Source organism: [Pseudopropionibacterium] massiliense (genome assembly GCF_900607225.1).
In the GTDB taxonomy this organism is placed as follows: Bacteria; Actinomycetota; Actinomycetes; order Propionibacteriales; family Propionibacteriaceae; genus Arachnia; species Arachnia massiliensis.
Genome location: NZ_LR027842.1, coordinates 2,858,464 through 2,971,179, shown reverse-complemented (window position 1 = coordinate 2,971,179; position 112,716 = coordinate 2,858,464). Strand labels below are relative to the sequence as shown.

Sequence of the window (112,716 nt, the reverse complement as noted above, 5' to 3'; positions counted from 1 at the left end):
GGAGCCGACCAGCGCAACGGCGTCGCGGTAGCGTCCCTCCTCCTTGTCGAGGAAGGCGGCGTCACGGCCGAGGGAGGCGGCCCCGGACATGAAGTTCTCCGGCGCTGCGTTCTCCTCCAGGCGCCGCACCAGGTAGGTGATCGCGGAGTCGAACTCGCTGCGCGGCACCACGGGAACGTAGAGCCGCAGCGCGCCCAGCTCGTCGAGGATCACCCGCTGCAACGGCACCGCCATGCCCGCCAGCATCTCGATGCCGAAACCCGAGGTGATGCCGCGGGCCTTCGCCAGTTCGACGGCGGTGGCGAGGCTGTAGATGTTGTGGCTGGCCGAGCCGACATGGAGGGTCTTGATGGACTCGGGGGTCAGGAGCCGGTCGAGGGCGCTGAGGTAGCTGGCGTCGGTCTCGACCTTCGACGGCAGGATCGGGTTCGGCCAGCCGCGCAACTCCGCCTGGGTGCGTTCCATCGCCAGGTTGGCGCCCTTGACCAGACGCACCCGCAGCGGAATGCCGCCCGCCTCGCAGCGGCGCCGCGCCAGCTTCTGGATGCGATCGATCATCAGCGGCGACTCGCGCAGGTAGGCCTGGACCGCCAACCCCATCCGCAGCTTCGGCAGCTTCATGGCGAACCGCTCGAACACGTCGAGGGTGAGGTGGAGGTCGCGGTACTCCTCCATGTCGAGGTTGACGAGCTTGCCGGATCTGTTCGCGGCCTCCATCAGCGGGCCGAGACGAACCACGGCCTCCTCCACCGTCGCGTCGTGGGCCCACGGCGAGTGGGGACCCATCACCGAGGACACCTTGATGGAGACGTAGTCGACGTCGGGTCGGTTCAGAAGCTCGATGGTGCGGTTGAGACGCGAGGACGCGTGCTCGTCGCCCAGCACGGCCTCACCCAGGAGGTTGATGTTCAGGCTCGCGCCGCTCCGCCGCAACCTGGCCAGCGCCGGCCCGAGGTCGCGGCCGATGTCGACCACGAGGTCACCCAGCAGCAGGGAGAAGGCGCGCCGCACCGCGGGCAGCATTGCCCGGGGCGCGGGGGCGACGCCAAGACCGAGGCCGGCACGTAGATAAGGAGGAAGGAAGGGTACGGACTGCCGGGCCAGGCGGCCCAGGTTCTTGGCCGCCACCGCCGGGTCCTCGGGACGCAGGACACCGTCGACGAACTCGAGGGTGAAACGGAGCCCGTCCGGGTGGTCGAGGGCGCTGGCCAGCAGCTTTGCTGCGCGAGGTTCCGGGTGGGCGAGGGAGCGCTGCGCCCAGCGTCGCGCGGTGCGCACAGCTTTGTCCGTCAATGCTTGGTTGGTCACGTTGCTCACAGGGACATCTTGCCTCAAGTTCCGGCCGCACGGGCCGGGGAGGCGGGATTTAGGACATAGCGTCCCGATTGTGGCCCCTCCCGTGGGCGGGGCCGGCCGTCGCGCATGACCATTGAATTTCCTGGAAGTATCTTTGTCCGGAGAATCTTCGTGGCAGGGTGGGAGCGTTCGCATCCCAGCGGGTTGCCAGAGAACCAGGAGGAGACCATGTCAGATTCCGTCCGTCGCCGTTTCCGTCTGCTGCTCGCGTCGGTGCTTGTCGGAGGGTTGCTGGCAGGTTGCGCGTCCTCCACGGACCAGAACGCGACCTCTGGTCCCGAATCGCCGAACGCCCAGGACTCGGCGGCCATCGCCCTGCCCACGACCCGCCCCTCGGCCGGGGCGGGTGCGTCGCCGTCCGGGACACGCTCGCCGGTGTCGATCCCGGGTGCCTATCCGGGGGCGGGCGGGCCGCGACCCGCGAACGCCACCCCGATCACCACCGTCCACTCGGGGTATGCGGTGATCATCACCCCGTCGAAGAACATCGGCTGTGAGTTCTCGGACACGACCGCGGGCTGCGGGATCGTCAACTACACGAACAGCAAGCCCTACGGTTCCGACGAACTCGGCCCCAAGTGGTGGGTGAGGATGAAGAGTCCTACCGCCGCGAACCAGGCGGAACCCGAGATCGTCTCGAGAAGCGAACCTCCCCTGTTCCAGAAACCGGAAACCCCCGGCCAGCAGGTGGAGTACGGAACCGTCGTCTACCAGGGGGACTACGTGTGCGCCTCCGAGAACGCGGGCCTGACCTGCTGGAACACCACCACCGGTCACGGCGCGTTCATGAACCGCGACGCGACGACGACGTTCTAGAGGTTCCGCGGCCACCGCGCAGGATCGTCCCGTCAGCCCCGGCCGCGGGAGCCGAACCGGTCCCGTAGGGTGTGACCGCTGAACGAGGAGGATCAAGATGAGCGACCGCGAGTTCGTTGCGCTGGGAACATCCAGCCTGGTGCCCACGAAGACGCGGAACCACAACGGCTACCTGCTGCGGTGGGGAGCCAGCGGCATCCTGTTCGACTGCGGCGAGGGCACCCAGCGGCAGATGACCCGGGCCGGGGTCTCGGCGCGCACCATCGACGTCATCTGCCTCACCCACCTCCACGGCGACCACTGCCTCGGGTTGCCCGGGGTGTTGCAGCGCATCTCCCTGGAGCAGGTGCCCCACCCGGTCACCGTGGTCTACCCGGCCCAGGGGCAGGAGTACGTCGAGAGACTCCACCGCGCCAGCATCTACCACGACCAGGCCGACATCCGGTTCCTGCCCGTCGAGGCGGGCCCGGAACCCGGCGAGGTGCTGCGGACCGGGGACCTCATCCTGTCGGCGGCCTCCCTCGACCACCGCGTCCCCACCATCGGGTACCGGGTGGAGGACCTGCCCGGGGTCAGCTTCGACCCGGAGGCCCTGACCGCCCGCGGCATCTCCGGACCCGCCGTCGGACGGCTGAACCGCGAGGGCCGGGTGGAGATCGACGGCGTGGTCACCCGGCTGGAGGAGGTGTCGCATCCGCGACGGAGGAGGTCGTTCGCGTTCGTCATGGACACCCGGCCCTGCCCGGCCGCGGAGAAACTTGCCGAGAACGTCGACCTGCTGGTCATGGAGGCCACCTACACCAGCGACCTGCAGGAATTGGCGGTCGAACACGGACACTGCACAGCCCCGGACACGGCCCGCATCGCCGCTGCTGCCGGGGCCCGCCGCCTGGCCATGACCCACTTCTCCACCCGGTACACCACCACCGAAGCCCACCTGCGGGAGGCGAGCGGCATCCACGACGACGTCATCGCCCTGGAGGACCTCGACCGGGTACCGGTGGACCGTGCCACCCGCTGAACACGGTTCCGGTCGCCGGCGGGAACCCTCGGAACCGGAAAGGACGAGGAGCATGGATCACGACCTCCTGGAGTCGCTGCGACGAGCACACGCCGAGGCGAGGATGACCGGCTGGGATTTCTCGGCCCTGGAGGGCAGACTCGTCGCGGATGATCCCTGGTGATCTACCTCGGCCACGTGCCGTGGAACGCACTCGGGTTCAGCGTGGACGCACACGCGCAACAACTGTCGGAGCTGGCCGCGGGGACCGGGATCACGGTCACGCAGCGGCGTTTCCGGATTCACGCCACGAAACCGTGACACGGCCCGGGAGCCGATGCCGTCCGGTGCGTGGATCCGGAGGGGAGGTTTGCCGGGCAGTGGCAGGATCGACTCATGGATGCTCAAGCAGTTCTGATTGATTCGGTCAACCGGCCCGTCGAGGCGGCCCGGACGGTGCTCAAGGAGATCTCCGCGGAAACCCTCCACGCGATGCCCGGCGGCCGGGCGAACTCGATCGCCTGGCTGGTGTGGCACTCCGCCCGGCAGATGGACATCCAGGTGGCGTGGCTGGCCAACGCAGGGCAGTTCTCGGAACAGCTGTGGATCACCGGCGGCTGGGGTGAGCGCCTCGGAATCGACCGCGGCCCGAAGTCGATCGGTTTCGGCGACACCGCCGAGGACGTCGCCGCGCTGCGCGTCGAGGACCCTGCCCTGCTGCTCGACTACCTCCAGGCCTGCACCGAGGCGTTCAAGACCTACGTCTCGGGGTTGTCCGCCGACGACCTGGACGAGGTGATCGACACCAAGTGGAACCCGCCGGTCACCCGCGGGGTGCGGCTGGTCAGCATCATCGACGACGCGGTCACCCACCTGGGGCAGGCGGCCTACGCCCGCGGCCAGATCGAGGAATGGAGCATCGGCTTCTGACGTGGTCTCCCCCAAGGTCCTCGGCGCAGGCCGTCACGGCGTGCCACCCCGGGGTGTCGGATCGGCCTGTCGCCCATGGGGTCGTCCGCGGGTCCGCCAGGTTCTTTGAGAAAGCACTACGGGTGTTTGGCGCTGCGAGGTGGGAACCGTGCCGGGATTTGTGATCCGCCCGGCCCGCGAGGACGAGCTGATGGGGCTGGGTGTCATCGAGCAGGAAGCGGATGCGCTGTTCGCCGGGATCGGGATGAACGACATGGCCGCGGCGGATCCGGAATCCCTCCTGCCCGCCCAGCGTGCCGGACGGTTACTGGTCGCGGTGACCCATGCGGACGAGCCGGTGGGTTTCGTCCGGCTCGAAATCGTCGACTCGACCCCTCACGTCGAGCAGGTCAGCGTGCTTCCCGGGTACGCCGGGCGTGGCCTCGGATCCCGCCTGCTCGATGCCGCCGAGGAACGGGCCAGGAAGCGGGGGTATCGGCGCATGACCCTGACCACCTACCGGGACGTTCCGTGGAACGGCCCCTGGTATCGGCGAATGGGCTGGGAGGTCGTCGAGGAGGACCGGCTGACGCCGGAACTGAGGGCTCTCCGGAAACGCGAGGGGGCCGCAGGCCTGGATGCCCGCCCCCGGCAAGCGATGGAGAAACACCTGAGCTGAATGGGTCGCCGGGCCCGCAAACCGCGAACAGGGCCGGCAAGCCAGGGATAAGCACAGCGAACGGTGAAACAGAGGAGTGGGGAGCGGTAGACCTTCCCGGAGGGTTCGTTGACCGAAATCAACACGGCGCCCAGAGGGATAGCAGGGAACTGCCCAAAAGGATAGTAGTTCTTCTCCCAGAGGTATGGCTGGCGGCATGGGCTATCCAGCGAGACTGGCTGATCGGGAGCCGGATCCCCTTCATGCCGTACGTCGCCGCGGTCACGATGGACGACCTCAAACACCACTTGGCCGATCCTGCGCTCGCCGCTGTCCTTCTCCGCGCAACCCCGGAAATACTGTCCAAGGGGCAGGGACGGTGGCTCGGGTCGCGAGGGTCGTTGGTCGGGGGACTCTTCGAGAACCTGGCGATGCTCACCGTGCGGGGCACCGCCCAGGTGTCGGGAGCCGACGTGTTTCACCTGCGCACCAAACGCGGTGAGCAGGAGGTGGACCTGATCGTTGAGGGACAGGACGGGCGGATCGTGGCCTTCGAGATCAAGCTGGATCGGGCGGCCTCGGACAGGGACGTGAAACATCTCCTGTGGCTGAGGGAGAAACTGGGGGACCAGGTGGCCGACCTGGTGCTGCTCAACACCGGCGAATACGCCTACAGGCGCCCCGACGGGGTGGCCGTGGTTCCCTTGGCCCTTCTGGGTGCCTGAGGTTGCCCACACACGCCGTCGGTTTGCTGGCCCTATTCGCGGTTTGCTGGCCTTGTTCACGTTTGCCTGTGCTGTGAGGCCAGCAAACGTGAACAAGGCCAGCAAATAGACGGCAAGGCCAGCAAACAGGGGGGAAGGCCAGCGAAACGTGAGGCAGACGCGTGAAAAGGGTGGGCGCGCTCAGGGCCTCGGATGTGAGGGACGGGGAGCCCGTGAGGCTTGTTCGCGGTCCTCCCAGGTGTGCGCTGACCAAGGGGTTCGCTGGGCGTCGTGCTGCCTGTGAACAAGCCTCCGCGATCGTCGCTAATCGGGCTGGTCGGGGAGTGCCTCGATGACGATTCCACCGAAACGCGCCTCGTCGGCGTAGCAGCTGATGCCGTCGATGAAGCAGCGGTGACCGGGATGGGTCTCGGTCTGGTTTGAGTCCGCGTAGTAGGCGATGAAGCCACTCCCGATGGACGTGTTGAAGAACTCCAGGGCCCGCCCCGACTCGTCGGAGGCCTTCGCCGCGCAGGTGTCGCACACCCTGCGCGGGTAGCGCGGCAGGGTTTTCGTGGTGGCGCCGCAGATGGGGCACGGGATCTCGATCAGGGGCACTGCGTTCTCCTTACCTGTCCTCTCAATCATCCTGCGGTTCGGGGCCGTGCCGTCCACCGGACGTAAACTGCCCGGGTGCGGGAACTCGACTGGGGCGGGGTGCCCAACATTCGCGACCTCGGCGGGCTGACCGGTCGCTGGGGCGTCACACGACACGGGAGGATTGCCCGGGGACCTCGCCGCGAGCTGATCCCGGAGCAGGGCTGGCGGGCCGCCCGCGACTGGGGACTGCGGAGCGTGGTGGACCTGCGCTGTCCCGAGGAGCAGGGCAGGCGCGACGGCGATCCCCGGGTGGGGGAGGACGCCCTGCGGGACGTGACGATCCTCTCCGCACCCACCGAGGACCACGACAACGCGGAGTTCCGGGAAACCTGCTTCCCGATCCTCGATTCCCCCGAATACTGGGCCCACAACCTGCGAATCCTCCCCGGCCTGGTGGCCGCCGCCCTGACGACGCTGGCGGCAGCCGAACCCGGGATCCTCGTGCACTGCAGCGCAGGACGCGACCGCACCGGCATGGTGACCGCCATCCTCCTCGCCAACGCGGGAGTCGCGCCTGGTGCCGTCGCCGATGACCACGCGCAGTCCGTGCGGGCCATGGCGGGGGTCACCAGTCACGCCCCGACCCACGACCGACAGGCCGCGTGGAGCGATGAGCAGGTGACGGCGTGGCTTCGCAGGACACAGCCCCTGGTCGAGCGGTTCGCGTCGGGAATCCCGGCCCATCTGGAGATGATCGGGCTTCCCGAGATCACCCGGAACCGGCTCCGGGCGCTCCTCCTGGATGCGTGAACCCTGTCGACTGCTGCCCCTACATCCGCGGATGACGGTTGCGCAGCACTCAACCCGGTTTTTGCCGCTTGTGGGGCGATTCCGGGCGTTGAGTGCTGCGCAACCGGGTTAAGCGCTGGTGAACGGTCCCCGGGGCGGCTGTGTCGTAACATGTCTGAAACATCTGAGACAATCGGGACAGCTCGAAGAGGAGGACCCCATGGTGGAGATCGACACCCTTGCCCTGAATCCCAACCCGCTGGTTCGTGCGCTCGGCAAACAGCCGCACGAGTTCACCCGGGCCGACATCACCCGGTTCGTCGCCGAGCAGGGCATTCCCATGCTCAACCTGCGATACCTCGGCGGTGACGGGCGGTTGAAGGTGTTGAACTTCGCGATCCAGTCTGCCGACCACCTGGACAGGATCCTGACGATGGGGGAACGGGTCGACGGATCGTCGCTGTTCGAGTTCGTCGACGCCACCAGCTCCGACCTCTACGTGGTGCCGCAGCTGCGCACCGCGTTCCTGAACCCCTTCTCGGAGCTGCCCACCCTCGACATCATGTGCGGGTTCTACGACGTGGAGGGCAACCCCCTGGCCAGCTCCCCGCAGCAGATCCTCCGCAAGGCCCAGCAGGCCCTCGAGGACGAGACCGGCTGCCGGTTGGAGGCCCTCGGTGAGCTGGAGTACTACCTGTTCTCGCCCGCCGAGGACCTGTTCCCCGTCGAACCCCAGCGCGGCTATCACGAGGCCGGGCCGTTCTCGAAGTGAGAGGCGGTGCGCGTCGAATCCCTGGCCCACCTGACGCGGATGGGCTGCTCCGTGAAGTACGCCCACGCCGAGGTCGGGAACTTCATCGCCGACGGCCTCCAGATGGTGCAGCAGGAGATCGAGTTCCTGCCCACCGACGTCACCCGCGCCGCCGACGAGATGGCCCTGGCGAAGTGGGTGGTCCGGCGGGTGGCGCACTCCCACGGCATCGAGGTGTCGTTCTCGCCGAAGATCGTCGTCGGGCAGGCCGGTTCGGGCATGCACTTCCACACCCGGTTGATGAAGGACGGCGTCAACCAGTTCTCGGAGGGCTCCGGGCTCACCGACGTGGCGCGCCGCGTCGTCGGCGGCTACCTGTCGCACGCCGCTTCCCTCACGGCCTTCGGTAACCCGGTTCCCACGTCCTTCCTGCGGCTCGTCCCGCACCAGGAGGCCCCCACCGCCATCTGCTGGGGTGACCGCAACCGCTCCGTGCTGGTGCGGGTGCCGCTCGGCTGGCAGAACCTCGACGACCGCATGTTCCGCGACGCCAACCCGCAGGAAGGCCCCGTCGGGGAACTTCCCAACGACTCCCAGACCGTCGAATTGAGGTCCCCTGACGGCGCGGCCAACATCCACCTGCTGCTGGCGGGCCTCACCGTCGCCGCCAGGATCGGGCTGAGCGACCCGTCGATGCTGGACTACGCGATGGCCCGCTACGTCAGTGGCGACGCGTCCAGGCACGAGGGCCTCGACCAGCTCCCCTCCTCCTGCGCCGAGGCGGCCCGGCGGCTGCTGGACCAGCGCGCCGACTACGAGGCGCTGGGTGTCTTCCCGCCCGGCCTGATCGACGCCTGGGCCGGGCAGCTGTTCGCGCTCGAGGACGAGAACCTGCGCGAGGAGATCGCGGCCGACCGGGTCCTGGTGGAGGACCTGGTGGCGCGGTACTTCCACATCGGGTGACGACATCCCACGGGGGAACCGTCTCGCGGGCCGGGACGGATGTGAATCCGCCCCGGCCCGCGACACGCGCGGCCTCCAGTAGGGTGAGCCCATGACCCGGGACGGCCACCACACCCGCAACGCCGAACGCACCCGCGCGGCGGTGCTCAAGGCCGCCGCCGAGGTGCTCGCGGAGCGGGGGACGGGCGCTTCGCTGGCCCGGATCGCCGAGGTGGCCGGGGTGTCCAAGAGCGGTCTGCTCCATCACTTCGCGAACCGGGAACAGCTCATCGTCGCCCTCATGGAGGACGTGGTGGCCACCCTCCGGGAGGCCGTGATGCGGCATCTCGACGCCTCGGACGAGCGTCCCGGGAGGCTGCTGCGCGCCTATGTCAGGGCACTCTGTTCGGGATCGGAGGAGGTGCTGCGGTACTTCTCCCCGACCCCGGTGTGGGCGGGGGTGTTCGAGTTCCCGGAGGCCATCGAGGTCTCGGAGCGGGACGCCGCGTGGTGGGCCGAGAACCTGGCGGCCGACGGCCTGTCCCCGCAGCGGGTCCTGGTGGTGCGTCGCGCCGCCGAGGGGCTCGCGATGGCAGTCTGCTACGGCGAGGAGACGCAGGCCAGCCTGGCCGAGGGCAGGGAGCTGCTGCTGTCCCTGACCGAGGGCGATGCGCTACCGGACTGAGCTTTCCACGTCGGTCCGGGGTGCTTCATCGGGGATGGCCTCCTCATCTGACGGGGTGGTGCGGGGGATGGTGAACCAGGCGAGAACGGCGGTCGCCGCCAGCAGGACCGCGGCGCCCGCCGAGGTCCACTGCATCGCCGTGGTGAAGGTGTGCCGCGCCCCGGCCAGGGCGGGATCGGCCGGGCCCAGTTGCGAGATGGCCGAGGCCAGCGACTCGCGGAGCTCCGGGCCGGTGTCGGGCGGCAGGGCGGCGCGGTACAGGGCGGTGTGGACGGACCCGAGGAGCGCGATCCCCAGGGCCGTGCCGAGTTCGTAGGCGGTCTCGGCTATCGACGACGCCGCCCCGGCGCGTTCGGCGGGCACCGCCCCGACGATGGCGTCGGTGTTGAGGGTCATCGACAATCCGATGCCGAAACCCACCAGCGCGAAGGCGATGATGATCCCGACCAGCCCCGTCGCGGACTCGGCGAACACCAGGATCACCAGGCCGACGCTGCCCAGCCCGAGCCCGGCGCTGATCGCGCCGCCGGTGCCGAGCCTGCGCACGGCGATCCCCGTGAAGGCGACCACCACGATCGCGGCCACCGTCCCCGAGAGTTCCAGCAACCCGGCCTGGAGGGGGCTGAGCCCGCGCACGAGCTGGAGGTACTGGGAGAAGAAGAACAGCAACCCGACGAAGGCGAAGATGGTCACCGTGTCGGCGGTCACGGCCGCGGTGAAGGCGCGGTTCCGGAACAGGGAGATGTCGATCAGCGGGGTGGTGAGGGAGCGTTGCCGGCGCAGGAACCACCAGCCCGTCACCAGCCCGAGGGCGAGCGCGACCACCGCGGTGGGGGTGGGGCCGGCGGAGAAGACCTCCTTGACGGCCTGCACCAGCGAGACGATGGCCACCATCGACAACACCGCCGACAACAGGTCGATCCGTCCCTTCCCGGGGTTGCGCGACTCCGGCAGCAACCACAACCCGCCGGCGACCACCAGGATCATGACGGGGACGTTGATGAGGAAGACGCTGCCCCACGGGAAGTGCTCCAGGAGCGCCCCGCCGATGATCGGTCCGATGGCGGCCCCGGCCATCGTGCCCGCCGACCAGATGGCGATGGCCCGTGTGCGCTGCTGTTTGTCCGGGAACAGCGAACGGATGATGGCCAGCGTCGACGGCATGATCGTCGCGCCGCTGATCCCCAGCAGGGCCCGGGCCGCGATCAGCAGCTCGGGGGAGGTGGCGAACGCCGCCAGCAGCGATGACAACCCGAAACCGACCGAGCCGATCATCAGGAGGCGTTTGCGGCCGATGCGGTCGGCCAGGTTGCCCATCACCACGAGCAGGCCCGAGAGCGTGAACGAGTAGATGTCGCCGATCCACAGGATCTGCGACGCGCTCGGCGCCAGGTCGGCGGTCAGGGCGGGAATGGCCAGGGTCAGCACGGTGCCGTCGATCGCCAGCAGCATGACGGCCAGGGTGAGGACGCCGAGGGCTGCCCAGGAACGGCCGGTCGCGGCGGGGGCGGTGCGGGAGGAAGTCATGTCCACACACCTTACCGACCAAATGGTCGGTAACAAAGCGGTGGCGGGTCGTCCGAGGGCTCGGGGTGTGGATCACGGTGTCCCGGCGGCCGGTCGGCCGCCGGGGCACCGCCGTGTGGAAGTCGGGTGGACCCGGCTCGAGAGGGAGCGGATCCATCCGGGGTCTCGATGGGTCGACCCACAGGTGCCCGGTTGGAGGGAGGGAAGGCCTCGGGTGGCGTGGGTGCAGCAATTCCGAAGCCGTCCCGAAGGTTTCCTTCTTGTTTTCCTCGTGGCGAGAACCTGATGCCCGATAGTCTATCCCTGAGAGGTGGAGGAATCATTTTCGGCCTCCTCTTGCGGTTGAAAATCAACATAGAGGACGCTGTGCTGAACTTTCGTTTGTTAACGAAAGTTCAGCACAGCGTGAATGTGGGTTCGCGAACTCGTCCGTGTGGTGGTTCCACACCTTCGTAAATGCACATTTTTCAACGCACAACACGATTTAGTAAAATAATCAACTACTGTCCGTCGGATCCTCCGACGGACCTGGTCCCGGGGCGGTGGCCCCGTGATCCAGTGGGCTAGGCCGCCACCGGGTGGCAGGAGAGGAGGTGCGGTGAACCCCGAAGAGGATCTGGTGATCGTGGAGTGGGTGAGTCGGGTCGTCCTGGCCGGGGTCATGATCTTTGCGGGGTGGTTCATGATCGTACTGGCGCGCTATATCCGCGGTAGAAATTTCAAGCGGGGGGAGAAGATCGGTATTCGGACGGTCAGCACCATGGCAAGCCGAGAGGCGTGGCACGTGGCGCATGTCCAGGCTGCCAAGTACGTCCAGATTGCGGGTCTGGTCTCCTACCTTTCCTCCGTGTGGGTGATGGTCCCTTACTTTTCTTATCAGATTGCGACGACGGGCTTCTACACGATTGTCATGGCCGTTGTCGGTACCGTCTTGTACGGTGCGTACCTCGGGGACCAGGCGGCAACGGAGTACCTTCGCGACCAGACGGATGAAACGACGGAATGAGGAACTCCGGGTGATCTCAGGGGCGGCATCGTCCTCCCCGGGGCGGAGCAGGACGTGCCGTCGCGTCCCGCGAAGGTTTCGCAGTCGATGCCGGTGTGTGCCGGCGGGTCGGGCCGTTCTGCTCGGAGGTCCACCCGTGGTTCTCGCGGTATGTGCGAACGCCCCGCAGGGCAGCACCTGCGGGGCGGTGAGGCGGGGCTGATCTCCGCGGCGCCCAGTGCAATGAGGCTTGTTCACGGCCTCTCCGAAGCTGGTTGGGCCGGACCGCGACGGGGAGCAGGTGAAAGAACGTATCGCTCGTGGACGTGCCCGCCACGCGGACTACGAAGCTGGTTGAGCCGGACCGCGACGAAGGGGCAGTCCGTGTCGAAACCACCAAGGTCCGCCGCAACTCCGGGACGCGACCACCAGAGGGTTGCGCTGGCCATCCCCCCGCCTGTGAACAAGCCTCCAGGGTTGGCCGGGTTGGTCTCCTTTTGTTTCTTGCTTTTCTTCGTGAGGGTTTGCTGGCCTTATCGGTGTTTTGCTGGCTCTGATCCTGTTTTGCTGGCTCTGATCCTGTTTTGCTGGGCTTGTTCATGTTTGCCTGCGCTGTGAGGCCAGCAAACATGAACAAGCCCAGCAAAACATTGGTAAGGCCAGCGAACCGCTGGTGTGACGGATGAACTGAGGCTTGCTCACGGCGTCTCCGAAGCTGGTTGAGCCGGACCGCGACGAGGGAGCAGTCCGAGTCGAAACCACCAGAACCCGCCGCAACTCCTCCTTGGATGCGACCGCCAGGGATATCGACACGGCCTACTCGCAGAGCGGGCAGGCCGGCTCAAGCGACTTTCACACCTCAGCTGCATCCCCTGACCAGAGGATTGGGTTGACCGGTGCCCTGCCTGTGAATAAGCCTCAATGAAGTCCGGTCTGGAAGACCGGAACAATTCGTACGTGCGAAACGTAAATCGAATCCGGACATGGAGTCTCAATGAAGTCCGGTCTGGAAGACCGGAACAATGGCTCGCCTCGGAAGGCGGTCCTGACAAGGAACTTTACCAGCCCCTGCGAGCGCTCCGCCTCGCGGGGCTCCACAACACACCACTCTTGAGTTGTCAGGGAGTAAAACACCTAGTCAAACCCCCTGCGAGCGCTCCCTAGGGGAGACGACACGACCGGAGGTCTCGCAGCGGCTCACACCACCACGGACCCCTCGTCGGGCAACCTACCCGGCACCCCCAAGCATAACGGCGCCCGTCGGGGCGGAACCATCCCGGTAGCCTTCCCCCGCGCGGATGCCGCACAGGGGTCGGGGAGGGTCTTCCTTCGATCTGTCGTGGCGCCCGTCGGCTGCGCGGTGGCTCGGGTCAGAAAGTGGTGACCCCGTCGCGATTCATGAAGGCGCCGTGGCCGGTTTCGGTGTTCCAGCAGGTCAGCCCGTTCTCCTCGGAAGCGCACACATACTTCTCGTAGTAAACGGCGGCGCCATAGGGGACCACCTGTGGTTCGCGGTCGGGGTCTGAGAACAAGTGGTGCCGCACTGCCTCCACTTTTTCGACAGATCCATCGATGGGAACCCACCATCGCGGTATTCCATTGTCGCTGCCGTACGGCTGATCTGCTTTGTAGCTCTGGATTCCGCAACCGGCGTAATCCGGAGTGATCTCGCAGCCGATGTTTCCCGAGGGAGTTTTGATGACGGCCATGATGGGAACGGATGCGACTCCTTCCAGTGGATAGACCGCTGTGATGAGGGTGGCGTGTGCGGGTCGGGGACCGCCTGCGCCCGGGTAGATTCCCGAGCTGCTCGGTTTCGTCGTCCCGGCCGTGGGGATCGCGGGTTTCCGTGCCTGGGTGTCGTGTGTTTCGGGGGTGCGCGTGGCGGGACCGTCGATTCCTTCCGTGCTGGTGATCGTTCTGCGGTCCGCGGGAGCGTTCGTCGTCGCGGGTGGGGGAGCGCTTGCATGGATCGTGCAACCGGTCAATGGGAGAAGTGTCGATATCAGTGTCGCGCCCAGTGCGGCAGCCTGTCGGTGAACGGATGAGAGCGGGGACACCGTGTTCTCCTGTGATTGTGATGACCCACCTGGTGGTGTGGGCGCAGAATACTCCTGATTCAATTCGCGATTGCCGGTTCGAGCAGGTCGACTGATCGAACCGGGAACGCCGATCGGTTCTTCTCGACCTGTCGCCGAGGATCCGGGCGTCGGTTTTCCCACCGAGGTAGAAGGGCGTCACTCGGTTCGTCCACAACTCCTTGAGGCTTATTCACGGGGGCACCGGCCAGCGCAATCCTCCGGTGGTCGTGTCCTGGGAATTGCGGCGGGCTCTGGTGGTTTCGACACAGCCGTTCGCTGGTGCTCACGAGCTGGCTCAACCAGCATCCTGCGCATAAGCCTCCCCGGATGGCAGGGAGAAACTCCAGCACGACGACCCGGCCCGGGCGTTGGCTGCCGAAGCGCGAGGACCCCGGGGGCGGTTCACACGATACGCAGCTCCGGGTATTCCGGCTTCCACATGCGCTCGTAGATGTCCTGGATCGGGTTGGTCAGCGGGCGCCTGGCCAGGCCCTGGGATTCGGCGGTCTCCGCGACCGCCTTCGCCACCGTCGCCGCGACCATCCGGAGGTCGCGCATGGTCGGTAGCAGCGACGCCCCCGGCTGGTGCTCGTTGACGAGCCCGGCCAGCGCCTGGGCGGCCGCGTAGATCATCTCCTCGCTGACCAGCCTGGCCCGCACCACCGACACCCCCAGCCCGAGGCCCGGGAAGATGAGGGCGTTGTTGGCCTGGGCGATCGTGTGGTGCACGGAACCGCGCCGCACCGGCTCGAACGGGCTGCCCGTCGCGATCAGGGCCTTGCCGTCGGTCCAGTCGAGCAGGTCCGAGGGGCGGGCCTCGCAGCGGTCGGTGGGGTTGGACAGCGGCATGATCACCGGACGTTCGCAGTACGAGTGCATCTCCCGCACCACCTCCTCCGAGAACGCCCCGCCGCGTGCGGATGTGCCGATGAGGATGGTGGGGTGGGCGTTCCGGACGGTCTCCAGGAGGTTCACCCGATGCGGATCGGCGACCTCCCAGCCGTCGATCTCGGAACGGGGTCGCGCGTAGGGGCTCTGGAACTCCCGCGTCCCGGGGCTGTCCTCGATGATCAACCCGTTGTGGTTGAAGGCGTAGAACTGACCCGGATCACGGCCCGCCGCGCTGAGCGCACCCTGGATCATGTCGGCGATACCGATGCCCGCGGTCCCGGCGCCGTAGATCACGAAACGGTGCCTGCGCAGCGGGATCCCGGTGCGCCGCACTGCCGCGATCACGGCGGCCAGGACGACGGCGGCGGTGCCCTGGATGTCGTCGTTGAAGGTGCAGATCTGTGTGGCGTAGCGCTGCAGGATTCGGTGGGCGTTGGCGACACCGAAGTCCTCCCAGTGGATCATCGCGTTGGGGAAGAGCTTGGTGACCACCTGCACGAAACGGTCGATGAACTCGTCGTACTGTTCGCCACGGACCCGGGCGTGACGCTCCCCCAGGTAGCGGTCGCTGTGCAGCAGCCCCAGGTTGTCGGTGCCGACGTCCAGGACCACCGGGATGGCGCGCTGCGGATGAATGCCCGCGGCGGCCGTGTACAGCCCCAGTTTCCCGATGGCGATCTGGATGCCGCCGATTCCCTGGTCGCCGATGCCGAGGATGCCCTCGGAGTCGGTGACCACCACCAGATCGACGTTCTCGGGGGTCAGCTCGAAGTTGAGCAGCGACTCCTCGATGCGTTCGGGATGGTCGATGGACAGGAACACGCCCCGGGTGCCGACGTACTCGTGGCTGAACCGTTCGATGGCCTCCCCGATGGTGGGGGTGTAGACGATGGGGAGCATCTCCTCCAGGTGTTCGCTGACCAGCCGGTAGTACAGCACCTCGTTGCGGTCCCGCAGCTGCGACAGGTAGATGAACTTCGACAGCGGGGAGGGGCAGCGGCTGAACTGACCGTAGGTTCGTTGCAGCTGCTCCTCGATGCTGGAGACCCGGTTCGTCAGCAACCCCGCCAGGTTGAGCTGCTCCCTCTCGGAGTCGGTGAACGCGGTGCCGCGGTTCGACACCGGGTTGGTGAGCACCAGTCGGCCGCGGGAACTGATCTCCAGGATGGTTCTCCGTGAACCGGTGTCCAGTTTGAATCCCGACTGCTGCATGTCGACGCGCCTCTCGCCTTGTGGTTGTTTCAATTGTTCAGGAACCCGGGGAAGCGCTGAACGAGGCCGGTATCGGCCAGGCCGTCCGATCCCGGGAGTCGCGGCCACGACATGATCAATCAGTGTTTCCCGGGGATCAATCTACCGGGGTGGGGCCATCCGTGAACGCGGTGGGTGGATGGGGCTGAATTGCGGACACCGACCCAACGGCTACTTCTGGGCGGGTGTGGCGAACTGGCTCATCTCCCGGGGCCTGGCGCCCGAGGTCGGCATGGACCCCGAGAGCAGCATGTTCTCCGCCCAGGGAACCCCGGCGGAACTCGACGCCTTCCTTGCGGCCATCGCCCCGTATCTGCTGGAGGACGACGCAATGGCAGCCCTCATCGAGGAAGCCGACGCCGCCGGACACGATTTCGACGACTGACCGCGCGCCCGGCGCGCAGGAAACACCGTGGCGGCCGGCCCATTCCACGGAACCAGCCGCCACGGTATTTCGTTGAATGTGCAAGAATCTGGTCGGGGTGATGCCCGACCGTGATGATTTTCTCCCGAACCGGCACCGCGTGACAGGTCGCGCTGGTTAACTGGGCCGTGACCATCCCTGTGGGGGAACAGGAGGATGAAATGCAGATCCCCAGTCCCGTCGATCGTGCCGCACTGGCGGAACGCGCCGTTCGGACACGCAGCATTCGACGTCTCTGGGCGATGCCCGGGACCCGCCTCGGGGTGGTGTCCCACCCGTCGAGGCTGTCCCATCGGCTGTTTCTGGCGTGGCGATACTGGTGGCAGGCGCACCTGTTCGACTGCATCGTCGACGCCCAGACGCGCGCTCCCGAAGCGGAACGGGCCGGGGTGGCGCGGAAAATGGCGCGGGCCAGCCTGATCCGTAATGGTTTCAAACGCACGAACAGCTACTACGACGACATGGCCTGGTGGGGGCTCGCCCTCCAACGCGGCAACGACGTCCTCGGGACCTCGGTCAGCGTCGAGCCCATCATCCGGGCCTGCCGCGGCGCGATCCGGGCCGAGGGCGTGGTTCCCTGGCGAGTCGGCGACGATTTCCTCAACGCCCCCGCCAACGGGCCGGTGGCCATCATGCTGGCGCGCGCCGGGTACCGCGACGAGGCGGCGCGGATCACCGACTGGATCGCCAAGAACCTGATGCTCGGCAGCGGCCTGGTGGCCGACGGGGTGGTGGCCTCGCCGGAGGGGGCGCGCCTCGACGCCACCGTCTACACCTACTGCCAGGGGGTCGTGCTGGGTGCTGAACTGGAGGTGATGGGGGCGGAGTCCCCGCGCCGGATCGCGGACCTGGTCTCCGCCACGTGGCGTCACCTCAGCGACTCCGACGGGGTGCTCACCGGTCAGGGTGGGGGCGACGGTGGTCTGTTCGCCGGGATCCTGGCCCGCTACCTGACGCTCGTGGCCAACCGGCTCCAGGGCAACGACGACACCCGCCAGCTCGCCGCCCACATGGTGCGATCCTCCGCGGAAGCGGCGTGGCGCAACGCTGCCATGGACGCGGATGGGCTGCCGAGCTTCGGACCCGAGTGGAGCCAGCCCGCGCAAGCCCCCGAGCGGAAGCGCTGGACCACGGAACGCGACCTGTCGGTGCAACTCTCGGGCTGGATGCTCATGGAGGCGGCAGCGGCCCTGGGTTCATGAACCTTCGTGGCGTTCCATGAAGTCGAGGATCGCGGCCCCGGCCCTCTCCGGTTCCTCCAGGGGCAGCGAGTGCCTGGCCCCCTCCCAGAGGCTCGCCTCCACCATCGGCACCAGTTCCTCGGCGCGGCGCACCGCACCCGGGGGATCGGACAGCACGGCGCTGTTTCCCGCCATTGCCACGTGCACCGGGACGGCCAGTGAACCGAGCTGGGCGTCGGTGAACTGCTGCGGGAGGTCGCGGGCGGAGGAGTAACCCGTGGTTCCCGCGTCGATCATGCGGGCCAGGGGGTCGTCGCGATCGGTGGTCTCGCTGCCGCCGATCCGCGCCAGGGCGGCGTCGCGCCACGACTGCGGCAGCAGTGGGATCGAGGCCGGAATCGCCAGCAGGTAGACCTCCCATCTGAGGCCGGAGAAGGTCTGCACCGGGTCGAACAGGCTCAGCGAGACCGTCTGCCCGGGATGGTGCAGGGCGAAATTGGTGGCGAGCCAGCCGCCGAAGGAATGCCCGACGACGTGCACGTGCGGGGCTTCGAGTGTGGTGAGGGTCTCGCTGATCCAGCCGGCGTTCGCCTCGGTGGTCTCCAGCGGCACCGACTGGTTGCTGAGACCCGCGTCGCCCAGCGCGTCGACGGCGTAGACGGGACGTTCGCGGGTCAGGACCGGCAGGAGAACGTTCACGATCAGCGATGCGACCAGGGCCAGGACCAGCAGCCGGCGGCGCTTCCGGCGAGGTGGGCGTCGCGTGGGGTCGGGGAGAGCTTCTTCGATCATAGCAATACATTTGCACTGTTTCTTTTGCGATGCAAGTGCACCGCCACAACCTCTATGCTCATCCCATGCCGAAACTGGTGGATCACGACGTGCGGCGCAGGGAGATCGCACAGGCCGTGTGGGCCGTCATCGCCGAGCGGGGGATCGAGGGCGTGACCCTGCGCTCCGTCGCCGCCGAGGCGGGGATCTCGGTGGGGCGCATCCAGCACTACCACGCCTCGCGGGAGGAACTCGTCCGCGACAGCTGCCGAGAGCTGCTGAAGGCGGCGACGCAGCGGTTCGAGGCGGTCGACGACGCCGCTCCCGGGGAGCGGCTGCGCCGGCTCGTCCTGGGGCGGATCCCGGTCGCCCGGGAGTTCGCGATCGGCACCTCGATCTGGCTGGCCTACGAGGCCAAGAGCATCGACGACCCCGTCATCGCCGACCTGGTGCAGCAGGGGCACGCGGGGGGTGTGCGGGAGGCGGCCGCGCTGCTCGACGAGTGCGGTGTCGCCGACGCCCCCGCCGTCGCCCTGCGTCTCATGGCGACGGCCGAGGGGCTGGCCGTCCGGGTTCTGGTCGGCGGTCTGGAACCCCGGGCGGCCACCGCGCTGCTGGAGGATCTGATCACCGAGGTGCTGCCCGGCTGAATCGGCGGGAACCGAACCGGGCGGGACGCCTCCCGTGCCGTGGGGTGTCCCGAACCGGTCGCAGGCAAATTCATCCAAGCCGCACGCGCGACCCCGCCGTGTGCTTCGATCAAGGTTCGGAACACGGCGGCGACGCCATCGTGGGCATCAGTTGATGCTACGTTTGATGCCGGAGAGGACGACTCATGAGAACCACCGTTACCCTGGATGACGATCTGGTGGCGCGCGCCCAGGAACTGACCGGCGTCAAGGAACGCTCCGTCCTGCTCCGCGAAGGTCTGGAGACGCTCATCCGCGTGGAGAGTGCCCGCCGCCTGGCCGCGCTCGGCGGCACCGAACCCGAGGCGCGGGTTTCGTCGCGAAACCGGGACATCGGGGACCTCGCGAAGTGATCCTCGTCGACACCTCCGTCTGGATCGACCATTTTCGTCGAAGCGACCTGCGCCTGGTGCGTCTGCTGCGCAGCGACGAGGCGGGGTGCCACGCCATGGTGATCGGGGAGTTGTCGTTGAGTTCCATGCCCGCCCGTTCGGTGCGGACATCGTACCTGTCCAACCTCTTCCGGTTCCCCAGCCTCCACGACGACGAGCTGCTGCACCTCGTCGAGTCCAGGCGGCTGTGGGGGCGCGGCCTCAGCCTGGTGGACGTGAACCTCATCGGGTCGGTCCTCGTGGTGCCGGGGGCGTGCCTGTGGACCCGTGACAAAAGTCTTCAGAAGATCTCGGAAGAACTTGAGATCGCCTTTGAGTGAAGGCCGATCGGAGTTGGTTGAGCCGAACCTCACGGACCTCAGCGAACCGGTCGCGCGGAAACCCTGGTGAGGGTGTCCGGGGGCGGTTGCTTCTTCGTCGCGGTCCGGCTCAACCAGATTCGGGGAGAGGGTCTCAGCCCTTCAGGCCGGAGGTCGCGAGCCCCTCGATCACCTTGCGCTGCATGGCGAAGAACAGCACGAAGATCGGTGCCATGGCCATGACCGAGGCAGCCATCATCAGGTTCCAGTCGGTCACGTGCTGGCCCGCGAAGGTCGCGATGCCGGCGCTGAGCGGCATGTTCGACTCACGGGTCGTCACGATCAGCGGCCACAGCAGGTCGTTCCAGCTCCACAGCACCGTCGTGATGGCGACGGCGAACAGGCTGGGCTTGACCAGTGGGAACATCACCTTCCAGAACACCTGCCACGGGTTGCAGCCGTCCAGCCGGGCGGCCTCCTCCAGCTCCTTCGGCAGGGACATGAAAGCCTGCCGCATCAGGAACGTCCCGAAGGCCGAGAACAGACCCGGCAGCACGATGCCCCACGGGGTCTCCAGGAGATTGAGGCCCTTGATGATCTGGTACTGGGTGATCAGGAACGCCTGGCTGGGGATCATGAGGATCGCCAGCAGCAACCCGAACAGCACGTTGCGGCCCTTGAACTGCATCCGGGCGAAGGCGTATCCCGCCATCGAGCACAGGATCAGCTGGGCTCCCGTCCGCAGCGCCGTGATCAGCAACGACGTCCAGAACTGCGAGAGGAACGGGATCCTGGTGAACACCTCCGTGTAATTTCCCCACTGCGGCGAGCCCGGGAGGAACTGCGGGGGCACCGCCTGGATCTCGGTGTTCGTCGACAGCGACATCAGCACCTGCCACACGAACGGGAAGACCATCGTCAGGCCGCCGAGGGCCAGGACGACGTGGGCGGGCAGGAGACGGCTCTGCTTGTGCATGCCCCGGTGCGGTCGATCAGACATAGTGCACCCACTTCTTCTGTCCCCAGAACTGGAGCGCCGTCACCACACCGACGAGCGCGAGGATCAGGATGGAGACCGCGGCCCCGACCCCCCGGTTGTTGTTGACGAACGCCTCCTGGTAGAACAGCGAGACCAGCGACCGCGACGAATTGGCGGCGGGGTTCCCCGCACCCAGCATCGCGTAGAGGGCATCGAAGAGCTGGAACCCGCCGATGGCCTGCATGATCGTCAGGAAGAAGATCGACGGTGTCAGCAGTGGAACCGTGATGCTCGTGAACTGGTGCCAGGAACTGGCCCCGTCGATCTGCGCGGCCTCGTAGAGCTCCTTCGGGATCGCCTTCAGGCCCGCCGAGAGGATGATGACGTTGAACCCGATCGAACCCCAGATCCCGAAGATCGCGACGGCCAGCATGACCACCCCGGGCGTGGACAGCCAGTAGGGCGGGTCCGATATCCCGATGGCCTTCAGCATCTGGTTCAACAGCCCGAAGTTGCCGTTGTAGAACAGCCGCCACACCTGCACGATCGCCACCGGCATCGCCAGGTAGGGCATGAAGAACAGCACCCGGTAGACGGCGCGTCCCTTCAGACCCGGCAATTCCAGCAGCGACGCGATGATCACGGAAAGCGGTACTGCCAGCAGCACCACGGCCGTGTAGAAGAGGGTGTTGATCATCGCGGAGGGAAGATCCGGGCGGGAGAAAAGGGTCGAATAGTTTTCCAGCCCGACGAACTTCTGATCGCCGCCGAAGGCATTCGTCCTGGTCAGCGACGCATACAGATTCCCGATGATCGGAAAGTAGTAGAAGATGAGGACGCCGAGCATCAGGGGGCCGATGAACAGCAGGGGCCAGGCCCCTGCCGACATCGGGTTGACGCGACGTCGCCGGGAGTACGATGCCTTCGCTCCGCCACTCCTGTCGACGGTCATTTCCGTTTACTCCTTCACTCCTGCCCGAGCGCCGTGTTCATCTCGGCGGCCAGTTTCTTGCAGCCCTCCTCGGCGCTCACCTTGCCGGTGAACACCTCGCTGAGGCTGGTTTCCTTGTCGGCCCAGGCGGAGGTGTTCTTCGAGACCGGGTAGGGAACCGCGTAGGTCTCGGCCGCCTTGGTGAACACGTCGAGGTTCCAGCCCGGAGCCTGCTCCAGCCACTTGGCCTGGGTGCCGTTGAAGGCCGGGATCGCCGTGCCGTTGGCCGCCTCGGTCTCGGCCGCGGCCTGGCTGCTGAACGCCCGGACCGCCGCCTTCGCGGCGGCGAGGTTCTTCGACTTCGCCGAGGCGACGTAGGCGAGACCGTGGATGATGGTGGCCTGCGTCTCCTTCTTGGGCAGCGGCACCACGACGACCTCGTCGCCCTTGAACTGTTCGCGCAGCTCCTTCACGTGCCAGGAACCGGCCCACATGATGCCGGCCTGCCCGTTGAGGAACTGCTGCTTCGCGGGGGTGTCGGCGAGAACCTGCATCTCGGGCATCGAGCCGTCCTTGACCAGATCCACCCAGTACTGCACGCCCTCGATGCTCTTCGGGTCGTCGAACCCGGACTTGTGGTCCTTGATGACGTATCCACCCGCCTGGTGGATGGTGTTGTAGTAGCTGGCCTGTCCGTCGTCGAGACCCACGACCACACCGAATCCGGCCTGGGCGTCTGCGATGGCCTTGGCGGCGGCGTGGTGCTCCTCCCACGTCCACTCCCCGGTGGGCACCTGCACCCCGGCCTTGGTGAAGATCTCCTTGTTGATGAAGCAGGCGATGGTGTCGTAGTCCTTCGGCACGCCGTACTTCTTGCCCTCGACCGTGTAGAGGTCCACCAGCGCCTTCGGGTACTTGTCCCAGGCGACGTCCTTGAGGTCGTCGATCTCGGCGAGCATCCCGTTCGAGGCGTAGAGCTGGATGTTGGGTCCGTTCATCCAGAACACGTCGGGCAGCTGGTCACCCTCGGCCTGGGTGCGCAGCTTGGTCCAGTAGTCCTTGTAGGCCGCCACCGACGGGGTGATCGTGATGTTCGGGTACTCCTGGTTGAAGGCCTTGATGTTGGCCTCGACGGTGGGTGTCTGGTTCTTGTCCCAGTAGAACAGGGTCAGCTCGGCCTTGGTGTCCTTGCTCAGCTCCTCGCCGGACGCCTGCTGACCGCCCTGCCCGGAACAGGCCGACAGGGCGGATGCCGCTCCGAGCACCGAGGCGGCTGCCAGGAAGGTGCGACGCTTCATCGGGTTCTCTCCTTCTGATCGATGGTCACTTGACCTGATTGTTGGTGAAGTAGGTGATGATCTCCGGGTCCAGCCTCGGGATGTCCCGGGGGGAAGAGCCGTTGCGGAGGGAATCGGTGGCGGCGATCGCCGCGGCGACGGCGTACCAGGCGCCGAGCGGGGAGGTGTCCGTCGGGGTGCCGTCGGTGATGAAGGAGACGAACTCGCTGATCGTCAGGACATCGGCGTCGTCGTGTCCCTTGTCGTCGCCCTTGATCGGGAACCGGGCGTCGCCCTCCGAGTCGTAGAGGTGACGTCGGTTCCACAGCTTGATGTGACCGCCCTCGTAGTCGCCGAAGTTCTCGATACGGCCCTCCGTGCCGATCACGGTGTAGTTGCGCCAGTAGTCGGGGGTGTAGTGGCACTGCTGGTAGGAGGCGAACAACCCCGACTCCATCCGCATCAGCATCATCGAGATGTCCTCGACGTCCACCACCGGGTTGAGGCCCTTCTGCGACAGCGGCGGCCAGTTGTCCATGTCGAACCAGTCGCCCAGCAGCTGCCCGGAACGGTTCTGGCGGTCGGTGATGCGGTCGTAGAGGGTCAGGCCGCCCATGGCGGTGACCTGTGTGGTGTGGGAATCGGCCAGCCAGTGCATCACGTCCAGGTCGTGGGCTGCCTTCTGCAGCAGCAGGCCCGTGGCGTGCTCGCGGGTGGCGTGCCAGTCCTTGAAGTAGTAGTCGCCACCGTTGCCGACGAAGTGACGGCACCAGATCGCCTTCACCTCGCCGATGGCGCCGCGACGGATCAGGTCCCGCATCGAGCGCACCACGTGCATGTGGCGCATGTTGTGTCCCACGTAGAGCTTCGTGCCGGTCTCGTGGGCGGTTCGCAGGATCTCGACGGCGTCGTCCATGCGGGTCGCCAGGGGCTTCTCGACGTAGACGGGAATCCCGGCCCGGAGCAGCTCGCAGGTCACCGCGGCGTGCGTGTCGTCGGGGGACGTGACGAGGGCCGCGTCGATGCCCTCGGCGATCAGTTCGGTGACGTTGCGGGTCAACTTGATGTCGCTGCGGCCGAGGCGCTGCGGGAGACGCGCCTCGGCATCCGGGTGCGGATCGGCGGCGGCGGTGATGCGGCAGTTGAGTCTCGGGAGCTCGAAGTGTTTGGCGATGTCGGCCCGGGCTCCCACCCCGACCACGCCGATACGCAGCGTGGCGCGCTCCGAGGCCGCCGGTTGTGCCGTGGACATTGGCGAATGGATTCCTCTCGCTGTGATTCTCGTGATGTGGCCGATTTCCTTGGGAATCGGGATCAGCCGTGTGGACTCGCCGAAGAGAGCGGTCCGGGCATCCTGGAGGGCCAGGGACAGGGCCCCGACGATGGCGGCACCCTGCCCGAGCCGGGAAACCTGGAGATTCAGTTCGGCCGCACTCGACTCGCGATTGACGCGCAGGTGGTCGATGATCTCGGCGAGAATGCCCGGGGACTCGCGGTTCGGCAGGGTCAGGACGATGCACGCGGGATCGAGGACCGCGGAGACGGTGCCGATGCTCTCCGCGGCGCGCACCAGGTTTCCCGGCGCCGGACCGGACTCGTCGACGATGCGCAACCCCACCTCGCCCGCGTTCTGCCGGTTTCCGCGGTGCAGCTTGCCGCCCATGACCAGGCCGGTGACGATGGCCCGTGACAGGGCGATCAGGAGGAGATCGTCGGTGGGTTCGAGGGAACCGTCCCCGCAGCGCAGGGCGAACTCCCCGAAGGCGGAGGCGTTCACGTCGTTCTCGATCCGCACCGGCAGGTTCAGGCGTTGTGAGAGTTCGCGGCCCAGGGCGAAACCCTCCCACTGGGGGACGGCGTCGCTGCGCATCAGACGGCCGTCGAGATCCACGGTGCCGGTGGTGGACACCACGATCGCCAGCGGCGGGCCCGCGGTGCCCTCGGTGATGTGCGTGCTGATCAGGTCCAGCAGGGTTGTGAACCTGACGGAGGAGTCCACGCTGACCCCGGACCTGTGGTCGGTCTCGATGATCTCCCCGTCGAGGCGGGCGACCGCCAGCAGCGCGCTGCGATGGAGGAGATCGACGCCGATGACCACCCCGGCGTCCTTGCGGGGGGCCCAGGTCTCGGCGGGTCGACCGACGTTGCCCTCCGCTCCCTGGGGGGCCACCAGACCCAGCTCCGTGAGGGAATCGAGCAGGGTGGTGATGGTGGGTCGGGACAGGCGGGGCCGTTTCATCAGTGAAATGACGGGGGGGGTCGGGGGGGGGGCGAGGGGCTCGTAGACACCGGCCAGGCGGCTCGGCCTACTGTTGTGAATGCGTGTGGGCATCAGCGACCTCGTTTTCTCAAGATACTTACGTAAGTACCCGGCTGAACAAATCGAGAGTAGAGGGATCACGGCCAAATAGTCAAGAAAGCAATTACAGGCCGAGGCCTCCTCCGGTTCACTGCGGCCGGTGGCGCTCGTTCCGCGTGCGCATTTTCCCGCGGAACGAACGGCTCCGCCTCGTTTTGTGGGGAAATCCAGCGCATGTTCCCGGGGCTTCCTGATCCCTGCGCGACGAGTGTGTGGGGAGTGTCCCATGGGTTTCCGTCCGGGGAAACGGGATCGGTGGCTTTTCCGCAGGTTTTCGTGACGGGCGCGGGCGACGGCGTAGCATGACCGCATGTCAAAGCGCCTGCCCGATGAGTACTTCCGGCAGACCATTTCCGAATCCTCCGACGTGCGTTCCACCGCGTCGGGCGAGGGGCCGTGGGTTTCCCCGGGCGGCAGCGGTCGCAGGCCCCGCTGGGTCTCGCTGCGCCTGGTGATCGCGAGCTGCGTGGCGGCGGCGCTGGTCGGGGTCATGGGGACGAGGCTGGCCATGCAACCGGAGAGCGAGACCTCCTCACCGACCCCCAGCCCGTCCATCACCAGCGTTCTCGACCTGACCCCTTACGACGGGGCCGCGACACCCGTCGCGGCGTACCGCGCCACCGGGGAGTGCTCGCAGGACGGACAGGATCGGGCCGCGGCACTGGTGGACGCCCGGGCCGACACCATCTGGCGCTGCCCCGGCGGTGGGGTCGGGGAGACGATCACCTTCGGTTTTCCGCCCGGAACGGAGCTGGTCGGGGTGCGCATCGTCAACGGCGACGCCACCGGCGATGCCTACCGGACGGGGCGCAGGATCATGGCGGTGCGCTGGACCTTCTCCGACGGTTCCTGGACCGTGCAGCCGCTCGACATCAGCCATCCGGAGTATCAGGAGGTGCGGTTCCCGCCCGTCGTCACCGAGGACGTCCTCATGACGGTGCTGTCCACCACGGAACCGGGAGGCCCGGGAACCGACGCCGACGCCGTCGCGGTCTCCCGCGTGGAGTTCCTGGGGCGCGGCTGAGCACCGGCGTCAAGGGGCTCCACCGGTCCGGCCCCCGCCCGCACGCCTGCTCTCGGGGCCTCGCCGTTTTGCTGGCCTTGTTCACGGTTTGCTGGTCCTGTTCACGTTTGCCTGCGCTGTGAGGCCAGCAAACTTCAACAAGCCCAGCAAACCAGTGATAGGGCCAGCAAACCGGTGATGGGGTCGGCGAGAGGTTCACTCCCAGGCGGCGGTGTCGATGAGGATGGTGACCGGGCCGTCATTGACCGACGCCACCTGCATGTCGGCGCCGAAACGGCCGCGCTCGACGGTGGCGCCGAGGGCCTCCAGCTCGCTGGCGAGGGCCTCGATGACCGGCTCGGAGACCGACCCCGGGGCGGCCTTCGACCAGCCGGGGCGGCGGCCCTTCCGGGTGCTGGCGAACAGCGTGAACTGGCTGACCACCAGGATCGGGGCGTCGACGTCGCGTGCCGAGAGCTCGTCGCGCAGGATCCGCAGCCCCCAGATCTTCGCGGCCAGGGTTCTCGCCGCCGCGGCGTCGTCGTCGCGACCGACGCCGGCCAGCACCAGCAGTCCGGGGCGGGGCAGCTCACCGACCACCTCGCCGTCGACGGAAACACTGGCGGAGAGTACCCGGGTGATGACAGCGCGCATGGGTGTTGTCTACCACGTCCCGCGGTGCGCGAAGGGTAGGGTTGCGGTTCGTGGGAATGATCGCTGCGTGGGTGTTGGCGGTGGCCGCGGCCGGGATCGCGGTCGTGGCGTTGACGCTGGCCGCCGTCACACTGCTGCGAGGGATCAAGGGACGAAAGGACTGAGCATGGAGGGTTTCCAGAACATCGACATCGAGGTACCGGAGGGGCTCAACCCGGAACTGGTGGCCCTCGGCTGGCTCGTCGGCGTGTGGGAGGGCTCCGGCAACGGCACCGACCACGAGGGCAACGACTTCACCTTCGAGCAGCGCATCGAGTTCACCCACAACGGCGGCGACTACCTGTTCTACCTCTCCCAGGTCTTCGGCATGGGCGAGGACGGGAAGTTCGACCAGCCACTCGGCATGGAGACCGGTTTCTGGAGGCCGAAACGCGACGCCTCCCTCGAGGTGACGCTCACGAACTCCGACGGCTGGACCGAGGTGCTGGTCGGCAAGATCCAGGTGACCCGCATCGACCTGCTCACCGACGCCGTGGTGCGCACCGATGGCGCCGCCGTCAGCCACACATCCGGGCAGCGGCTCTACGGCAAGGTGGAGGGCGACCTGATGTACGCCCTCGACCGCTCCACCGCCGATCACGAACTGCGACCCCACATGTGGGCGCGCCTGACGAAGCAGTGAACGCGATCCTCGTCGAGGACGGCGTGGACGCCGGCCTCGTCTGGCACCACGGCAATCCCGTCGCGGAGGCGCGTGCCATCGACGCGGGGGAGGCGGTGGTGGACCTGTCCAACCGCGACGTCCTGGAGATCGCCGGGGCGGACCGGCTCGGCTGGTTGCACTCGCTGACCTCGCAGCACCTCGAATCCCTGGAGCCGGGAAGCCCGTTCGAGGCGCTGATCCTCTCGCCGAACGGGCACGTCGAACACGTCCTGGCCGGGGTGGACGACGGGACACGGACGCTGGCCTGGACCGAACCGGGACGCGCCGCCGCCCTGGTGGACTTCCTGACCTCGATGCGTTTCATGATGCGGGTGGAGATCCGTCCCCGCGACGACCTGCGGTTGGCGTGGGTCGGGGACGGCGTCGAGGTGCCGGGGGACTGGGCGCGTCGCCCCGCGCTGGGGGGCCACGAGGTGTTCCGCCCCGCGGATGCGCCACTGCCCGAGGGCAGGGGCGCCGGGACATGGGCCTTCGACGCGCACCGCATCGCCTCGGGAACACCGAGGATCTTCGTCGACACCGACGCCCGCACCATCCCCAACGAGATCGGCCTGTTCGGCACCCACCTCGACAAGGGCTGCTACCGCGGCCAGGAAACGGTGGCGCGCGTCCACAACTTGGGTCGCCCGCCCCGCCGGTTGACGCTGCTCCACCTCGACGGCACCGCCGAGGCGCTGCCCGCAGCCGGATCCGCCCTGGAACTGGACGGCAGGCCCGTGGGTTTCGTCGGTTCCTCGGTCCGCCACCACGAACTGGGCCCGATCGCCCTGGCCCTCGTGAAACGGGCCGTCCCCGTCGACGCCACCCTCACCGTCGACGGGATCGCTGCCGCCCAGGAGATCCTCGTCGACCCGGAGGTCGGCCTGCACTTCCGCGCCAACCTGCGCTGAGAACCCGGGTTTCGCGTGCACGAGGCCGGTGCGGCGTTCCGAATCCGCACGGGGTGGAACGGCCGAAACCCCGTGGCCGGGTCCTCGTGACATGCTGGGATGACGGGATGGGCCAACGGATGACACGGGAGAAGGAACCATGGACGTGGATGTGCTGGTCGTGGGGTCCGTGAACGAGGACGTCGCAGTGTCGGTGGAGCGGCTCCCGGGCCCCGGGGAGACACTCCTGGCATCCGATCTCGCGATTTCCTGCGGCGGCAAGGGAGCCAACCAGGCCGTCGCCGCGGCCCGCGACGGGGTCCGGGTCGCCATGGCCGGCGCCGTCGGCGACGACGAGGCGGGCAGACGGCAGGCCGCGGCCCTCGATGCAGCGGGCGTGGACACCCGGTGGTTGCCGAGGCTGGCCGGTGTCCCCACCGGAACGGCGTTCATCCAGGTGGACACCCGGGGGGAGAACACCATAGTCGTCGCCCAGGGGGCCAACGCCCGGGCCGCGCTCCCCGCCGGCGACGTCGAGGCCCGGGTCATCGTGACGCAGAACGAGATACCGCAGGCCGTCCAGCGGGCGGTGGACGAACTCGCCACCCGCACCGGTGCGCGGCTGGTGGTCAACGCCGCCCCCGCGCCCGCGGCCCCGCCGCCCTGGTACGGGAACGCGGACCCCCTCGTGGTCAACGAACACGAGGCCGCGCAGCTGGCGGCCTCGAACGAGGCCGGTGCCGGACTGCTCCACCGGCTGCGGGAACGCACCGGGGCCCGGAGCCTCGTGATGACCCTCGGGGAGCGCGGAGCCCTCGTCAACGACGGGACCGGGGTGCACGCGATCCCGCCGGTGGTCGTGGAACGTGTCGTCGACGCCACCGGGGCGGGGGACACCTTCGTCGGTGTCCTGGCGGCCCGGCTGGCGCGGGGCGAAGGGCTGGTGGCGGCGGCCTGTGCGGCGAACAGGGTCGCCGCACAGGCCGTCACCTGGCAGGGGGCCCGCCCGCCGGCTGGCGGGTGTTCCCCGGAAGCTGGTTGAGCCGACCCGCGAGCGTCAGCGAGCAGGTCGTGTCGAAACCATGTGGTGGCCTCCGGAGAACCGCGGTAGGTCTCGGACTGCCGGTGGATGGTGTCGGCTCACCCCCGTCCTTTCCTGCCTGCGACGCTCTCTGAACAGGTCAGAGGGCAGCGATGGCGGCCTCGTAGTCGGGTTCCTGCTTGATCTCGGGAACCAGCTGGCTGTGGATCACGGTGCCCTTCTCGTCGAGGACGATGACGGCGCGGGCCAGGAGCCCTTCCAGAGGGCCGGTGACCATGGTCACGCCGTAGTCCTCGCCGAAGGTGGTGCGGAAATCGGAGGCGACCGTCACGTTCTCGATCCCCTCGGCGCCGCAGAAACGGGCCTGCGCGAACGGCAGGTCACGTGAGATGCACAGCACCTTGGTGTTCTCCAGCCCTGCGGCGCGTTCGTTGAAGGTGCGCACGCTCGTGGCGCAGATGCCCGTGTCGACGGACGGGAAGACGTTGAGGATCAGCCGGGAGCCGGCGAAATCGGCGAGGGCGACGGGGGACAGGTCGTTGCCGACCAGCGCGAACCCGGGGGCCTTGGCGCCGACGGCGGGCAGCGAACCGTGGGTGTGGACGGGGATCCCGTCCAGGGTGATATCAGTCATGTATGAATCATCGCCGATCCCGTTCCCGAATCAAAGGAAAACCGGGATGAGGAGATGGCGGGCCAGACGACGTGACAAGCTTGGTGCATGAACCAGAACCTGCGTGAATTCATCGACATGGTGCGCAACGAGGGCTACACCGTCGGTGACGTTCACGGCGAGGACCAGTACCTCATCGACCCGCTCGGCGACGCCGTCGAGACCTGGCGGGACAAGTACCCCTACGACACCCTCCTCGGTCGGGACAGGTACGAGGCGGAGAAGCGCCAGCTGCAGATCGAGCTGCTGAAGTTCCAGTACTCGACCCAGGACAACGGCACCAAGCACATCATCCTGTTCGAGGGACGCGACGCCGCTGGCAAGGGCGGGGCGATCAAACGTTTCACCGAGCACCTCAACCCGCGTGGCGCGCGGGTCGTGGCGTTGACGAAACCCACGGAGAAAGAACGCGGGCAGTGGTACTTCCAGCGCTACATCGAGCACCTCCCGACCGCCGGGGAGATCGTGCTGTTCGACCGTTCCTGGTACAACCGTGCCGGCGTGGAACGGGTGATGGGGTTCTGCACCGACGAGGAGTACCGCATCTTCATGAAGCAGGCGCCGGTCTTCGAACGGATGCTCATCGAGTCCGGGATCACGGTGACGAAGCTGTGGTTCTCCGTCACCCAGCGGGAGCAGCGCACCCGGTTCGCGATCCGGCAGCTCGACCCGGTGAGGCGCTGGAAGCTCTCCCCCATGGATCTCGAATCCCTCGACCGCTGGGAGGACTACACCCAGGCGAAAACCGCCATGCTGAAACAGACCGACACCGAGATCGCGCCTTGGTACCGGATCAAGTCCAACGACAAGAAACGCGCCCGGCTCAACGCCATGCGCCTGTTCCTCGACCTCCACGACTACGACGGCAAGGACCCGTCGGCGATCAAACCCACCGACCCGCTGATCGTGCAGCGGGGCCGCAAGAAGTGGGCGAAGAAGAACGCCGACGGTGAGATCGTCCAGTCCGATGAGAACGAGGACTGACGTGGAGCCCCACGCGGCGTTCCCGCCCCGTGGTGGGGATCCCCGCGACGCGCAGAAGTGCAATGGGCCCTGCCCGGCATCTACCATGAGTTGAAGGAGGTGGAGATGAGCGACAAACAGCGACCCGAGCTGGTTCAGGACATGCCTCCGCAGCCGTCGAGGGGCAGCAACATCGGTTTGATCGTCGTCCTCTTCCTGATCCTGGGAGCCGGTCTTGCCGCCGGGTTCTGGTGGGTTCTCCGGGGCGGGCAGGGTGCCGCCGAGCCGGCGGCAACCACACCTGTGGCGGTGTCGCTTCAGCCCACCGAACCCGCCTCCGCAGAGGCCAGCAGCACTTCCTCCGCGACGGCGATGGTGCCCACACGGGAGCCCAGCACGCCTGTCCCGACGCGCACGCGCAGCAAACAGGCCGTTCCGGCCATGCCGAGGAAGTTCGGCGATTTCGAGACCAGGAATACGGCCGACGGCAGTGACGCCCTCGTCACCGTCACCTACTGGACGGTGAAGAAGGACAAGTTCTTCATCATCGGCTACATGCAGGGCGGTTCGGTCGAAACCCAGACCAAGGACCTCAAGGACGTGAGAACCATCGGGAAGACCGTCTGCGGAACCAACGACTTCAATGGATACGAGTGCTTCGCCCAGGTACACGGTGGTGTCGGGAGGACGACGATGGGCCCGGGCGGGACGTTGGAGGAACTGGCGGAGATCAGCAGGACCTTCTACGAGACCTGGAGGTGAGCGGCAGGGGCTCTGTGGAGGCCCGCGTCAGGGAAGAACGACCAGGGCCTCGACCAGAGCAGCCAGGGGACGCAACCCGTGGTCGTTGATGCGCTGGGAGTTGGCCGAGGGGGTGACCCCTTCGAGTTTCGCCGCCGTGGCGTTGTCCAGCCCCGCCCGCAGGTGCACCCAGCTCCGCCGGGCTCCCGGGCTGAGAGCCGCCAGCGTGGCGTCCATCACGCGCAGCATGGGGTCGACGAGGGGATTTGCGACGGCGCGGGCGTCGATCAGCGCGGTGCGTGATGTGCGGTTGCCGGGCTGCCGGGACAGGGCCTCCGCGCGTTCGATGGCCTCCCGGGCCCGCCACCACGCGGATCCGTCCTGGATTCCGCGCCTCGCGTCGATGACCTGCACATCCCCGCCACCCAGGCCGCAGCGCACCTCGGCGATCCCCAGCAGCTCGTCGCGCAGCAACAGCATCGCCGCCACCGCCCGCCCGAGAGTGGTGTAGACGCCCTGGATCTCGTCTCCGACGGTCACGCGCAGCGGATCCAGCGGAGGATGGGCGTCGTTGCAGGCCTCGATGGCCGCCAGCAGGGCCTCGTGGACGCGCGACCGATCGGAGCTGCGGGAGCGCACCACGTCGCCCAGCAGAGCCACGCATTCAGGAAAACCCTTCATGTAGAAGATCTTAAGTGATGTTCTACATCGACTGTTTCCGGGGGGTGCGGCAGGCGCCGGGACTTCGCCAGCCCCAGGACGTGGTCGCGGAACAGCGCGGTCGATGGCAGCAGGCGGCGACCCGCCGCCCAGCTGAGGCCGATCTCCCGGAAGGCGTCGTCCTCCGCGAGGGCCTGTGGCCTCACCCCGGCAACGGCGCGACCGGGGGCCAGCGCCACTCCGAGTCCGGCCGCGACGTAGCCGTAGAGCGTCGGCAGGTCGTCGGCGACGAGGCCGGCCTCTGGTTCGATCCCGTGACGGGACAGCAGGGAGTCGGTGACGACCCACAGCTGCGAGGTCCTGCGCATCGTGATGAGGCGTTCCCCGCCGATCCGGGTGATCGGGACGGGGGCGGTGCCGGCTGTGAGCGGATGTCCCTCGGGCAGCAGCAGCCGGAGGGGTTCACGCAGCAGCCCGCGCCAGTGATGGGCCCGGCCGCGGGGCCTGAGCGTGGTCAGCTCCAGGTCGATCTCGGAGCCCGTCCCTGTCGCCGGTGTGGTCTCGTCGTGTCTGGCACTCAGGTCCAGCTGCACGTCGGGATGCCTTTGCAGGAACCCGGCCGCGATCGCGGGCACCAGCCACTCCCCGAGCGAGTGCGGGAAAGCGACGGTGACCAGTCCCGACTCTGGATCCATCAGCTGGGCCACCTCGGCCAGGCCGTCGTCCAGCTGGTGGAGCATCGCGTCGACGTGATGCTTGAACATCGCCCCGGCGTGGGTCAGGCGCAAGACACGTCCCTCGCGCCGCAGCAGGGGGGCGCCCACCTCGTCGGAGAGTCTGGCCAGGGCACGCGAGATCCCGGGCTGGGAGGTCCACTCCAGCTCGCTCACCTCGGTGACGGTGGCGCCGTCGGCGACGAGCTGGAACCAGCGGAGGACATTCGTATCCATACTTATAACCTAACTGCATGGATTATCTTACAAACGGGTATTGGACGCATGGGATCTCCCGGCGCAGCATTGAGTCATGAGCATCCGTAACTTCCTCAACCGCTTCCTCGATTCCGAGTTCGGTGTCTACCCCGCCACCCGTGGCGCGGTGGTTGTGATGCCGACCCTGACGGCCCGTCCCGCCATCATCCGCACCTCCGACACCTCTGAACACGCCGAGGTGAGCTGGCCCGGACGTGGCTGGGCCACCGTCCACTGACCTCTCGATTTTCCCGTGCGGGGCCGGATCGTGAAAGCGAGCCGGCCCCGCTTTTGTGTGTGAAGCTGGTTGAACTGGGCCGTGAGGGACGAGGGACCCGTGTCGAAACCATCCGGCAGCCGGACAACACACCCGACCACAGGACCCCGGACGGGTGCACGATGGTTTCGACACGACCAGCTCGCTGCCGCTCGCAGGCCGGCTCAACCAACTTGATGTGAGACGGTTTCGGCACGGGCCGTGGCCGGTCATGGTGTTCGCGACTCCTCCTAGCCACCCCAGCAGGTGCGCACGCCGTACTCGACGTTCTTCGACGTGACGCCCGGTGCGGGTGATCCGGTGACCAGCTCGGTTCCGGTGGCCAGGTAACCCGATGGTTCCCTTCCCTCCCGGACCTTCGCGACTATCGCCTCGACGCCCTCGCGTGCCATGTTCTGCGGGAACTGCATGGCCGTGGCGTCGATGTCGCCGGGGCGCACCGAGTTCTTCATGGCCTCGCAGCCGCCGTCGATGGCGACCACCACGACCTTCGACAGGTCCTTGTCCGCAGACTTCAACGCCGTGACGGCGCCCTGCGCGGCGGGTTCGTTGACCGCGTAGACCACGTTGATGTCCGGGTTCTTCGTCAGGGCCTCCGTCATGGCCTGCTGCGCCAGTCCCTGGTCGCCCTCGGTGTTGGCCTGGTCAACCACCCGGCCCGAACCCTCCTGGACGCCGAAACCCTCCTGGAAGCCGGCGCTCCGGTTCTCACCCGAGGTGATGCCGGGGGAGAGGTTCAACATCATGATCTGCGGGCTCAGGCCGAGCTCGTCGATCTTCGCCCGGGCGTAGCGGCCGATCAGCTCCCCGGCCCGCTTGTTGTCGGTGCCGAAGTAGGCGTTCGTGGTCTCCTGCGGCTCCATGGGGGTGTCGAGGGCGATCACGGTGATGCCCTTGTCGCGTGCGGCCTGGATGTCGGCGGCCAGGGCCGTCGAGTTCGTCGGGGCGATGAGGATGCCGTTGACGCCCTTGTCCACCATCTCCTTCAGAGCCGTGCGCTGCGACTCGACGTCGACGTCGCTGCTGCCCGCCGCGGTGGTGAGCGTGGCCCCGGCCTTGCGGGCCGAGTCCTCGGCCACCGTGCGCAGCGTCACCCAGTACGGGTTCGTCTCCTGTTTCGTGATGAGCCCGATGCTGACCGGTGGCCGGTTGTCGGAGCAGGCGCCCAGGGCGGCGGTGATGCCGACGGCCAGGGTGGCTGCCAACCACTTCGACAGGGCTTTCATGATGTCTCCTTCCCAGTGTGGACCATGTCGTAGGCGGCGTAGGCGGCCACGAGCGCCAGGCACACGGCCGGCACGATGAAACCGATCGCCGATCCCGCGACGTCCATCACGCGTGCCTGGACCATCGGGATCAGGGCGCCGCCGAGGATGGCCATCACCAGGCCCGCGGAGCCGAACTTCGCGTCGTCGCCGAGGCCCTTGAGGGCCATGCCGTAGATGGTGGGGAACATCAGCGACAAGGCCGCCGAGATGCACACCACCGCGATCAGGCCGACGATGTTCAGCACGAGGATCGAGGTCAGGCAGCAGCCCACCCCGAAGACCGCCATGATGAGCAGCAGCACCGCTGGGCGTACGATGCCGAGCACGAAGACCATCACGAACCGGGCCACCAGGAACAACAACAGGCTGGCCTGCAGCCACCAGCCGGCCGCCTCGGGTGAGGTGCCCACCACGTCCTGTGCGTAGATGATGGTATAGGTCCAGGCGCAGGTCTGGGCGGCCACGTTGAAGAACTGCGCGGCCACGCCGTAGCGGTACAGCTTGTTGCCCCACAGACGCCCGAAACGCCCACCGCCACCCTCGGGTGTGGCCTCCTGCGGGGGCAACGGGAGCCTGCGGAACGCGATCAGCAACCAGATGATCACGAGCGCCACCGCGATACCGAGATAGGGGCCGAGCACCAGGGCGAGATCGGCCTCCTGGGCGGCGAGGGCCTCCTCCTCGTTCATGATGGACTTCGCGGTCTCGGGGGTCAGGTGGGGCAGGATCAGCACCGCGCCCATCAGCACACCCAGGTTCGCGCCGATCGGGTTGAAGGCCTGCGCCAGGTTCAACCGCCGGGTGGACGTCGCCTCGTCACCCATCGCGATCACCAGGGGGTTCGCTGAGGTCTCGAGGATGGACAATCCCGCGGCCAGGGTGAACAGCGCCAACAGGAACATGGCGTAGGTGAGGGTCCTGGCGGCCGGGATGAACAGGAAACCTCCGATCGCGGCCAGCCCGAGACCGGTCAGCAGGCCGGCCTTGAAGCCGAACCGCTGGTTGATCATCGCCGCCGGAATCGCCAGCAGGAAATAGGCACCGTAATACGCGAACTGCACCAGCGACGACTCGAGGATGGTCATGGTGAAGATGCTCCGGAACACACCCACCAACACGTCGGTCAGGTTGGCGGCCGTGCCCCATGCGGCGAAGCACAGCAGGAGCAGCAGGAACGGGACACGCAACTCCTTCGCTACCAGCGCAGGACGTTGCTGGGTTGACGGGGCGGCCATGTGACCTCCTGTTTCCGGGCATCTTCGCCCTGTAGGGTCCGGTCAGTCTAACTCCGATGAAGGACGTTTTCCCATGGGTTTGGAGAAAATTCTGCTCCACGGAATTGTCGGTGACGGGTGGGAGGCTGGTGGCATGGAGACGTATTCGTGGGTCGCGATGGTGGTGCTTGGTTTTCTGCTGGCCACACCGGCGGGCACGCCGGTGGTGCGCGGACTGTTCCGGCTGGTGGACTGGCAGACCCGACGTGAGGCCCAGCGGCGCGAGGCCGCCGAGGCGGGGGAGGGGGGTCCGGAGTTGATAGACCTCCGGCTGGTCCGGGCCGGGAAGGAGCTTCCCGGGGGTCGCTGGATCGGGCTGCTCGAACGCGCCGCCACCTATGCCTGCATCGTCGCGGGGTTTCCCGCCGGGATCGGGGTGGTGATGGTGGTCAAGGGTTTCGGCCGCTACCCGGAGCTGCGCACCTCCGACACCGCCACGAGCGAGCGCTTCATCATAGGAACCCTCGCCAGCCTGCTGTGGGCGTCGCTGTGGGCGGGGGCGGTGCTGCTGCTTCGTGGCCCCCTCGGGATCGGTTGACCGGTTCGCCCACCCAAGGGCTCGGTCCGGCTCTGAAAGTGCCCGGTGTTCCCGCGGGAAATGCTCCCGGAAAACTCCCGTGACGATGCGGGTATTTCGATCTTGTTCCCAATGGCTTTGGAAACACCCCTTTCGGTGGTACTCCCGGTCAATCGGGTGCTGTACTCTTCGGGCTGTTCATCATGAGGGGGAGGAACCAATGCCGGAGATCATCGTCGGCGCCCATGCGGCAATGCCGTCCGAAAGGGGCGATCAGGAGGCTTTCTACGCGGGGCTGGCGGAGAGAAACCTCGCGACGGCTCTTGAGATTCCCTTCTCGGATTCCATTCATGAGGATCTCGACTGGTTCGTCTCCCAGGTGCGTGGCCGGTTCCGCCACGGCGTCGTCACGGCCCTTCCCGGCACGGTGAGACGGCTCGCGGAGGAACCCGCCTTCGGGTTGGCCTCCACCGACGACGAGGGGCGCCGGGCGGCTGTCGAATGGATCACCGGGGTGCGTCGCGCCGCCGAGGAGCTGAACCAGCGAACCGGGGAGGAAACAGTTTCCTTCATCCACATCCACTCGGCCCCGGGGGTGCGGGCATCGGCCGATGCCTTTCAGCGTTCCCTGGCAGATCTGGAGGCCGACGACAGGTTCCGGGCGGAGGTCGTGATCGAACACTGCGACGCCTATTCGCCGATCTTTCCCGGGGACAAACGATTCCTCAGTCTCATCACCGAACTCGCCGTCGCGGACGAATGCGGGTTCGCGATCAACTGGGGCAGTTCGGCCATCGAGTGGCAGAACCCGGACCGTCCGCGCCAGCACGTCGAGATCCTCGCCGAGACCGGGCGGCTGCGCGGTCTGATCTTCTCCGGGGTCGCGGCCGTCGACACCCGCTGGGGGAGGGCGTGGGCCGACCTCCAACTTCCCCTGTCCACCGACGAGCCCGCCTCGCTGATGACCCCGCAGCGTGTGACCGACTGCGTCCTTGTCGCAGGCGATCGGGTCGCCTACTGGGGGGCGAGGGTCAAGGCCCCGGCCGCAGCCAACGTCGAGACCCGGCTCAAGGTCGTGGCCTCCGTGGTCGACCTGCTGAAGCCCCGGGACTGACCACATTCCAGCCAACCGGATTTGTCCTGGTCGAAGTTGGTTGAGCCGGCCTGCGAGCGTCAGCGAGCGGGTCGTGTCGAAACCTCGTGCGCGTATCCGGGGATCTGTGGTCAGGTCTGTTCGTCGGCTGCCGGGTGGTTTCGACTCAGCCGTTCGCTTCGCTCACGAGCTGGCTCAACCAGCTTCGGGGAGTGGGGTGCTCGCGGGCTGGCTCAACCGACTTGAGGAAGGGGTGGGTCAGCCGCGCTTCAGGCGGGCGCGGTCCTTCTGGCCCAGCACCACCTTGCGGATCCGCACCACCGCGGGGGTGACCTCCAGGCACTCGTCGGCGGCGCAGAACTCGAGCTGCTGTTCCATCGACATCAGGCGCGGCGGTATGAGGCGTTCCAGTTCCTCACCAGTGGAGGAACGCACGTTGGTGAGTTTCTTCTCCTTGGTGGGGTTGACGTCCATGTCCTCGGGGCGGGGGTTCTCGCCGACGATCATGCCCTCGTAGACCTCGGCCCCCGGGCCGACGAACAGGGTGCCCCGCTCCTGCAGGTTGAACAGCGCATACGAGGTGACCACCCCGGTGCGGTCGGCCACCAGGGAACTCGTCGGGCGGGTGCGGAAATCACCGGCCCACGGCTCGTAGCCCTCCGCGACATGGTTCATGATCCCGGTGCCGCGGGTCTCGGTCAGGAACTCGGTGCGGAACCCGATCAGGCCACGCGCCGGAACCAGGAACTCCATCCGCACCCAGCCGGTGCCGTGGTTGACCATCTGCTCCATGCGGCCGCGACGCAGCCCCATCAGCTGGGTGGTCACGCCGACGAACTCCTCCGGGGCGTCGACGGTGAGACGCTCGATCGGTTCGTGCACCTTCCCGTCGATGACCTTCGTGACCACCTGCGGTTTGCCGACGGTCAGCTCGAAACCCTCGCGTCGCATCATCTCCACCAGCACCGCCAGCTGCAGTTCGCCGCGGCCCTGCACCTCCCATGTGTCGGGGCGGTCGGTCGGTTTCACCCGGATCGAGACGTTGCCGATCAGCTCCTGCTCCAGCCGTGCCTTCACCAGCCGCGCGGTCAGGTGCTTGCCCGACCTGCCCGCCAGCGGGGAGGTGTTGATACCGATGGTCATGGAGATCGACGGTTCGTCGACGTGGATCAGCGGCAGCGGTTTCGGGTCGTCGGGGTCGGAGAGGGTCTCGCCGATGGTGATCTCCGAGATGCCGGCGATGGCGACGATGTCGCCGGGACCCGCGGACTCGGCCGGGACGCGTTCCAGGGCCTCGGTGACCAGCAGCTCGGTGAGTTTCACGTTCTGGACGCTGCCGTCGTGGCGGCACCACGCCACCTGCTGGCCGCGTTTCAGCTCGCCCGCCACCACCCGGCACAGCGCCAGTCTTCCCAGGTAGGGGGAGGCGTCCAGGTTCGTCACGTGCGCCTGGAGGGTGGCGCCCTCCTCGTAGGAGGGGGCGGGCACGTGCTCCAGGATCGTCTCGAACAGCGGTTCCAGGTTCGGCGAGTCCGGCATCTCGGAGTCGGCGGGCTGGTTGAGGGAGGCGCGCCCCGCCTTCGCGGAGGCGTAGACGATCGGGAAGTCCAGCGCGTCGGAGGCGTCGTCGTCGAGCAGATCCATGAACAGGTCGTAGGTCTCGTCCACCACCGCGGAGATCCGGGCGTCGGAACGGTCCACCTTGTTGACCACGACGATCAGCGGAAGCTTCTTCGCCAGGGCCTTGCGCAGCACGAACCGGGTCTGCGGCAGCGGCCCCTCGGAGGCGTCGACCAGCAGCACCACGCCGTCGACCATCTCCAGGCCCCGCTCCACCTCGCCGCCGAAGTCGGCGTGACCGGGGGTGTCGATGATGTTGACGGTCACCTCCCGGCCGTCGGGCATCCGGTGCCGCACGGCGGTGTTCTTCGCCAGGATCGTGATGCCCTTCTCCCGTTCCAGGTCCATCGAATCCATGACCCGTTTGTTCACGTCGGCGCCCTCACGGAAGGCACCCGACTGCCACAGCATGGCGTCGACGAGCGTCGTCTTCCCGTGGTCGACGTGGGCGACGATCGCCACGTTGCGCAGGTCGTGACGGATGGGCATGCGGGCTCCTAGAGGGTCTCGGTGGCAGGGCCGCGGGACAGTGTACGCCTCGGAAACCGGTGTTCCAGGCATGCGGCGGCCCCGGACGGCTCGCGCCCGGGGCCGGGAAGGGAACGGATCAGCCCTTGAGCTTCTCGACCTGGGCCTTGAAGAGCTCAGTGACGGTTTCCTGGGACGGTTCCTGCCCGGTGAGCGTCGTCGACTGGGCGATAATGGTGGTGCCGTTCAGGCTGCCGATCAGCAGGTAGGCCTTGGCGTTCAGCGCCTTGCCGTTGATGCTGGATTCGGACGAGTTCGCCACGGCGACGAGATCGTTCACGCCATCGACGGCGGGCACCTGCTGCGTCTCGATGCTCTGCTTGAAGGGGCTGCCGGACACGGTTCCACTGGCCGAGGCGCACCTCTGCGCGTATTCCTTGTACTTGCCGGGAGCGGTTGCATCGGAGCTCAGCAGGACCGACTCGACCCCGTTCTGGGTCATTGCCATGGCACCCGCCCCGAGTTGCGTGATCCCCGTGCTGAGGCAGTTGGCGGGCTCGACCTGGACGTCGGTGCCCTGAACGGCGTTCTCCATGTCCGGGAGCTGGTCCATCTTCTTGAGTGTCACTCCCGCGACCTCACCGGTCAGGACCTTGGAGCTCAGGTCGGGATCGGCCGCCTTCTGCCTGGGGCCGGCGGTGTTCTCGGGATTCGTCGCCCCGGGAGAACTCTGGGAGCTTCCGGAGGCATTCGCCGCCGGGGAACCCTGCGAGGCCGATTGCTGATCGGCGGACGGGGAGGACGTAGGAGTGGCGTTGGAGCAGGCGCTCAGGCCGATGGTGAGGGCGGCCAGCGATGCGGCCGCGATGTGGGGGAAACGACGGAACATGATCAGTCCTCCGAGTGGTTCGACGACCGGTCAATTCTCGCATTCTCCAGGGTCAACCCCTGAGCCTGTCCACCTGGGCCTTGAAAATCGCCACGACGGTGTCGAAGGACGCATCCACACCCGCGAAGTTGCCGTCGAACGTGGTGGTCGTGTAGGCGACGATGTTCGTGTTGCCGACGTTGCCGGTGATCAGGTAGGACTTGTAGCCGGCGTCCCCCTCCGTGCCGGGGATGCCGTGGTCGGTCATCGTGGCGACGATGTCGCCGGCTCCCTCGATGTCGGGGACCTTCTGTTTCTCGATCGTCAGCAGCACGGGGGAACCGTCGACGGTTCCGTTGACCTCGGCGCATTTCTTCGCGTACTGCTGGTGCCTCTCGGGGGACATGACGTCGCTGCCCAGGGCGACCGTGACGATCTCGTGTTCGGTTTGCGCATGGGAGCCCACGACGAGCTGCTCGATGCCGGTCGCCTCACACGCGGCCGGGTCGAGCTGGTGCTCCTCGAAGTAGTACGGATACGACAGCGCCATGAGCGGTTCGGAGTTGGTTTCCTCCACCTCCTCGAGTGTGAAACCGGCCACGGACCCGGTCAGGATCTTCGAGGCCGGAAACGATCCGTCTCCTGGGCCCGAGGAGTCGGGAGAAGGCGTGGGATCCGCCGATGCCGTGGCTGACGGGGAATCCGTGGCGGGCCCGGACGTCTTCGGGTCCTGGGGCTCCTGGGAGGTTGACTGCTGGGCGGTGGGTGCGGGATCGGCGGGAACGGTGCTCGTGCAGGCACTCAGACCGAGGATGATCGCCGCCGCGGAGGTGGCTGCGATTGCAGGAAGGGAACGGGGCATGAGAACTCCTTGATGCGTTTGCACGTGCGATCATCTTGTCATCTCGATGGGCCGCGGCACGGGGTCAGCCGTTGAGTTTCTCGACCTGGGCCTTGAAAATCTCCGTTGCCACCTCGGCGGAGGGAGATCCCTGGTCATCTGATGCCGAATGCGTACGGACCACGACGTTGATGTCACCGACGTTGCCACTGACGACGATCGACCATGGGGCCTTCCTGGGCGACGTTTCGCCCTCATAGTGCCAGATGGTCTCCGTCACGACGATGTCGCTGACGCCTGCGATGTCAGGTTCCGGCAACAGCTCCACGTTCATGGCGAAGGGCACCGAACTGGCGGTCCCGCTGGCGGAGGGGCACCTCTGCGCGTACTCCCGGTGGCTTCCGGGGGAGGACGTGGCGGAGCCCAGCATGACGGTGGCGGCCACGGCGTCACCGTCTGTCTGGGAGGCCACATCGGGATAACTGAGGCCGGTCGTGAGGCATTCGGGAGGATCGACCTCGCAGTCCCCGCAGTGGCCGAAGATGGTTCCTATGTCGTGTGGCAGCATGATCCGGTCAATTTCCTGCAGGACGACACCGGCGATCGGACCGGTCAGGAGTTTGGCGGACAGAGCGGAACCGGAGGACGCCTCGGCCGGGCTCTGGGGTGCGGCCGCTTCGGAGGATCCGGTGGCCTGCGGGGCCCGGGAATCCTGCTGTGGGGGTGTCGTCTGCTGGTCGGTGGACGACACCCCCGAGCAGGACCCCAGGGCGAGGACCGTCAGCAACGTGACGGCGACGATGGACACGCGACGAAACAGACTAAACATCGGATCCTCCTTGCGGCGGGGAAGGGTGCGGGAAGCATCGCACGCCAGCGGGTCACCCGGCCCCGGGAGAAACGGAGGACGACCTGCGAAGGGTTCGCATCCGTGATCGCGCCGGGGCCGGGTCCGGTTCTCAGCCGTTGAGCTTCTCGACCTGGGCCTTGAAGAGCGCCACGGCATCCGAGTAGGAGGCGTCCTGGTGGCCATCGAACGGGAACAGGTGGACCACGACGTTGACGTCGCCGACGTTGCCGGTGATCAGGTAGGACCTGGGGCCGATCTCGTCGGTGTTGGGGGTGCTGCCGCTCCCCGAGGTCGCGACGACGTCGGTGGCGCCGTCAATCGCGGGCGCGTCCTCCAGCCTGACGGTCTCGAAGATGGGTTCCCCGTCGACGGTTCCGGTGATCGTGGAGCACTTCTGTGCGTACTGCCTGTGCTTCTGGGGGGAGGAGGTGTCGGTTCCCAGGGCGACCCTGGCGTGGGTGGAGCCGAGGGAGCCCTCGGTTCCCGCGGTGAGGTTGTCGAGACCGGTCTGATCGCATCCGTCAGGGTCGAGTTCGTAGTCCAGGGCCTCGTAGAAGGAGTTGGAAATTGCTGCCAGTGGGCTGCGGGACTCCATTGGCGCCAGGGAGAAACCGGCCACGGAGCCGTTGACGAGTTTTGAGGACAGATTCTGCTCCGAGGCGCTCTGGGACGGCGCGGAACTGCTCGGCGACGGCGTGGAGCTGTTCTGGGAGGATGCGGACGGTGTCTGGGAAGGGGCGGTGGATTCCTCGGTGGTGCCGGTGCCCTTGAGCTTCTTGACCTGGGCCTCGAAGATCTTCACGGCCGTGTCGAGGGACGCGTTCTTGCCCGTGGAGGGGTCATCGGTGGGCGGGTATGTCTGGACCGTGACGTTGACGTCGCCGACGTTGCCGGTGATCAGGTAGGTGTAGAAGCCCGCGTCCCCTTCCGTGCCGAAGAAGCCGTGCCAGGTCTTCGTCGCGACGACGTCGATGACGCCGTCGATGGCGGGGATCTGCTGCGTCTGGATGGTTTCCAGGGCAGGCGTTTCGGTGAGCTGGTCGGTGATCTCGGCGCACTTGTTCGCGTAGTCCCTGTGCTTCCGCGGGGAGGACGTGCCGGTGCCCAGTGCGACCCGGACGTTCTCGTTCTCGGTCGTCGCCTCGGATCCCACGACGAGCTGCTCGATGCCGGTGGCCTCGCAGCCGGCGGGATCGATCTTGTGTTCCGCATCGCTGTCGTAGTAGGGGTTCTCCAGGTCCGGGAACGGGCTGCTGGCGTCCTCGTGCACCTGCACCCGGGCGAGGGTGAAGCCGGCCACCTGGCCGACCAGGAGCTTGGAGGACAGGTCGGATTCGACGACTTTCGCGTCACCGATCGACTGTGTCAGAGCAGAAGCGGCGGTGTCATCGGGGGAGGGAGTGGCGGGGATGGTGTTCGAGCAGGCGCTCAGACCGAGGGTGAGGGCGGCCAGGGAGGTGACCACGACGGTGGAGATACGATGGCTCATCGATGTTCCTTCAGTCCAGGAGTTTGCAACTGCAAATATTATGACGCAAGGGATGCCCCCCTTGTCAACCCCGAATTTTTCACCTCGGAAGGAGGATGCGAGAAACCTCCTTCCTGGCCGCGGCGGGGCCGCTCGAAGTGAGCGCGGCCTCGGCGGCTCGGCGGCAGTCCTCGACGGTGACCCGGGCCAGGGTGCGGCGCACCGGTTCCAGTGCGCGCAGTGCCATGGACAGCGACGTCACCCCGAACCCGACCAGCACGGCTGCCAGCGCGGGATCGGCCGCGGCCTCCCCGCAGACGCCGACCGGTTTGCCCGTCCGCCTTCCCGCGCGTCCCACCATGCGCAGCAGCCTCAACACGGCGGGCTGCCAGATGTCCTGGAGGTCCCCCAGGCCCGTCGCCTGACGGTCGGTGGCCATCGCGTACTGGGCGAGGTCGTTGGTGCCGATGCTGACGAAGTCCACCTCTGCGAGGATCTCCTCCGCCTGGAGGGCGGCCGAGGGAATCTCCACCATCACCCCGACCGGCCCCAGGCCGGCGGCGCGGGCCAGTTCCGCGAATTCCCCGGCCTCGGCAGGGGTGGAGATCATGGGTGCCATCACCCAGACCTCGGCATCGCTCGCCCGGGCGGCCCGGGCGATGGCCTCCAGTTGCCGGGCGAGCACCCCGGGGGACCGGATCGTGGTGCGGTAGCCGCGCACCCCCAGCGCCGGGTTCTCCTCGCCGGGCATGGTGAGGAAGGGCATCGGCTTGTCGCTCCCGGCATCCAGGGTGCGCACCACCACGCGGCGCCCGGGGAACTGTGCCAGGGCGTCGCGGTAGGTGGCGAACTGCTGTTCGAGATCCGGCTCCACCTCGGCGTCGAGGAAACAGATCTCGGTGCGGAAAAGACCGACCCCCTCGGCGCCCGCTCTCGCCGCGGCCCGGGATTCGGAGACGGACCCCACGTTGGCCAACAGGGGCACGTGAAAACCGTCGCGGGTCACGCCGGGGGCGCTCAACGGTTCAAGAGGGCAGGGCGTGGTGCGGGCACCGGCGCGCTGCGCCTCGTCGGGGGAGACGATCACCTCACCCGATGCGCCGTCCACCAGCACCTCGGCCCCGTCGGGAATCGCGAGTGCGTCGCGGAAACCCACCACCGCGGGGATGCCCATGCTGCGGGCCAGGACCGAGGTGTGGGAGGTGGGGCCACCATCCACGGTGACGATGCCCAGGCAACGCTCCCGTTCGAGGGATGCGGTGTCGGATGGCGCCAGATCCTGTGCCACCAGCACGAAAGGTTCCCCGGACTCCGGGATCCCCGGCATGGGACGATCCGTCAGGCGGCAGACGACGCGGTCGCGGATGTCGGTGATGTCGGTGGTGCGTTCCGCGAGGAGCCCGCCCGCCGCGTGCAACCGCTCCACGATGTCGTTGGTGGTTCGCCACATCGCCGTCGCGGCACCCACGTGCAGGGCCTCCATCAGGGCCTGCGCCGATCGGAGCAGCTCGGGATCGCGGGTCAGGGTGGCGGTGGCCCGCATGATCTGGGCCGCATCATCCCCGGAGTCGTCGGCCCGCGCCTCGTAGTCGGCGGCGACCTCCTCCAGCGCGGCCATCAGGCGGTTCTTCTCCCCGGGAAGTTGTGAAGTTCGCAGGCGGGACTCCATCGGGGGATCGACCAGCGGGGCCGCCATCAGCCGGGCGGGGCCCACCACCCGTCCCGGACTGACCCCCAGCGGGCCGGTCGGCGTCACGACGGTCGGTCCCGGGGGTCTTGCGAGCTCCCCGAAACCATCCGCGATCAGGGAGGCTAGGGCAGTCACCGCCTCGGCGGCCTGCGGGCCGCGGGCCCCGATCCACACCTCGTCGCCCTGCCGGGCGTTCAGGGTGGCCAGGGCGATCGGTGAGGTCGCCCCACCCTCCAGGCCGTGGCAGCGCAGCCGCACCTCTGCATCGAATTCTCGGGCCGCGGCGACCAGCAGGGCAGCGGGCCGGGCGTGCAGACCGGATGCGTTGTGGAGCGTGACCCGGGTCTCCGCGTCGGCCACCCACAGTATTTCGCCGGTTTCCTCCGCCGGCTCGTCATCCGGGTGGGGCTCCATCCCCAGCGCGGACAGTTTCGGGGCGAGCGCGGCACGTGCCTCGTCGGCGACCTCCTCCAGGGTGCCGCCCGTGGCGGAACGCACGGCAGCGGCCAGCAGACCCTCGACGAACGGGGCCGCGACCAGGATCGCGTTCACGTCCTCGACCAGATCCATGGCGAACTCGGCGCTCAGTACCGCGGATCCCAGGTCCATCAGGACCACCACCCCGGCGCCCCCGTCGGCGGCCCGGAGCGCCTCCGCCACCCGGGTGGCGTCCGTGCCGAACCTGCCGTCCCGGGTCCCGGCGGCGATCACGATCTCCGGTCGTGGCCCGTGCAGCATCTGCAACGACAACTCCACCGCGGCCTCGGCGAGCGGACGGGAGTGGGAGACGACGACGAGCCCGACCAGAGCCACGGTTCAGCTCTCCTCGACGGCGGCCACGAGGGCCTCGAACAGATAGGTGGTGGAGGTGGCTCCCGGGTCCTGGTGCCCGGCGGAGCGCTCCCCCAGGTAGGAGGCGCGGCCCTTCGTCGCGACCAGCGGGATGGTGGCGTCCCGGCCCTGCCGCGCTGCCGCGAGGGCGGCCTCGGCGGCCGCCAGCGGGCCGTCGTCGACGTGCGACTCGAAGGCCTCGACCGCCGGTGTCAGGGCGTCGATCATGGTCTTCTCGCCGACGGCCGCCTTGCCGCGCGCGATCACCCCGTCCCTCCCGGCCGCCAGGGCGTTCGCGAAGGTGGGCAGGGACACGTCCTCGACCTCACCCAGCTTCGCCCCGAACTTCATGAAGAAGGTGCCGTACAGCGGCCCGGCGGACCCGCCGACGGTGCTGACCAGGGTCATGCCGACGGACTTGAACATCGAACCGAGGGGGGAGGTGGGGTCGAGTTTGCCCAGGACCGCCGTCATGCCGCGGGCCATGTTGGTGCCGTGGTCGGCGTCGCCGATGGCCGCATCGAGGTCGGTGAGGAGGTCCTTGTTGCTCTCGACGAGGGCAGCGAAGGCCCGCAACCAGGCCATGCACTGCTCGTGGGTGAACATCACAGTCCCCACCGCAATCCCGCCGTCCTGACGGGCGCGTCCCACAGGGTCAGCAGCTCGTCGTCGGCCTTCAGGACGGTGACGGAACATCCCGCCATGTCGAGGCTGGTGATGTAGTTGCCCACCAGGTTGCGCGCCACCCGCACCCCGGCGGCGTCGAGGAGGGCCTTGACCTCCCCGTACATCAGGTACAGCTCCATGAGCGGGGTGGCGCCCATGCCGTTGACCATGACGACGGTCTCCGAACCGGCGAAGTCGTGATCCGCGAGGATCGGCTCCACCAGCTGGCGGGCGATGTCCTTCGCGCCGGTCAACGGCTCGCGGTGCCTGCCCGGCTCACCATGGATGCCGATGCCGATCTCCATCTGGTCCTCGGGCAGGTCGAAGGTGGGTCTTCCCGCGGCGGGGACGGTGCAGGAGGTCAGCGCCATGCCCATGGAACGGCCGTTCTCGGTGACCTTGTTCGCCACCTCGACCACCGCATCCAGGTCACGGCCCTCCTCGGCCGCTGCCCCGACGATCTTCTCCAGCAGCACCGTCAACCCGACCCCGCGGCGACCCGCGGTGTAGAGCGAGTCCTCCACCGCGACATCGTCGGCCACCACCACCGTCTCGACGCGCACCCCCGCATCGGCTGCCAGTTCCGCGGCCATCTCGAAGTTCATGACGTCACCGGTGTAGTTCTTCACGACGTGCAGCACCCCCGCACCCGCATCCGTGCCGACGGTGGCCGCCAGGATCTGGTCGGGGCTGGGAGACGTGAACACCTGACCCGCGCAGGCCGCGTCCAGCATCCCGACCCCGACGAAACCGCCGTGCAGCGGTTCGTGACCGGAACCTCCCCCCGAGATCACCGCGACCTTTCCGGCGCGGGTGGGGGTTGCGCGGAAGATCACGCGGTTCTCGTGATCGACCCGGACGTTCTCGTCTGCGGCATCCACGCCCCTGAGGGCCTCGGACAGAACCTCGTCGGGCGAGTTCATCAACTTCTTCATCGGGGTGCTCCTGCTTCATTGCGGACCGTTTACCCTCGATGCTCGCGCGAAACCGCTTGTGAATCAAGCAAAGAGCGTGCGTGCTGCACGAGCGTGCCGGGCCGGCGGCCATGAGGGCACGAACTTTCGGCTGGGGTTGTGGTGCCGGTATGGGTAGGATGCGGCGGTAAGGCCCCGGCTTTGCTGGGGCTTGCTTCGTGTCTTGGAGGAATCAATGCCTGGTGTTGTCGTGGTCGGAGCCCAGTGGGGCGACGAGGGCAAGGGCAAAGCAACCGATCAACTGGGGGATCGCGTCGACCTGTGTGTGCGCTACTCGGGAGGCAACAACGCGGGCCACACCCTCGTGGTCGGGGGTGAGACCTTCGTCATGCACCTGTTGCCATCCGGGATCCTCAACCCCGGCACCACGACCGTGATCGGCAACGGCGTGGTGGTGGACCTCGACGTGTTCGCCGAGGAGCTGCAGACCCTCGTCTCCCGCGGGGTCGAGGTGCCGCACCCGCTGATCAGCGCCAACGCCCACATCATCACCGAGTACCACAAGGTGCTCGACAAGGTCACCGAACGCTTCCTGGGCAAGCGGCGCATCGGCACCACCGGCCGCGGCGTCGGCCCCGCCTACTCCGACAAGGTCAACCGGATGGGGGTGCGCATCCAGGACATCTTCGACGAGTCGATCCTGCGGCAGAAGGTCGAGGCCGCCCTCGACCAGAAGAACCAGCTGCTGGTCAAGGTCTACAACCGCCGCCCCATCGAGGCCGACGCGATCGTCGAGGCGCTGCTGGCTCACGCCGAGACCATCCGGCCGCACGTCATCGACTCCGGACGGTTTATCAACGACGCCCTCGACCGCGGCGAGGTGGTGCTGTTCGAGGGGGCCCAGGCCCACCACCTCGACGTCGACCACGGCACCTACCCGTACGTGACCTCGTCGAACCCGATCGCGGCGGGCGCCTGTACGGGGGCGGGGGTCGGTCCCACCCGCATCGACCGGACCATCGGCATCGCGAAGGCCTACACCACCCGCGTCGGCGAGGGGCCGTTCCCCACCGAGCTGCACGACGAGGACGGTGACAGGCTGCGTCGCGACGGCGGCGAGTTCGGGGCCACGACCGGCAGGCCGCGTCGCTGCGGCTGGTTCGACGCGCTCGTGGTGGAACAGGCCGCGAAGATCAACGGTTTCACCGACATCTTCCTCACCAAACTGGACGTCCTGTCCGGCTGGGAGAAAATCCCGGTGTGCGTGGCCTACGACGTCGACGGGACACGCCACGACGTAATGCCCGTCACCCAGTCCGATTTCCACCACGCCACACCGGTCTACGAGGAGCTGCCCGGCTGGGGCGAGGACATCTCCACCTGCCGTCGCTTCGAGGATCTGCCGGCGAACTGCCGGGCCTACGTGAAGCGCCTGGAGGAGCTGATCGGCTGCCGCATCTCCGGGATCGGGGTCGGTCCGGGACGCGAACAGACCATCATCATCAACGATCTCCTGTGAGAGGCCCTGCCATGGACACCACCCCGATCATCGTTCCGCCCCCACTGGATGCGGCCCTCGCCGGCGACGGGGAGCTGCTGGCCGCCTGGGAACGGCTTCCTCCCAGTCATCGGCGGGAATGGATCAGGAGCATCGAGGACGCGAAGCGTCCCGAGACCAAGCAGCGCCGCGTGACCCAGCTGCGGGATAGGCTCCTGGGAAGCTGAACCATCCAAGATCGTGTCGGCTTTTGGGCCGGTTTGGTCGGGGAAGGGGTCCGATTCCCCCGAGCTGAACGAAGGTTAGGTGAGTATTGGGCACATGGCCTCGGTGGGATCTCGCAGGAAACGCACGAAACTGAACTGGTCCGGAAAATCCTCCGGCACCACCCCGGACCTGGCGCGCCCCGAGGCTCTCCAACTGGTCAGGAGATACCTCGAGGCATCCGGGGAAACGGAGTCCCGTGACCTCGCCGCCTCGCCCGACCCCGAACTCCTGCAACGTCTGGGAGCGGTCGGCGAGGACGGAATGCTCACCAACGCTGCCTGGCTGATGTTCGTGGGCAACGGACGCCCGGTCATCGAGTACCGGCTCAGGGGCGGACACAGGGAGCTGCGGTTGAGCGGGGAGCTCTCCGCCCTGGAGCAGCTGACGCTGGTGCTCGATGCCGTCCGCCGGAACAACCCCGAGGCCCGGATGCCCGACTGGGCGGAGGAGGAAACCGTCCCCGCCCTGAACGCCCAGGCGGCCCGGGAAGCCGTCATCAACGGGGTGGTGCACCGCGACTGGACCGTCGTGCACGCCACCGAGGTGGAGCAGGAGCACCGTTTCGGGGCGTTGAGGGTGCGCAGTCCGGGGGGATTCGTCGGGGGCTTCGGGGAGTACAACGTCTTCTCCCGGCCGCCGTTCCAGCGCAACGCGCATCTGATGAAGCTCCTGAAGCCACTCGGGCTTGTGGAGGGCCGGGGGATGGGGGTGCGCAGGATGGTCACGGGGCTGGCCAGGAACGGCCAACCCGCCCCGACCTTCCGGGAGGTGGAGGGCAGCAGCGTCGAGGTGCTCCTGGGAGGGCGCCCCCCCGATCCCGCATGGCAGCTCTGGATCGCAGAACTCGGGTGGCCACGGGAGCTGGAGGACCACCGCCTGCTGTTGCTGCTGCGGCGAGTCGCGGATCACCGCTGGATCGACATCAGGACCGCGGCCAGGATCACCCACGCGAATGAAATCCTGGCCCGTACGCTGCTGAGAAAACTGGGCAGCATCAAGGTCTCCGGTTCCTGGTTGCTCGTTCCGGTCGCCGGTGTGCCGCCGGAGGGACCCGAGGTGTGGACCCTGTCCCAGCCTGCACGGGAGGGACTGACGGCGCTGTACGACCGGGTGAAGTTCGCCATGCCGGGACGCGACCGGCAGGCCGTGGCGCGCAGCTACGTACAGTCGAGGGGCAGGCTGTCCACGACGGAGCTGGGATCGATCCTCGGCATATCGGCGGCGGGGGCGGTCCCGCTGATCCAGAAACTGGAGCGAACCGGGGTGGTCCGGCCCGCATGGGCCCACCGCAAGGGCCGCGGATTCCACTACGTCTTGAAGGATCCGGTTTCGGGGGAAGGATGAAGCCATGACCTTGTGGCGCATCAAACGTATATACGAGGAACCCGCCGAGACGGACGGCTACCGCGTTCTCGTCGACCGGCTCTGGCCGCGCGGGATCTCGAAGGAGGCCGCGCACCTGGACGAGTGGTGCAAGGACGTGGCGCCGAGCACCGAGGCGAGACGTGACTTCGGGCACGACCCGGCCCGGTTCGAGGAGTTCAGGGCCCGCTACCGGGCCGAGCTGGAGGCCTCCGGCGCGGCCGGGGCCCTGGCGGCAAGACTCGCCGACCGACCGGTCGCGACGCTGTTGTACGCGGCCCGTGACCAGGAGACCAATCATGCGGTGGTGCTGCAGGAGGTCCTGAGCGACCCTCGGGGTTCCGCCTGAGGCCGTGTTCGCCGCCCCGTGACTGCCGCGTCGCGTTCGCCACGCAGTTCTTGCCCCGTCAGGGCGTGGTGCTGGGTGCCTCGGGCGTGGGGGAAGGGGGCCCGGACGGTGTGGCCGATTCCGCCGGGGCCTCCAGCCACTCGGTTGCCGGGTAGAAGATTCCCGTCGCTGCGAGACCCCATGCGGTGACCGCGACGGACCCGCCCCAGGCCACGCCCTGGACCTCGCCGATGTCCTGTTTGGTGGTCAGGGAGATGATCCGGAGTTTCCCGTTCTCCTGCTGCGCCTTGAATCTTTCGGGAGTGGTGTAGACGACCTCGCCGAAGACGCAGGCCGCGCCCGGGATGGCCTGCTCGGAGGAGTCCCAGGACAGCATGGGGGTCGCGGAGCCGGGCTGGCGCACGGAGAAGACGGGTTGGCTCGTGCTGTTGAGGAGGATGAGTTCGCGCTGGTCCGTGTTGATGGGGGCGTTTATGCCGGCATAGAAGAAGTCATGGCTGTCCTCATGGAACGTGACGGTCTCGCCCGTGCTCAGGTTGCGCGCGCGGGCGGCGTGTTTCTCGGTCAGGACGACCCGTTTCCTGGGACGTTTGGTGATGGTGTCGTTGTAGTAGAGCCAGTCGCCTCGAACCAGCGCGGCGCTCCAGTCCGTCATGGTCTCCATGGCGCCGGTGGCCAGGTAGATGATGACGTCCTCGCTCTCCTCGGTGCCGGGCACGTCCTGCGTGGCGGTCAGCGCCTCACCGCAGGCGTGCATGTAGCGATGGTCCTCGGCGAGAAGGGTGCTCGCGTCGAACTGGACGGACAGGTCCGCGGCGCTCAGGCGCAGCCCCAGGCCGCCGGTGCCGGTCTCCAGCGAGTCGCCGTCCGCCGACAGCAGGAGGGCGCTGCGGTCCGCGTTGAAGGACAGCGAAAAAGGCCGGGAGAGGTCTGAATCCAGGCGAGTGTCGATCATGTAGGAGTCGCTCACCCGCGCGGATGCTGCGATCGTGCCGTCGGCCAGGGTGATCTTCACCAGGTCGACGGGGCAGGTGAAACCGGTCTGGTCGCTGTCGTCGGAGAGCAAAGGGATTCCGACGACGAGGTAGGCGTGGGTGTCGTCGATGAGAGCGGGGCCCGCGACCACGGCGGTGTCGGGTTTCTCCGGAGTGGCCGTGGGAATCTGCGTGGGAGGGGAAAAGCCTTCCACCGTGACGGCCCGGGTGGTCCAGGCCCCCTGCCCGTCGGGTAGAACTGCCCAGGTGGTGGGGCCCCGTAGGTCGACGACCACGGGGCAGTGGCCGCCGCGGATGGTGTCCTTCAGCTCCTTGACGTGCACGCTGCCGCACAGGTAATGGGTCCGGGCGGCCGTGATGGAGCCTGCGATGTTGGCGTCGGGCCACAGCGGCTGTTCGGAGAAGGACGTGGGGGTCGCCGATTCGCTCGGCGGTGATGGCAGAGGGGCGCGCGTGGGGCTCTGCATGGGCGCTACGGACGGCGTGGGAACACCTCCGGGAGTGTTGTTGGAACAGGCTCCCAGGGCTGCCAGTGCGCCCGTGGATGCGGCGGTGAAGAAGGTGCGGCGACGCATGAGAGGACTCCTCGGATACCTGGTCAGGACTCGGTGCTGGTCGGCTGGGGTGCGCTCGGGGATGGTGATTCCGTCGTGGGGGTGTGATCGCCCCAGGCGGTTGCGGCGTGGAAGCCGGAGGAATTGGCGATCCCCCAAGGAGTGACGACGTCCTCGACGCCGTTCAACAATCTGCTTCCATGTTCCTCTGTCTCGGTGATCTTCGCTCCGGTCGTCAATGAGATGAGGTCGATGTGGTGATTGCTCGTTCTCTCGGAATCGTCCGGGTCGTAGCAGGTGTAGAGGACATCGCCCAGGACGCTGGCGCCCTCGGGTATTTTCTGGTCTCCCGCTGTCCAGCTGAGTATGGGGGATGCGGCGCCGGGAAGACGCACGATCAACTGGTTCACGCGGTCTCTTCCATCATGCGTGGTGCCCGAGATGATGGCCTGTTCATCCGATGTTATCGAGGGCCAGGAGATTCCGTATCCGACTTCTTTGCTCCATACGCCCTGCAGCTCGACGGTCTGGCCGGAGGCCAGGTTTCTGGCTCGAGTTTTCTTGTCAGATCCGAGAACATCGTGATCGTAGTAGTACCAACCGTCACGCACCATGATCGGGTCGTTCTTCTCTCCGGCGAATTCGTATTTGCCGTCGGCAAGGAAGATGATCATCTCGCTCGGGGAGGTCGCATATTTGCTGCCGACCGCCTGCCCGTAGGAGGTGACGACGGTGGCGCGCTTGCTGTTCAGGATGGAGTGGGCATCGAACTGGATGGACAGGTCCTCCGCACTCAGCCGCAGCGCGACGTAATCCGACCTGCCCTTCTGCGTGGCCGACAGCTGAGGGTCCCCGTTGCCTCCTGCCAGGAGCAGGGCGGCGCGGTCGGTGGAGAAGGACAGGTTCATGTCGCTGACCCCCTTGGCGAGGAAGCGATCGCTGACGGTCGTGGATGCCACCACGGAGCCGTCGGACAGGCGGATCTTGAGCATGACCACCGGGCAGGTGGCCGTGTCGTCGACGCTGGTGGTGTTCGAGTCGTCATCCTGCTGGGCCAGCACGCCGATCACGAGATAGGCGTGGGCGTTGTCGAGCAGGGCCGGGCCGGCCCAGAGCCTGGTGGGGGCCTTGATGTTGTTCCTTTCCTTGTCGTAGCGGTCGGTCAGTTCCACCTCCTTGGTGATCCATGTTCCCGTCTCGTCGAGGGTGACCGCCCGGGTCGTGGGACCCGCCACGTCGGCGATGGCGGCGCAGCGGCCCGACGCGAAGACATCCCGTAGCTCGTCCACTGCCACGTTGCTGCACAGGTAGTGGTCGTGGACGGCCGTGATGCTGACGTCGAGATTGACGCCCGGCCAGCTGGCTCGTTCCGTGAATTTGTGGGGAATGGCGTTGGGGCCGGGAGGAGGAGTTTGGGCTGGAGGTTTTTCGGAAGGAGACGTGCACGCACTGATGACAGATGAAACTGAAACCATTCCTGCGGTTATTAAAAAGGTGCGACGGCGCATGGAACTCCGGGTGAAAACAAGAACATCGGTGAGGTTGTCGGGAAAGATGATTCTGGTCTTTCCCCAGCCGGTTGCAATGACCGGTTGATGTCACCAGTGTAAATGAGGTGGGGGTCATTGAGGCTTGTTCACAGGATGCTGGTTGAGCCAGCTCGTGAGCGCCAGCGAACGGCTGTGTCGAAACCACCCGGCGGCCGAGAAGCACACTCGGACCCCGGAGTCCTCGGATACCCGCGGGGTGGTTTCGAGGTGGACTGCTCCTTCGTCGCGGTCCGGCTCAACCAGCTTCGGAGAGGCCATGAATAAGCCTCATTGTTGCGTCGGTTCGGGTTCCGGGCCGGAGGTTTCGGAGGGCGTGTCCCGGGATGACCTTTGCAACAAGACCTAGATGTCGAGTTCCTCGAGGGGGGGAATCTTCTCGGCAGCGGCGACCCGGTCCGCCAGCTCCGGTTCCTTCTCTCGCAGTTGATCGAGAGTGTCGTAGATCTCGAGGGTGCGGTCGCCGCGGACCCAGAAACTGTGGGTCCACGTGAGGGGGTCGCGCCAGAGACGTTCTCCCTGGCCCTCCCATTCGGCCGGGTCGGCAATGACCTTCTCGTGAACGGCGTACCGGTTCTGTTTGGTGAGGTAGACGAACCGGACGCGGACCCCGTTGTCGATCTTCTCCTCGAGGCGGAGCAACTTCCGGCCGGTGAAGCGGACCTTGTGGCTGACGCCGTCGTCGTCGATGGTCAGGTCGATGACCGTCATCCCCTCGTTGCGCAGCACCGCCCTGGCCATGTATTCGCTCAGGGCGATCGCGATGGCGTGGGACAGGCCTCCGGGCTCCTGCGCGGCTCGTTCGAAGAGCTCTTGATCGCTTTCCGAGACGTAGATCGTTCGTCGTGGCATGGGGTAAGTATATGCATACGTATACTCACCATCTGCCAAGGGAGGGTCGCGTGTGCACGCGGAGGCCCCGGTCGGTGGCCGCGGGGTTCATGCCGCATCGACCTCGGGGAGCCGCACCATCCGCCAACCGTTGTCCAGGCCGACCACCACCCCGTCGGGAACCGGTGCGATCGCCCGGACCGGTTGCCTGAAGTGGGTCTCGTGGAGTTGATCACCGGTTGCGGGGTCCGTCACCCGAACCGTGCCGTCGCCATGTCCCGTGGCGATCCGTAGCCCGGGCAGGGACGTCCCGAGACCGGGCTCGAGCCCCGAGGGAAGCCGGTAGGAGGCGACTTTCCGTTCGGCCTGCGGATCCCACAGCGTGTAGCCGCCGTCCTCGTCGATCACCACCAGCAGTGTCCGTTCCGGCGCGGTGTGGGCGGTGACGCTGTTCAACCGATCGTCAGGCCCGGTCAACCGTCCCACCCGGCGACCGGCTTCCGGGTCCCACAGCAGGGTGACGCCGTCGCCGCTGGAGGCGAGCCGTGGCTGCCCGTCGGGGGTGAGCCAGGCGGCCAGGTCAACCACCGCGACCTCGTCGCCGATGAGCGCAAGCCCGTTCTGCTCCCCGGACTCGGGATCGATGACCCGGATGCCCGCGTCGCCACAGGTGACCGCGATCCGGGGGCGACCCGACGCGGTGTTCCACGCCACCAACCGCGACCCCGCGTCCGCTTCCGCGACCAGCAGCTCACCGATCCGGTTACCGGTGACCGGATCCTGGACGTGGATCTCACGGCCGGCCGTGAGCACCGCGAGCCGTGGACTCCCGGCGCTCGAGACGAAGGTGGTCAGGCCGACGGGGTTGCCGCTGATCGACAGCCTCCGCAGCCGGCGTCCCGAATCGGCGTCCCAGACGCAGACGAAACGTTTGCGACCGAGGGTGACCACCCGTGATTTCCCGTCCGTGGTGGTGAAGGTCGCAATCGACCTGACGGCACCGCGTCGTCGCGTGTGCCAGAGCCGGGCCAGGGCCACCGCCCCCAGGGTGGTGGCGGCGACGATTTTCCTCGGGATGCGACGCATCCGGATCAGCCTCCCGGGCTCGTGACGTCGCATGTCATCCGGCGTTCTCCGGAGCGGGCGTTCGGGTCTGTCATGGCCTGAACAGTACCCGGCGTCAACGACAAAACGGAGGCGGAGTTCATACCCCCAGGGGCAGTCGCAGCAGCGCCCAGCCGTCGTCGAGGCTCACGGCCAGATCCCCGTAGCGCAGCGACATGATGGTCTCGGTGTAGTCCAGGGCGTGCATGGCGTAGGTCATCCTGCCCGTCGCGATGTCCCAGAACCTGATGGAGCGGTCGAGCCCGGACGTGACCAGACGGGTGCGGCCCTCCCGGTTCGTTCCCACCAGCACGACGTCGCAGAGGTTCTCCTCACCGCTGCTGAGACGGCCCAGCTGCCGGCCGTTGCCGGGGTCCCAGACGCGGACGATGTAGTCGTCCCCGGTGGTCACCAGCCGGGGTTCGCCGTTCGCGGCGGAGAAAGCGCCCACGCGGGTCATCGGGCAGGGCGGTCCCTGCAGGGGTCTGCCGATCTGTCGCCCCACGTCGGGATCCCAGATGCGGATGGCGCCCTCGTCGCCGACGGATGCCAACCATGCGTCGCCGTGACGGGTGGTGAAGGTGCTCAAGGCCCTGACCGGCCCGGCGTGGCCCGTCAGTGACCGGCCGACCTGGGTGCCCCGGATCGGATCCCAGAGCCGGATGCTGCCGTCGCTGCTGGCCGTGGCCAGCCGGATCTCCCCGAACGGTGTGGTCCAGGACAGGATGTCGTTGATGCGTGCGGCGTGCCCGGTCAGGGGGTCGCCGACGATCTGTCCCGAATCGAGATCCCAGATTTGCAGGATCTCCTGTTCCGCGACGGCGAGCATCTGCTTGCCCTGCTGGGTGGTGAACCGGGCGCTGCACGTCTCGGCCCAGAGCTGCCCGGGGCAGGCGTTCAAGGCCCCGACCCACTGGCCCGTGTCGGTTTCCCAGATCTGGAGGACGTCGTCGTAGGGGTGGCTGATGGTGCCGACCCGGGGCGATCCGTCGCTGGCCGTGAACCAAGTGATCACCTGCATCTCGTCCAGTTGCTCGACGAACCTCGCCGCCGGACGTGACTTGGAGGCCGGATCCCAGACCCGGATGGTGTGGTCGTGGGAGGCGGAGGCCAGCAGCGGACGACCGGCGGGGCCGTAGAAGGAGGAGACCGCCGTCACCTGGAAATCGTGGCCGCGCAGCGGGACCCCGACCTCCTCGCCGGTCGCGCGATCCGTGATCTTGACGTTGTTCTCGTCGGGGGAGGCCAGCAGGGTTCGACCGTAGGCGTCGGTGAACGTCGCCTCGCGTCTGGCGGAGATGCCCGAGAGTGGCGAGTCGACGGGTTCGTCGGTCTCCTCGCCGGTGCCGGGATCCCAGGTGCGCGTGGTGGCGTCGTCGCTCTCGGAGACGAGCAGGGGTCGGCCGTCGCGGGCGTTGCAGCGGGAGAGATCGGTGACGTCCCCGGTGTGCCCCGCAAGCGTCAGATGCGGGGTCTGGGGACGTCGAACGGCCTGGCGGACGAACCACGTGGATTCGTCGACGGCGCTCGGCGGCATGGACGTGAACCAGGCCGTTGCGAGCTGCCGGATGCCCTGCCGGTCCTGCGGGTCCGCGTCGCGCAGCAGATGGCTGGCGGCCAGCATGCCCGCGACCCTGGGGGGCAGCGAGTACCGCCCGAAGGCGTCATGCATGATCCGCTGGGTCAGTTCGCGAGGGTTGATACGGTCCATGGCGAGCTCGTTCTCGGCCAGTTCCTGCAGCCACGCCTGCACACCCGAACGGGCGGGAAGCGTCGCCTCCTCGTCGTGGGGGATGTCTGCATGCATGGCGAGATGGGCAGGTGATCCCGGGTGGATGCTCATCTGGCTCCTCGTGCCTCTAGTCGCCGATGGTTACAGGTTAATCGAGACTCCGGTACGGCGAAGGAGATCCCCTGTCGGCCGAACGCCCGACAGGCCGGGCCGGTGGGCGCCGGGAACCCGGTCGTGCAACCTCTAAGCTCAGGGTGTGACCACTGTTCTGCTTCTCGGCTCCGGCGGGCGCGAACACGCCCTGGGCCGCGCCCTCGTCGCCGATCCCTCCGTACAGCTTCACGTGGCCCCCGGGAATCCCGGGCTGGCCGGGATCGGGACCCTGCACGCCGCCGACCCCTCCGACCCCGCGGCCGTGGTTGCGCTGGCCCGGCGGGTCGGGGCCGAGCTGGTGGTCGTGGGGCCGGAGGCGCCCCTGGTGGCGGGGGTGGCCGACGCCGTCCGGGAGACGGGCATCGACTGCTTCGGGCCGTCCGCGGCGGCCGCCGAGCTGGAGGGCTCCAAGGCCTTCGCCAAGGACGTGATGCGCACCGCCGGGGTGCCGACCGCCGACGCCCGCGTGTGCGCGACGCCCGGTGAGGCCGCCGCCGCCCTCGACGCTTACGGCCCGCCGTACGTCGTCAAGAACGACGGCCTGGCGGCAGGCAAGGGGGTCGTCGTCACCCCCGACCGCGCCGCCGCCCTGGCGCATGCCGAGGCCTGCGGGAAGGTGGTGATCGAGGAGTTCCTTGACGGGCCTGAGGTGTCGCTGTTCGCGATCTGCGACGGCGTCACCGCGGTGCCGCTGCTGCCCGCTCAGGACTTCAAACGCGTCGGCGACGGCGATGCCGGTCCCAACACCGGCGGAATGGGGGCCTACTGCCCGCTGCCGTGGGCGCCGGACGGGCTCGTCGAGGAGATCACGACCCAGGTGATCGACCCGACGCTGCAGGAGATGAGGCGCCGGGGCACGCCGTTCACCGGGCTGCTGTACGCGGGGCTGGCGCTGACCGGGCGCGGGGTGCGGGTGGTGGAGTTCAACGTCCGGTTCGGCGACCCCGAGACCCAGGCCGTCCTGGCCCTCCTCGAAACCCCTCTCGCCGATGTGCTGCGCGCCGCGGCCCGCGGCGAACTGGCCTGCCTGCCGCCGTTGCGGTGGCGCGACGGCGCCGCAGTGGTGGTCGTCGAGGCGGCACGGGGATACCCGGGCACCCCGGTCGGGGGAGGGGGCATCGACCTGCCCGCCGACACCGACCTCACCTGGACCGTGCACGCCGGGACGAAATCCGTTGACGGGCGGTTCGTCGCCTCCGGGGGGCGGGTGCTGGGGATCGTCGGGCTGGGAGAGGATCTCGACCAGGCCCGCGCTCGCGCCTACGACCACCTGTCGCAGGTGGACTTTCCCGACGGCTTCCACCGCACCGACATCGGCATCCCACACTGACAGAGCCTCCCCCGAAGCTGGTCGTGTCGATGGTGGTTGAGCCGGCCTACGAGCGTCAGCGAGTGGGTCGTGTCGAAACCGTGGTGGCTTGGGGTTGGGTCTGTTCTCCGGGCGCGGGGTGGTTTCGACTCGGACTGCTCCTTCGTCGCGGTCCGGCTCAACCGGCTTGAAGGGGTGCTCCGCCACCTCCCATGAAACCTCCGGATATCGGGCGAAACAAGCGGTGGAGACAATAGAGTTGCCCGCATGAGCGTCCCCAACGTGCTGGCCACCCGTTACGCCTCCGCGCAGATGCGCGCCATCTGGGCGCCCGAGGCGAAGGTGGTCGCCGAGCGGCGGCTCTGGCTGGCGGTGCTGCGCGCCCAACGCGACCTGGGCGTCGGCTTCGGGGGGGCCGACCCGGACGAGGTGATCGCCGCCTACGAGGCGGTCGTCGACGAGGTGGACCTCGACTCCATCGCGGCCCGCGAACACGTCACCCGCCACGACGTCAAGGCGCGGATCGAGGAGTTCAACGCCCTCGCCGGGCACGAACACGTCCACAAGGGCATGACCTCGCGCGACCTCACCGAGAACATCGAGCAGTACCAGGTCCTGTCCTCGCTGCGCGTGATCCGCGACCGCGTCGTCGCCGCCCTGGCGCAGCTGGCCCGGCTGGCCGTCGCATGGGCCGAGCAGCCGCTGACCGGTCGTTCCCACAACGTCGCGGCCCAGATCACCACCCTGGGCAAGCGGTTCGCCACCGCCGCCGACGAACTGCTGGTGGCCTATCGGAGACTGGAGGAGCTGATCGCCCGCTACCCGGCGCGCGGCATCAAGGGGCCGGTCGGAACCGCCCAGGACATGCTCGACCTCCTCGGCGGCGACGCCGACAGGCTGGCCGAGCTGGAACGCCGGGTCACCTCCGAGCTGGGTTTCGAGGCCGTCCTCACCTCCACGGGGCAGGTGTATCCGCGCAGCCTCGACTACGACGTCGTCACCGCGCTGGCGCAGACCGCCGCGGCCCCGTCGAACGTGGCCACCACCATCCGCCTGATGGCGGGCCTCGAACTGGTCACGGAGGGTTTCAAGGAGGGACAGGTCGGCAGCTCCGCCATGCCCCACAAGATGAACACCCGCTCCTGCGAGCGCGTCAACGGGCTGGCGGTGATCCTGCGCGGTCACGTCTCCATGATCGGCGAACTGGCCGGCGACCAGTGGAACGAGGGCGACGTGTCCTGCTCGGTGGTGCGGCGGGTGGCGCTGCCCGACGCGTTTTTCGCGCTCGACGGGCTGTTCGAGACCTTCCTCACCGTGCTCGCCGACTTCGGGGCCTTCCCCGAGGTGATCGCCGCAGAGCTGGACCGGTACCTGCCCTTCCTGACCACCACGAAGGTGCTGATGGCGGCGGTGCGCAGAGGAGCGGGCCGCGAGGAGGCCCACGAGGTCATCAAGGAACACGCGGTAGCCGTCGCGCTGGAGATGCGCCACGGCACGAGGGCCAACAACCTCCTCGATCGCCTCGCCGCCGACCCCCGCCTCGGGCTGACCCGCGACGAACTGGGCGCGCTGGTCACCGATCCCCTCGACCTGGCGGGTACCGCAGGGGCGCAGGTGGCGCGGGTCGCCCAGCAGGTCGCCGTCATCGCCGATGACCACGCCGAGGCGGCCGCATACCGCCCGGGAGCCGTGCTGTAGGGGGAGGAAGTCCGCATTTACGGGAGGTGGGGATCCCGGAGAAGGCCCGGGAGGGCGTCCTCCCGTCAACCTAATGAGGATTATTCACAGAGGTCGGTTGGGCTGAGTTGACCCCTCGCTCCAGTGGTTTGCTGGCCTTACCGATGTTTTGCTGGGCTTGTTCACGTTTGCCTGCGCTGTGAGGCCAGCAAACGTGAACAAGCCCAGCAAACCAGGATTAGAGCCAGCAAAACAGCGCTAAGGCCAGCAAAGCCTCCTTGTTGTGGAGCCCTGACGTCATCGCTTGGAGTCATGTCAAGGGTGGTGACTGGAAGCGTCGGATCACGCCACTCGTCGGCGGGGTCGAGGAACTGGCACCATGAAGCGCGAAGCTCGGCTCACCGACCGTCCGGAAGGCTGCCGAGCTCACTTCACACCGCTAGTGCCATGCGCATCTCCAGTATAACCCGAACAAGGGGTGGCTTCCCCAACGGGTCTGCTACTTGGCTGCGGGGTGGTTTCGACACGGCTGCTTCTTCGTCGCGGCCCGGCTCAACCGGCTTGAGGGGAGGGAAGTTGGTTGAGCCGGACCGCTCGCTCTGCGAGCCGGCCGTGTCGAAACCAGGGCGACCGTGGTCGGAGAGCTGGGATGCTGCCCGACCCGATCGTCTCCGGAAGAACGCCTCTCAGGCTCACCGCCCGGTATTCTTGGGTTTCCGCCGCGTCTGCGCCCCCGGAGGGTTAGCATTCCAGGATCATCAGGAACTTCAGAGGAGCGTCATGAGTCAGTCTCCCCGGAACATTGACCCGCCGGGGCCGGATCCTTCGGGTGGCGGAGCACCTGGCTCCGTCTTCAGCGAAGCGGTCAAACCGGTCGACGCTTCAACCGGATCCGCTACCCAGAAGCCCTACCAGATGGAAGATCCCACCGCCGTCAATCGCTACCTGTACGGACCCGAACAGTCGTCTTCCAGCTACGATCCCTATGCCGCGGGCGGGTTCCCGTCCCAACGCTGGGAGGACCCGAACCGTGACAGTGTTGCGAGCTGGGTGGGGGGGTGATACTGCTCATGGCCATCCCCCTGGTGAATTTCGTCACGGTCCTGGTGATGGCGCTCTCGTCGAGCTTCTCGCGCGCCAAGCAGAACTTCGCCCGCGCCATCCTGCTCGTGATCGGGATCTCCCTGGGATTGATGCTTCTCGTCGGCCTGATGTTCGGGGCAATGTTCTTCACCAGTCGCCGCTGACGCGGCCAAGGGGCCGCCGACCGGTTCCTGTCCGGTCGACGGCCCCTTCTTCCGGGAAGATCACGAGGTGGCGGTGAGGGCCTCCCGCCACTTCAGGGGTTTGCCGGTGCGCAGCAGTCCGCGGTCGTAGATCCGGGCCGCGAGCCAGACCGTCGCGACGGTTGTGAGGATGAGCAGCGCCAGCGAGGCGAAGGGCTCCCAGCCGGCGCTCTGGCCGAGGAAGATGCGCACCGGGACGGCCACCGGGGCGGAGAACGGGATGTAGCTCATCACCGTCATGGCCAGGGGATTGCTGGTGCCGACGGCGACGCCGAGGTAGGGCAGCATCACGAGCCAGCTGAGGGGCTGCAGCGCGGTGTTGAGGTCCTCGGTGCGGGAGACCAGCGCGGCCGCCGCCGCGTACAGGGCCGCAATCATGACGAACCCGAACAGGAACAGGACGACGAACCAGACGATGGGCCACACGAGGTTCGCCACCGGCAGGACGCTGCCGTTGATCGCCAGTCCCCCGAGGACGGTGGCCGCGATGGCGAGGATCTGCGCCAGCGCCGCGGCGGAGTTCCCGATGATCTTCCCGGTGAGCAGTGCCTTCGAGGAGATGCTGGCCAGCAGGATCTCGACGATGCGCGTCTGTTTCTCCTCGACCACCGAGTTGGCGATGCCCATGCCGAAGACCATGGCCGCCATCATCCACACCATGCCGAAACCAAGCCCCAGGAAGTAGCGGAGCATCGGATGCGGGGCGTTGGGGTCGAGCAGCTGCACGTTCGGGGACACCGACAGGGACGAGAGCAGGCCGGTCGGGGCGTCCCGGAGCGACAGCACCTCGATTCCCAGCGGGTTCGACGCGTCCGGGACCACGGCCGCCTTCGCGTCCTCGGAGAGCACGGCGCTGCGGGCCGCGTCCTGGTCCGCGACCTCGATCACCTCGACGTTCGGCAGGTTCCTGAGCCGCGGGGCGAGGTCGGCGGTGGTGGCGACGGTGGTGGTGCCGCCGTCCATCCACTTTCCGATCTGCGGGGTGAAGACGACGGCGAGGAACATGACCGCCAGGGTGATGATCGTCGAGACGATGAACGACTTCGACAGGCACCGCACCACGATTTCCCGTTTGGCGACGATACCGACGGTGCTCCAGAAGCTCGGACGGGTGGGGGTCTGGGTGTTCACTGGGCCATCTCCTTGTAGATCTCGTGCAGGCTGCGGGTCACGCGCTGGAAGGTGCTGACGGTGCCGCGTTCCAGCGCGGCGGCCAGGACGCGGTTGGCGGTCTGTTCGTCGGGGGCCTGGAACCGGACGTAGCCGCCGTCGAACTCGACCACCGGGACGATGTCACGCACCCAGCCGGTGTCGGCGCTCGTCTCCAGGTCCCACTCGTTGCCGGTGTTGGCGGCCTGGAGCTCGGCGCGGGTGCCGTTGGCGCGGATCTCGCCCCGGGAGATGACCACGAGCTGGTCGCAGAGCCGCTCCACCACGTCGAGCTGGTGCGAGGAGAACAGGACGGGGGCGCCCGTGGCGGCGACCTCACGGAGCACGTCGACGGTGATGTCCACCGAGTCCGGGTCGAGACCGGAGAACGGTTCGTCGAGGATCAGGGCGTTGGGCCGGTGGATGAGGGCCGCGGCGATCTGCACCCGCTGCTGGTTGCCGAGCGACAGCGACTCCAGGGTGTCGGTGGGTTTGCCGTTGAGCCGGAGGCGTTCCAGCAGCTCCAGGCCGTAGCGACGGGCCTCGGTGGCGTCGCTGCCGTGCAGCTGGGCCAGGTAGACCAGCTGGTCGATGATCTTCATCTTCGGGTACAGGCCGCGCTCCTCCGGCATGTAGCCGATGGTGGCGCGCTGATCGGCGTTCATGGGTTGACCGTCGACCAGCACCTGCCCCTCGTTGGCCGCCAGCACCCCCAGGATGATCCGCATGGTCGTGGTCTTGCCGGCCCCGTTGCCGCCGACGAAACCCGTCATGAGGCCGGGCCTGATGTCGAAGGAGACGTCGTTCAACACATGCTTGTCACCGAAGAACCGGTGAACGTTCCGTACGCTGATCATGGCCTCAACGCTACGGATCGGGACCCGGTCGGCGCTTCCCGCGGCAGGGGGAAATCCGTCCTCCCCCGTGCGGGGGAGGTGGAGCGGTGACATCGCTCTCCCAGGTGGCCCTACCGTTGTTTTGACGGGTCTGCTCTGGGCAGGATCGCGGTTCCGCAGCACTCAACCCGATTTAGCACGGTTTTGGGGCCATTTTTGGTGTTGAGTGCTGCGGAACCCGGTAAACCTCCCACGACCACAGGTTGAGCATGGGCTTCCTCAGCCAACAGCGGCTGAATCAGATCCACCCCTCCGAGGCGCTTCCCTGCACAACACTTGCCTTGTCGCCGTACGCCAGCGCTATGGCGCAAGCGTTCGACCGTAAAGCAAGCGTTCCGTTGGAGAGGCAGGCTGATGGCGGTAAGGCCAGCGTTTCCGTCGGTTCGGATGGTGGTGAATGGGTTTTCAGTGCCTGGGATGTGGTGGTTCAGTTGGTTTGTTGGGCGCCGGGTGGTTTCGACTCGGACTACTCCTTCGTCGCGGTCCGGCCCAACCAGCTTGGGGAGGGGAACACCTGCGGTCCGGCTCAGCCCGATCGGGGTATGAGGTTGTTCTCGTAGGCCCAGATGACCGCGTTGATGCGGTCGCGCAATCCCAGCTTGGTGAGAATGTTGGAGACGTGGGTCTTGACGGTCTCGGTGCTGACGAACATCTCGGAGGCGATCTCGGCGTTGCTGAGGCCGCGTGCCAGGTGCAGCAGGGTGTCGTGTTCGCGTTCCGTCAGCACCTCGGCGGCGGTCCTGCCGGGGGAGTGGGGTTCCCGGCGGGGCGCGGTGAAGCGTTCGATGACCCGGCGGGTGACCTGCGGCGACAGCAACCCTTCGCCGCGCCCCAGGATCTGCACGGCCTCGATGAGTTTCTCGGCCTCCGCGGTTTTCAGCAGGAATCCCGACGCTCCCGCCTGGAGGGTCTCGAACAGGAAGTCGTCGCGGTCGAAGGTGGTCAGTATCAGCACGGCCGAGCCGCAACCCCGGGACGTGAGTTCGCGGGTCGCCTCGATCCCGTTCATCCGGGGCATCTGCACGTCCATGCAGACCACGTCGGGATGCAGTTCGAGGGCCAGTTCGACGCCCCGGGTGCCGTCGCCCGCCTCGCCCACCACCTCGATGCCGGGTTCGGTCTCCAGGATGGTCTTGAAGCCGGTGCGGATGAGGGGCTGGTCGTCGACCAGCAGGACCCGGATCATGCGACCGCCCTCGTCGGGATCTCCGCCCGCACCCGGAAACCACCCCTGGGCTTCGACCCGGCCTCGAGCCTGCCCCCGAGGGCGGTCACGCGTTCCCGCATCCCCACGAGCCCTGTGCCGGTGCCCGGAATGGTGCGTCGCATCCCGAAGCCGTCGTCCGAGACCTCCAGCTCGACGGAATCCTTCCGGGAGCGCAGGCGGACGGCGACGCTGGCGGTCGGGCCGGCGTGCTTGGCGGCGTTGGTGAGGGCCTCCTGCGCGATCCGGTAGAGGGTCAGCTCCACCGCGGGGCTGAGTTCGGGCAGCTCCCCGATCGTCTCGTAGCTGACGTGGGCCTCCGCGAGTCGCGCGGACTCAACCAGGCCGGGTATGTCCTCCACCGTCGGCAGGCCCTCCTCCGCGGCGGTGGTCTCCCGCAGGGTGAACACCATCGAACGCAGGTCGTTCACCGCCTGTCGCGCGCTGGACTCGATCTGTTTCAGCGACTTCTCGGTGTGTTCCGGATCCCTGCCCAGCAGGCGCCGGGCGGCCGCGGCCTGCACCGACATGGTGGTGACGTGATGGGCGACGACGTCGTGCAGCTCGCGGGCGATCCGGAGCCTTTCCTCCTCGATGGCGCGGGCGATCAGCTCTGCCCGCAGCGCCTTGATGTTCCTGTTGGCCTCGACCAGTCCCTGGCGTTCCAGGGCCTGCTGCCAGGTCCGGTCGCCGAAGATCCATGCGCCCGCGAAGAAGGCGAGGTTGATCACCAGATAGAGGGTGAACAGCGCCGCCAGGGTGGTGGCGGAGGCGAACTGCACGTTCAGTTTCGCCGACCCGAGGTTGACCAGGATGCTCAGACAGACGTTCAACCCCATGGCGATGCTGATGACGGTCCGGGTGGCCAGAGCCGCCCCGCGCCGGGCCGACCACGCCCCGATCGAGTAGAACGACAGGAAGAGCGTGACCTGGGACGCGTAGAGATCCATCCCGGTGGTGTTGGCCAGGGCGATGTAGAGCGCGTTGACGGCGATCCCGGAGGCCAGCGGGTGGCTTCGCCGCCAGACCAGGGGAAGGGGAAGCAGCAGACAACCGATCAGCTGGGCCTCAAGGGGCGTGGCGAAGGTCGTCGAGCCCAGGACGAAGGTCAGCCAGACCATCAGGCACCCCACCACTGCGGCCACGGCGGTGATGATCAGGTCCTGCCTCAGCCAGTTCTCGGGCAGTGCGCGTGAAGCCATGGTGCGATGGTAGAGGTTCCTCGCGCAGGTGCCCGCGCCGAGGTCCCGCGGGTGTTGGGTTCATCCGCCTTCTCGTGGTTCTTCCGGCGGAAACGCCTGCCTTGCGGTCGAGTGCCTGCGCCACAGCGCAAGCCGACGACTGCAAGGCAGGCGTTCCCGCCGTCCGGCCGCGGAGCCCCTAGGCTGGCGTCGTGAGCCAGTTCGAATCCCTTGGTCTGCCCCTCATCCACGCCGGGAAGGTGCGCGAGATGTACGCGCTGCCCGGCGGCGACGTGCTGATGGTGGCCACCGACAACATCTCCGCCTTCGACCACGTCCTGCCCACCCCCATCCCCGGCAAGGGGGCCGTGCTCACTCAGCTGTCGCTGTGGTGGTTCGAACGGCTGCGCGACCTGGTGCCCGACCACATCGTCTCCGCGGACGTACCAGAGAAGGTCAGGGGCCGCGCCGTGGTCGTGGAGAAACTCGACATGGTGCCGGTCGAGTGCGTGGCGCGCGGCTATCTCACCGGATCCGGGTGGGCCGAGTACCAGCGGTCGCGGACGGTGTGCGGGGTGCCGCTGCCCGACGGGCTGCGCGACGGCGACAAGCTCCCGGCCCCGATCTTCACCCCCGCCATCAAGGCCGGGCCGGGGGAGCACGACGAGAACGTCGACCTTGCCACGATCGCCCGCCTCCACGGCGACGACCTGGCCGCCCGGCTGCGCGACCTCACCCTCCAGGTGTACGCGCGGGCCGAACGGATCGCCGCCGGGCGGGGCATCATCCTGGCCGACACCAAGTTCGAGTTCGGGCGCCGCGGCGACGGAACCCTCGTCCTGGCCGACGAGGTGCTCACCCCCGACTCGTCGCGGTTCTGGGACGCGGACCTGTGGCGGCCGGGGGGGTCGCTGCCCAGCTTCGACAAGCAGTACGTCCGCGACTGGTTGGCCCGGGAGTCCGGATGGGACCGGGAGACGACCCCGCCGGAGCTGCCCGCCGAGGTGGTCGAGGCCACCCGCGCCCGCTACGTCGAGGCCTACGAACGCCTGACCGGCCGGTTGTTCCGGGAGACCCCTGCCGTATGATCACCGGATGATGCACCGGGACCATCTCGCGGCGCTGGCCCACGAGACCGTCGAGATCATCGACCGCGGCTTCTACCTCAACGGCCGCGGCGAACGCGTCGAGCTGCGCGGGCAGATCGAACACGCCGTCGCGGGAACCGTCGAGTACGCCCCCGACGCCGAACTCCCGAACCCGGAGCCGAAACCCGGGAGAGTGCACGTCAAGGTGCAGCAGATGGGTACTTTCGAGGCCGCCCACCGGCTGCGGGATGCGGATCCCATCGCGCTGAACTTCGCCTCCGCCAAGCACCCGGGCGGGGGTTTCCTGCTGGGTGCGCAGGCCCAGGAGGAGGAACTCGCCCGCAACAGCGCCCTCTACGCGTGCATCCGTGACCGCGACATGTACCGTTTCAACCGCGACCACGAGCGGGCCTACACCCACGCGATGATCTACTCGCCCGCCGTGCCGGTGTTCCGGGGCGGGGATGATTCCCTCGTCGACGAGCCGTGGCGGACGGCCATCATCACGGCCCCCGCCCCCAACGCGGGAGCGGCGAAGTGGCGCACCCCGGGGGAGACGGCGCGGCTCGAGGCGGCGCTGCGTGAACGCGCCCGCCGGGTGCTGGTCGTCGCCCACGACCACGGCCACCGGAACCTGGTGCTCGGCGCCTGGGGCTGCGGGGTTTTCCGCAACGATCCCGGTTTCGTCGCCGCCACCTTCCGTGACCTGCTGGCCGGTCCCTTCTCCGGGGCCTTCGACCTGGCGGTCTTCGCCATCCTCGACCGGACGAGAGACCAGTGCGTGCTCGAACCCTTCCGCGCCGCTTTCACCTGACCCGGGTTCTCGGGCGATCCGCAGGTTCTCCCCGGCCCGGTCGAGCATGGGGTTGGTGTCCGAGTCCACCGCCCCACCCCCGGTGGACGGACGGGCCGGCCGGGTTCCCGACGTCCAGGGCGATGGCGTCGAGAACCGCCCGGTGCCGCGGGTCGCCGGGGCTCGGGAACGCCCCTCCACGCGCCGCCGTCCCAGTAACGCATGTGGCCCGTGGATCATCGGGATCCGGATACCAACCGGGTCGCGACATGGCGCGGAATTGTAGGACAAGCCGGGATCCGGCCCGATAGGGTGCTGTCATGCCACGCGTCGTCGTCAACGTCATGCCCAAACCCGAGATCCTCGATCCGCAGGGCAAGGCGGTCACCGGTGCCCTCACGCGCCTCGGGTTCGAGGGAATGACGGTCCGCCAGGGCAAACGCTTCGAGGTGGAGGTGGACGGCGAGATCACCCCCGAGGTCCTGGAACGGGTCTCCCGGGCCGCGGAGAAACTGCTCGCCAACACCGTCATAGAGGCCTACGAAGTGGTGACAGACTGATGCCCCGCATCGGCGTCGTCACCTTCCCGGGTTCCCTCGACGACCACGACGCGCTGCGTGCCGTGAGGCTGTGCGGGGCCGAGGCCGTTCCGCTGTGGCACGGCTCCGACTCCATCGACGGCGTGGACGCCATCATCCTCCCGGGCGGTTTCTCCTACGGCGACTACCTGCGCTGCGGGGCCATCGCGCGGTTCAGCCCCGTGATGGACACCGTCATCGACGCTGCCAACAAGGGACTGCCCGTGCTGGGGATCTGCAACGGGTTCCAGCTGCTCTGCGAGGCCCACCTCCTCGACGGGGCCATGATCCGAAACGTCGACCAGCACTTCATCTGCCGCGACGAGAGGCTCCGCGTCGAATCCATCGACACCACCTGGACCTGCGGTTTCACCAGGGGTGAGGAGATCGTCATCACCCTGAAGAACGGCGAGGGCAACTACCAGGCCGCCCCCGAGACCCTGAAACGTCTCGAGGACAACGCCCAGGTGGTGTTCCGCTACCTCGACAACCCCAACGGATCGGCCAACGACATCGCCGGGATCACCAACGAACACGGCAACGTCGTCGGCCTGATGCCCCACCCCGAGCACAACGTCGAGTCGCTGACGGGGGCGTCGCTGGACGGTCGCAGGTTCTTCGAGTCGCTGATCCAGTTCCTCACCGCCCGCGCCGCCTGAACCGGACCCTCGCGCAGGGCCGGTCCACCCGTGCCGGGATTCTTCCGCATCAGCATGCATTCCTGTCGGCGCGATCACATACACTTGAAGCAAAAGTCATCGCGATTCTGAAGGAACCCCACATGGCGAATCCCGTGTTCAGCCGCAGTTCGGCTTTCAACCAGCCGCCTGCCTATCAGCAGCCCTACGGCTACCAGCCCCAGCCCGGATATGCACAGCCCCAACCGCAGACCACCGCAGGCGTCATGACCATGGACGACGTCCTGGCCAAGACCTCCATCACCCTGCTCGTGGTGTTCGCGGCCGCGGCGGCGACGTTCATGCTGCTGCCGCTCAGCCTCGTGTTCCCGACGATGATCGTCGGCGGGCTCGGTGCCCTCGTCGTCTCCCTGGTCGTCGCCACCCGGCACAAGGTCCCGGTGGCCGGTGTCCTGCTCTACTCCGCGCTCGAGGGCCTGTTCATCGGCGGCATCTCGAAGTACTTCGAGGTGACGTGGCCCGGCATCGTCGTCTCCGCGGTGCTGGCCACCTTCGTGACCGCGGCCGCCACGCTGGCCGTCTACAAGTTCTTCAACATCCGCGTCACCGCCAAGTTCCGCAAGATGGTCACCATCGGCACCGTGGCCCTCGCGGGCGTGTTCCTGGTGAACTTCGTGCTCGCAATGTTCGGGATCAACACCGGGCTGCGGGCCGTGGGCAGCAACGCCGGTCTGCTCGCGATCGGTGTCTCGATCCTGGCCGTGTGTCTGGCCGTGTTCAACCTGGTGATCGACTTCGACTACGTGGAGCGCGGCATCGCATCCCAGGCCCCGGCCCAGGAGTCGTGGCGGGCGGCCTTCGGCATCACGGTCACCATGGTGTGGCTCTACGTCGAGATCCTGCGCATCCTGTCCTACTTCAGGGATTGACCCCTCAGGCGGGCTGCTCCGGGACCCGGTGATCAGCGGCTCGGCAGGTGCTGGCTCAGCACCTGCCGAGCCGCTCGGGTCCAGGGGAGCCTGCGCCAGGCCTTCACCGGAACCCAGTCGGCCCGCGCCGTCGATCCTCCCAGGTCGTGGACGCGGGGGCGGCTGGGTTTTTCACATGCAGCGGAATAGATGATGCGCAGGGCGTGATAATCCTCCAGGCGGCCGTTCGGGGCGCGACCGATCCAGTGATCCGACTGGAGGGTCAGCAACCGTTCGGGCGCAACCTCCTGGCCCGTCTCCTCGTACACCTCGCGCAGCAGACCCGCCGCCGGTTCCTCGCCGGCGTCGAGACCGCCGCCCGGAAGGTTCCAGGCCCCGGGGGCCCCGGTGATCCGCGACAGCACCGTGCCCAGCAGGCCCCGTTCCGACAGCACGATGCCGTATGCTCCGACCCGTTGGCGGATCAGCGGCACCTCATCGGTCCCCGGCTCCTCGTACACGACCACCCTGTCGGCTGGTGGGGCGTCAGCGGGTGAGGCAGGGTGAACCTCCAGGGTGACCACGACGTCACCGTCACGACATTCCGCTCTCAAGGGTCGTCCGGCGATCCACCCGGCCCGGTGCAGAGCGCCATCGGGATGTTCCCCGTGACCGAGAACCAGATCGATCACGGGATTGTCGGCAAGAAGACCAATCAAACGCACCTTGGCATCCTATTGGCGTCACCGGGTCTTCCGAGCCGCACGGGACATCCCGGTGCGATCGCGCCGGAGGTCCCGGAACGGAAGCCGTGTCGCCGGCCCCGGTTCGTCCTCGGTCAGGTGCTGGTCCGGCTAGGCTGAGTCCGGTCAGAGGAGGTGGCACATGGACTATCGCGACAGCGTGGACCTTTCCGATTCGCACACCCAACGCGCCTCGGGCGGTGGGGGCGGCGGCCGGATGGCCCTCGGCGGCGGCATCGGCGGGTTGGTGGTGATGCTGCTGGTCGTGTTCGTCGGTCCACGGCTCGGCATCAACGTCTCCGATCTGCTCGGACCCGGTTCGAGCCAGAACAGCAGGCCTGCGGTGCAGGGAAGCGACCTCGACCACTGCAAACAGAAGGACGTCAACGTCAACACCAACCGCGAGTGCCGCTGGCCGCTCTACGAGAAGGTCCTCCAGGACTACTGGTCGAAGACGACACCGAACTACGAGTACGCCACGGTGAAGTTGTTCTCCGGCACCATCAGCACCGCCTGCGGGGTGGGGCAGACCGAGATGGGGCCGTTCTACTGTTCCGGGGACTCCACCGTCTACATCGACGACTCCTACGTCGGCCAGCTCCTCAAACAGCTGGGGGCTTCCGGTGGGGACGCGGCCGAGCTCTACATCGTCGCCCACGAATTCGGGCACCACATCCAGAACCTCGACGGGACCATGCGCAAGGTCAGGCGCGACACCGGAGCCGATTCGTCGCAGGTGCGGCTCGAACTCCAGGCCGACTGCTACGCCGGGGTGGTGTTCAACCAGGTCATGAAGGACCCGAACTCGCCGATCAGGGCGGTCAGCAAGGACGACCTGCTGCGCATAGCGGACGCGGCCCGCTCCGTCGGCGACGACCACATCCAGAAACAGCAGGGCGGATTCGTCAACCCCGAGTCGTGGACCCACGGCAGTTCCGAGCAGCGGCAGCGCTGGTTGAGCATCGGGTTCGAGTCCGGTAATCCTTCTTCCTGCAACACCTTCGACACCCAGGACCTGTGAGGCTGAAGTGAGAATCGTCGCCCCCGAGCAGCTGGCCGCTGCTCTACCCGGGCTGCCCGGAAACCCCCGCATCGTCACCCAGGGCAGCTTCGGCACCCCGCGTGCCCTGCTCGGGCTGCTGGACGCGGTCATCCCCGAATACCGGTTGTTCATCGTCAACGGGCTCGGCAGGCTGCCGGACCGCGAGGGGGTGCGGATCGAAACCACCTTCGTCGGTTCCGGGCTGCGCGGGAATCCCCGCGTCGACTACTACCCGGCGCGACTGTCCACCACCCCCCAGCTGTTCCGTGGGGCACTGCCCCCGGATGTCGTCGCGGTGCAGACATCGCGGGTCGTCGACGGGAGGGTCAGCCTCGGCATCGAGGTGCAGGTGCTGCCCGGCGCCATCGACGCCGCGAAACAGCGCGGCGCGGTCCTGGTGGCGCAGATCAACGAGAACCTGCCGTTCATCCACGGCGACGGGGTGCTGTCGGTCGACGACATCGACCTGGCCGTCGAGATCGCCGAACCGGTGCCGGTGGCGCCCGAGGCCAGGATCGACGACGAATCCGCGGCGGTCGGGGAGCGGCTCGCGGCGATGGTGCCCGACGGCGCCACGCTCCAGCTCGGCATCGGTGCGCTGCCGGAGGCGGTGATGCAGGCGCTGCGGAACAGTCGCGGCCTCAGGGTGTGGACCGAACTGATGGCCGACGGTTTCTTCGGGCTGCTGCGTTCCGGCGCCCTCGACGAGACCCATCCCATCACCGCGACCTTCGCCTACGGTTCCGAGGAGCTCTACGCCTGGGCCGACGACAACCCGCAGCTGCGGCTGCTGCGCTGTGAGACCACGAACAGCCCCGGGAACATCGCCGGGCAACCGGCTGTGACCAGCATCAACACCGCACTGCAGGTCGACCTGTTCGGGGCCGTCAACGCCACCCGTGTCAACGACCGCATCATCTCCGGAACCGGCGGGCAGGCCGACTTCATCGTCGGGGCGCTGCACTCCCCGGGCGGGCAGGCGATCATCGCGTTGAAGTCGTGGCACCCAAAGGCCAACCTCTCCACCATCGTGCCGAAACTCACGGAACCCACGACGTCGCTGCAACCGTCCTGGGTGGTCACGGAACAGAACACGGCCCGCGTCTTCGGGGCCTCCCAGCGCGACCAGGCACTGGGCCTGATCGGGACGGCCAGACCTGAGGCCCGCGAGTCACTGCGCGCCGAGGCCGAACGCATGGGGCTGCTCGGCTGAGGAGATCCATCCCGGAGCCGGTCGGGCGAAGTTGGTTGAGCCGGCCTGCGAGCGTCAGCGAGTGGGGCGTGTCGAAACCAGGGGGTTGTGGTTGGGTTCTGGCTACCGGGTGTCAGTGGTTTCGACTCAGCCGTTCGCTTCGCTCACGTGCTGGCTCAACCAGCTTCAGGAGAGGTTTCGACTGGGTTGCTCGTTCTTCGCGGTCCGGCTCAACCGGCTTTCAGGGAAGGACGCTCACTGTTTCAGCTGGTCCTCGGTGTACTCGGTGCCGTCGGGGTCCGTGAAATGCACCTTGCCACCGCAGTCGTAGCGGATGATCGGCGTCGTACGCCTGTAGCGGTTGTCCACCTCGATCCTGCACTCCGCCCTGAGACCGGGGTTGAACTTCTGGATCGAACGCGCCAATACCAGGGGTTTGAGCTGGATCGGGTCGAAGGGGACGAGGGAGGAGGCCTCCTTGATCCTGGTCGTGTACACGGGAAGTGCCGCGGAGCGGATGCGTCGCTCGGTGATGCCGTTGTTCGCCGGTAGGTCGATCCAGTACCCGGTGTTGGCTCCGAAGCCGATGCGTGTGGCGGCCCGGCTGCCCCCGATGACGGCGGCCAGACCGTCGGTCAGGTCCGCCACGGACGTGTAGCCGAGGTTGCGCACCGCGGTGCCGTCCTTCTCGAAGAACACGGTTTTCGTCTCGGGTGTGGTGGTGACGGTGAGGTAGACCTCGCCGGAACGCTGCTCGACGATCTGCAGGATCTTCTCAGTGCCGGTGGCCCCCATGCGGGTGGCGGTGTCGAACAGCTCGCTGATGTTGCCGAGTGGGTAGTCGGTGGGGCGGAAGGTGGCCTGCCCGAGGTATTGGATGTCGGAATCCGCGGGGGTGATCTGGTTGGCGCGCCAACGCAGGGTGAACGGCTTCTGAGTCGCGTCCAGAACGGTGAGGGTCACCTCGGAGGAGGAGACGTCGAGCTTCAGCGCGGGACGGTTGTTCGTGATCTCCATCATGCGCCGCACGACCTGTTTCGCACCGCCAGTGGCCAGGTCCTGGGTGATGCTCATCGGAACCGGGAAGGCCACCGTCGGCGACGAGGACGCGCTGGCTTCCGGGGTGGCGCTCGCGGAGGTGGCAACGGATGGGGTCTGGGAGGGTTCGGGATCCGATGTGGATGCGCAGCCTGCGAGCAGCACGACCATCGCTGTGGTGATGACGCGGCGCAGATTCACCGGTTCATTCTACGGTGGGTGGTGGATCGGGTCGTGATACCGAAGTTCTGATCCAGGTCGTCCTTTTGGCCGAAAACACTCACCCGCACCTGACCCCGGTGGCGTGGTTCGGGCAATAACCTCCCGGGTTCTTGTGGAGGTACTGCTGGTGCTCCTCCTCCGCGTGGTAGAAGGTGGCGCCGTCGGTGATCTCGGTGGTGATCTCGCCGAACCCGGCCTCGGTCATGCGCTTCTGGAATGCGTCGCGGGAGGCGACGGCCGCCGCGTGCTGGGCGGCATCCACCGGAAAGATCGCGGACCGGTACTGGGTGCCGATGTCGTTGCCCTGCCGGAAACCCTGGGTCGGGTCGTGGTTCTCCCAGAAGATCCTCAGCAGGTCGTCGTAGCCGACGCGGGAAGGGTCGAAGACCACCTTCACCGTCTCGGTGTGGCCGGTGCGGCCGGTGCAGGTCTCGCGATAGGTGGGGTTCGGGGTGCTGCCCCCCATGAACCCGACGGCGGTGTTGACCACGCCGTCGGTGGTCCAGAACAGTCGCTCCTCACCCCAGTAGCAGCCCATCGCGAAGTAGGCGACCTCGCAACCCTCGGGGACCTCGTCCAGCCGCAGGCCGAGCACCGCGTGCCGGGGAACGGGCGACAGCACCGGGACGTCGCGCCCGGGCAGGGCCTCGTCGGCGGTCACGAGCTGGGGATTCCGGCGGCCGCTCAGCCACCCGAGGACATCGATCTCCATGAAATTCAGTGTACGAGGCACGCCTGCCTCGAGACTGAATGGAGCCGGAACCATTCCAGTGAAGCCGGTTGAGCCAGCACGTGAGTGCCCCCGCTGCGGAGCTGGTTGAGCCGGGTCGCGAGGAACGAGCGGCCCGAGTCGAAACCAACGCTGACGTCCAGGAAACAGACCCGGCCTTCAGGATGTTCCCCGGTTCTGCAACACTCAACGCGCTCAAACCGCTATTCGGCGGCCAAATCGGGGTTGAGCGCTGCGCAGCCGGGTGAGTTGAATTCTGAACAGGGATCCTCAGCGGCCGTAGTGGTACCGGCAGGCGGCAATCTGGATCTCGGTGTCGGTGATCCGGTACACCAGCCGATGTTCCTCGGTGATGCGCCGGGACCAGTAGCCGGAGAGCTGGTGTCGCAGTGCCTCCGGTTTGCCCAGCCCCTCGTTCCCGTTGCGGGCGATGTCCCGGATCAGGGAGTTGATCCTCTTGAGGGTCCGGCGGTCCTGGACCTGCCACCAAAGGTGGTCCTCCCACGCCTCATCGGCCCAGCAGATCCGCATCTCAGCGGTCGTCGAGAAGGTCGTGCAGGGTGCCGTCGTTCCTGTCGAGCTGTTCCATGGCGCTGGCCAGCCGCTGGGCGTTGACGGGCGAACGCAGCAGGTAGGCGGTCTCGCGAAGGGACTGGTACTCCTCCAGCGAAACGATCACGACGGGTTCGTGTCCCGCCCGGGTGATGACGATCTCCTCGCGATTGTTCACGACCTCGTCGAGGACCGCCGCGTAGTTGGCCCGGGACTCGGTGTACGACATGGTCTTCACGGCCACCTCCTGTACGGGAAAGTGTACAAAGCATCCGTGGATGCGGGCCACTCCGAGAGGGTAAACCGTCACGGTCGGGTGGGGATGTGGTCGCTGCTTTCGCCAATGTGCCAGGACCGTGGAAGGCCAAGGTGAGGAGCGCGGGATGGCCTGGTCGCCGCGAGCGGCAGCGATGGCGAGTGGTACGAGTGGTAGCGGTCAGGGACGGCCCCTGATGGAGGAGTTGATCCGGATCCCCCGGTGGTGTCCGGCGGGGAGGAGCTGCTTGCATCGCAGGTCGCAGATGGGGTTCCTTCCCGGGCGCGTAGCGGTTTTCATGTCAGCACCGCAAGCATGGAGACGTGATTGAAAAGGAGTGAAAATGAGGCTGCCGACCCGGGGGCGTGCGACCCGTCCAGGCGGTCCAATGGCTCGGTGTGACGGCGATCATCCCCGCCGGGATGGACCTGGTGAGCGACGTGAAACGCCGTACCGGGTGGCCTCGGATCGTCATGGCGTCGCTGCTGCTGGCCGGTCTGCTCGGCATGGCCCGGTGGTCCTGGACGAGCAACGCCCTGTCCTGGGACATCAGCGTCTGAGCGAGTGCGGAAGAATGACGCCATGATGTCCTCCCCGCCCCCGATCCGTCGCAATGACGTGATCCTGGCCATCGTATGCGGGGTGGTTGCAATCGTCCTGCTGATTCCTATCAGCGACCTTCCCTGGGAGCGCCACGCAGCTCTGGTGGCTGTGGGAGGGGTGCAAGGGATCGTCGTGGTGTGGTGGAGGCGCCATCCCGTGGTGTGCCAGCTCCTGGTCTGGGGGTTGCAGCTGGTCATAATGGCGCTGTTGCCCGAAACATCTCACTTCATGATGCTGGCGCAGGCGGTCGCCGGGTTCGGCATCGGGCTCCGGCTGCCGCTCCCGCGGGGGGTCGTATTGATGGGCCTCCTGGCGCTGGGCGAGATGCTGGCCCACGTGGTGCGGGATGTGTTGCACCTGGGATGGACGGAGGCGATTCTGGGACCAACGGGAGGAATCATGCTCATCACCGTCATGCTGAGCAAATTGTCCCTCTACCTGGGGCCGGTGTTCGGCGGGGCGATGTCGGCCGCCCGGACCCAGCGCGTGCAGCAGCAACGCGACTGGGAGGCCCGCGAGCACCAGCACCAGCTCGACCTGGTCCTGATCGACGAGCGCCGCAGGATCGCGGGTGAACTGCACGACGTCGCCGCCCACCACCTGGCCGGCATCGTCGTGCAGTCCCAGGTCGTCGGGCGGCTGATCGACCGCGACCCCGCAGCCGCCAAACAGGCCGCCGCGCAGCTGAAGTCGCAGAGCCGGGAAACCCTCAACGGGCTGCGGTCGGTGGTGGGGCTGCTGCGCCGGAACACCGCACCCGTGGCGGGGCTGCGAGACCTCCCGGAGCTGGTCTCCACCACCCGCGACCTCGGCGTCGACGCGACACTCACCCTCTCGGCCGCGCGTATCGCGCTGCCCCCGGTGGCCGACATGGCGGTCTACCGGGTGGCGCAGCAGGCCATCAGCAACGCCCTGCAGCACGCCCCCGGGGCGTGGCTGCGGGTGGACGTCGGGCAGGTTGCCGGCCAGTTGGAAATGACCATCGTCAACGGGCCATCCGAGAGGCCGGGCGATTCCGGGTCAGGAGGCAACGGTTTGAACGTGATGCGGGAACGGGCGGCGACGGCCGGGGGAACCCTCGACGCCGGCCCCACCCCGGAGGGTGGCTGGCGGGTCCGGCTCGCCGTTCCCGTGGTTGCCGAGGAGGAGAGATGATTCGAGTCGTGCTGGTGGACGACCAGTCGGTGGTGCGGGCGGGATTCCGTTTCCTGCTGGAGGAACACGGCGACATCACCGTCGTGGGGGAGGCATCGGACGGCCGTCGGGCCGTCGACCTGGTAGCCCGGACCCGCCCCGACGTGGTGTGCATGGACCTGCGGATGCCCGCGGGGGACGGCCTGACGGCCACCCGCCGGATCGTCGCGTCCCGAACGGACGGGGTGCCCGCGGTGCTCGTGGTCACCACCTTCGACCTCGACGCCGACGTCTTCGGGGCGCTGGAGGCCGGGGCCGACGGCTTCATCCTCAAGGACTGCGAACCGGAGGAACTGGTCGACGCCGTCCGTCGTCTCGCCGCCGGGTACGGGCTGGTGGACCGCAGCGTCACCCGCCGGGTGATCGCGGAGTTCGCCCGCCGTCACGCACCTGCGGCGAACCCGGCCGAGCTTCAGCAGCTGACCGCGCGGGAACTCGAGATCGTGAAACTCCTCGCCACGGGCATGTCGAACGCGGAGATCGCGGCCGAACTCGTGGTCGAGATCAGCACCGTGAAGTCCCACCTGACCCGAATCCTGCCCAAGATCGATGCCAGGGACCGGGTGCAGGCGGTGGTGTGGGCCCACCGCAACGGTCTCGCCGGATGACCCGTGGGCCTCTGAGGTGTGGCTGTGCCGAGGCCTGATGAAGGTGGTTGAGATGCGTCGAAACCGACTCTCAGGCGTTGAGGTCCCAGTCGATGGGGTCGGCGCCCTGCGCAACGAGGGCCTCGTTGGCACGGCTGAACGGTTTCGACCCGAAGAATCCGTTGCGCGCCGACAGCGGCGACGGATGGGCGCTGGCGATCACGGGGGTTGGACCCAGCAGGGAACGGGTGGACTGCGCGTCGCGGCCCCACAGGATAGCCACCAGCGGGCCGCCGCGCCCCGCGAGGGCGGTGATGGCGGCGGTGGTGACGGCCTCCCAGCCCTTGCCGCGGTGCGATCCCGCCCTGCCGGGGGAGACGGTCAGCACCCGGTTCAGCAGCAGGACCCCCTGCTCGAACCAGGCACTCAGGTCGCCGTGCGGGGCGGGCGGGACGCCGAGGTCGTCGTTGAGCTCCTGGTAGATGTTCTGCAGGCTGCGGGGGATGGGGCGCACATCGGGGGCGACGGAGAACGACAGACCGACCGCGTGTCCCGGGGTCGGGTACGGGTCCTGTCCGACGATCAGCACCCGCACGTCGGCCAGCGGCCGACTGAAGGCGCGCAACACGTTGTCGCCGGCCGGCAGGTAGCTGCGTCCCTCCGCGAGTTCCCGGCGGAGGAAGTCTCCCATGGTGTGGATCTGGTCCTCGACGCCGGCCAGGGCCTCGGCCCAGTCGGGGGCGATGAGTTCTTTCAGGGGGCGTGCCATGGCGTCACTCTAGCGAGGCCCGACCCCAGTCCCCGGGTGCCCACGGCATGGTTTCGACTCGACCGGCTCGCTGGCGCTCGCTGGTCGGCTCAACCAGCCTCTGGAATTGGAATCCGGGGCATCCGGGAGTAACCTACGGAGGCGTAAGTTACGGAAGCGTAGGTTCGTGATGACTGCTGTAGCCGACAAACCCGAAGGGGATCTCGCCGCCACCCCGGACGGCGGGAGACGGCCCCGCAAGCCCCTCATGCGGGGCTGGCTGCACCTGGGGTTCGCTCCCGCCCTGCTGATCGCCGGCCTGGTGCTGACGGCCCTGGCCCCGACCCTTCCCGGACGTATCGGCTGCGCCGTGTGGACCCTGAGCGGGGTGCAGCTGTTCGGCACCTCGGCCGCCTACCACCGCGGCAACTGGAACGAGCCGACGATGGCGGTGTTCCGTCGCCTCGACCACTCCAACATCTTCGTCTTCATCGCCGGCACCTACACCCCGCTGACCCTCACCCTCCTCGGCGGGGGATCCCGGTGGGTGCTGCTGGGGTTGATCTGGGGGATAGCGGCCTTCGGGATCGTCTTCCGGATCTGCTGGGTGGGTGCGCCGCGCTGGCTGTACACGCTGCTCTACGTCGCCATGGGGTGGGCGGCCCTCGGGTGGCTGGGTGAGTTCTGGACCGCGGGAGGCCCCGCGGTGGTGCTGCTGATGCTCGCGGGCGGCCTGGTCTACTCGCTCGGGGCGCTGGCCTACGGCACCCGTCGCCCGCGCCTCAACCCCCGTCTCTTCGGGTTCCACGAGGTCTTCCACGCCTGCACCATCGCGGCAGCCGTCTGCCACGGGGTGGCAATCGGGTTGGCGGTGTTCTGACCCGGGGTGACGCGTGGTTCCTGTTCACGGGTCCGAGAGCGACACGCAGGCCAACTGCGGTTGACCGATGAGACCCGCGGGCGGCGCTTGCCGGCATCAGGCGGAGACGCGAACAGCACACGCCGATCCGGGAACATCGTGGGCCGAACCGGATGCCGCGGGACATGAGGAGGCCGGCGGGCTCCTCGCTGCGCGGCTCGGATCGCCCCGCGACCACCCGGGCGAGGAAGCCGCGTCATGCCCGATGCCAGAGGGGGGTTTTCAACTCGGTGTAGTCGGTGACCGGATCGAAGCAGCGTTCCCCGCGGCACACGTACACGGCCCGTTTCCCGCGACCCTCGAGCCAGGAACCGAAACCCTCCGCACCCGCCGGGGCGGTCAGGACCACCGATCCCGCCGGCGCCAGCCGCCAGGCCGCCCGCGCCAGCTCGTCGAACGGATCGCCGGAGGTGACGACGACCATCGCGGGTTTCAGGCCGCGACGGGCCTCGTCGGCGATCATCAGGTCCTCCAGGGCGGAGCCCGCGAACCGGGGGGTCTCCGCCACGGTCGCCCAGGTGGTGGCGGCCGCCTCGTCGGCCCGTGCCAGCAGATCGGGGCGCTCCGCCAACAGCCCCACCCGCCGCAGCGCCCGCACCAGGGCGCTGGTCCCCGATGGGGCGACGTTGTCGGTCAGCGACCGCGAGCGCACGAACAGCTCGCCCGGCACCGCGTCGAAGAAACCGCCGTCGCCGGCGCCGAAGAGCTCCACCGCCCGGTCGCAGAGGATCTCCGCGTGACGCAGCCACGTGGCGTCCCCCGTCGCCCCGGCCAACATGGCGAGGGCATCGGCCAGGGTGCCGTGGTCCTCCGCGGTGGCGGGCGATGCGTCGACCTGCCCCGCCCGCGACGAGTGCCGCAGCTCACCATCGACCAGGTGCGTGTCCACCAGGTAGCGGGCCGCGCCCAGGGCCAGTTCCAGCCAGTGCGGTTCGTTCCAGATCAGGGCGCCCGTGACCAGCGACGAGATCGCCAGGGCGTTCCACGAGGTCACGACCAGGCGGTCCTTGGCCGGCGGGAACCGGTGCCCCCGCTCGGCCAGGAGCCTCGCGGAGACCTCCGCCAGCTTGTCGAAATCGGGGCGGCCACGCAGCTGCAGCGTCGACAGCCCCTCCCCGAACGTGCCGCCGGCGGTGACGTGGAAGACCCGGGTGGCCCAGTCGCCGTCCTCCTCGCCCAGCGCGTCGATGATCAGCTCCGGCGACCACAAATAGTGGATGCCCTCGAAAACGGCCCCGCGGATGTCGCAGGAATCGGCGTCCAGCCCCGCCATGAAGGCCCCGTTCTCGTCGCGCAGCTCCCGCTCCAGGAAACCGGCGATGCCGTAGGCGGTGCGCTCCAGCAGCGCCCGCAGCCCCTCGTCGTGGTCGGCGGTGCGACGCCAGCCGCGGATGTAGGTGCCCAGCAGCAGGGCGTTGTCGTCGAGCATCTTCTCGAAGTGCGGCACCACCCAGCCCGGATCGACGGCGTAGCGGTGGAAACCCCCGCCGATCTGGTCGCAGATGCCGCCGCGCGCCATCGCCTCCAGGCTGCGCTGCGCCAGTTCCAGGCTGCGGGCGTCGCCGCGCACCAGCAGTGCGTCCAGTGTCGTCGCGGACGGGAACTTCGGGGCGGTTCCGAAACCGGCGTGGATCAGGTCGAAGTTGGCGGCGATAGTCTCGACGGCCGCGTGGACCTCGGGGATGTCGTCCGTCAGGGGCGCCACGGCGAGGGCCTCCAGGTGCCCGGTCACCACGTCCGCGCCCGCGATCAGGGTCTGCCGGTTGGTTTCCCATGTCTCGGTCAGGGCCTGCAGCACCTGCATGAACGAGGGGCGCCCCGGCTGCGGTTCGGGCGGGAAATAGGTGCCAGTGAAGAACGGGCGGCCCTCCGGGGTGAGGAAAGCCGTCAGGGGCCAGCCGCCCGCGCCCTCGTTCATCAGCTGCGTGGCCGTCATGAACACCTGGTCCAGGACCGGATGCTGCTCGCGATCCACCTTGACCGGGACGAAATGGGTGTTGATGAACTCCGCGACCTCCGGGTTCTCGAACGACTCGCTCCCCATCACGTGGCACCAGTGGCACGACGCGTAGCCGATGCTGAGCAGGATCGGCCTGTCCGTCTCGACGGCGTGTGCCAGCGCCTCGGGACCCCAGGGCCACCAGTCCACCGGATGGTGGGCGTACTGGAGGAGGTGGTCGCTGGAGGAATCTGCGAGTCGGTTCGCCATGAGGGTCAAGCTTAGGGCTTCCGCGGAATCCGGGGCTGCCATCCCCACGCTGGTTGAGCCGGGCCGTTACGAAGGAGCGGCCCGTGTCGGGGCCGTCCTCTCTGAAGCTGGTTGAGCCGGGTTGCGACGAAGGAGCGGCCCGAGTCGAAACCATGCCGCGAGCACCAAAGGGTCTTTGTGACAGGCCCCGCCCGGCCGCCAGGTGGTTTCGACTCGTCCTGCTCGCTGGCGCTCGCAGGTCGGCTCAACCAACTTTTCCTCTTCGAAGCTGGTTGGGCCGGGCCGCGACGGAGGAGTGGCCCGTGTCGAAACCGTGCCGTGGGTGTCCGGAGGGTCTCGTGGAAGATTTGAACATGCTGTCACACTGGATGCATGAGCACCCAGACCTTTGCTGATCGTCGGTCCCTGGAAGGGGCCAAACCCGGAGTCGTGGTCGTCGGTGGTCTGCTCGCGCTCATGTGGGTGCTGGAGATCATCGACAGCGCGTCCTTCCACGCCCTCGACCAGCTCGGCATCGTCGCCCGGAGCCTCGGGTCGCTGCCGCACATCCTGACCGCCCCGTGGCTCCACTTCGGTTTTCCGCACCTGATCAGCAACTCGGTGCCGTTCCTGATCCTCGGCCTGCTCACCTGGCTGGCGGGTCCGGGACGCTGGCTCGCGGTCACCCTCATCACCGTCGTCACCTCCGGGCTGACCGTCTGGCTGATCGCCCCCTCCAACACCATCACCCTGGGCGCCTCCGGCCTGGTGTTCGGATACCTCGCCTACCTACTGGTGCGTGGCTTCTTCACCCGCAACATCTGGGAGATCGCGCTGTCGGTGGCCGTGTTCTTCTTCTACGGCTCGATCCTGCTGGGCGTGCTGCCCGGCGCATCGGGGGTCTCGTGGCAGGGACACCTCGGCGGGGCCATCGGTGGTTTCATCGCCGCGAAGTTCCTCCACGGAAGCGACCCCGCCACCCGGCGGGCCTGACCCCGGCGCCGGCGGCACGGTTTGCTGGCCCAACCACCGGTTTGCTGGCCGTATTGATGTTCGCTGGCCTCACAGCGCAGGCAAACGTGAACAAGCCCAGCAAATCCGGTGTAAGGCCAGCAAACCCCGGGAGCGGGTGGCTGGTCGTTGGGGGAGGCTCAGATGATGAACTCCGGCACCAGGGGTACCTCCCGCAACCCGGTGAACAGGTCGTCCTCCGGAATCATCGTCGGCACCTTCGAGATCACCAGCTGGTAGTCCTCCGTTGGCCAGCCCGCCTGCTGGATCGCCAGCGGTACCGCGAACCAGGGCCCGTGGGGGTCGATCTGCGTGGCGTGCGCCCGCAGCGCCTCGTCGCGTATCTCGAAGTACTGGGCGCAGTTGACGAACGTGGTGAGGCGACCATCCGAGAACGGATCGTCGTCGCGGGCCGGTGCAGGATGGCTGGGGGCGATGCCCTGCTTGTGCATCAGGGCCTCCAGGGCAGCGAACCTGCGTCGGTGGAAACTCATGTGGTAGTACAGCTTTGCCGCCTGCCAGGCGGGGCCGTGCTCCGGCCACAGCGACGGATCCGCAGCCGCCCTGAACGCCTCGACGGTGATGCGGTGGCACTGGACGTGATCGGGGTGCGGGTAGCCGCCGCGCTCGTCGTAGGTGGTCACGACGTGCGGGCGGAAGTCGCGGATCACCTTGACCAACCGCCCCGCGGCCTCCACGACGTCCTGCAGCGCGAAACACCCCTCGGGCAGCGGCGGCGGGGGATCGCCCTCGGGCAGGCCGGAGTCGACGAAACCCAGCCACACCTGTTCGATCCCCAGGATCTCGCGGGCACGGGCCATCTCCTCGGCCCGGATGGCCGGCAGGTTCGCGAGGATCTCGGGGTTGTCGGCCAGGGCGGGATTCAGGATGTCACCGCGCTCGCCGCCGGTACAGGTCGCGACCATGACCTCCACGCCTTCCGCCACGTACTTGGCGGTGGTCGCGGCGCCCTTGCTCGACTCGTCGTCGGGGTGGGCGTGCACGTGAAGCAGACGCAACGGGCCCTTGGAGTGCGAGGTCATGGAAGATATTCTGGCGGGTCGTGGGCGAAGCAGCCGAATCCGGCTCGTGGGGGTCACGCCCTGTGCGCTCGCGGTGGGCAACGGCATGCCCCGGTTGAGCAGCGCTCAACGCGGTTCTGGCCGTCGCAACGGGTCGTTTCCGGCCCGGGTGTTGCGCAACCGCGATGCCCCGGGGGAGGGAAGGGCCGGTGCTAGCATGTCGGGATGTCCGAAACCAATGCCGAAACGGTGTGGCTCACCCAGGAGGCCTACGACAAGCTCGAGGCCGAACTCACCCACCTCAAGACCGTGGGTCGCCCCGAGGTGACCGCCAGGATCGCCGCTGCCCGCGAGGAGGGCGACCTCTCCGAGAACGGCGGCTACCACGCCGCCCGCGAGGAGCAGGGGCAGATGGAGGGGCGCATCCGCCAGCTCGAACACCTGCTGCGACGCGCCCAGGTGGGCGAGGCCCAGGGCGACCCCGACGAGGTCAGCCCCGGCCGCATCGTCACCGTCGCGTTCTTCGGCGACGATGACGACACGGAGACCTTCCTGCTCGGGTCGCGGGAGATCCTCGGCACCGATTCCTCCGTGGACCAGGCCGTCTCCCCACAATCGCCGCTCGGCGCAGCGGTGCTCGGTCATCGCGTGGGAGACGAGGTCAGCTACGCCGCCCCCAACGGCCGCACCATCTCGGTGACCATCAGGAAGGTCACCTCCTGACGCTGCTACTCCAGTCCCGCGATCAGCTGGGCCGCCACCTCGGCGCTGATCTCACCGGTCGCCACCCTCGCCAGGATCTGTTCCTGCGGGGTGGCGGCTTTCGTTTCCCCCTGCTCGTCGGGGTCGGGCCCGTCGGGTTGCGGGGGAACGGACTGGTTCTCGGGGCTCATGCCCAGCTTCATCAGCAACGCGTCGAACCGGGCGCGTGCCGTCGGGTAGGAGACCTGGAGGTGCTTCTCCACCTCGCGCAGGTTCCCGCGGGAGGTCAGGAAGACGCGCAGCAGCTCGTGCTCGGCGGCGTCGAGACGGTCGTAGGGGGAGGACGCGAACTCTCCGGCCAGCTCGGAGCCGCAGTGTGTGCAGCCCTTCCGGATGATGATCAGGTCCTCGCCGCAGACGGGGCACTCGGCGGGGGCGCGGTACAGCTCGGAGGTCATGCGGGCACCTCGCTCTTGACGGTGGCCAGGCCCATCGTGACGGTCAGGTCGCACCGGGCCGAGCCGTTGCCGAAGACCACCTCGTCGGCGCCGCCGTTGTCCTCGGGCCAGCGGATGTGCCCGAACTTCGCGTCGGCGTGCACCGTGACGCTGGAACCGGGTTTGAGGATCAGGGTCAGCGACCCGGACTCCACCTTCAACCGGGAACGCCCCAGGCTGACCGGACCCTCGACCGTGACACCACCGGCCTGGCTGAGCAGGTCGGAGACCTCGACGACGTCGCTCAGGTGGCATCCCCCGGCGGTCACCCGGACGCGTCCGAACCGGGGCACCCCGGTGCTGCGCACGCCGCCCGTGGTGGCCTCGACGTCGATGATCAGCTTCGGGTTGACCTTGACGAGCAACTCCTTGCCGAGACCGATGTCGCGGAGATCGTCGAGGCTGCGGGGTGGGCGGATGAGGGAGAAACCGTTCAGGTTGGGGCCGAACTCCCCGGTGGAGCTGACCTCCATCATCTCGCCGTTGCGACGCAGCACGTGTGGGCCCTCCACCGACAAGGTGGCGACCGACGAATCCCCCTCGATTCTCACGCGACGCCCGACGGCGGTGATCGAGACCCGGGTCAAGCCGCCCGGTTTGCCCTTGGGGGCCTCCTCCTGTTTCGGGTCGGACTGGGCGGACCGGGGTGTTTCACCGGTCTTGTTCTTGATGGCGGAGATGCGCCGGTTCGCCTCGGCGGTGTCGATGCGACCGGCTGCCAGATCGTCCAGGATGGAACTCAGATCAGGATTGGTCATGAAGCAATGATAACTCAATCCTCACATTCTGGAAAGGTTAATTTAGCTTTTTTCAAGAAGGTGTGCGGTGTCGCGAGATGCGTGGGGTGGGATTGCCGTTGCCGGGGTTGTCCGGGTCGTCTCGCCGGTGCGGCTCCGGGATCGATCGCCTGCCGTCCCCGGGATGGTGTGCAGCGGATTTCGCTGCCGTCGATGACGGCCGCTATAGTGTGTTTCCGCTGCCGCCCTAGCTCAGTAGGCAGAGCGACGCTCTCGTAAAGCGTAGGTCACGGGTTCGATTCCCGTGGGCGGCTCACGGTTTGGAACAGCCTCTGACCAGGCATGATGCCGGCTCGGGGGCTGTTTTTCTTCCGTCCCCGCGTGTGCTCCGGTGACATTCCGGCCCGGAAGGCCTCCTCGGCTGTGAGGACCCGGGGGTGCGTCGAAGCGGTTCGTCGCCGTGCCGCTGGCCTGTGCCGGGACGTCGAGGGTTTGAGTGCAGGCGGGAGTCCGGGTGTGGGTGCCGCCGCGGGCCGTAGACTTTGCCGCATGTCGGACAACCTGCCTCAACAGCCGCCACGGGTGCAGATGCGCATCGGTGACGCCGAGCGTGACGCGGTGCTCGGTGTGCTCCAGAACGCCTACGGCGAGGGTCAACTCACCCTTGAGGAGTTCGACGAGAGGCAGCAGAACTGCCTCAGGGCCCGATACATCGACGACCTGTCCGCCCTCGTCGTGGACCTGCCCGGAGGTGCGGGATGGCACCACGCCGTCACGAGACCTGCGAACCCCGCCTCGGCCCCCGTCGTCACCCGGGGTGCCGCGGTCAGGAACGAGATCGCCTTCATGAGTGGCAAGGTGATCCACCTGGACGCCAGAACCCCGGCGGTGACCAGCTTCGCCCTGTGGGGTGGCAACGAGATCCGCACCGAGGCGGTCATGGGTTCCGGGGTGGAGATCGAGCTGTCGCTGAGCTCGATCATGGGCGGCCACAGCGTCTACGTCCCGGAGGGGGTCCGGGTCATCGACCAGAGCGTCAACATCATGGCCGGGGTGGATGTCTCGGAAAAGGCTGACGGCGACGGATCCAACGGCACGCTCATCATCAAGGGATTCAACTTCTGGGGCGGCACGTCGGTGCTGTTGAGGGAGAAGGGGAGGTGAGGAATTCGCCGGGGACGACTCCGCTGCGACCTGCCCGACCCGGCGCCAAGTGGCGGCCGGTTGAGCCGATCACCAGGGGAGCGTGACAGATCCGGCCGTGAGATCCCGGATATCCCTTGGGTATGTTCTCGACGGCCTCGATCGGAGGAGAACCGCGAGTCGTCCCGCCTCCGCGGAGTCTGCCCGCTTCCCCTCGCCGAGGCCCGGGAAGTGGGCCGGGCGACGTCGGGGACGGCGGGTTTCACGCGGTCAGGCGCGTGGCAGCAGGGGTACCCGGAGGGGGCGGAACATGATGGTCTGCTCCCACTCGAAGTTGTCATGCCAGTCTTCCAGGATGGCGGGGTTGACCCCTGCCTGGACGACCAGGTGCACGGGTACGTCGTTCGGGGCGTGCGGGGTGAGGAGTTCGCGACGGAGCCGGCCGTCGACGAACCAGCGGACGTGGCCCGGGTCGATGTCGACCTGGTAGTGGTGCCACTGGGTGACGTCGAGGTGGATCTCCTCGGGCGAGTGATCCGGGCTGCCGGTCTCGGGGTCGGGCCAGTGGAGATTGGTCAGTGTCTGACCGCTTCCGACGCGGCCCTCGACGAAGTTGATCTCCCCGAGGGGCCACTCGTTGTCGTTCTGCGGCCACAGCATGGCGACCAGTTCCACCCGGTCCGACGAGGGGGCTCGGAGCTCGATCTCCCAGGAACCGTGACCGGGTGCGTTGTGGACGCCGGCCCATGCCGGGCACAACAAGGAATTGTTCAGCGCCTGTTCGTGTCTCGCCCCGAGCTCGCGGTAGAGCTGATAGGCGGCGCGATCGAGACGCAACGTCAGTGCGAAGGTGCGGCCGTCGGGAAGCATCCTCGTCATGTCGGGACTGTAGCGGCCCAGGGTTCCGTGTGCTGGGCGTTGCACCCCCCAGCCCCCGTAGGTGTTGTACGCGAGTAGGGCGTCGTTCAGTGGCTGGATACGCATTGCCGGCCACCTCCTGTCCATCTGTTCATCGGATTGGTGTCCCGGGGAATTCCATTCTGCGCAGCCAGTGCCTTCGTCTCAACGGTAACCGGCGTGGCCGCCGCGGATTGAGCGATGGATCACTGCGTCGATGGCGTGGCCGTGGCGCCGGGGAAAGTGGTGGCCCGGTTCTGGGGGAGTCCGGTCAATGGGGGCGAAATCCGGGGTTCGCGGATGCGGAAAGCGCGCGGGGAATTTCGATCGCTTTTCAACTTTTTCATGATCTTGCGGGAAAGGTCGGGTGGGGCGACCGTGATGGCCGTAAGCTTCTTTTCATGTCGGAAAACCTGCCCAAGGGGTCGCGCCGGGTCCAGATGCGTGTTGGTCACCTCGAACGTGGCGAAGTGCTCGAGATACTTCAGAACGCCTACACGGCAGGGCAGATCGGGCATGAGGAGTTCGAGGACAGGCGGCAGTTCTGCCTCAGGGCCCGCTACGTCGATGACCTGTCCGGGCTCATCTCGGATCTCCCGGCCAGCGACAAGTGGCGCAGGGCGGAGCCGGCCGACTCGCCGCCGGAGAGGATCATCGTCGCGGACGAGGTGTCCCCGTACAGCGAGGTGATGGTCCTGAAGCGGGGGACGGTCCGAATGAGTCCCAGCATGTCGACGATACGAAGTCTGGTCGTGATGGGCAGCAGCACGATCCACATCGAGGACATCATGGCCCCGGGTGTGGTGATCGAGCTGAGCCTGAAATCCGTGCTGGGAACCATCATCCTCTATGTCCCGTGGCGGGTGCAGATCATCAACCAGAGCCTCAACATCCTGTCGGCGATCGACATCGAATCGGAAGCCGATGGCGATGGCGCGAACGGCGCGGTCATCATCAACGGCTGGCACATCATGGGAACCTTCAACATCCGGGTCGAGGAATACCTGAAGAAGGAAAAGGAAGAGAGGCGGAAGAGCCGCGCCATGAACAGCTACAGGAGAAGGAGGACATGGCGTCTGTGAGGGGACGAACCACCCCGGTGCCCTGGCCGCCGCATCGATGATCCGGGACGCGTGCGGCACGCGCAGGGGCCTTGTCGGCTCCTCCCGGTGCGGCACGCACATCCGGTCGCGCGGTGCGCGCAGGGGGACCCGGGGGAACCCTGACAGAACCCGAGTTGAGCCCCTGAGGCTCAACTTTGAGTTGCGACGTGACTTGTTCGTGTGGCATAGTTGAGTCCGCCCCACTCAAGGGGCTTGGGATTGGCAACACGCGCTAGCCGCACAACGAATCAGGAGATACCCCATGGCACGTGCAGTAGGCATCGACCTCGGCACCACCAACTCGGTCGTCGCTGTCCTCGAGGGTGGCGAGCCCACCGTCATCCCCAACGCCGAGGGAGCCCGCACCACACCGTCCGTGGTCGCCTTCACCCCCTCCGGCGAGGTTCTCGTGGGTGAGGTGGCGAAACGTCAGGCGGTCACCAACCCTGACCGCACCATCCGTTCCGTCAAGCGCCACATGGGCACCGACTGGAAGGTGGACATCGACGGCAAGGACTACCGGCCGCAGCAGATCTCGGCCTTCGTCCTGCAGAAACTGAAGCGGGACGCCGAGGCCTACCTCGGTGAGGCCGTCACCAACGCCGTCATCACCGTTCCCGCCTACTTCTCCGACGCCGAACGCCAGGCCACCAAGGAGGCCGGTGAGATCGCAGGCCTGACCGTGGACCGCATCATCAACGAGCCCACTGCCGCAGCCCTGGCCTACGGCCTCGACAAGGGCGACAAGGAGCAGACCGTTCTGGTCTTCGACCTGGGTGGTGGCACCTTCGACGTCTCCCTCCTCGACATCGCCGACGGCGTCTTCGAGGTCAAGGCCACCAACGGTGACAACCGGCTCGGTGGCGACGACTGGGACGCCAAGATCGTCGAGTGGCTGGTGACGCAGTTCAAGAACAAGCACGGCTTCGACCTGTCGCAGGACAAGATGGCCCGGCAGCGCCTCCAGGAGGCCGCCGAGCGCGCCAAGATCGAGCTGTCCTCGGCCTCCGAGACCTCCATCAACCTGCCCTACATCACCGCCTCGGCGGCCGGCCCGCTGCACCTCGACGAGAAGCTGACCCGCGCCGAGTTCCAGCGGATGACCCAGGACCTCCTGGACCGCTGCCGCACTCCGTTCAACACCGTCATCAAGGACGCCAACACCAGCGTCGACAAGATCGACCAGGTGCTGCTGGTGGGTGGTTCCACCCGCATGCCCGCCGTCGCCGATCTCGTTCGCGAGCTGACCGGCGGCAAGGAGCCCAACAAGGGCGTCAACCCCGACGAGGTCGTGGCGCTGGGCGCCTCCCTGCAGGCCGGTGTGCTGAAGGGCGAGGTCAAGGACGTGCTGCTGCTCGACGTCACCCCGCTGAGCCTCGGCATCGAGACCAAGGGTGGCGTGATGACCAAGATCATCGAGCGCAACACCACCATCCCGACGAAGCGCTCCGAGGTGTTCACCACCGCCGAGGACAACCAGCCCTCCGTGATGATCCAGGTGTACCAGGGTGAGCGCGAGTTCGCCCGCGACAACAAGTCGCTCGGCAACTTCGAGCTGACCGGTCTGCTGCCCGCGCCCCGCTCGGTCCCGCAGATCGAGGTCACCTTCGACATCGACGCCAACGGTATCGTCCACGTCCACGCCAAGGACCTGGCCACCGGCAAGGAGCAGTCGATGACCGTCACCGGTGGCTCCGCGCTGGCCAAGGAGGACATCGACCGCATGGTGCGCGAGGCCGAGAGCCACGCCGAGGAGGACCGCAAGCGCCGCGAGAGCGTCGACATGCGCAACGAGGGCGACGCCCTGGTGTTCCGCACCGAGAAGCTGCTCAACGAGAACGCCGACAGCATCGGCGAGGAGGTCAAGGCGCCGGTCGTCGAGGCCGTCGACAAGCTGAAGGAGGCCCTGAAGGGCGAGGACAACGACGCGGTCAAGGCCGCCATCGACGACCTCAACACCAAGGCCGCCGCCATGGGCCAGGCCATGTACGCCGCCGCCCAGGCCAAGGCCGAGGCCCCGCAGCAGGCTCCCGAGGGCGATTCCTCGAAGCCCGGTGGCGACGCCCAGGATGACGTCGTCGATGCGGAGATCGTGGACGACGAGGACTCCAAGTGAGCGAGCAGCCAACCCCCGATGAGGTAGTGGCGCAGGCCGAGGCGGTTGTCGAATCAGCCGCCTCGGCCCCCGCCGGGGCCGCCGGGACGGCAGAGGCCCGGCGGGGCGTGGAGAAGGACGAGGCTGCGGAGGAAACGCCCGACTGGGAGACCGTCGCAGCGGAGCGGACCGCCGATCTGCAGCGTCTCCAGGCCGAGTACGTCAACTACAAGAAGCGCGTGGACCGTGACCGGGCGCTGGCCCGGCAGCTGGGGATCGAGGTCGTCGTGACCGATCTGATGCCGGTGCTCGACGCGATCCAGCTGGCCAAGTCCCACGGGGAACTGGACGGCGGTTTCAAGATGGTGGCCGAGGAGTTCGAGAAGGTGGCGGCCAAGCACGGCCTGGTCATCTTCGGAGCAGTCGGTGACCCCTTCGACCCGACCCATCACGAGGCCCTCATGGAGGTTCCCCTCGAGGAGAAGGTCGCCGTGACCACGGTCTCGCAGGTCATCCAGCCGGGCTACCAGCTGAATGATCGCGTGATCCGGCCGGCGCGTGTCGCCGTCGCCAATCCGAGCCAGGGCTGAGCCGCGGACGGGGCCGGAGCAGTGGTTTCGGCCCCCGCAGATGAGAGGCGATGAGTGAGCACCAAGGACTGGATAGAAAAGGACTATTACAAGGTTCTCGGCGTGGACAAGAAGGCCAGCGCCGAGGAGATCAAGAAGGCTTTCCGGAAGATCGCCCGGGACAACCACCCCGACGCCAACCCCGGTGACAAGACCGCCGAGGCCCGCTTCAAGGAGGCCTCCGAGGCCAACACGATCCTCTCCAACCCGGAGAAACGCAAGGAGTACGACGAGGCGCGCAGCCTGTTCGGCGGTGCCGGGGTCCGCTTCGGGCGCAGCGGTTCGGGTGATGGCAACACCGGTTTCGAGGATCTGTTCCGCAATGCGGGAGGGGCGCAGGGCGGTTTCGGCGACCTGTTCGGCAACCTCTTCGGCGGCGGGTCGAGCGGAACCCGGCGCGGCTCCCAACGGGGTCCACGCCGCGGCGCCGACATCGAGGGCGAGGTGAAACTTGCCTTCGAGCAGGCGGTCGAGGGCACCACCGTCGCGATGCGCACCATCTCCGACGAGGCGTGCAGCGCGTGTCGCGGGACGGGAGCGAAGCCCGGGACGCTACCGAAGGTGTGTCCCGGCTGCGACGGCTCCGGGATGCGCAGTTCCACGTCGGGCGGGGTGTTCTCGATGAGCGAACCCTGCACCGACTGCCGCGGTCGCGGGTTGTTGGTTGACGACCCCTGCCCGGTGTGTGACGGTTCCGGGCGCGGGAAATCCACCAACACCGTCAACGTCCGGATCCCCGCCGGGGTCACCGACGGGCAGAAGATCCGCATCAAGGGCAAGGGCGTGGCCGGTCAGAACGGCGGTGCGGCAGGTGACCTGTACGTCACCGTGCACGTCACCCCCCACAAGCTGTTCGGGCAGCAGGGCAACAACCTGACCATCGAGGTCCCCGTCACCTTCGCGGAGGCGTCGCTCGGGGCCGACATCCAGATCCCGACGCTCCAGGGTTCCAGGGTGAAACTGCGTGTTCCCCCGAACACCCCGAACGGTCGCACCCTCAGGGTTCGCGGCAAGGGGGTGCGCAGGAAGGACGGCACCATGGGTGATCTGCTCGTCACCATTCAGGTGAAGGTGCCGGAGCAGCTCAGCGAGGCAGCCAGGAACGCGCTGCAGGAGTACGCCGAGAAGGCCGGTCAGGAAGATCCGCGGGCCGCGCTGTTCGGAGGCTGACATGGGCAAGAACCTGCCCCAGGCCTTCGATCCCGAGGCGCCGGTGTTCCCGGTCTCGGTTGCCGCGCAGCTGGCGGACATGCATCCGCAGACCCTGCGCGGCTACGACCGGCTCGGGCTGGTGGTCCCGAAACGGTCGCGGGGGAGGGGGCGGCGCTACTCCTTGAAGGACGTCGCGAAACTCCGCCACATCCAGCACCTGAGCCAGAACGAGGGAATCAACCTGGAGGGGATCCGGCGCATCCTGGCGCTCGAGGAGCAGATCGAGTCGCTGACCGCTCAGGCGGAACGCCTGTCGGAACTTCTGCGGCGGCTCGGCGAGACCCGGGAAGCGGCCCGCATCTTCACGGCCGACCCGTCGGGCGCGGTCCATCACGGACGTTTCCAGGCCCGCACCCGCCTGGCCCTGCCCTACCACTGAACAAAACAGATGAAAGGCCTGGCCCGCGCGGGCCAGGCCTTTTCACACCCCCGAAGCCGGTTGGGCCGGGACGCGAGGAACGAGCGGTCCGCGTCGAAACCACCGCTGGCAGTCGAACAGCCGGCCCGGCCACAGCACCTCGCGCGGCGGGTGTTCTCAGCGTCGGCGGAGCCACACCGCCGCGTCGGTGGGAAGTTCTCCCGACAGCTCGGTGCTGGCCAGCAGCACATCCCCCTCGGGCAGCGGAACCGGATCGCCCGCCACGTTGACCAGCACCCGCACCCCGCCGTTGTCGAAGGCCACGACGTGCTCGTCCGCATCCACCCAGGTGAGTTCGCCCAGGCCCAAACCGAGCTCGCGGCGCAACCGCAGGGCGTCGTGGTACATGCTCCAGGTCGAACCCGGAACCCCGATCTGCCGGTCGGCAGCCAGGGAGGCGTAGGAGTCGGGCTGCGGCAGCCAGGTCCGGCCGGTCGGGGAGAAACCCGCTCCGGGGGCGTCGCCGATCCACGGCATCGGGATGCGGCAGCCGTCGCGTCCCACCTGGTCGCGTTCGGAACGGAACCAGATCGGGTCCTGGCGCAGGTCGTCCGGAACGGTGGTGTGCTCCGGCAGCCCCAGTTCCTCGCCCTGGTACAGGTACGCCGACCCGGGCAGCGCCAGCATCATCAGCGTCGCCGCGCGGGCGCGCCTGATGCCCAGCGCGGCATCGGGTTGCGGGTCGGTGGCGGCGATGCCCTCGGTGTCGGAGGTGTCCTCGCGTGCCAGGCGGGTGGCATGCCTGACCACATCGTGGTTGCTGAGCACCCAGGTGGTGGGCGCCCCGACGGCGGCGTTCGCGGCCATCGTCTTCGTGATCACCCGGCGGTAGCTGGCGGCGTCCCACGCGGAGGACAGGAAATCGAAGTTGAACGCCTGATGCATCTCGTCCGCACGGACGTAGCGGGCCAGGCGCTCCGGGTCGGGAATCCACGCCTCGGCCACCAGCACCCGGTCGCCGTCGTACTCCTCCAGGACCCTGCGCCACCGCCGGTAGACGTCGTGCACGCCGTCCTGGTCCCACATCGGGCCCAGGTTGAAGTTGCCCTGTTTGGTGTGTTCCTCCGCGTCGGGCAGGCCGTCGGCTTTCACCAGGGAGTGCGCCACATCCACGCGGAAACCGTCGACCCCGAGGTCGAGCCAGTGCCGCAGGATGTCGTCGAAACCCTCCTTGACCAGGTCGGAGTCCCAGTCGAGGTCGGGCTGGTGGACGTCGAACAGGTGGAGGTACCACTGTTCCGGGGTGCCGTCGGGGCGCTTCAGCCGCGACCATCCCTCACCGCCGAACAACGACCGCCAGTTGTTTGGAGGCAGCTCACCGCTGGGGCCCCTGCCGTCGCGGATCAGGTAGCGTTGCCGCTCCGGGGCGCCGGGTTCGGCCGCGATCGCGGCCTGGAACCATTCGTGGGCGTCCGAGGTGTGGTTCGGTACCAGGTCGATGACCACCCGCAGGCCCAGCGCGTGGGCCTCCTCGATCAGTCGGTGGGCGTCGGTAGTGGCACCGAACAGCGGATCGACCTGACGGTAGTCGGCGACGTCGTAGCCGGCGTCGGCCATGGGGGAGCGGTAGAACGGGCTCAGCCACACCGCGTCCACGCCCAGTTCCTTGAGGTAGGGCAGTTTCGAGATCACGCCCGGCAGGTCCCCGTAGCCGTCACCGTCGCTGTCGGCGAAGGAGCGGGGATATATCTGGTAGATGGCGGCGGATCGCCACCACTCGTGGTTGTCTGTCATGTTCTGGGTCCTGTCGATTGACGGATGATCAGGTCGGGCCGGAAAACCAGTTCCGTACCGTCGGGGGTGTTGCCGTCCATTGCCCGCACCAGCCCCGAGACGGCCGCCTCGCACATGGCCTGGACGGGCTGGCGTACGGTGGTCAGCGGGGGATCGGTGAATGCCATCAACGGGGAGTCATCGAAACCTATCACGGAGAGGTCCTCCGGGACCCGGAATCCCCGGGAGCGGGCCTCACGGATCACTCCGAGCGCCATCAGGTCGGAGCCGCAGATGATGGCGGTGTGCCCGGTCGCCAGCAGTCTCGCCGCCGCGACCTGGCCGCCCTCCGGGGTGAAGATGGTGCGTTCGATGCTGTCCTTCCCGAAACCCAGCTCCAAGAAGGCCGACGACTTGCGCTGGGTGGGCAGGAAACGGGCCGGGCCGACGGCGAGCCCGATGCGTTCGTGCCCCAGCGACCTCAGATGGGCGACAGAGGCGGCGACGGCTTCGGCATCGGAACAGTTCACGAAGGCCGAGGCGAGTTTCGTGGTGTGGCCGTTGATGAAGACCGTCGGAACCCCGGCCTCCACCAGCCGCAGGTAGGGGGTGAGGTCAGCCTCGGTGTCGGCGGCGGCACCCGATATGGACACCACGCCGTCGACCCCCAGGTCCAGGAGGGTGGCGATGCACGAGGACTCGTTCGCGCCCAGCGGACCGGCTGCGGCGATCACGGCGCGGTGGACGGGCTGGAACATGGCGTCCAGGCGCTCCGCGAAGGCGGGGAAGGAGGGGTTCGACAGCTCCGGGACCATCACCCCCACCACCCCGGTGCGTTGCTGCAATTTTTCACGATCGTAGCCGAAGTCGGCCATGGCCTGGAGCACCGCCCGGCGCGTGTTCTCCCGGATCCCGGGTTTGCCGTTGAGCACCCGGGAGACAGTGGAGACGGATACACCGGCGCTGGCGGCCAGGTCCGACATCCGTGGTCGCGGGCTCATCCGTACCTCCGTTGGTCAGTCTGTCTGCCGAACGTTATCAAATTGTGGCCGAGATTTTCTGAAAAATTGCTGCAAACATGCAGAGTTTTTGTTAGCGTTTTGCATCAGCGGCGTCGAAGTCGACCCGCAGAACAGGAGAACCACATGAGCAAGCGCCTGCTCGCCCTGGCAGCCACCGGCCTGGTCCTCGCCCTGACCGCCTGCGGCTCCGCAAGCAACACCACATCGAACAGTTCCTCCGGCGGTTCCCAGGCATCCGGAACCCTCACTGTGTGGACCGACGAGACCCGCATCGAGGGTTTCAACGCCATCGGAGAGGCCTTCCAGAAGGCCACCGGGGTCAAACTGGAGGTGGTGCAGAAACCCACCGATGACGTTCGCACGGACTTCATCGCCCAGGCCCCCTCCGGGGCCGGCCCCGATCTGATCGTCGGCGCCAATGACTGGGTCGGCAGTCTGGTCAAGAACGGAGTCGTCGCACCCGTGGAACTCGGCGACAAGGCAAACGGTTTCTCCGATGCCGCGAAGAAGGCCTTCACCAGCGACGGGACCCTCTACGGCGTTCCCTACGCGGTGGAGAACATCGCCCTGGTGCGCAACAATGCCCTCGCCAAGGACACCCCGGCCACTTTCGACGAACTCATCGCCCAGGGCAAACAGCTCACCCCGGACCATCCCGTGCTGATCCAGCAGGGCGACAAGGGCGACGCCTACCACCTGTACCCGGTGCAGAGCTCCTTCGGTGCCCCGCTGTTCAAGCCCGACACCACCGAGATCGGCATGAAGGGTGAGGCCGGCGAGAAATTCGCCGCCTACATCAAGACGCTCACCGACGAGGGTGTGCTGTCCGAGTCCATCGGAGGGGACCAGGCCAAGCAGGCCTTCCTCGACGGCAAGTCCCCCTACATCATCACCGGCCCCTGGTGGACCGGCGAGTTCACCAAGGCCGGGCTCGACATCTCGGTGCTGCCCGTGCCCTCCGCGGGCGGCCAGCCGTCCGCCCCGTTCATCGGGGTGCAGGGCGTCTACCTGTCGTCGTACTCCAAGAACGCGCTGCTGGCCAACCAGTTCCTCGACTACATGGCCGGTGACGAGGCGCAGAAGATCCTGCAGGAAAAGGGTGGGCGCCTGCCCGCGCTGAAGTCCGCCGCGGCGGCCGTCACCGACCCGGTCCTCAAGGGCTTCGAGACCGCAGGTGAGAGCGGCCAGCCCCTGCCCGCCACCATCACCACCATGGATGCCGTCTGGAGCCACTGGGGTTCCGCCGAGCTCAGCATCCTCCGCGGGGAGGATCCGGTGTCCACCTGGCAGCAGATGATCTCCAACGTCGAGGACGCGCTCGCCAAGGGCTGATCGGTGCTCCACGCGGGGGCGCTCCGGCCCCCGCGTGGTTTCCGGTCCGGGAACAACATGAAAGAAAGAACCGACCCAGCAGAGCCGCGGCTGTCCCACGCCCGCGACTACACGCGTCCCGGCTTCTACGCGAAGCTGGTCCTGATGGCCCTGGTCAACGCCTTCGGGCTGTACGGCATCATGGTCTCGATTCCCCAGCGGCAATGGCTCGTGCTGGGTTTCCTCGCCGTGACGCTGCTCGTCGCCGACTACGTCTACTTCTCCAAGCGAGCAGTCCCCGCCAAGTACCTGCTGCCCGGCCTGGTCTTCCTGCTCGTCTATCAGGTCTACGTGATGGGCTCGACGGCCTGGGTGGCGTTCACCAACTACGGCGACGGCCACAACGACTCCAAGCAAGCTGCCATCACCCAGATCCTCAAGGCCTCTGACCGCAGGGTCGAGGGCACCTCAACCTATCCCGTGACCGTCGTCGAGAAGGACGGCGAACTGGGATTCGCGGTGGTGCGCGACGGCCACGCCGAGGCCGGAACCCAGAACACTCCTCTCGCTGAGGTGCAGGGAGCGGTTGTCGCCGGCACCAGGGTGACGGAGGTGCCCGGGTGGAACGTGCTGTCGCCGCCTGACGTGCAGGCACGGCAGAAGGATGTGCTGGAGTTGCGCGTCAACCTCAGTGACGACCCCACCCAGGGGTGGTTGCGCACCGACAACGCGTCCTTCGCCTACGTCGCGAAGTCGGCGTTGACCCACGACGCCGCGGCCGACACCTTCACCGACCCCGACGGGAAGATCTACCACGCCGACGAGTCCGTGGGAGCCTACGTCGCCAGCGACGGATCGCAGCTCACCCCGGGCTGGCGGGTGTTCGTCGGGACCAGGAACTTCACCGAGGTCTTCAACGACTCGCGGCTGACGGGACCGTTCCTCAGCATCACGGCCTGGACGTTCGCCTTCGCGATCCTGTCCGTGGCCACCACGTTCGCCCTCGGGCTGGCCCTGGCCGTGATCTACAACGACAAACGGGTGAGGGGACGCACCTTCTACCGCGCGATCTTCCTGCTTCCCTACGCCTTCCCCGCGTTCCTGGCGGCTCTCACCTGGAAGGGCATGCTCAACCGGGAGTTCGGGATCATCAACCAGATGCTGGGCGGGGCCGACATCGCGTGGCTGTCCGACGGGAACCTGGCGAAGTTCGCCATCCTGGGGGTCAACCTGTGGCTCGGATTCCCCTACATGTTCCTGGTCAGCACGGGTGCGCTGCAGGCCATCCCGGCCGAGCTGACCGAGGCCGCCATCATGGACGGGGCGGGGGCGTGGCGGAGGTTCCGCAGCGTGACGCTACCGATGCTCATGGTTTCCCTCGCGCCGCTGCTGATCGCCAGTTTCGCATTCAACTTCAACAACTTCTCGCTGATCTACATGCTCACCGGCGGTGGCCCGAACTACTCCGGCTCCCCGCTGCTGATCGGTGAGACCGACATCCTGATCTCGATGGTCTACGCCATCGCCTTCGAGTCGGGAGGCAAACAGTACGGCCTGGCCTCGGCACTGTCCCTCATCATCTTCGTGGTGGTCGGTGTCATCGCCTGGCTCGGATTCCGGCAGACCCGCAAGCTCGAGGAGATCATGTGATGAACGACAACGTCACCCTCAAGGGCGCCCGCTGGTGGAAGGAAGTGGGCTGGAAACACATCCTCGCGGTGGTTCTGATGCTCTACTGCATCTTCCCGCTGCTCTACGTGCTGTCGGCCTCCCTCAACCCGGGAGGCACGATCAGTGGATCCAGCCAGCTGTTCCGCACCGTCTCGGCGGAGAACTACGCCACACTGTTCGGCACCAACTTCCCGCGCTGGATGCTGCAGTCGTTCGTGGTCAGCATCTCGACCGCGATCGGGACGGTGCTGATGGCCGCGTCGGCGGCATACGCGTTCAGCCGGTACCGGTTCACGGGACGCCGCGGCGGGCTCACGGCCCTCATGCTGGTCCAGATGTTCCCGCAGATGCTGGCCTTCGTCGCCATCTTCCTGCTGCTGCTGATGCTCCGCGACGTCTACCCGGTGCTGGGGCTCAACTCGGCCCTCGGGCTGATCGCCGTCTACCTCGGCGGTGCACTCGGCGGCAACACTTTCCTGATCTACGGGTTCTTCAACACCATCCCGAAGGAACTGGACGAGGCCGCCCGCATCGACGGCGCCACCCACGCCCAGATCTTCTGGGGGGTCATCATGCGGCTGGTCACCCCGATCCTCGTGGTCGTCGGCCTGCTGTCCTTCGTCAGCAGCTACGGTGAGTTCATCCTCGCCAAGGTCGTGCTGCAAAGGCCGGAGGACTACACCCTGGCGGTCGGCATGTACGTGTGGGCCTCCGACGAACGCAACGCCCCGTGGTCGCTGTTCGCGGCGGGCGCGGTGGTCGCGGCCATCCCGATCATCCTGCTGTTCATGTACCTGCAGAAGTACATCGTCGCCGGACTGACCGCGGGCGCTGTCAAGGGCTGAGGGTCCGGAAAACTCCGCGGCCGGGCATCGGCAGGGACTGACGTCGTCGGTCCCTGCCGATGCGCTCTCGGTAGGGTGAGGGCATGACCAATCTCGCCTGGAACGTCGAGAGGGTGCTGCCCTCCGCCATCGCCGACCTGCACAAGCTCATCGCCATCCCGTCCATCTCCTCGATGCCGGAACACGACGCCGACGTCGCCGCCTGCGCCGAGACGGTCTCCGGGTTGTTCCGGGACCTCGGGGCCTCGGAGGTGAAACTCCTCGACGGCGGCGGGAAACCCGCGGTGTGGGCGAACTTCCCCGGACCGGAGGGGACACCGACGGTGCTGCTGTACGCCCACTACGACGTCCAACCCACGGGTGATGCCGAGGCCTGGACCTCCCCGGCGTTCGAACCGACGGAACGCGACGGCAGGCTGTACGCGCGCGGATCGGCCGACGACAAGGGCGGGGTGGCGCTGCACGTGGCGGCGCTGCGGGTCTTCGACGGCAAACCGCCGGTCGGGGTGAAGGTGTTCATCGAGGGCGAGGAGGAGATCGGGTCGCCGAGCATGCCGACGCTGCTCGACCGCTACCGCGACGAACTGGCCGCCGACGTCTACGTCGTCGCCGATTCCGTCAACTGGGAGGTCGGCAAACCCTCGCTCACCACGTCGCTGCGGGGGGTTGCCGCCTGCGAGGTGACGGTGTCCACCTTGGCGGAGGGGCTGCACTCGGGACAGTTCGGCGGGATCGTGCCGGACGCGTTGACCGCGCTGTGCCGGCTGCTGGCCACCCTGCACGACGACGCCGGGAACGTCGCGATCGAGGGGCTCGTCTCCGGGCCCGGACCCGACCTCGACTACCCCGAGGACCGGTTGCTGGAGGAGACCGGGCTGCTCGATGGAGTCTCGCAGCTCGGCGACGGGTCGGTGGTGGAGCGGATGTGGTTCAAACCCTCCGCCTCGGTGCTGGCCATCGACGCCACCCCCGTCGCGAAGGCCTCCAACACCCTGGTGCCGTCGGCCCGCGCGAAGGTGAGCGTGCGTCTCGTGCCCGGGCAGGACCCGGCAGCCGCGGCGAAGGCGCTGGAGGAGCACCTGCGCAGCCACGCCCCGTGGGGCGCTCGGGTCGAGATCGATTCGGAACAGGTCGGGGCGCCGAGCCGGATCGCCCTCGAAGGGGAGAGGGCCGAGGCCGCACGGAAGGCCTTCCGGGACGCGTTCGGGGTCGAGGCCGTGGAGATCGGCTGCGGGGGCTCGATCCCGATCGTCGCCGAGTTCGCCGACCGCAACTCCGAAGCCCTGGTGCTGGTGACCGCCGTCACCGACCCGAACTCGCGGATGCACGGCATCGACGAGTCGCTGGACCTCGGTGACTTCGCCAAGGCGGCCCTGGCGGAGACCCTGCTGCTGAACAATCTCGCGGGCTGAGCCCGCACATCCCGGTTGCGCGACACTCACGTTGGTGGAATCCCGGTCTGCAACCTCAGATCACTCGACGCCGCAGAGGCAGGAAGCCGATTGTCAGGATCGCCAGGGGGTAGGCGATGGCTGTCGCGATCAGGAGCGGGTAGTTCAGCGTGGCCGTCACGTTCGGGGCGTTCGTGGTCAGGAAGTTGAAGACGTTGTTGGGCAGCCATTTTGCGATCTCGCGCGCCGTATCAACCGGGATCTGCCCGATGATGATCGGTGCGATCAGGATGATTCTGATGTAGAGTCCGAGGGCCGTCGCGCTGTTTCGCAGGATTAGGGCGATGCCTGCCGCGAAGCTCACCGCGCTCATGGTGACGAAGGCGAGTGCTGCGATCTGCCTCCACACGGCGGCGTCGAGCAACGAGATCGAGTACGGCGTGCCTGCCAACAACCAGCTCTCGAGCGGCACCACGACCACCATCATTGCGACAGTCCCGACGGCGCACGTCAGAGCGGGCCATATCGTCTTCGCCACCACGAAACTCAGCGGTCGTTGAATGGCAGAGTGGGTGGTGTAGATGAAACCGGAGGACCACTCGGAGCAGATGAACAGAATCGCGACGACACCGAGGAAGATCTGGGCGAAGGGGAATCCGAACACCGCGATGTCCTGGACGAAAGCCGGGTCGTCCAATGGATGGCCGCTTCTGAACGAGTTGGTGACACTGAATGCCACGGCGGCGACCAAACCTGTCATGGCGAGGAGCCCGGCGGCCAAGTTGAGAAGCAGCGTCCGATTCCCGAAGAAAACGTGACTCTGCATGCGCAGGGAGGCGAATCGCCGCAGGCGCACAGGCGATGGGGGTGTGTGCCCTTCCCGCCCTCGACGTGCCGTCGTGTCCGAAATCCGATTACTCAACGTTGTGGTGCTCATCAGCTTGCCTTCCGATGGTCAGGGGCGGTTAATTCCAGATAGGCGTCTTCCAAGGAGGTGCGTTTGGTCGCGAGGGTGAGTGGGACGAAGCTGCCTTCATGAAGGATCCGCCCTATGTCCTCGTTTTCGCAGTCGAAAACGTGGATGACCCCGTCGACCATCTCGGCCCGGAGCCCACGTCTGGCAAGTTCGCGGAGGAGACGATGATTCTCAGTCGTGGAGACGACGACACATGAGGATGTCGTGTGGATGTCCTGCAAGGAACCGGACCAGATGGTGCTGCCGTGGTTCACCATGATGATGGTGTCGGCCATTTCCTCGACTTCAGCCAAGGAGTGGGAGGACAGGAGGACTCCGCCGTCTTGCCGAGCGAAGTTGCGCAGCAGCTCCCGCAACCAGATGATCCCATCGGGATCGAGGCCGTTCATCGGTTCGTCCAGGATGAGGAATTGCGGCTCCCCGAGAAGCGCGAGGGCGATTCCGAGACGCTGCTTCATTCCCAGCGAGAAGGTGCCGACGCGACGCCGCAGCGCGTGCCCCAGACCCACCTGTTCCAGGAGTGTCCGCCCCTTGTTCTTCGAGATGCCGTAGGCCGCGGCCAACGACTGCACAGCGGTCATGGGGGTGAGTTCCTTGAGAACGCCTTGCCGATCGATGAGGGCCCCGAACGTCGTCAACGGGTCGGTCAGATCGCGGATGCGCTGGCCGTTGATGGAACAGCTTCCACTGTCAGGTTCTTCCATGCCGGTAAGCATCCGCAGTGTGGTGGACTTGCCGGCTCCATTGGGACCCACGAAGCCGACGATCTCGCCGGGCTGGACTGTCAAGGAGACGTCTGCGACGGCCTGGATGGTGGCATAGGACTTCGAGATGTGCTTGATCTTGAGCATTACAGTGTCGCTCCTTGAAGCTCGTGATGGGTTCGATAGGCGTTGTACATGCGGAAAAACAGGCCGTGACGGTCAAACAGATCATCGAAGGTGCCCTGCTCGGCGATTTCGCCATGATCCATGACCAGGATCCGATCTGCTCCGGTAATGGTTTCGAGCCGGTGCGTCACCGTGATGGTGCTGCACCCGACAGCACTCAGGTTCCTGTGGACAACAGCCTCCGTCTCCTGATCCAGTGCCGACGTTGCTTCATCCAGGATGAGGAGACGCGGGTGTCGCAGCAGGGCTCGCGCGATGGCGATCCGCTGCCGTTGGCCCCCCGACAGGTTCTGTCCGCCGTTCGTCAGGAAAGTGTTGAGGCCCATCGGCAGGCCTTGTTCCCTCAGGTTGAAGCAGGCCTGATTCAGGGCTGCGATGAGTTCAGAATCGTCGATGCTCTGGTCCCCCCAGACCAAATTGTCCCGAAGAGTGGTGTTGCGTAATGGGGCGTCCTGCGGCACGTAGACCACGTTGTCGAAGAAGCTCGGCTTGGCCACCTCGGCCAACTCTGTTTCACCGCAGCGGATGCTTCCCCGATCGGGGCGGTAAAGGCCCGCCAGCAACCCGACGAGCGTGGACTTCCCGCTACCCGTGGCGCCTACGACGGCGATCCTCTCGCCTTCATGGCACTGGATGCTGACCTGGTTGATGGTCTGCGGTGCGAAACGTGAGAACTTGAACGAGGCGGCCTCGGCCAGCAGGGGGAAGCGGAAATCCTTGCCGGAGACGTCGGCGAAAACGCTGTCCTCCTGGGCCGAGAGGATATCGTCGATGCGCCGAACGGTGGCGTTGGCTTCACCGATCTCGATGGCCATGGAGCCCAGACTGCTGAGCTGACTGAAGAAGACTCCGGCGATCATCTGGAGACCCACTGCTGCTGGGAGCGCCATCGCCCCGCCCAAGGGGGAGATCGCCAACACCAGGACGGAGAGCGGGCCGAAGCTCTGGATCGTGGAGACGGTAGCGGTGAGAGTACCGGACAGCAACGCTCGGGTGCGGCGGGTGCGAACCGCGGCTGTGTTGTGCCCCACCCATGAGGTGAACGCCTGCTGTTCAGACCCGAGGCTCTTGACCAACTTGATCGAGTTCAGCGAGTCCACCATGACCGCATTGGCCAGTGATTCCGAGGAGTTGAGGTTCTCGGTCAGCCTGTTGGCGACGCGTCGGCTGGCCTCGAAGGCGACGACATAGACGCCCAGGATGAGGGCGACCACCATCCCGATGGTGGGGGTGGCGACGACGATCCACCCGAGGCTGACGAGGGCGATCACGCTGGAGACCACACCCCGGGCGAGGGTGGTGGACAGCGATTCCTCCAGCCGATTGACGATACCGACCCGGAAGAGCAGTTCACCCACGGGCCGCACCACGAAGTAGGAGTACGGGGCGTTGAGCAGCTTGTGGAAAACTGTCTCGCCGAGCCGCTTGCCGATGTCGGTGGCGCAGAAGGTGGTGACAGCGATGTTGAGCAGTTGGATCAGGAAGAAACCAGCGGCGAGAGCCACCAGCATTCCTGTCAACGATGCCTGAGGCGTGGTCGTCGCCTGCTGGAGCAGGCCACTGGTCAGGTTTGGAAGTGCCATTGTCGTGGCACCCACGACAACGGCGCCGATGAGTACAGCCGCCAAGAGGTACGGACGACGCCAGGCGATACCGAGCACGCTCCGCCACGGAGATGGATCAGGGGTTTCTTGGCGGGTGGCGGGGCTGGTCACGCACAGGGCCAGGCCGGCGAAGTGCTCAGCAAACTCATCGGCACCCACGACGCGCCGGCCTCCAGCCGGATCGACGATGACGTGGCGTTTTCCAACGGTCCGTTCCAGGACCACGTAGTGCGACGGCTCCCAGAGCAGGATGGCTGGCGTGGGAAGTCGATGGACTGTGGACACGATGGCGCGGTACACCTTGGCCGTGGCTCCCTGGGATTCGATGAGCTGCTTGAGCTGTGGGATCGTCAGTCCGTCCCGTCCAGGAGCGAATGCCTCGCGCAAGGCGTTGAGGGAGAGTCTGCTTCCCGCGCTCCGGAGCGCCATGTGAGCGCAGGCGATGCCGCAGTCAGACTGGGTGACTTGGTAGGAGGTCTTCACGCGAGCCACAGTGGACTCCTCACGGCAGGTCGGGTTTCGTCCATGGAGGCCTCGAAGAGCGCAGCCCCTCCGGTGCCGCCCATGAGGGAGTGGGAGATGGAGTTGCGGGTTGGTTTGGTGAGCTCGCGGGGCAGGACCTCCCTGAGATAGCGCCGTGAGGCGCATGTGACGTCCTCGGCCAAGTGGTCGTCCTGGGTCAGGGAAGCGACGTGTCGGAGGATCCACAGGTTACCCACGTCGCCGTGACACAGGGAGATGTTCCCGCCGAAGCAGTCGCGTTTCGTGGCGTCCACAAGCAAGCTGATTGTGGGCTCCAGGTGATGGTCATCGAAACGTCCCGTGGAGTGGATCTGGGCCAGTGCCAAGAGCAATCCCGGGCTGCCGGAGCACCATCCCCGACCCTTGAACTTGTGGTCCGTCCCGATGGGCCACAACCCTGTCCGTGGATCTCGTTCGTCGAGGAGCGAGATCAGGACGGCGCGTGCCACCGAGTCGACCTCGCTGGATCGGACGAGAGGGGCGGCCAAGGCCAGTGCGGCCCCGACCCCTGCGGTGCCGTGGGCGTACCCGGTCAAGGACATGGGTTTCCTGTCTGAAAGAACCCAGTCCGCGAGCCTCCGGGAGACTATCCGAAGAGCTGCCAACGACTGCTCCGAGTCATTGAGCGGGTTCGCGACCAGGTTGGTCATCAAAAGCACCATGCCTGCATCCCCGGCCACGATGTCGTACCCGTTCGAGGGAGCCACCGCCAGAGTGCGAAGCAACTGGCGTGCCTGCCCGGCCAACGCGGCATCATTCACCAATTGTGCGTAGCAGTCAGCGGCCCAGAGAGCGGACTCGGTTCCCGCCAGGGCGCCGCGCGTGAAGCGGGGATCCAGCAGGTCGGCCTGTTGGAGTTTGTCCACCAGCTGGCGGAAGAAATCGTCCGCCCGGGTCCTGGAGCCATCCACATGGGCCGATGCCAGGGCCACTCCGCTGGACCCTGCATATGCGTCGATGCTGAGCTCGTGGGGATACCAGTACTGGTGGGCGGTGTCGCTCAGGCGCGCTCCCAGCCACGTTGGGGTGAACTCGTTCTCGCCGCCCACGAATCCGAGATTCAACGCATCCCAGGAGTGACGTGTGGGTGTGGCGGTTCCGGGGGCGACCGGGTTGCTGAACCGGAATGCGGTGCCCTCGGTGTCCTCTTCGTAGTACGGGGCGAAGGACACCTGGATCAGCCATTCGCTGAGCTCGATGAAATTCTCGTCGATTCGTTCCAACGCATTCGTGATCGAGTCGAGCGGGGATGCGGTCATCGCATCGGGTAGGACCACCTCGTCCCCTGACAGTAGGTCCGTGCCGGTTGCCGCTACGACGAAGGCGGGGGTGTCCCACTGTGCGAGCTGCCTCAATTCCGAGGCGAGAAGGGGAGCGGGGACGTCGTCTCGAAAGACGCCGACCCGTGAGAGCGCGGCCAACAGGAGCTCGGGGTCGCTGAGGCACGCGGCGTTGGTGGCGAGCTCCAACGCCTTTGAGTAACGGATCGTGTCGGCGGCGACACTGCGGACAGTCACGTCGGCGAAAGTGCGTCGAATGAAGGCGAGCAGCGCCGGGGTGTCGGGTAGGGCCGCTGTGAGGGTCAGCCGGAAGGAACGGCAGACGGCGTCGATGAAATCCTTGGCGACGAATCTCTCCGGCGGCGATTCCTCCAGGGACTCCGAGACGCCGGAGGGCTCGATACGCATGTCTGATGTGAAGGGGTCGCGAAGGGTCAGCGATCGTTCGCCGCTGCCGGTGGGACGACGCTGCCCCAGGACCCCGACGTCCACGAAGATGGGATTGCGTTTGTGGGGCACCATCAAGGGTGAGGGAAAAAATCCGGAGGTCGTCACCAGCTGGCTCAGGGCGCGTGCGGCAGGGCCGAGCGGATTCCTGCTGGATTCCAGGACGCTGGAGAAGAGGGTCTCGGTGTCCGTGAGAATTGGGATTCCGTCCCGGAATCGGACGTTCTCGAAATGGACATCCGAGATTCCGAGGAGCTGGATCGTTGCCGCGAAATTTCCGAGGGCCTCTGGGTCGTCGAACCTGGTTTCTTGGTTATCAGCCACGTATTCGGCCCAGCCGTGATCACCGCTGTCAATGACCTTGCATGAGAGAAATTTGGTATTTCCGGTGATGTCCTGGAGATGCTTCTGGAAAAGTGAGAAAGCCTGATCGTTTGCCAAGGATCTCGGCTTGTACACGACCTTGGATTTGTCGGAGAACGTCAGAATGGAGACGGATTTTCCGTGGTGAGAATCTCCTTCGCCCAAGGAGATGTTGGAGACCTTGACGTCGTTCCCGACTCCGAGTTCGTGGAGAAATGGTAGATCTGATGCTGTGTGATCGAGTAGTTGGAGAATGAAATCGGTGCGACGACGCACGATGTTGCGTGCGATGTGTACGGCAATCGGGAAACGTTCCTGGAACAGCCGCAGGCCGTGCTTGGAAGCCAGGAAGGTGGACAGGCGTGTGTATTCGGCCGTCCGGCATGTGATCTGGTCATCGGGGAGCCGGTGTTCTGAGGCGAGGTGGATCTGCGCCCTGAGCAGGACATTCTGCATCTGCGAGACCGTTGCCGTGAGGACGGAACGCAGCGTGTCGCGGGGGTGCGACAGGAGCTCATGGTCTCTCAGCCGGCCGAGGAGGCAAGTCAGATCCTCGTGGGCAACGGCCAGGGTTGCCTCGAAGAAGGGGATGGGTTCCGGGGAGTCCGTGGTGGGCAGCAGCTCAAGAGCCTGCTGGAGCAGTTCCGGTGGGCAGCACGTGACCGCGGTCGCCCCCGTGGTCCGCGACATGAGGTTGGCCAGCTCATCGGCGGCGCGATTTCTATGCAGAAGTGCGTCGACCTCGGTGGAGTTCAGTTCTGGAAATGCCGCGTAAACTGTTGGGTGCATGATTGGGCTCCTGTGTGGTGGTGAGTGACGGTGGGGGGCGAGAATGCCCTCACGACCCCACCGCCGGTAGAGTCATTCCGCTGGGTCACTTGAACAAGCCGCAAATGAAACCATGGCACTCCCAGGAAACGGTGCAGACGGCGCCGATGGTGCGGGTGCCGGGGACGGTCCAGAGGCCGCCGGCCTGGGTTTTCTCGGACTGCGAGAGCTCGTGATCAGCGACTTCCTTCAGGAAATTCATGTCGGACATGGTTACTCCTTTTTCCTTGGTTGACCCTGTGCCGACCTGATTCAAAACTATGAGGTTCTCGCCAGCAGGTCGACCGGATGCCAACTTTTGGGGAATGGGCCACTCGTGTGATTCAGACGCTGCTTGGCATTCTGGTCAGAGTGGATGCGGGATTCCGGCGAAGTCTCTGGAGTCCTGCCGGGTCGCGGGGCCGGGGGATGAGTGGCGTGCGGCCCGGCTTGTCGGTCCCGGGGTCCGTCGGGGATGTGGGTTACCGACGAACCCGCGATAAGCTGAGTCGGTGCTCCGACCTGATGGCCGACTATCCCTCGATCTCGACCCCGTCGACCACGGCCCGAAGGACGCCTGCGGCGTCTTCGGGGTCTTCGCCCCATCCGAGGACGTGGCCCAGCTGACCTACTACGGGCTCTTCGCACTCCAGCACCGCGGCCAGGAATCCGCCGGCATCGCGGTCTCGACGGGGGAGCGGATCACCGTGTTCAAGGACATGGGGCTGGTCTCCCAGGTCTTCGACGAGGCCACCCTCACGTCCCTGCGTGGGCGGCTCGGCATCGGCCACACCCGCTACTCCACCACCGGCGCCTCGGTGTGGCACAACGCCCAGCCGACCTTCCGCGCCACCCGCAACGGCGGCCTGGCGCTGGCCCACAACGGCAACCTCACCAACACCCACGAACTGGAGTCCTGGCTCCGCGAACTCGACCCCGGCCAGCGGGTCCCCGAGAAGAAGACCATGGACTCCACCAACGACACCTCGCTGGTGACCGCGCTGATGTCCTCGTTCGGGACCGAACCGATCGAGCAGGTCGCCATGACGGTGCTGCCCAGGCTGCGCGGGGCCTTCTGCCTGACCTTCATCAACGAGACGACCCTGTTCGCCGCCCGCGACCCGCAGGGCGTGCGCCCCCTGGTCCTGGGGAGGCTCGCCACCGGCTGGGTGGTGGCCTCCGAGACCGCCGCCCTCGACATCGTCGGCGCCAGTTTCGTCCGCGAGGTGGAGCCCGGCGAGTTCATCGCCATCGACGAGGCGGGGCTGCGCAGCCGGCGTTTCGCCGAGGCCAGGCCGAAGGGCTGCCTGTTCGAGTACGTCTACCTGGCCCGCCCCGACACCACCATCGCGGGACGCAGCGTCCACGCCACCCGCGTCGAGATCGGCCGCATCCTCGCCCGCGAACACCCCGTGGAGGCCGACCTGGTGATTCCCACCCCCGACTCCGGCACCCCCTCGGCCGTCGGCTACGCGGAGGCCTCCGGCATTCCCTTCGGCCTCGGACTGGTGAAGAACGCCTACGTGGGCCGCACGTTCATCCAACCCAGCCAGACCATCCGGCAGCTCGGCATCCGGTTGAAACTGAACCCGTTGAAGGAGGTCATCGCGGGCAAACGGCTCGTGGTGGTCGACGACTCCATCGTCCGCGGCAACACCCAGCGGGCCCTGGTGCGCATGCTCCGCGAGGCCGGGGCGAAACAGGTGCACGTGCGCATCTCCTCGCCGCCCGTGGAATGGCCCTGCTTCTACGGCATCGACTTCGCCACCCGCGCCGAGCTGATCGCGCCCGGGCTGGGGGTTGACGAGATCTGTCGGTCGCTGGGGGCCGACTCCCTGGGCTACATCTCCCTCGACGCCCTCACCGAGGCCACCCACCGTCCCGCCGCCGACCTCTGCCGCGCCTGTTTCGACGGCCGCTACCCGATAGCGGTCCCGAAGGGCCAGGCCGAGCTGCTTCACCTGGAGGAGAAATGAGCCAGTCCGCCTACGCCGCCGCCGGGGTCGACATCGAGGCCGGTGACCGCGCCGTCGAACTCATGAAGGCATCCGTGGCCCGCACCCGCCGCCCCGAGGTGCTGGGTGGGCTCGGGGGCTTCGCCGGGTTCTTCGACGCCTCGGCGCTGAAGGGATACGCCCATCCGGTGCTCGCGACCTCCACCGACGGGGTGGGCACGAAGGTCGCCATCGCCCAGGCCCTCGACCGCCACGACACCATCGGCTTCGACCTGGTCGGCATGCTCGTCGACGACCTCGTGGTCTGTGGCGCAGAACCCTTGTTCGTCACCGACTACATCGCCTGCGGCAGGGTGGTTCCCGAACGGATCGCCGCCATCGTCTCGGGCATCGCCGACGCCTGCGTCGCGGCGGGCTGCTCCCTGGTCGGCGGGGAGACCGCCGAACATCCCGGGCTGCTCGGCCCGGGTGAGTACGACGTCGCGGGCGCGACCACCGGGGTGGTGGAACGCGACGCCATCCTCGGTGCCGACCGCGTCGAGGCCGGGGACGTGGTGCTGGCGATGGCCTCCTCCGGGCTGCACTCCAACGGCTACTCGCTGGTGCGGCACGTGCTGCTGGAACAGGCCGGCTGGCGCCTCGAGATGCACATCGACGAACTCGGCCGCACCCTCGGCGAGGAGCTGCTCACCCCGACCAGGGTCTACGCCCTCGACGTGCTCGCGCTGATCCGCGAGGTCGAGTGTCACGCCTTCAGCCACATCACGGGGGGCGGGCTGGCCGCCAACCTGGCGCGCGTGATCCCGGCGGGCCGGAGGGCCCGGCTGGAGCGCGACTCCTGGACCCCGCCCGCGATCTTCCGGCTCGTGCAGCAGGCGGGACGGATCTCGCAGGCCGACATCGAGGCCACCCTCAACATGGGCGTCGGCATGGTCGCGATCCTGCCCGAGACCGGCGTCGACGCGGCCGTCGCGCTGCTGGGGTCGCGGGGAATCGACGCCTGGGTGCTGGGCCGCATCGAGACCCACGACGGCCCCGGTGTCGCCGAACTGGTCTGACCCCATCACCCGGCTTTGTTCTCCTTGGAGCTGGTTGAGCCGACCTGCGAGCGGCAGCGAGTGGGTCGTGTCGAAACCATGTCGTGGGGG

At 67.3% G+C, this 112,716-nt stretch carries 109 protein-coding genes, 1 tRNA gene and 1 pseudogene (1 of these 111 only partly in view); 60 read left to right on the top strand and 51 right to left on the bottom strand.

Going from position 1 to position 112,716, the window contains the following annotated elements:
- On the bottom strand, positions 1-1,317 hold the 5' end (the start) of the coding sequence (locus E0E39_RS13265; RefSeq protein WP_207302506.1) for a bifunctional proline dehydrogenase/L-glutamate gamma-semialdehyde dehydrogenase. It extends 2,031 nt beyond the left edge of the window; the window shows 1,317 of its 3,348 coding nt (coding positions 1-1,317); its start codon is at positions 1,315-1,317; the stop codon falls past the left edge of the window.
- A gap of 207 nt (positions 1,318-1,524) precedes the next feature.
- On the opposite strand from E0E39_RS13265, the gene E0E39_RS13260 reads away from it, so the two are divergent.
- The 6 genes from E0E39_RS13260 to E0E39_RS16690 all read left to right on the top strand — a co-directional run bounded on the left by E0E39_RS13260 (position 1,525) and on the right by E0E39_RS16690 (position 5,464).
- Positions 1,525-2,172: a hypothetical protein gene (locus E0E39_RS13260; RefSeq protein ID WP_130875172.1), complete on the top strand. Its 648-nt coding sequence runs from the start codon at positions 1,525-1,527 to the stop codon at positions 2,170-2,172.
- Between the two features lie 97 nt (positions 2,173-2,269).
- Positions 2,270-3,193: a ribonuclease Z gene (locus tag E0E39_RS13255; protein ID WP_130875171.1), complete on the top strand. Its 924-nt coding sequence runs from the start codon at positions 2,270-2,272 to the stop codon at positions 3,191-3,193.
- A 159-nt stretch (positions 3,194-3,352) separates the two neighbouring features.
- The gene (locus E0E39_RS15870) at positions 3,353-3,493 is read left to right on the top strand and encodes a hypothetical protein (RefSeq protein ID WP_165444801.1); all 141 of its coding nucleotides are present in this window, start codon (positions 3,353-3,355) and stop codon (positions 3,491-3,493) included.
- A gap of 75 nt (positions 3,494-3,568) precedes the next feature.
- On the top strand, positions 3,569-4,102 hold the full coding sequence (locus tag E0E39_RS13245) for a mycothiol transferase (protein WP_130875170.1): 534 nt from the start codon (positions 3,569-3,571) through the stop codon (positions 4,100-4,102).
- Positions 4,103-4,250: 148 nt separating this feature from the next.
- Complete coding sequence (locus E0E39_RS13240) at positions 4,251-4,760, top strand: GNAT family N-acetyltransferase (RefSeq protein WP_207302505.1); 510 nt, start codon at positions 4,251-4,253, stop codon at positions 4,758-4,760.
- 242 nt (positions 4,761-5,002) lie between these two features.
- Complete coding sequence (locus E0E39_RS16690) at positions 5,003-5,464, top strand: DUF4143 domain-containing protein (RefSeq protein ID WP_342770203.1); 462 nt, start codon at positions 5,003-5,005, stop codon at positions 5,462-5,464.
- A gap of 303 nt (positions 5,465-5,767) precedes the next feature.
- Here E0E39_RS16690 and E0E39_RS13230 read toward each other — a convergent pair whose 3' ends face one another.
- Positions 5,768-6,061 carry a hypothetical protein gene (locus E0E39_RS13230; RefSeq protein WP_130875169.1) on the bottom strand — a complete coding sequence of 98 codons (294 nt, stop codon included), beginning with the start codon at positions 6,059-6,061 and terminating at the stop codon, positions 5,768-5,770.
- 75 nt (positions 6,062-6,136) lie between these two features.
- Between E0E39_RS13230 and E0E39_RS13225 the strand changes: the two genes are divergently transcribed.
- From E0E39_RS13225 to E0E39_RS13215, 4 genes are all read left to right on the top strand, one after another.
- A complete protein-coding gene (locus tag E0E39_RS13225; RefSeq protein ID WP_130875168.1) occupies positions 6,137-6,853 on the top strand; it encodes a tyrosine-protein phosphatase in 717 nt (238 codons plus the stop codon).
- 199 nt (positions 6,854-7,052) lie between these two features.
- Positions 7,053-7,604: a glutamine synthetase beta-grasp domain-containing protein gene (locus tag E0E39_RS16445; protein ID WP_245988335.1), complete on the top strand. Its 552-nt coding sequence runs from the start codon at positions 7,053-7,055 to the stop codon at positions 7,602-7,604.
- Positions 7,605-7,610: 6 nt separating this feature from the next.
- Complete coding sequence (locus E0E39_RS16440; protein WP_245988333.1) at positions 7,611-8,546, top strand: type I glutamate--ammonia ligase; 936 nt, start codon at positions 7,611-7,613, stop codon at positions 8,544-8,546.
- A gap of 91 nt (positions 8,547-8,637) precedes the next feature.
- Positions 8,638-9,210, top strand: a complete 573-nt coding sequence (locus tag E0E39_RS13215; RefSeq protein ID WP_130875167.1) for a TetR family transcriptional regulator — start codon at positions 8,638-8,640, stop codon at positions 9,208-9,210.
- Here the strand turns inward: E0E39_RS13215 and E0E39_RS13210 are convergent.
- The gene (locus E0E39_RS13210) at positions 9,199-10,737 is read right to left on the bottom strand and encodes an MFS transporter (RefSeq protein WP_130875166.1); all 1,539 of its coding nucleotides are present in this window, start codon (positions 10,735-10,737) and stop codon (positions 9,199-9,201) included. The genes E0E39_RS13215 and E0E39_RS13210 overlap by 12 nt on opposite strands.
- 598 nt (positions 10,738-11,335) lie before the next feature.
- Between E0E39_RS13210 and E0E39_RS13205 the strand changes: the two genes are divergently transcribed.
- Entirely contained in the window at positions 11,336-11,743 is a 408-nt protein-coding gene (locus E0E39_RS13205; RefSeq protein WP_130875165.1) for an SdpI family protein, read from the top strand.
- 1,349 nt (positions 11,744-13,092) lie between these two features.
- Here the strand turns inward: E0E39_RS13205 and E0E39_RS13200 are convergent.
- Entirely contained in the window at positions 13,093-13,710 is a 618-nt protein-coding gene (locus E0E39_RS13200) for a hypothetical protein (RefSeq protein ID WP_130875164.1), read from the bottom strand.
- A gap of 495 nt (positions 13,711-14,205) precedes the next feature.
- Entirely contained in the window at positions 14,206-15,906 is a 1,701-nt protein-coding gene (locus E0E39_RS13195) for an NAD-dependent malic enzyme (RefSeq protein ID WP_130875163.1), read from the bottom strand.
- Between the two features lie 178 nt (positions 15,907-16,084).
- Here E0E39_RS13195 and E0E39_RS13190 point away from each other — a divergent pair, with 178 nt between their 5' ends.
- Positions 16,085-16,330: a hypothetical protein gene (locus E0E39_RS13190; protein ID WP_130875162.1), complete on the top strand. Its 246-nt coding sequence runs from the start codon at positions 16,085-16,087 to the stop codon at positions 16,328-16,330.
- Positions 16,331-16,530: 200 nt separating this feature from the next.
- Positions 16,531-17,571 (top strand): glycoside hydrolase family 76 protein, encoded by a 1,041-nt coding sequence (locus E0E39_RS13185; RefSeq protein WP_130875161.1) that lies wholly within the window; start codon positions 16,531-16,533, stop codon positions 17,569-17,571.
- On the opposite strand, the gene E0E39_RS13180 is transcribed toward E0E39_RS13185, so the two are convergent.
- The gene (locus tag E0E39_RS13180) at positions 17,566-18,342 is read right to left on the bottom strand and encodes an alpha/beta fold hydrolase (protein ID WP_245988332.1); all 777 of its coding nucleotides are present in this window, start codon (positions 18,340-18,342) and stop codon (positions 17,566-17,568) included. The two genes, E0E39_RS13185 and E0E39_RS13180, sit on opposite strands and share 6 nt — an antisense overlap.
- Before the next feature lie 65 nt (positions 18,343-18,407).
- On the opposite strand from E0E39_RS13180, the gene E0E39_RS13175 reads away from it, so the two are divergent.
- The 3 genes from E0E39_RS13175 to E0E39_RS13165 all read left to right on the top strand — a co-directional run bounded on the left by E0E39_RS13175 (position 18,408) and on the right by E0E39_RS13165 (position 19,722).
- Complete coding sequence (locus E0E39_RS13175) at positions 18,408-18,971, top strand: TetR/AcrR family transcriptional regulator (protein ID WP_165444800.1); 564 nt, start codon at positions 18,408-18,410, stop codon at positions 18,969-18,971.
- A 185-nt stretch (positions 18,972-19,156) separates the two neighbouring features.
- On the top strand, positions 19,157-19,363 hold the full coding sequence (locus E0E39_RS13170; RefSeq protein ID WP_130875159.1) for a type II toxin-antitoxin system VapB family antitoxin: 207 nt from the start codon (positions 19,157-19,159) through the stop codon (positions 19,361-19,363).
- On the top strand, positions 19,360-19,722 hold the full coding sequence (locus tag E0E39_RS13165; RefSeq protein ID WP_130875158.1) for a type II toxin-antitoxin system VapC family toxin: 363 nt from the start codon (positions 19,360-19,362) through the stop codon (positions 19,720-19,722). Before E0E39_RS13170 ends, E0E39_RS13165 begins: the two co-directional genes overlap by 4 nt.
- 133 nt (positions 19,723-19,855) lie before the next feature.
- Here E0E39_RS13165 and E0E39_RS13160 read toward each other — a convergent pair whose 3' ends face one another.
- The 4 genes from E0E39_RS13160 to E0E39_RS13145 are packed head-to-tail and all read right to left on the bottom strand — an operon-like array spanning position 19,856 to position 25,127.
- Positions 19,856-20,701, bottom strand: coding sequence for an ABC transporter permease subunit (locus E0E39_RS13160; RefSeq protein ID WP_130875157.1), 846 nt, complete (start codon positions 20,699-20,701; stop codon positions 19,856-19,858).
- Positions 20,694-21,632 (bottom strand): carbohydrate ABC transporter permease, encoded by a 939-nt coding sequence (locus E0E39_RS13155; RefSeq protein WP_245988331.1) that lies wholly within the window; start codon positions 21,630-21,632, stop codon positions 20,694-20,696. Before E0E39_RS13155 ends, E0E39_RS13160 begins: the two co-directional genes overlap by 8 nt.
- A 14-nt stretch (positions 21,633-21,646) precedes the next feature.
- Complete coding sequence (locus tag E0E39_RS13150) at positions 21,647-22,909, bottom strand: extracellular solute-binding protein (RefSeq protein WP_130875156.1); 1,263 nt, start codon at positions 22,907-22,909, stop codon at positions 21,647-21,649.
- Between the two features lie 25 nt (positions 22,910-22,934).
- The gene (locus E0E39_RS13145; protein WP_165444799.1) at positions 22,935-25,127 is read right to left on the bottom strand and encodes an ROK family protein; all 2,193 of its coding nucleotides are present in this window, start codon (positions 25,125-25,127) and stop codon (positions 22,935-22,937) included.
- A gap of 430 nt (positions 25,128-25,557) precedes the next feature.
- On the opposite strand from E0E39_RS13145, the gene E0E39_RS13140 reads away from it, so the two are divergent.
- Positions 25,558-26,271: an NADase-type glycan-binding domain-containing protein gene (locus E0E39_RS13140; RefSeq protein WP_165444798.1), complete on the top strand. Its 714-nt coding sequence runs from the start codon at positions 25,558-25,560 to the stop codon at positions 26,269-26,271.
- Between the two features lie 195 nt (positions 26,272-26,466).
- Here E0E39_RS13140 and dtd read toward each other — a convergent pair whose 3' ends face one another.
- A complete protein-coding gene (dtd, locus tag E0E39_RS13135) occupies positions 26,467-26,904 on the bottom strand; it encodes a D-aminoacyl-tRNA deacylase (RefSeq protein WP_130875153.1) in 438 nt (145 codons plus the stop codon).
- Positions 26,905-27,070: 166 nt separating this feature from the next.
- Between dtd and E0E39_RS13130 the strand changes: the two genes are divergently transcribed.
- From E0E39_RS13130 to E0E39_RS13120, 3 genes are all read left to right on the top strand, one after another.
- Positions 27,071-27,586: a heme-binding beta-barrel domain-containing protein gene (locus E0E39_RS13130; protein ID WP_130875152.1), complete on the top strand. Its 516-nt coding sequence runs from the start codon at positions 27,071-27,073 to the stop codon at positions 27,584-27,586.
- Positions 27,583-28,518, top strand: coding sequence for a CAF17-like 4Fe-4S cluster assembly/insertion protein YgfZ (gene ygfZ / locus E0E39_RS13125; protein WP_130875151.1), 936 nt, complete (start codon positions 27,583-27,585; stop codon positions 28,516-28,518). Before E0E39_RS13130 ends, ygfZ begins: the two co-directional genes overlap by 4 nt.
- A gap of 139 nt (positions 28,519-28,657) precedes the next feature.
- Positions 28,658-29,539, top strand: a complete 882-nt coding sequence (locus E0E39_RS13120; protein WP_130875150.1) for a ribokinase — start codon at positions 28,658-28,660, stop codon at positions 29,537-29,539.
- 139 nt (positions 29,540-29,678) lie between these two features.
- Here E0E39_RS13120 and tpx read toward each other — a convergent pair whose 3' ends face one another.
- Positions 29,679-30,173, bottom strand: coding sequence for a thiol peroxidase (gene tpx / locus E0E39_RS13115; RefSeq protein WP_130875149.1), 495 nt, complete (start codon positions 30,171-30,173; stop codon positions 29,679-29,681).
- Between the two features lie 87 nt (positions 30,174-30,260).
- On the opposite strand from tpx, the gene ppk2 reads away from it, so the two are divergent.
- Entirely contained in the window at positions 30,261-31,196 is a 936-nt protein-coding gene (ppk2, locus tag E0E39_RS13110) for a polyphosphate kinase 2 (RefSeq protein WP_130875148.1), read from the top strand.
- 105 nt (positions 31,197-31,301) lie between these two features.
- Entirely contained in the window at positions 31,302-31,937 is a 636-nt protein-coding gene (locus E0E39_RS13105) for a flagellar basal body-associated FliL family protein (RefSeq protein WP_130875147.1), read from the top strand.
- Between the two features lie 27 nt (positions 31,938-31,964).
- On the opposite strand, the gene E0E39_RS13100 is transcribed toward E0E39_RS13105, so the two are convergent.
- Positions 31,965-32,597, bottom strand: coding sequence for a SatD family protein (locus tag E0E39_RS13100; RefSeq protein ID WP_130875146.1), 633 nt, complete (start codon positions 32,595-32,597; stop codon positions 31,965-31,967).
- Positions 32,594-33,526: a LysR family transcriptional regulator gene (locus E0E39_RS13095; RefSeq protein ID WP_130875145.1), complete on the bottom strand. Its 933-nt coding sequence runs from the start codon at positions 33,524-33,526 to the stop codon at positions 32,594-32,596. The genes E0E39_RS13100 and E0E39_RS13095 overlap by 4 nt, the downstream gene beginning before the upstream one ends.
- A gap of 76 nt (positions 33,527-33,602) precedes the next feature.
- On the opposite strand from E0E39_RS13095, the gene E0E39_RS13090 reads away from it, so the two are divergent.
- On the top strand, positions 33,603-33,785 hold the full coding sequence (locus tag E0E39_RS13090; RefSeq protein WP_041696128.1) for a hypothetical protein: 183 nt from the start codon (positions 33,603-33,605) through the stop codon (positions 33,783-33,785).
- 269 nt (positions 33,786-34,054) lie between these two features.
- On the opposite strand, the gene E0E39_RS13085 is transcribed toward E0E39_RS13090, so the two are convergent.
- Both E0E39_RS13085 and fucP read right to left on the bottom strand, forming a co-directional pair.
- Complete coding sequence (locus E0E39_RS13085) at positions 34,055-35,050, bottom strand: substrate-binding domain-containing protein (RefSeq protein WP_130875144.1); 996 nt, start codon at positions 35,048-35,050, stop codon at positions 34,055-34,057.
- Positions 35,047-36,327, bottom strand: coding sequence for an L-fucose:H+ symporter permease (fucP, locus tag E0E39_RS13080; protein ID WP_130875143.1), 1,281 nt, complete (start codon positions 36,325-36,327; stop codon positions 35,047-35,049). Before fucP ends, E0E39_RS13085 begins: the two co-directional genes overlap by 4 nt.
- A 73-nt stretch (positions 36,328-36,400) precedes the next feature.
- On the opposite strand from fucP, the gene E0E39_RS13075 reads away from it, so the two are divergent.
- Together E0E39_RS13075 and E0E39_RS13070 are read left to right on the top strand one after the other, a co-directional pair.
- The gene (locus tag E0E39_RS13075; RefSeq protein WP_207302504.1) at positions 36,401-36,904 is read left to right on the top strand and encodes a hypothetical protein; all 504 of its coding nucleotides are present in this window, start codon (positions 36,401-36,403) and stop codon (positions 36,902-36,904) included.
- A gap of 199 nt (positions 36,905-37,103) precedes the next feature.
- Positions 37,104-37,997: a DUF4862 family protein gene (locus E0E39_RS13070; RefSeq protein ID WP_165444797.1), complete on the top strand. Its 894-nt coding sequence runs from the start codon at positions 37,104-37,106 to the stop codon at positions 37,995-37,997.
- Positions 37,998-38,234: 237 nt separating this feature from the next.
- On the opposite strand, the gene typA is transcribed toward E0E39_RS13070, so the two are convergent.
- The 8 genes from typA to dhaK all read right to left on the bottom strand — a co-directional run bounded on the left by typA (position 38,235) and on the right by dhaK (position 48,213).
- Positions 38,235-40,085: a translational GTPase TypA gene (typA, locus tag E0E39_RS13065; RefSeq protein ID WP_130875141.1), complete on the bottom strand. Its 1,851-nt coding sequence runs from the start codon at positions 40,083-40,085 to the stop codon at positions 38,235-38,237.
- A 118-nt stretch (positions 40,086-40,203) separates the two neighbouring features.
- Positions 40,204-40,953 carry a hypothetical protein gene (locus E0E39_RS13060; RefSeq protein ID WP_130875140.1) on the bottom strand — a complete coding sequence of 250 codons (750 nt, stop codon included), beginning with the start codon at positions 40,951-40,953 and terminating at the stop codon, positions 40,204-40,206.
- Positions 40,954-41,005: 52 nt separating this feature from the next.
- A complete protein-coding gene (locus tag E0E39_RS13055; protein ID WP_130875139.1) occupies positions 41,006-41,794 on the bottom strand; it encodes a hypothetical protein in 789 nt (262 codons plus the stop codon).
- A 64-nt stretch (positions 41,795-41,858) separates the two neighbouring features.
- Positions 41,859-42,602, bottom strand: coding sequence for a hypothetical protein (locus E0E39_RS13050; RefSeq protein WP_130875138.1), 744 nt, complete (start codon positions 42,600-42,602; stop codon positions 41,859-41,861).
- 130 nt (positions 42,603-42,732) lie between these two features.
- Positions 42,733-44,112 (bottom strand): hypothetical protein, encoded by a 1,380-nt coding sequence (locus E0E39_RS13045; protein ID WP_130875137.1) that lies wholly within the window; start codon positions 44,110-44,112, stop codon positions 42,733-42,735.
- A 79-nt stretch (positions 44,113-44,191) separates the two neighbouring features.
- Positions 44,192-46,594, bottom strand: coding sequence for a phosphoenolpyruvate--protein phosphotransferase (gene ptsP, locus E0E39_RS13040; RefSeq protein WP_130875136.1), 2,403 nt, complete (start codon positions 46,592-46,594; stop codon positions 44,192-44,194).
- A gap of 3 nt (positions 46,595-46,597) precedes the next feature.
- A complete protein-coding gene (gene dhaL / locus E0E39_RS13035; protein WP_130875729.1) occupies positions 46,598-47,218 on the bottom strand; it encodes a dihydroxyacetone kinase subunit DhaL in 621 nt (206 codons plus the stop codon).
- Entirely contained in the window at positions 47,218-48,213 is a 996-nt protein-coding gene (gene dhaK / locus E0E39_RS13030) for a dihydroxyacetone kinase subunit DhaK (protein ID WP_130875135.1), read from the bottom strand. Before dhaK ends, dhaL begins: the two co-directional genes overlap by 1 nt.
- A 202-nt stretch (positions 48,214-48,415) precedes the next feature.
- On the opposite strand from dhaK, the gene E0E39_RS13025 reads away from it, so the two are divergent.
- From E0E39_RS13025 to E0E39_RS13010, 4 genes are all read left to right on the top strand, one after another.
- On the top strand, positions 48,416-49,711 hold the full coding sequence (locus E0E39_RS13025; protein WP_130875134.1) for an adenylosuccinate synthase: 1,296 nt from the start codon (positions 48,416-48,418) through the stop codon (positions 49,709-49,711).
- A gap of 11 nt (positions 49,712-49,722) precedes the next feature.
- A complete protein-coding gene (locus tag E0E39_RS13020; protein WP_130875133.1) occupies positions 49,723-49,917 on the top strand; it encodes a YdeI/OmpD-associated family protein in 195 nt (64 codons plus the stop codon).
- 94 nt (positions 49,918-50,011) lie between these two features.
- Entirely contained in the window at positions 50,012-51,301 is a 1,290-nt protein-coding gene (locus tag E0E39_RS13015) for an ATP-binding protein (RefSeq protein ID WP_130875132.1), read from the top strand.
- A gap of 4 nt (positions 51,302-51,305) precedes the next feature.
- Positions 51,306-51,668 (top strand): DUF488 domain-containing protein, encoded by a 363-nt coding sequence (locus E0E39_RS13010; protein WP_130875131.1) that lies wholly within the window; start codon positions 51,306-51,308, stop codon positions 51,666-51,668.
- 58 nt (positions 51,669-51,726) lie between these two features.
- Here the strand turns inward: E0E39_RS13010 and E0E39_RS13005 are convergent, their stop codons facing one another.
- Together E0E39_RS13005 and E0E39_RS13000 are read right to left on the bottom strand one after the other, a co-directional pair.
- Complete coding sequence (locus tag E0E39_RS13005) at positions 51,727-53,238, bottom strand: hypothetical protein (RefSeq protein ID WP_130875130.1); 1,512 nt, start codon at positions 53,236-53,238, stop codon at positions 51,727-51,729.
- A 23-nt stretch (positions 53,239-53,261) separates the two neighbouring features.
- Positions 53,262-54,506 carry a hypothetical protein gene (locus E0E39_RS13000; RefSeq protein WP_130875129.1) on the bottom strand — a complete coding sequence of 415 codons (1,245 nt, stop codon included), beginning with the start codon at positions 54,504-54,506 and terminating at the stop codon, positions 53,262-53,264.
- A 151-nt stretch (positions 54,507-54,657) separates the two neighbouring features.
- On the opposite strand from E0E39_RS13000, the gene E0E39_RS15865 reads away from it, so the two are divergent.
- On the top strand, positions 54,658-54,813 hold the full coding sequence (locus E0E39_RS15865; protein ID WP_165444796.1) for a hypothetical protein: 156 nt from the start codon (positions 54,658-54,660) through the stop codon (positions 54,811-54,813).
- A gap of 296 nt (positions 54,814-55,109) precedes the next feature.
- Here the strand turns inward: E0E39_RS15865 and E0E39_RS12995 are convergent, their stop codons facing one another.
- The 3 genes from E0E39_RS12995 to E0E39_RS12985 all read right to left on the bottom strand — a co-directional run bounded on the left by E0E39_RS12995 (position 55,110) and on the right by E0E39_RS12985 (position 58,542).
- Entirely contained in the window at positions 55,110-55,616 is a 507-nt protein-coding gene (locus E0E39_RS12995) for an EXLDI protein (RefSeq protein WP_130875128.1), read from the bottom strand.
- Between the two features lie 87 nt (positions 55,617-55,703).
- A complete protein-coding gene (locus tag E0E39_RS12990) occupies positions 55,704-56,714 on the bottom strand; it encodes a WD40 repeat domain-containing protein (protein WP_130875127.1) in 1,011 nt (336 codons plus the stop codon).
- 85 nt (positions 56,715-56,799) lie between these two features.
- Positions 56,800-58,542: a WD40 repeat domain-containing protein gene (locus tag E0E39_RS12985; RefSeq protein ID WP_130875126.1), complete on the bottom strand. Its 1,743-nt coding sequence runs from the start codon at positions 58,540-58,542 to the stop codon at positions 56,800-56,802.
- Positions 58,543-58,687: 145 nt separating this feature from the next.
- On the opposite strand from E0E39_RS12985, the gene purD reads away from it, so the two are divergent.
- The 3 genes from purD to E0E39_RS12970 all read left to right on the top strand — a co-directional run bounded on the left by purD (position 58,688) and on the right by E0E39_RS12970 (position 62,817).
- Positions 58,688-59,914 carry a phosphoribosylamine--glycine ligase gene (purD, locus tag E0E39_RS12980; protein WP_130875125.1) on the top strand — a complete coding sequence of 409 codons (1,227 nt, stop codon included), beginning with the start codon at positions 58,688-58,690 and terminating at the stop codon, positions 59,912-59,914.
- Positions 59,915-60,160: 246 nt separating this feature from the next.
- Positions 60,161-61,591, top strand: coding sequence for an adenylosuccinate lyase (gene purB / locus E0E39_RS12975; RefSeq protein WP_130875124.1), 1,431 nt, complete (start codon positions 60,161-60,163; stop codon positions 61,589-61,591).
- Positions 61,592-62,640: 1,049 nt separating this feature from the next.
- On the top strand, positions 62,641-62,817 hold the full coding sequence (locus E0E39_RS12970) for a hypothetical protein (protein ID WP_207302502.1): 177 nt from the start codon (positions 62,641-62,643) through the stop codon (positions 62,815-62,817).
- Positions 62,818-62,877: 60 nt separating this feature from the next.
- Here E0E39_RS12970 and E0E39_RS12965 read toward each other — a convergent pair whose 3' ends face one another.
- The 4 genes from E0E39_RS12965 to E0E39_RS12950 all read right to left on the bottom strand — a co-directional run bounded on the left by E0E39_RS12965 (position 62,878) and on the right by E0E39_RS12950 (position 67,307).
- Positions 62,878-63,987, bottom strand: a complete 1,110-nt coding sequence (locus E0E39_RS12965; protein ID WP_130875123.1) for an ABC transporter permease — start codon at positions 63,985-63,987, stop codon at positions 62,878-62,880.
- Positions 63,984-64,862: an ABC transporter ATP-binding protein gene (locus tag E0E39_RS12960; protein WP_130875122.1), complete on the bottom strand. Its 879-nt coding sequence runs from the start codon at positions 64,860-64,862 to the stop codon at positions 63,984-63,986. Before E0E39_RS12960 ends, E0E39_RS12965 begins: the two co-directional genes overlap by 4 nt.
- Before the next feature lie 565 nt (positions 64,863-65,427).
- Positions 65,428-66,087: a response regulator gene (locus E0E39_RS12955; RefSeq protein ID WP_130875121.1), complete on the bottom strand. Its 660-nt coding sequence runs from the start codon at positions 66,085-66,087 to the stop codon at positions 65,428-65,430.
- Positions 66,084-67,307, bottom strand: a complete 1,224-nt coding sequence (locus tag E0E39_RS12950) for a sensor histidine kinase (protein WP_130875120.1) — start codon at positions 67,305-67,307, stop codon at positions 66,084-66,086. The genes E0E39_RS12955 and E0E39_RS12950 overlap by 4 nt, the downstream gene beginning before the upstream one ends.
- 191 nt (positions 67,308-67,498) lie before the next feature.
- Between E0E39_RS12950 and E0E39_RS12945 the strand changes: the two are divergent.
- From E0E39_RS12945 to E0E39_RS12920, 6 genes and pseudogenes are all read left to right on the top strand, one after another.
- Positions 67,499-68,344: pseudogene (locus E0E39_RS12945) on the top strand (phosphoribosylaminoimidazolesuccinocarboxamide synthase); the annotation flags it as partial.
- Positions 68,345-68,381: 37 nt separating this feature from the next.
- Positions 68,382-69,188 (top strand): TIGR02452 family protein, encoded by an 807-nt coding sequence (locus E0E39_RS12940; protein WP_207302500.1) that lies wholly within the window; start codon positions 68,382-68,384, stop codon positions 69,186-69,188.
- A 55-nt stretch (positions 69,189-69,243) separates the two neighbouring features.
- Entirely contained in the window at positions 69,244-69,453 is a 210-nt protein-coding gene (locus tag E0E39_RS12935) for a hypothetical protein (protein WP_130875118.1), read from the top strand.
- A gap of 34 nt (positions 69,454-69,487) precedes the next feature.
- On the top strand, positions 69,488-69,727 hold the full coding sequence (gene purS / locus E0E39_RS12930) for a phosphoribosylformylglycinamidine synthase subunit PurS (protein ID WP_130875117.1): 240 nt from the start codon (positions 69,488-69,490) through the stop codon (positions 69,725-69,727).
- The gene (gene purQ / locus E0E39_RS12925) at positions 69,727-70,404 is read left to right on the top strand and encodes a phosphoribosylformylglycinamidine synthase subunit PurQ (protein ID WP_130875116.1); all 678 of its coding nucleotides are present in this window, start codon (positions 69,727-69,729) and stop codon (positions 70,402-70,404) included. Before purS ends, purQ begins: the two co-directional genes overlap by 1 nt.
- Before the next feature lie 122 nt (positions 70,405-70,526).
- Positions 70,527-71,312, top strand: a complete 786-nt coding sequence (locus tag E0E39_RS12920) for a Bax inhibitor-1/YccA family protein (protein WP_130875115.1) — start codon at positions 70,527-70,529, stop codon at positions 71,310-71,312.
- Positions 71,313-71,344: 32 nt separating this feature from the next.
- Here the strand turns inward: E0E39_RS12920 and E0E39_RS12915 are convergent, their stop codons facing one another.
- On the bottom strand, positions 71,345-72,016 hold the full coding sequence (locus tag E0E39_RS12915) for an NUDIX hydrolase (protein WP_130875114.1): 672 nt from the start codon (positions 72,014-72,016) through the stop codon (positions 71,345-71,347).
- A 160-nt stretch (positions 72,017-72,176) separates the two neighbouring features.
- On the opposite strand from E0E39_RS12915, the gene ypfJ reads away from it, so the two are divergent.
- Both ypfJ and E0E39_RS12905 read left to right on the top strand, forming a co-directional pair.
- Entirely contained in the window at positions 72,177-73,055 is an 879-nt protein-coding gene (gene ypfJ / locus E0E39_RS12910; RefSeq protein ID WP_130875113.1) for a KPN_02809 family neutral zinc metallopeptidase, read from the top strand.
- Positions 73,056-73,062: 7 nt separating this feature from the next.
- Positions 73,063-74,289: an acetyl-CoA hydrolase/transferase family protein gene (locus E0E39_RS12905; RefSeq protein WP_130875112.1), complete on the top strand. Its 1,227-nt coding sequence runs from the start codon at positions 73,063-73,065 to the stop codon at positions 74,287-74,289.
- Positions 74,290-74,523: 234 nt separating this feature from the next.
- Here the strand turns inward: E0E39_RS12905 and E0E39_RS12900 are convergent, their stop codons facing one another.
- From E0E39_RS12900 to E0E39_RS12885, 4 genes are all read right to left on the bottom strand, one after another.
- Positions 74,524-75,507: a hypothetical protein gene (locus tag E0E39_RS12900; protein WP_130875111.1), complete on the bottom strand. Its 984-nt coding sequence runs from the start codon at positions 75,505-75,507 to the stop codon at positions 74,524-74,526.
- Between the two features lie 79 nt (positions 75,508-75,586).
- Entirely contained in the window at positions 75,587-76,240 is a 654-nt protein-coding gene (msrA, locus tag E0E39_RS12895) for a peptide-methionine (S)-S-oxide reductase MsrA (RefSeq protein ID WP_130875110.1), read from the bottom strand.
- Positions 76,241-76,528: 288 nt separating this feature from the next.
- Positions 76,529-76,789, bottom strand: coding sequence for a Txe/YoeB family addiction module toxin (locus E0E39_RS12890; protein WP_130875109.1), 261 nt, complete (start codon positions 76,787-76,789; stop codon positions 76,529-76,531).
- A gap of 1 nt (position 76,790) precedes the next feature.
- Complete coding sequence (locus tag E0E39_RS12885; RefSeq protein ID WP_245988486.1) at positions 76,791-77,039, bottom strand: type II toxin-antitoxin system Phd/YefM family antitoxin; 249 nt, start codon at positions 77,037-77,039, stop codon at positions 76,791-76,793.
- Between the two features lie 425 nt (positions 77,040-77,464).
- Between E0E39_RS12885 and E0E39_RS12880 the strand changes: the two genes are divergently transcribed.
- From E0E39_RS12880 to E0E39_RS12870, 3 genes are read left to right on the top strand one after another with little or no spacing between them, the layout of a single operon-like run.
- A complete protein-coding gene (locus E0E39_RS12880) occupies positions 77,465-77,626 on the top strand; it encodes a hypothetical protein (protein ID WP_207302499.1) in 162 nt (53 codons plus the stop codon).
- 22 nt (positions 77,627-77,648) lie between these two features.
- Positions 77,649-78,824 (top strand): sensor histidine kinase, encoded by a 1,176-nt coding sequence (locus E0E39_RS12875; protein ID WP_130875107.1) that lies wholly within the window; start codon positions 77,649-77,651, stop codon positions 78,822-78,824.
- A complete protein-coding gene (locus E0E39_RS12870; RefSeq protein WP_130875106.1) occupies positions 78,821-79,471 on the top strand; it encodes a response regulator in 651 nt (216 codons plus the stop codon). The genes E0E39_RS12875 and E0E39_RS12870 overlap by 4 nt, the downstream gene beginning before the upstream one ends.
- 70 nt (positions 79,472-79,541) lie before the next feature.
- On the opposite strand, the gene E0E39_RS12865 is transcribed toward E0E39_RS12870, so the two are convergent.
- Positions 79,542-80,219, bottom strand: coding sequence for a uracil-DNA glycosylase (locus E0E39_RS12865; RefSeq protein ID WP_130875105.1), 678 nt, complete (start codon positions 80,217-80,219; stop codon positions 79,542-79,544).
- Positions 80,220-80,466: 247 nt separating this feature from the next.
- Here E0E39_RS12865 and trhA point away from each other — a divergent pair, with 247 nt between their 5' ends.
- On the top strand, positions 80,467-81,078 hold the full coding sequence (gene trhA / locus E0E39_RS12860) for a PAQR family membrane homeostasis protein TrhA (RefSeq protein WP_165444870.1): 612 nt from the start codon (positions 80,467-80,469) through the stop codon (positions 81,076-81,078).
- Positions 81,079-81,313: 235 nt separating this feature from the next.
- Here the strand turns inward: trhA and E0E39_RS12855 are convergent, their stop codons facing one another.
- Positions 81,314-83,326 (bottom strand): thioredoxin domain-containing protein, encoded by a 2,013-nt coding sequence (locus E0E39_RS12855; RefSeq protein ID WP_130875103.1) that lies wholly within the window; start codon positions 83,324-83,326, stop codon positions 81,314-81,316.
- 456 nt (positions 83,327-83,782) lie between these two features.
- Between E0E39_RS12855 and E0E39_RS12850 the strand changes: the two genes are divergently transcribed.
- Positions 83,783-84,298, top strand: a complete 516-nt coding sequence (locus tag E0E39_RS12850; protein WP_207302562.1) for a rhomboid family intramembrane serine protease — start codon at positions 83,783-83,785, stop codon at positions 84,296-84,298.
- A 158-nt stretch (positions 84,299-84,456) separates the two neighbouring features.
- On the opposite strand, the gene mca is transcribed toward E0E39_RS12850, so the two are convergent.
- Positions 84,457-85,359 carry a mycothiol conjugate amidase Mca gene (mca, locus tag E0E39_RS12845; protein WP_165444795.1) on the bottom strand — a complete coding sequence of 301 codons (903 nt, stop codon included), beginning with the start codon at positions 85,357-85,359 and terminating at the stop codon, positions 84,457-84,459.
- A 204-nt stretch (positions 85,360-85,563) separates the two neighbouring features.
- On the opposite strand from mca, the gene greA reads away from it, so the two are divergent.
- Entirely contained in the window at positions 85,564-86,061 is a 498-nt protein-coding gene (gene greA / locus E0E39_RS12840; protein WP_130875101.1) for a transcription elongation factor GreA, read from the top strand.
- A 5-nt stretch (positions 86,062-86,066) separates the two neighbouring features.
- On the opposite strand, the gene E0E39_RS12835 is transcribed toward greA, so the two are convergent.
- Entirely contained in the window at positions 86,067-86,498 is a 432-nt protein-coding gene (locus E0E39_RS12835; protein ID WP_130875100.1) for a DUF2089 domain-containing protein, read from the bottom strand.
- The gene (locus E0E39_RS12830; RefSeq protein ID WP_130875099.1) at positions 86,495-87,295 is read right to left on the bottom strand and encodes a hypothetical protein; all 801 of its coding nucleotides are present in this window, start codon (positions 87,293-87,295) and stop codon (positions 86,495-86,497) included. Before E0E39_RS12830 ends, E0E39_RS12835 begins: the two co-directional genes overlap by 4 nt.
- 220 nt (positions 87,296-87,515) lie before the next feature.
- Here E0E39_RS12830 and E0E39_RS12825 point away from each other — a divergent pair.
- Together E0E39_RS12825 and E0E39_RS12820 are read left to right on the top strand one after the other, a co-directional pair.
- Positions 87,516-87,588, top strand: a tRNA-Thr gene (locus tag E0E39_RS12825).
- Between the two features lie 235 nt (positions 87,589-87,823).
- Positions 87,824-88,438 (top strand): DUF1707 SHOCT-like domain-containing protein, encoded by a 615-nt coding sequence (locus E0E39_RS12820; RefSeq protein ID WP_165444794.1) that lies wholly within the window; start codon positions 87,824-87,826, stop codon positions 88,436-88,438.
- 249 nt (positions 88,439-88,687) lie between these two features.
- Here E0E39_RS12820 and E0E39_RS12815 read toward each other — a convergent pair whose 3' ends face one another.
- Positions 88,688-89,401 (bottom strand): glycoside hydrolase family 16 protein, encoded by a 714-nt coding sequence (locus E0E39_RS12815; RefSeq protein WP_165444793.1) that lies wholly within the window; start codon positions 89,399-89,401, stop codon positions 88,688-88,690.
- A gap of 314 nt (positions 89,402-89,715) precedes the next feature.
- On the opposite strand from E0E39_RS12815, the gene E0E39_RS15860 reads away from it, so the two are divergent.
- The 5 genes from E0E39_RS15860 (at position 89,716) to E0E39_RS12790 (ending at position 94,732) form a co-directional block, all read left to right on the top strand.
- Entirely contained in the window at positions 89,716-90,396 is a 681-nt protein-coding gene (locus E0E39_RS15860; protein ID WP_165444792.1) for a DUF1707 SHOCT-like domain-containing protein, read from the top strand.
- Positions 90,397-90,679: 283 nt separating this feature from the next.
- Entirely contained in the window at positions 90,680-92,533 is a 1,854-nt protein-coding gene (dnaK, locus tag E0E39_RS12805; protein ID WP_130875096.1) for a molecular chaperone DnaK, read from the top strand.
- A complete protein-coding gene (gene grpE / locus E0E39_RS12800; protein ID WP_130875095.1) occupies positions 92,530-93,102 on the top strand; it encodes a nucleotide exchange factor GrpE in 573 nt (190 codons plus the stop codon). The genes dnaK and grpE overlap by 4 nt, the downstream gene beginning before the upstream one ends.
- A gap of 54 nt (positions 93,103-93,156) precedes the next feature.
- Positions 93,157-94,311, top strand: a complete 1,155-nt coding sequence (dnaJ, locus tag E0E39_RS12795; protein ID WP_130875094.1) for a molecular chaperone DnaJ — start codon at positions 93,157-93,159, stop codon at positions 94,309-94,311.
- 1 nt (position 94,312) lies between these two features.
- A complete protein-coding gene (locus tag E0E39_RS12790; protein WP_130875093.1) occupies positions 94,313-94,732 on the top strand; it encodes a heat shock protein transcriptional repressor HspR in 420 nt (139 codons plus the stop codon).
- A 156-nt stretch (positions 94,733-94,888) separates the two neighbouring features.
- On the opposite strand, the gene E0E39_RS12785 is transcribed toward E0E39_RS12790, so the two are convergent.
- Positions 94,889-96,505, bottom strand: a complete 1,617-nt coding sequence (locus tag E0E39_RS12785) for a glycoside hydrolase family 13 protein (RefSeq protein ID WP_130875092.1) — start codon at positions 96,503-96,505, stop codon at positions 94,889-94,891.
- Positions 96,502-97,485 (bottom strand): LacI family DNA-binding transcriptional regulator, encoded by a 984-nt coding sequence (locus E0E39_RS12780; RefSeq protein ID WP_130875091.1) that lies wholly within the window; start codon positions 97,483-97,485, stop codon positions 96,502-96,504. The genes E0E39_RS12785 and E0E39_RS12780 overlap by 4 nt, the downstream gene beginning before the upstream one ends.
- Before the next feature lie 144 nt (positions 97,486-97,629).
- Here E0E39_RS12780 and E0E39_RS12775 point away from each other — a divergent pair, with 144 nt between their 5' ends.
- The 4 genes from E0E39_RS12775 to E0E39_RS12760 all read left to right on the top strand — a co-directional run bounded on the left by E0E39_RS12775 (position 97,630) and on the right by E0E39_RS12760 (position 102,745).
- The gene (locus E0E39_RS12775; RefSeq protein WP_130875090.1) at positions 97,630-98,838 is read left to right on the top strand and encodes a sugar ABC transporter substrate-binding protein; all 1,209 of its coding nucleotides are present in this window, start codon (positions 97,630-97,632) and stop codon (positions 98,836-98,838) included.
- Between the two features lie 57 nt (positions 98,839-98,895).
- The gene (locus E0E39_RS12770; RefSeq protein WP_130875089.1) at positions 98,896-100,467 is read left to right on the top strand and encodes an ABC transporter permease subunit; all 1,572 of its coding nucleotides are present in this window, start codon (positions 98,896-98,898) and stop codon (positions 100,465-100,467) included.
- On the top strand, positions 100,467-101,333 hold the full coding sequence (locus E0E39_RS12765) for a sugar ABC transporter permease (protein ID WP_130875088.1): 867 nt from the start codon (positions 100,467-100,469) through the stop codon (positions 101,331-101,333). Before E0E39_RS12770 ends, E0E39_RS12765 begins: the two co-directional genes overlap by 1 nt.
- An 83-nt stretch (positions 101,334-101,416) precedes the next feature.
- On the top strand, positions 101,417-102,745 hold the full coding sequence (locus tag E0E39_RS12760) for a dipeptidase (protein WP_130875087.1): 1,329 nt from the start codon (positions 101,417-101,419) through the stop codon (positions 102,743-102,745).
- Between the two features lie 55 nt (positions 102,746-102,800).
- Here the strand turns inward: E0E39_RS12760 and E0E39_RS12755 are convergent, their stop codons facing one another.
- The 5 genes from E0E39_RS12755 to E0E39_RS15855 form a co-directional block, all read right to left on the bottom strand.
- The gene (locus tag E0E39_RS12755) at positions 102,801-103,550 is read right to left on the bottom strand and encodes a lantibiotic ABC transporter permease (protein WP_130875086.1); all 750 of its coding nucleotides are present in this window, start codon (positions 103,548-103,550) and stop codon (positions 102,801-102,803) included.
- A gap of 110 nt (positions 103,551-103,660) precedes the next feature.
- The gene (locus E0E39_RS12750) at positions 103,661-104,551 is read right to left on the bottom strand and encodes an ATP-binding cassette domain-containing protein (RefSeq protein WP_130875085.1); all 891 of its coding nucleotides are present in this window, start codon (positions 104,549-104,551) and stop codon (positions 103,661-103,663) included.
- Positions 104,551-106,686 (bottom strand): peptidase domain-containing ABC transporter, encoded by a 2,136-nt coding sequence (locus tag E0E39_RS12745; protein WP_130875084.1) that lies wholly within the window; start codon positions 106,684-106,686, stop codon positions 104,551-104,553. Before E0E39_RS12745 ends, E0E39_RS12750 begins: the two co-directional genes overlap by 1 nt.
- Positions 106,674-109,595, bottom strand: coding sequence for a type 2 lanthipeptide synthetase LanM (gene lanM, locus E0E39_RS12740; RefSeq protein ID WP_130875083.1), 2,922 nt, complete (start codon positions 109,593-109,595; stop codon positions 106,674-106,676). Before lanM ends, E0E39_RS12745 begins: the two co-directional genes overlap by 13 nt.
- Positions 109,596-109,680: 85 nt before the next feature.
- Complete coding sequence (locus tag E0E39_RS15855) at positions 109,681-109,845, bottom strand: hypothetical protein (protein ID WP_165444791.1); 165 nt, start codon at positions 109,843-109,845, stop codon at positions 109,681-109,683.
- A 280-nt stretch (positions 109,846-110,125) separates the two neighbouring features.
- Between E0E39_RS15855 and purF the strand changes: the two genes are divergently transcribed.
- Both purF and purM read left to right on the top strand, forming a co-directional pair.
- Complete coding sequence (gene purF / locus E0E39_RS12735) at positions 110,126-111,589, top strand: amidophosphoribosyltransferase (protein ID WP_130875082.1); 1,464 nt, start codon at positions 110,126-110,128, stop codon at positions 111,587-111,589.
- Positions 111,586-112,626 carry a phosphoribosylformylglycinamidine cyclo-ligase gene (purM, locus tag E0E39_RS12730; RefSeq protein WP_130875081.1) on the top strand — a complete coding sequence of 347 codons (1,041 nt, stop codon included), beginning with the start codon at positions 111,586-111,588 and terminating at the stop codon, positions 112,624-112,626. Before purF ends, purM begins: the two co-directional genes overlap by 4 nt.
- Positions 112,627-112,716 lie beyond the last annotated feature (90 nt).

Bases quoted from the DNA above. Each gene is read 5' to 3' on its own strand.
- E0E39_RS12940 (WP_207302500.1), top strand. From the start codon at position 68,382: ATGATGCACCGGGACCATCTCGCGGCGCTGGCCCACGAGACCGTCGAG.
- E0E39_RS13210 (WP_130875166.1), bottom strand. From the start codon at position 10,737: ATGACTTCCTCCCGCACCGCCCCCGCCGCGACCGGCCGTTCCTGGGCA.
- dtd (WP_130875153.1), bottom strand. From the start codon at position 26,904: ATGCGCGCTGTCATCACCCGGGTACTCTCCGCCAGTGTTTCCGTCGAC.
- fucP (WP_130875143.1), bottom strand. From the start codon at position 36,327: ATGGCCGCCCCGTCAACCCAGCAACGTCCTGCGCTGGTAGCGAAGGAG.
- trhA (WP_165444870.1), top strand. From the start codon at position 80,467: ATGCGGGGCTGGCTGCACCTGGGGTTCGCTCCCGCCCTGCTGATCGCC.
- E0E39_RS12765 (WP_130875088.1), top strand. From the start codon at position 100,467: ATGAACGACAACGTCACCCTCAAGGGCGCCCGCTGGTGGAAGGAAGTG.
- lanM (WP_130875083.1), bottom strand. From the start codon at position 109,595: ATGCACCCAACAGTTTACGCGGCATTTCCAGAACTGAACTCCACCGAG.
- E0E39_RS12785 (WP_130875092.1), bottom strand. From the start codon at position 96,505: ATGACAGACAACCACGAGTGGTGGCGATCCGCCGCCATCTACCAGATA.
- E0E39_RS12835 (WP_130875100.1), bottom strand. From the start codon at position 86,498: ATGACCTCCGAGCTGTACCGCGCCCCCGCCGAGTGCCCCGTCTGCGGC.
- E0E39_RS16690 (WP_342770203.1), top strand. From the start codon at position 5,003: ATGCCGTACGTCGCCGCGGTCACGATGGACGACCTCAAACACCACTTG.
- E0E39_RS12960 (WP_130875122.1), bottom strand. From the start codon at position 64,862: ATGATCAGCGTACGGAACGTTCACCGGTTCTTCGGTGACAAGCATGTG.
- E0E39_RS12855 (WP_130875103.1), bottom strand. From the start codon at position 83,326: ATGGCGAACCGACTCGCAGATTCCTCCAGCGACCACCTCCTCCAGTAC.
- E0E39_RS13010 (WP_130875131.1), top strand. From the start codon at position 51,306: ATGACCTTGTGGCGCATCAAACGTATATACGAGGAACCCGCCGAGACG.
- E0E39_RS12995 (WP_130875128.1), bottom strand. From the start codon at position 55,616: ATGCCACGACGAACGATCTACGTCTCGGAAAGCGATCAAGAGCTCTTC.
- greA (WP_130875101.1), top strand. From the start codon at position 85,564: ATGTCCGAAACCAATGCCGAAACGGTGTGGCTCACCCAGGAGGCCTAC.
- E0E39_RS12760 (WP_130875087.1), top strand. From the start codon at position 101,417: ATGACCAATCTCGCCTGGAACGTCGAGAGGGTGCTGCCCTCCGCCATC.
- E0E39_RS13185 (WP_130875161.1), top strand. From the start codon at position 16,531: ATGCAGATCCCCAGTCCCGTCGATCGTGCCGCACTGGCGGAACGCGCC.
- msrA (WP_130875110.1), bottom strand. From the start codon at position 76,240: ATGGAGATCGATGTCCTCGGGTGGCTGAGCGGCCGCCGGAATCCCCAG.
- E0E39_RS13070 (WP_165444797.1), top strand. From the start codon at position 37,104: ATGCCGGAGATCATCGTCGGCGCCCATGCGGCAATGCCGTCCGAAAGG.
- mca (WP_165444795.1), bottom strand. From the start codon at position 85,359: ATGACCTCGCACTCCAAGGGCCCGTTGCGTCTGCTTCACGTGCACGCC.
- dnaK (WP_130875096.1), top strand. From the start codon at position 90,680: ATGGCACGTGCAGTAGGCATCGACCTCGGCACCACCAACTCGGTCGTC.
- E0E39_RS13075 (WP_207302504.1), top strand. From the start codon at position 36,401: ATGGGTTTGGAGAAAATTCTGCTCCACGGAATTGTCGGTGACGGGTGG.
- E0E39_RS12820 (WP_165444794.1), top strand. From the start codon at position 87,824: ATGTCGGACAACCTGCCTCAACAGCCGCCACGGGTGCAGATGCGCATC.
- E0E39_RS13255 (WP_130875171.1), top strand. From the start codon at position 2,270: ATGAGCGACCGCGAGTTCGTTGCGCTGGGAACATCCAGCCTGGTGCCC.
- ypfJ (WP_130875113.1), top strand. From the start codon at position 72,177: ATGGACTATCGCGACAGCGTGGACCTTTCCGATTCGCACACCCAACGC.
- E0E39_RS13100 (WP_130875146.1), bottom strand. From the start codon at position 32,597: ATGAAGGGTTTTCCTGAATGCGTGGCTCTGCTGGGCGACGTGGTGCGC.
- E0E39_RS12920 (WP_130875115.1), top strand. From the start codon at position 70,527: ATGGCGAATCCCGTGTTCAGCCGCAGTTCGGCTTTCAACCAGCCGCCT.
- ppk2 (WP_130875148.1), top strand. From the start codon at position 30,261: ATGAACCAGAACCTGCGTGAATTCATCGACATGGTGCGCAACGAGGGC.
- E0E39_RS13195 (WP_130875163.1), bottom strand. From the start codon at position 15,906: ATGCAGCAGTCGGGATTCAAACTGGACACCGGTTCACGGAGAACCATC.
- dhaL (WP_130875729.1), bottom strand. From the start codon at position 47,218: ATGTTCACCCACGAGCAGTGCATGGCCTGGTTGCGGGCCTTCGCTGCC.
- E0E39_RS12780 (WP_130875091.1), bottom strand. From the start codon at position 97,485: ATGAGCCCGCGACCACGGATGTCGGACCTGGCCGCCAGCGCCGGTGTA.
- E0E39_RS16445 (WP_245988335.1), top strand. From the start codon at position 7,053: ATGGTGGAGATCGACACCCTTGCCCTGAATCCCAACCCGCTGGTTCGT.
- E0E39_RS12850 (WP_207302562.1), top strand. From the start codon at position 83,783: ATGTGGGTGCTGGAGATCATCGACAGCGCGTCCTTCCACGCCCTCGAC.
- E0E39_RS13130 (WP_130875152.1), top strand. From the start codon at position 27,071: ATGGAGGGTTTCCAGAACATCGACATCGAGGTACCGGAGGGGCTCAAC.
- E0E39_RS12750 (WP_130875085.1), bottom strand. From the start codon at position 104,551: ATGCTCAAGATCAAGCACATCTCGAAGTCCTATGCCACCATCCAGGCC.
- E0E39_RS13015 (WP_130875132.1), top strand. From the start codon at position 50,012: ATGGCCTCGGTGGGATCTCGCAGGAAACGCACGAAACTGAACTGGTCC.
- E0E39_RS13145 (WP_165444799.1), bottom strand. From the start codon at position 25,127: ATGAAACGGCCCCGCCTGTCCCGACCCACCATCACCACCCTGCTCGAT.
- E0E39_RS12830 (WP_130875099.1), bottom strand. From the start codon at position 87,295: ATGACCAATCCTGATCTGAGTTCCATCCTGGACGATCTGGCAGCCGGT.
- E0E39_RS13170 (WP_130875159.1), top strand. From the start codon at position 19,157: ATGAGAACCACCGTTACCCTGGATGACGATCTGGTGGCGCGCGCCCAG.
- E0E39_RS13215 (WP_130875167.1), top strand. From the start codon at position 8,638: ATGACCCGGGACGGCCACCACACCCGCAACGCCGAACGCACCCGCGCG.
- E0E39_RS13155 (WP_245988331.1), bottom strand. From the start codon at position 21,632: ATGACCGTCGACAGGAGTGGCGGAGCGAAGGCATCGTACTCCCGGCGA.
- E0E39_RS13055 (WP_130875139.1), bottom strand. From the start codon at position 41,794: ATGCCCCGTTCCCTTCCTGCAATCGCAGCCACCTCCGCGGCGGCGATC.
- E0E39_RS13190 (WP_130875162.1), top strand. From the start codon at position 16,085: ATGGGGCTGAATTGCGGACACCGACCCAACGGCTACTTCTGGGCGGGT.
- E0E39_RS13085 (WP_130875144.1), bottom strand. From the start codon at position 35,050: ATGAAAGCCCTGTCGAAGTGGTTGGCAGCCACCCTGGCCGTCGGCATC.
- E0E39_RS13090 (WP_041696128.1), top strand. From the start codon at position 33,603: ATGAGCATCCGTAACTTCCTCAACCGCTTCCTCGATTCCGAGTTCGGT.
- E0E39_RS13005 (WP_130875130.1), bottom strand. From the start codon at position 53,238: ATGCGTCGCCGCACCTTCTTCACCGCCGCATCCACGGGCGCACTGGCA.
- E0E39_RS13020 (WP_130875133.1), top strand. From the start codon at position 49,723: ATGGACACCACCCCGATCATCGTTCCGCCCCCACTGGATGCGGCCCTC.
- E0E39_RS12885 (WP_245988486.1), bottom strand. From the start codon at position 77,039: ATGTCGTACACCGAGTCCCGGGCCAACTACGCGGCGGTCCTCGACGAG.
- E0E39_RS13150 (WP_130875156.1), bottom strand. From the start codon at position 22,909: ATGAAGCGTCGCACCTTCCTGGCAGCCGCCTCGGTGCTCGGAGCGGCA.
- E0E39_RS13120 (WP_130875150.1), top strand. From the start codon at position 28,658: ATGGACGTGGATGTGCTGGTCGTGGGGTCCGTGAACGAGGACGTCGCA.
- purB (WP_130875124.1), top strand. From the start codon at position 60,161: ATGAGCGTCCCCAACGTGCTGGCCACCCGTTACGCCTCCGCGCAGATG.
- E0E39_RS13060 (WP_130875140.1), bottom strand. From the start codon at position 40,953: ATGTTCCGTCGTTTCCCCCACATCGCGGCCGCATCGCTGGCCGCCCTC.
- E0E39_RS12755 (WP_130875086.1), bottom strand. From the start codon at position 103,550: ATGCAGAGTCACGTTTTCTTCGGGAATCGGACGCTGCTTCTCAACTTG.
- E0E39_RS12890 (WP_130875109.1), bottom strand. From the start codon at position 76,789: ATGCGGATCTGCTGGGCCGATGAGGCGTGGGAGGACCACCTTTGGTGG.
- purS (WP_130875117.1), top strand. From the start codon at position 69,488: ATGCCACGCGTCGTCGTCAACGTCATGCCCAAACCCGAGATCCTCGAT.
- E0E39_RS12775 (WP_130875090.1), top strand. From the start codon at position 97,630: ATGAGCAAGCGCCTGCTCGCCCTGGCAGCCACCGGCCTGGTCCTCGCC.
- E0E39_RS12955 (WP_130875121.1), bottom strand. From the start codon at position 66,087: ATGATCCGGGTCCTGCTGGTCGACGACCAGCCCCTCATCCGCACCGGC.
- E0E39_RS12950 (WP_130875120.1), bottom strand. From the start codon at position 67,307: ATGGCTTCACGCGCACTGCCCGAGAACTGGCTGAGGCAGGACCTGATC.
- E0E39_RS13175 (WP_165444800.1), top strand. From the start codon at position 18,408: ATGCCGAAACTGGTGGATCACGACGTGCGGCGCAGGGAGATCGCACAG.
- E0E39_RS12770 (WP_130875089.1), top strand. From the start codon at position 98,896: ATGAAAGAAAGAACCGACCCAGCAGAGCCGCGGCTGTCCCACGCCCGC.
- E0E39_RS12985 (WP_130875126.1), bottom strand. From the start codon at position 58,542: ATGAGCATCCACCCGGGATCACCTGCCCATCTCGCCATGCATGCAGAC.
- E0E39_RS13245 (WP_130875170.1), top strand. From the start codon at position 3,569: ATGGATGCTCAAGCAGTTCTGATTGATTCGGTCAACCGGCCCGTCGAG.
- E0E39_RS13045 (WP_130875137.1), bottom strand. From the start codon at position 44,112: ATGAGCCATCGTATCTCCACCGTCGTGGTCACCTCCCTGGCCGCCCTC.
- E0E39_RS13160 (WP_130875157.1), bottom strand. From the start codon at position 20,701: ATGTCTGATCGACCGCACCGGGGCATGCACAAGCAGAGCCGTCTCCTG.
- E0E39_RS12875 (WP_130875107.1), top strand. From the start codon at position 77,649: ATGATGTCCTCCCCGCCCCCGATCCGTCGCAATGACGTGATCCTGGCC.
- typA (WP_130875141.1), bottom strand. From the start codon at position 40,085: ATGCCCATCCGTCACGACCTGCGCAACGTGGCGATCGTCGCCCACGTC.
- E0E39_RS12865 (WP_130875105.1), bottom strand. From the start codon at position 80,219: ATGGCACGCCCCCTGAAAGAACTCATCGCCCCCGACTGGGCCGAGGCC.
- E0E39_RS13180 (WP_245988332.1), bottom strand. From the start codon at position 18,342: ATGATCGAAGAAGCTCTCCCCGACCCCACGCGACGCCCACCTCGCCGG.
- dhaK (WP_130875135.1), bottom strand. From the start codon at position 48,213: ATGAAGAAGTTGATGAACTCGCCCGACGAGGTTCTGTCCGAGGCCCTC.
- E0E39_RS12870 (WP_130875106.1), top strand. From the start codon at position 78,821: ATGATTCGAGTCGTGCTGGTGGACGACCAGTCGGTGGTGCGGGCGGGA.
- E0E39_RS13095 (WP_130875145.1), bottom strand. From the start codon at position 33,526: ATGGATACGAATGTCCTCCGCTGGTTCCAGCTCGTCGCCGACGGCGCC.
- E0E39_RS13140 (WP_165444798.1), top strand. From the start codon at position 25,558: ATGTCAAAGCGCCTGCCCGATGAGTACTTCCGGCAGACCATTTCCGAA.
- E0E39_RS15860 (WP_165444792.1), top strand. From the start codon at position 89,716: ATGTCGGAAAACCTGCCCAAGGGGTCGCGCCGGGTCCAGATGCGTGTT.
- purM (WP_130875081.1), top strand. From the start codon at position 111,586: ATGAGCCAGTCCGCCTACGCCGCCGCCGGGGTCGACATCGAGGCCGGT.
- tpx (WP_130875149.1), bottom strand. From the start codon at position 30,173: ATGACTGATATCACCCTGGACGGGATCCCCGTCCACACCCACGGTTCG.
- E0E39_RS13260 (WP_130875172.1), top strand. From the start codon at position 1,525: ATGTCAGATTCCGTCCGTCGCCGTTTCCGTCTGCTGCTCGCGTCGGTG.
- E0E39_RS15855 (WP_165444791.1), bottom strand. From the start codon at position 109,845: ATGTCCGACATGAATTTCCTGAAGGAAGTCGCTGATCACGAGCTCTCG.
- E0E39_RS13050 (WP_130875138.1), bottom strand. From the start codon at position 42,602: ATGTTTAGTCTGTTTCGTCGCGTGTCCATCGTCGCCGTCACGTTGCTG.
- E0E39_RS12815 (WP_165444793.1), bottom strand. From the start codon at position 89,401: ATGCGTATCCAGCCACTGAACGACGCCCTACTCGCGTACAACACCTAC.
- purQ (WP_130875116.1), top strand. From the start codon at position 69,727: ATGCCCCGCATCGGCGTCGTCACCTTCCCGGGTTCCCTCGACGACCAC.
- E0E39_RS13105 (WP_130875147.1), top strand. From the start codon at position 31,302: ATGAGCGACAAACAGCGACCCGAGCTGGTTCAGGACATGCCTCCGCAG.
- E0E39_RS12790 (WP_130875093.1), top strand. From the start codon at position 94,313: ATGGGCAAGAACCTGCCCCAGGCCTTCGATCCCGAGGCGCCGGTGTTC.
- E0E39_RS12990 (WP_130875127.1), bottom strand. From the start codon at position 56,714: ATGCGACGTCACGAGCCCGGGAGGCTGATCCGGATGCGTCGCATCCCG.
- E0E39_RS12970 (WP_207302502.1), top strand. From the start codon at position 62,641: ATGGCCATCCCCCTGGTGAATTTCGTCACGGTCCTGGTGATGGCGCTC.